We start from the raw sequence: 113,091 nt of genomic DNA on the forward strand, positions 1-113,091 counted from the left end.
TGAAAACGGGCTGTTCATTGATATCTGCGACATGGTCATCGTCGGTCATGCCAATGGCAAGGTCGAGGTGACAGACATCACCAATGGTATCAATGAAGTGGTTCGTTTCGATGTGCGTGACGACGACAATATATTCGTCAATATCGCTGACTGACACCGCTGCCATACCAAAGTTAACGGAGCCTGCCACATGACTTTTGATTACGACCTTTTTGTCATTGGAGGCGGATCCGGCGGCGTACGCGCGGCGCGGACGGCCGCCGCGACAGGGGCCAAGGTCGGTTTGGCCGAAGAATACCGCATGGGCGGCACCTGCGTGATCCGCGGTTGCGTGCCGAAGAAGCTGATGGTGTTCGCGTCAAGCTTCTCCGAGATGTTTGAGGATGCGCGATCCTATGGGTGGGACCTGACCGATGGTCCGTTTCACTGGCCGCATTTCAGCGAGAAGCTGAATTCTGAGCTTGATCGGCTGGAGGGGATTTATCGCAAACTTCTGGACGGGTCGAACGTTGCGATCTTTGATGGTCGCGCATCGCTGAAGGATCCCCATACCGTCGCGCTTTCGACGGGTGAAGAGATCACGGCCAAACACATTCTCGTGGCCACGGGCGGCCGCCCGGTCGTGCCAGAAACACCGGGGGCAGAGCTTGGGATCACATCCAACGAGATCTTTCAACTGAAGGAAATGCCCAAATCCATCCTTATCATCGGGGGTGGATATATCGCCTCGGAATTCGCCGGCATCCTGAATGGTCTGGGTGTCAAGGTCACGCAGTTCTATCGCGGCGCGCAGATCTTGCGCGGTTTTGATGATGAGGCGCGCGGATTGGTGGCAGAGGGGATGCGCGCGAAGGGGATCGATCTGCATTTGGGCACCAACATCGTTGAGATGCGCGCGGCAACCGAGGCCGACCTTTCAGGAGATCACAGTCATGGCGTGCCGATGGAAGGTGGCGTGCCTGCGCAATTACCCTCAAAGGCCGCTGGCCATGGTATCTGGGTGAAGGCCACAAACGGGACCGAGAAGGTCTATGATCAGGTCATGTTTGCGACGGGGCGCGCACCCAACACTTCGGGCATTGGACTAGAAGAAGCAGGGGTAGAGATCGGAAGACGCGGTGAAATCGTCGTCGATGACTACAGCCAGACCCGGGTGCCGTCGATCTATGCCATCGGCGATGTGACCAACCGCGTGCAGCTGACACCCGTCGCGATCCGCGAGGGAATGGCCTTTGTCGAAACCGTGTTCAAGGGCAACCCAACGCCGGTGGATCATCACCTGATCCCGTCAGCTGTGTTCACCCAACCGGAATTGGGTACAGTGGGCATGACCGAAGAAGAGGCGCGCGAGATTGAGCCGGTTGAGATATACTGTACCTCGTTCAAGCCGATGAACCACGCCTTTGCCGGCCGCGACGACCGCGTTTTGATGAAACTTGTGGTCAGCAAAGAGACGCGCAAAGTGCTTGGCTGTCACATCGTGGCGGATCATGCAGGCGAGATGATCCAGCTTGCCGGGATTGCCGTGAAGATGGGGGCGACGAAAGAGGATTTTGACCGGACAGTGGCCGTGCATCCGACCATGGCCGAGGAGCTTGTCACGATGAAGGAACCGATGCGCACCGCTTGATTTCGCGGGGCGAAGACACACATGGCATTCCAACGGTGCAGCACGCATGCACCTCGATGAAAGGAAGCAAAGGAAGACAATGGCAGGTAATTCTGGGGGCCCTTGGGGCGGCGGCGGCAACAACGGATCAGGCGGGGGTGATGACAACCGCGGCGGTGGCGGTCGCAGGCCAAATAATGATGGGCCGAATATCCCTGAAATTGACGATCTGGTGAACAAGGGCCGCGAGCAGCTACGCGTTCTGATGGGCGGTGGCGGCCAGGGTGGTGGCCGTGGCGCAGGGGGTGGCGGCGGTGGTCCGCAATTGACGCGCGGCACTGTCGGGTTCGGTTTGCTTTTGGCCGTGGCGGGCTGGCTTGCCATGTCATTCTACACGGTGCGCCCCGAAGAACGCTCGGTTGAGCTGTTGCTTGGTGACTTTCTCGAAATCGGGGACCCCGGTTTGAACTTTGCGCCTTGGCCGATTGTCACGCGTGAGGTGATCCCGGTCACGACGGAACGGAATATCGACATTGGAACCAGCCGGGCCGGCATGGATGCGGGGCTGATGCTGACCGGGGATGAGAACATCGTTGATATCGACTTCCAGGTTGTGTGGAACATCAACGATCCCGAGGACTACCTTTTCAACCTCGCCAACCCACCGGCCACGATTGAAGCGGTGGCAGAGTCGGCGATGCGCGAGATTATCTCGCAATCCGAACTTGCGCCGATCCTGAACCGTGACCGGGGCGCGATTGCCGATCGTCTACGCGATCTGATCCAGACGACACTGGATAGCTACGACTCAGGTGTGACGATCATCCGTGTGAACTTTGACAAGGCCGACCCGCCTGAACCCGTAATCGCCTCGTTCCGCGCGGTGCAAGACGCTGAGCAGGAACGCGACCGGGTGCAGAACGTCGCCGATGCTTACGCCAACCGCGTCGTTGCTGAAGCGCGTGGTCAGGCAGCGCAGATCCTGGAACAGGCCGAAGGTTACCGCGCTCGCGTCGTTAACGAGGCCGAAGGTGAGGCATCGCGCTTCCTGGCCGTTCTGACAGAATACCAAAAGGCGCCAGAAGTGACGCGCAAGCGTCTTTACCTTGAAACCATGGAAAACGTCCTGGGTGGCGTCGACATCATTCTGCTGGATGAGACCAATGGCGGCGGCGGGCAGGGTGTAGTCCCGTATCTGCCACTGAATGATCTACGCCGGACACCGCAACAAACTGCAGGAGGGTCAAACTAATGCGGAAATCAGCATTTCTTTTGCCCGCGATTGCGGTGGTTCTCATCGGGGCGCTGTCTTCGATCTTTATTGTCGACGAACGCGAGAAGGCGCTTGTCCTTCAGTTCGGCCAGATCGTGAAAGTGCAGGAGGAGCCCGGGCTCGGTTTCAAAATCCCGCTCATTCAAGAGGTTGTGCGCTATGATGACCGTATCCTCAGCCGTGATCTTGAGCCGCTCGAAGTAACGCCATCCGATGACCGGCGTCTGGTTGTCGATGCCTTCGCGCGCTACCGCATTCTGGATGTGGAACAGTTCCGCCGTGCGGTCGGTTCCGGCGGCGAAGATGCGGCGGCCCGCCGTCTGGACAGTATCTTGCGCGCCGAAACACGTGAGGTACTCGGTTCTGTGAGCTCAAACGACATCCTGTCAACGGATCGTGCCGCCTTGATGCTGCGTATCCGGAACGGTGCGATTGCAGAAGCGCAGGCCCTGGGCCTGCAGGTGATCGACGTGCGCCTCAAGCGCACTGACCTGCCGCCGGAAAACCTCAACGCGACCTATGAGCGGATGAAGGCGGAACGTGACCGCGAAGCGGCTGACGAACGCGCACGCGGTAACGAAGCAGCCCAGCGGATCCAGGCGCAAGCCGACCGGACCGTGATCGAGCTTGTTTCGGACGCGGAGCGCCAGGCCCAGATCATCCAAGGTGAGGCCGACGCCCGCCGAAACGAGATCTTTGCCCAAGCCTTTGGCGCGGACCCTGAATTCTTTGAGTTCTACCGCTCAATGACGGCCTATCAGCGCTCACTTCAGCCCGGCAACTCGACCATGGTCCTGTCGCCTGATAGCGACTTCTTCAACTACCTGAAGTCCGATCAGGGGAACGGTTTGGGGCAATAGCTCTGACCCACAAACGCATGAATGAAAGGCCGGCCGTCGCGCTGGCCTTTCGTTTTTCTTAGGCAAATGCGGCTATGACAGCGATGTAAACATGAAATCACATGCAGTTGAGCGTTTGGTGCGCAAGTTTGCGTTGCACAATATGCGCGCTACATAGATCATCGTAGGACAATCGCGCAGCCCCCCGCGTGCGGCGCAACTCAGTTTATAAGGAGATTTGCCCCGTGAAATCGACGGAAGCAAAAACAAAGGCAATCGCAATTCAGAATGATCATGGGCGCGCGCGCCGCATGCTGACCGCACTCTTCGCAGCGGGCGCGCTAGCCATGGCGTTAGTGCTGGCACAAGCCACAGCGTCAGAGGCGCAGAACCGTCCCGAAACCTTTGCCGACCTGGCGGAACAGATCAGCCCATCTGTGGTGAACATCACGACAAGCACCACAATTGCGGGCCGCACCGGTCCTCAAGGTCTGGTACCCGAAGGCTCCCCTTTTGAGGACTTCTTTAATGATCTTGACCCAGATGGTCGCAATGGTGCCCGCCGGTCCTCCGCGCTAGGGTCTGGCTTTGTCATTTCCGATGATGGCTACATCGTCACCAACAATCACGTGATTGAGGGGGCCGACGAAATCCTGATCGAGTTCTTCCCGGGCGGTGAGCCCGGTGTGCCCGCCGAACTGGTTGGGACGGACCCGAACACCGACATCGCGGTGCTGAAAGTCGACCTCGAAAACCTGCCTTATGTGGCCTTCGGTGATAGCAATGGACCGGGCAGCCGTGTGGGCGACTGGGTTATGGCGATGGGCAATCCGCTGGGCCAGGGCTTCTCGGTTTCTGCTGGTATCGTCTCAGCCCGCAACCGTGCGCTGTCGGGCACCTATGACGACTACATCCAGACTGACGCTGCGATCAACCGGGGCAACTCGGGCGGTCCATTGTTCAATATGGATGGCGAGGTCATCGGTGTGAACACTGCGATCCTCTCGCCCAATGGTGGCTCCATCGGTATCGGTTTTGCGATGTCGTCCGCAGTCGTGACGAACGTGGTTGATCAGCTGATCGAGTTCGGCGAAACGCGCCGCGGCTGGCTGGGCGTCCGCATTCAGGACGTCACTCCCGATATGGTTGATGCCATCGAGGGCCTTGATCTTGCGCGTGGTGCTTTGGTCACCGATGTCCCTGCTGGACCTGCTGAAAATGCAGGGATGCTGTCGGGCGATGTGATCCTGAATTTTGACGGGATCGAAATCGAGGATACGCGCGAATTGGTCCGTATCGTCGGCAACTCACCCGTTGGCAAAGAGGTGCCTGTATCCGTCCTGCGTGAGGGCGATATGGAGCAGTTGACGGTGGTGCTGGGCCGTCGCGAAACTTCCGAGGCTGTGGCTTTCCCAGCATCGACCGAGCCAGAAGAGGCAGAGCAGTCTGAAATCCTTGGCCTGACATTATCAGTGATTACGCCGGAATTGACCGATCAGTTTTCGCTGAACGTTGATGAAGGTCTTGTCATCACGGGCATCGACCCCGACTCGGAGGGCGCTTCCAAGGGTCTTTTGGAAGGTGATGTGATTACTGAGGCCGGCCAACAGGCTGTCGCGACGATTGCCGATCTGGAGACGCAGATTGAAGCGGCGTCCGATGCAGGGCGTAAATCGATCCTGCTTCTCGTCCGGCGCGGTGGTGATCCACGATTTGTGGCGCTGGTGCTCGAAGAGTAAACCCAAGCCTTATATCAAAGGAAAAGGCGGCTCACAGAGCCGCCTTTTTTTGTTGAAAACAGGCGAATGAGCTGTGCTATCTTAGTTATTCCGCTGCAGCCAATCTCGGCATTGATCGTGCGTTCCAGATCAGCAACCCGATCACAACGACAGCGCCAGCCGCTTGCACCCACAGCGGCGCGGGCCAGATGCAGGCCGCGCCTGCAATGGCTGCGACAAACCGTAAGGGCACAGCAATGGGCCGCTCCATGCAGCCTTGCAAAGCCCCCGCCAGCCCGTAGATGCCCACAACGCCGAACCCGAAGATCATCAGCATCGTCGGCCAGTCGCCCGATAGAAACGGGGTGTAGGCCATCAGAAGAGGAACGATGTAAAGGCCTTTCGCAAGCTTCCAGCTGGCAAACCCTGTCGCCATGGCCGGGGCTTTGGCGATTGCGGCGGCGGTAAAGGCCGCAAGAGCAACTGGGGGCGTGACGTTGCTGTCCTGGCTGAGCCAGAAGATGATCATATGCGCTGACAGAAGAGCGGCCACTGCGACTTCTTGCGGAACCACGAGATCGCGCAGGGGGGCAGCAACCTCCAAGGGCAGCGCTTTGATGATGGCACCGGCCTCTTCTAACGTCAGCTGCCCAGCCAGAACCGTGGGGTCAGCCACGCCAAGCATCAGGATCGTCTGACCCGCATCGCCCAATGTGCCCGCCGCCAGCGCCTCAATGACGAACCGGTCCGAGATCATGCCCGCCAGGGCGGGTGCGGAGAGCGTCGCCAGCACGATATAGGCCGCTGTCACCGGCAGGCCCATGCCCAGCACGAGGCTCGCAACGGCGACCATGACGATGGCGGCGAGCAAGTTGCCATTGGCCCAGTCCGCAATCATCAGGCTGAATGTATTCCCGATCCCGGCCGTGGCGATCACGTTCACCACAAGGCCAACGGCGCAAAGCAGCACGGCGGTCATGATCATACCCTTCGTGCCCATCACCAGCGCCTCGAACACGGCACGCGGTCCCATCGGGTTCTGCGTCAGCCAGCTTGAGGCGATGACCGCAAGGATGCCGAACACAGCAGCATAGGCCGGTGTGAAACCGGCCACCAGCATGCCAATCAACCCCGCAATCGGGATCACAAAACTTGCGCCGCCCTTCTTGAAGGCTGACCAAACGGTTTCCCCATCGTTGTCCATCGGTTGTAGGCCGAGGCGCCGCGCCTCAATGCGCACAAAGAAGGTGACAGACAGGAAATAGAGTAGGGCTGGGAGGGCCGCGACGGCGACGATGGTCTCGTATGGGATCTGCGTGAAGCTGGCCATCACAAAGGCACCCGCGCCCATGATCGGCGGCATCAGCTGGCCGCCGGTGGAGGATGCGGCTTCGACCCCGCCTGCGAATTTCGGAGGAAAACCGGCCTTCTTCATCAGCGGGATCGTAATCACGCCGGTCGAGGCGGTGTTGGCCACAGCAGAGCCGGAAATCGTGCCTGTGAGGCCGGAGGCGATGACCGCGACAATGCCCGGCCCTCCAACCAGACGGCCCGCGATAGCGCGCGCGATGTTTATGACGAAATCCCCGGCGCCAGAGCGCAAAAGGAAGGCCCCGAAAATGATAAAGAGAAAGACAAAGGTCGATGAAATCCGGGCAATCGTGCCGAACATCGCGTCGTCACCAAAGATCGATCGAAACGCGATACTTTCCCAACTGAGGCCCGGAAAGGAAAACACCCCGCCAATCATGCTGCCCCACCAGCCGACGTAAGACAGCGCGATGATGATCAGTGACGGGATGACCCAACCGGTCAGCCGACGCGTCAGCTCAATTGCCCCAATGACGCAAATGACCGACGCGATCCAATCGAGCGTCGAAAACTTCACGCCCCGGTCGTAGATCCCCTGTTCGGCATAGGGCAGGTAAATGGCAGAGATCGCGACGCAGATGCCGAGCGCCAGATCAAAGGCGAGCATGCCCTTGCTGCGCGTCTGCCCCTTGATCAGTGGGTGCAGGACCGCCGCAAGAAACGCGAAGCCCGCAAAGTGATAGGCGTTGCGCTGAAACTCGGAGATGATCGGATCAAAGGCGACATAGATATGGCCAACGGCGATCAGGAAACACAAAACCGTCAAGGCGGTATTGGGCCAGCCGGTAAAGGCGCGCAGAACGGCGGCCTCGGCCTTGGGTTCGTCAGACATATCCTGTCCCCTTAACGTGCAAACGGCCCGCATGGATCACATGCGGGCCGCAAGAGGATTACTCAGCGATCAGACGCTCAGGAATGTCGATCCCCTGTTCCTGGTAATACCGGGCCGCACCGGGATGCAGCGGTACCGGCAGACCTGCAATGGCCTGTTCCAGCGCCATGGCCTTGGTTGCCGGATGTATCGCCTGTAGGAATGGCAGGTTTTCATAGATCGTCTTGGTGATTTGGTACACGTTTTCTTCCGGCAAATCCGCATGGGTGGCGAGGAAGTTCGGCTGCGCAATTGTGTTAATATCCGCATCCTGACCGGGATACGTGCCGGCGGGGATCACGTAGCGCGTCCAGAGTTCACGCCCGCCATCAGCTTGCGCCAGTTGCTCATCCGTGAATTCCAGGAATTTCACGCCGTCACCCGCAGCCGCCATCAACTGGCTCACAGCACCGGTGGGTACACCGGCAGGCGTGCTGATGCCCTTGACCTGACCGTTTTGCAGCGCCTCGGCAGAGGGGCCATAACCGGCGAAGACCAGTTCATAATCCTCGTCGATATTCACGCCGAAACCAGCCATCACCGTGCGGTTCGACCCGATGGTGCCGGAGTTCTGACGGCCAAGTGCCATCGCCTCACCCGTCAGGGCGGTCATATCCTCAATCGTGCCAGTGGCAGCAACGTCAGACGAGACCACGAATTGCTCAACATTGGGCCACAGCATAGTGACCGAACGCAGATGTGCCTGGGGCCCGGATTCTTCAACAGGGCCAGTGCCGGTGGCGGCGTAATACCCAAAGAGACCTTGCAGAATACCAAACTGCGCCTCACCTTCGCGGATCAGGCGCACGTTTTCACCAGAACCGGCAGAGCTGATTGCCGACATCCCGATTTTCATACCGGGTTCCAGCTTGACCTTGACCAATGTGGAAAGCGCCACCCCAACAGGATAATAGGTACCGCCTGTCGAAGCCGTGGCGAGGATGTAGCTTGCCTCTTCCACGTCGGCCTTGGCCATCGGGGCTGCAAGGACCAGGGTCGCCGCAACTGCGGCTTTGACAAAGTTCATAACGTCTCCTCCCAAGAGTTTGTTGTGCCGGTCGAACCGGAGAATAGCGTGAAAGATGCAATACTGAACACCGGTGACAAGGGGCAACCGTCCAAATCTGCACAATCTGATAGTTTACAACGAGTTCCCCGCGTTGCCTGCACGTTTGCGACGCAGTTTGTGTGGATTCCCACACAGATTCCGGTGCGGCGAACGCATTTGGGTGACAAAGGCATCAGACACTTGCTTTTGTGACCTGATGGTCTTGCATTTGCACTGGTCCCTTGATCTGCCATGCACTAGGTAATCCCAGCAGATTTGACGATTAAGGGACAACAGGCATGGCCAAGATAACCTATGTGGAACATGGCGGCAAAGAACATGTGGTCGACGTGGCCAATGGGCTGACCGTTATGGAAGGTGCGCGTGACAACGGTATTCCGGGGATTGAGGCCGATTGCGGCGGTGCCTGTGCTTGTTCTACCTGTCATGTCTACGTGGATGACGCGTGGGTCGACAAGCTCCCTGCGAAAGATCCGATGGAAGAAGACATGCTGGATTTCGCCTATGAGCCCGATGCCGTGAAGTCCCGCCTGACCTGCCAGTTGAAGGTCACGGACGCACTGGACGGGCTGCGCGTGCAAATACCGGAAAAACAGATCTGATGCGGTATTGGTGGGCTACTTTGCTCTGGCTCTTGCCAGCTGTAGCATCGGCCTGTCTTGGCCCTCCACTACATACTCAATCAGCATTCAGCTTGAGTAGCTACACTAGCTTACCAAGCTGCATTTTGCTGAAAGGTTGCTGGGAAATCGAAGGTATCAACGCAGCATGGTATGAACTGCCAACTGAGCGGTATCAACATGGTGTTCTTGGCGATGCGATTGAAGGGACAAAGCTGAACACTTACGCGGTTCCAACCGCTGATCATATCTTCACCAACTCCTGCGGCGAGAAGTCGGTTACACTCGACGATGACCATGTGTTCGAGGACACCAAGCCGCGTTTGGTCGACTTGAATGGCGATGGGAAGCTTGAGGTGATTGTTGTACGCTCTCACCATGATCGAGGTGCGCAGCTTGCTATCTATGCCGATCATCCAGATGAACGCAATTTGGTTCTCGTCGCTGCCACACCTTACATCGGGACGCGCAACCGCTGGCTGGCCCCAATCGGAGCTGCCGACCTTGACGGGGACGGGTTTATTGAGATCGCCTATATCGACCGCCCGCATCTGGCCAAAACACTGCGTGTCTGGCGCTACAAGGATGGAGATTTCAGTGAGATTGCCGCAGCTTCGGGCCTCAGCAACCATCGGATCGGCGAAGATTTCATCAGCGGTGGCATCCGCGACTGCGGGCAGGGGCCCGAGATGATCACGGCCAGCGCAAACTGGACCCGTGTCATGGCCACCCGATTGGAGAATGGGTCGCTTCGGGCGCAGGATATCGGGCCACTTGCGGGTCGTGACAGCTTTACACAGGCGCTTGCCTGTCAAGCCGTCAGGTAATCATTGTCACAAGTGCGATGAGCGTCACGGTTTCCGTGACTTGCTGTGTCGCGCCAAGAATGTCCCCCGTCTGACCACCAATCTTGGCTGACGCAATCCAACCGCAGGCAAGAGTTACAAGTGCGGCAAACAAGACGAGCAGTAGGTAGCCGGTCAGCACTGCCACGCCGATGCCAATTGCAATCGCAAGCCATGTGGTATTGGTTGGCGGTCGCCCCACGCTCTTGCCAAGGCCGGAATTGCGTGCGGGTAAGAGCGTTGCCATAAGCAATACCATGGCACATCGGCTCAGCGCACCAACGGCGATCAGGGCCACCCAGTAAGCGCCCATCGCAACAATGGTGCTCAGCGCCAACCAGCGCAGCAGCAAAGACAGGCCAATCGCACAGACGCCATAAACCCCGATATGGCTGTCCTTCATGATGGCCAGCCGCCGCGCCTTGTCCCACCCACCCCAGAGACCATCTGCACTGTCGGCCAAACCATCCTCGTGCATAGCACCCGTCAGGACAACGGAAAGTGCCAGGATCAAGCCCGCCACAATGCCCGATGGCAGCCCAACAGCGACCAACAACGCAGCAGCAATGGCGCAGATCACGCCAAGGATCGCCCCAACCAGGGGATAGGCCCAGGCCGATGCGGCACCGCGCGCAACCGCTCTTTCACCGTCAACACTAATCGGCAAACGGGTCAAAAGACCTAATGCAGTCAACAGATCAATCCGATCCACCAAAGGGGTGTCGTGTTTGTACAAGGGGTTGTCCTTCGCGGGTCTTTTCATCCCGGATGTGATCGTTAAACAGGTGCGACGATTGATGGAATGAGACCCTGATGCAAGCACCATTTTCGACCCTCGCCGCTTTTCGAGACCTTTTGGCCAACGCGCCCAAGCCTGATGCGGCAGCGATCGCTGGTGCGGAAGAACGGAACGGTCAATTGACCAAACCACCCGGCGCGCTGGGCCGTCTGGAGGATCTGGCGATCTGGTATGCGGGCTGGCGCGGGACGCTCCGCCCGGACATCAAAGCGCCCCAAGTCGTGGTATTTGCGGGCAATCACGGCGTCTGTGCGCAAGGTGTATCGGCCTTTCCGCCGGAGGTGACCGTGCAGATGGTCGCCAATTTCGAACATGGCGGTGCGGCGATCAATCAGCTCTCGAAAGCCTTCGGCGCGGAGATGAACGTGCACGCCTTGTCATTAGATGTGCCTACCGCCGATTTCACCGAGCAGCCTGCGATGACAGAGGATGAGTTCATTGCTGCCCTGCAGACCGGCTGGAAAGCAGTCGATCCGGCGGCGGATCTTTTGGTCACCGGCGAGATGGGGATCGGGAATACAACGGCTGCAGCGGCCGTTGCCGCATGTGTTCTGGGCGGCGATGCTGCGTCTTGGACCGGGCGCGGAACGGGTGTGGACGACGCGGGCCTTGCACGCAAAACCGATGTGGTGGCGCAAGGCCTCGCTTTGCACGCCACTGATGATCCGCTTGAGGCGCTGCGCTGTCTTGGCGGGCGCGAATTGGCGGCGATGGCGGGTGCGATTGCGGCGGCACGGCAGCATCGCATCCCCGTCATCCTCGACGGTTTCATTTGCTGCGCGGCGGCGTCCGCGCTTGCGAAGGCGGCTGATGGTGCACTGGATCACTGTGTGGCCGGACATCTAAGCGCGGAGGGGGCGCATCGCAAATTGCTGGAGGCGCTTGGCAAAGAACCGCTTTTGAACCTTGGGCTTCGGCTTGGAGAAGGGTCCGGTGCCGCGCTTGCCATTGGCATCCTGAAAGGTGCCATTGCTTGCCACTCAGGCATGGCAACGTTTGCCGAAGCAGGCGTGAGCGACGGCTAGGGCCGCCAATTTTCTCAAAAATCCTGGCTACGCGATGTCTTTGCGTTCCGCGGCTTGCTGGCGAGTCGCAAATTCGGTCTCAAGATCGTTGTTTAACTCGTTCGCACGTTTGACATATTCGGGAATGTCGGACACCGGTACACCCGGCTGCCAAAGCTGCGCCAATTCGCGCAATGCATGGCGGTCGTGCTGATAGAACGCTTGCTCGATCTCGGCGGCCTCGAACTCGCTGAGCCCTAGGTTTTCGAGCGCATAGCGCCCGGCGCGCAGCGAGCTGTCAAACATCTCGCGCACGATGTCATTAGCGCCCGCATCATAAAGTTCATAGACATGAACTCGGTCGCGTGCGCGAGCGATGATGTGCAGATCGGGGCGGGCCTTGCGGGCATAAGCCACGAGTTTGTTGGCAGAGGCTTTGTCATCGATCGCCACGACAAGTACCGCCGCATCCTGCAATCCCGCCGCATTCAATAGGTCTGGCCGCGTCGGATCACCGAAATAGCCGCGAAACCCGAATTTCCGCATCATCTGCACCGTGCCCAGGTTGCTGTCGACCACTACGGTCTTGAAACCGGCACTTTGCACAAGACGGTTCACGATCTGCCCGAACCGCCCGATGCCTGCGATAATCACGGCACCTGTTTCCTCCACCTCGTCATGTTCGTGATCCTCGGCCTCCGCGCCCTGCCGGCTGAGCCATTCATAGGCGATGAACAAAAGCGGCGTGATCAGCATCGACAGCGCGATGACAAGCAAAAGCTGTCCCGCCAGCGCGCCCGTCAGAACGCCCTGCTGCCTTGAAAACGCAATCAGCACGAAACCGAACTCCCCCGCCTGCGCGAGGCCGAGGGTAAAAAGCCACCGATCCTTGCCGGTGATCTTGAAGAGGTTTGCGATGCCAAAAAGGATCACCCATTTGATCAGCATCACCGCGAAGGTCAGGCCAAGAATGTAGACCGGGTCGTTGAAGAACAGATCAAAGTTGATGCCTGCGCCAACGGTAATGAAGAACAGCCCTAAAAGCAGGCCCTTGAATGGCGCAAGGTCGCTTTCCAGCTCGTGCCGGAACTCTGAATTGGCGAGCACCACACCCGCCAGAAACGCGCCCAAGGCGGGCGAGAGGCCGACGAGGGTCATCAATACGGCGGTGGCCACGACCATCAGGAGCGCGAGGGCGGTATACATCTCGCGCAGTCGCGCATGGTGGATGTAGCGGAAAACGGGGCGCGTCAGATAGATACCCGCCAGGATCACCACAGCAACAGCGCCAACGGTGACAAGCGTCACCCCCCAGCCAGGCAGCCCTTCGACAAGGCTGAGCGTCGCGTGGCTGTCATGGTGATCGTCAGCGGCGCGATGGACCGACCCGTTCTCGGTCAGCGTCATCATGGTCGGGACCGCCAGCAAGGGCAGGGCGGCCAGCATCGGGATCACGGCGATGTCCTGCGTCAGCAGAACCGAGAATGTCGAGCGTCCGCCATTGGTGCTCATCAGCCCTTTTTCTGTGAGCGTTTGCAGCACGATTGCGGTCGAGGACAAGGCAAAGATCATTCCGATCGCAAGTGCTGTCGTCCAGTCATAGCCCAATGCCATCGCTCCGATCATCACGGCGGCCATAGTCAGGCTGATCTGCAAACCACCCAGACCGATTAACTTTTGCCGCATCGCCCAAAGCGCGCGGGGATCAAGCTCCAGCCCAATCAGGAACAGCATCATGACGACTCCGAATTCTGCAAAATGCTGCAGATCCTGCGTTTCAGACCCGACCAAGCCGGTCAAAGGCCCGATCACAATGCCCGCGAGAAGGTAGCCCAGCACCGAGCCAAAGCCCAGGCGCGCTGCCAAGGGTACGGCAATCACCGCCGCGCCAAGATAGATTGTGGCCTGAAACAAAAAGGATTCCATGGCTCAGGTATCGCAAGGGAACCTCAAACGCGCAACGCGGCAGTTTGCGGATGGTACGACTGCCGGACCCGGCATAGGTTGCGCCCATGAGCACACCCGACCACCGCGCGGCTTTGCGGCGCTTGCTGATTGCGCAGGTCCCGGCGGATTTCGCCGATTGGTTGGATTTCGTCGCGATTGGCGCGCTGCTGGCCTTTGTCTGGACGGTGCCGCCTTATGTCTTCGCCATTCTGGCGGTGAGCATGGGGCTGCCTTACCTGCTGATCGGGCCATTTGCCGGTGTCTGGGTTGATCGCAGCAACCTGAACCGAGTCCTGCTCCTCAGCAATCTGGGGCGTGCAATCTGTACCGCAGCGCTGTTTCTCGCGCCGCATTGGCCGGTTCTGATGGTGCTGATCGCGCCATTGACACGTGACCTTGGCTTCTCCGAGACCGCTTTAGGCCTTTCGCTGGCCGCCGTCGGCGCGGGGAGCGTGCTTGGCGCATGGGCGTTGGGCGAGACAAAGTATCCATTTCGCTGGATTGCCGCCGGTGCTGGAATTGCCAGCCTTCTCACCATCGCATTGGGCGCGGCAGAGGTTTGGGGCATGCCGATCACGCTGCCGGTCTATTTGTGCCTGTTCTTCGGTCTTGGCGTTGCCTCGGCGATCAATCTCGTCCCGTTCCGCACGCTCATCCAGACCCATACAGCGCCGGATCGGATCGGGCGTGTTACGGCATTAAGCGAAGCGATCAATACAATTGCACTTCTGACGGCACCGTTTTTGGGCGCAGCCATTGCCGCCGCCACATCCTTTGGCATGGCGTTCATCTGTGGCGGCGCGTTGATGATTGTGGTGGCGTTGCGCGCCTTCACCTTGCAGGCAGAGCACTAAACGGGCAGGGGCGCGTCGGTTTTCACCCGCTCCATCACAATCTGGCTTTGCACACGGCTAACCGCCGGATGGGGCAGCAGGACCTGCTGCACCAGATCATTCAGCGCCGCAAGGTCGCGGCAATAGACGCGCAACAGGTAATCGGCCTCGCCCGTCAGCGTCCAGGCGCCCACAATCTCGGCTCGCGTTTGCGTAAGTCGCACAAAGTCGCGGGCGTTCTGTTCGGTATGTGTGGCCATCACGATCTGAATGAAGGCCTCAACCGACAGCCCCACTTTCTCGGGCATGAGGCGGGCGCGATATCCGGCGATGTAGCCCTCGGCCTCAAGCCGTTGACGTCGCCGTCCGGCCTGCGAGGCTGACATGTTTAGCGCCTCACCCAGTTCCTGAGCGGTACGGGTGGAATCACGCTGAAGTGCGGCGAGAAGTTTCAGATCGGCTTCATCAAGGTTCATGCGGATTTCTGGCGCTATTGATATTTGTCACGCGGGTTTCTCGCATGAATTGATGGATCAATCCACTAGAATGCGCACCTTGGACAGAGCCCATGCGATACAGTCAAGCAACCGCGAACAGGAGGATGACCCATGGGACCTTTCCCACATGACGCACCCAAATCCACGATCACTCCGGATAATCCCGCCGGGACAGATGGCTTCGAATTTGTCGAATTCGCCCATCCCGAACCTCAGACCCTGCGCGATCTGTTCGCGAAGATGGGCTATACCCACACCGCCACGCACAAATCGAAAGATATCGAGCTTTGGCAGCAGGGCGATATCACCTACATCATCAATAACGAGCCGGGCAGCCACGCGCGCAGCTTTGTGGAAGAGCACGGGCCCTGCGCGCCTTCGATGGGGTGGCGGGTCGTTGATGCGCAGCAGGCTTTCGATCATGCGGTCAAGAACGGTGCCACCCCATATGAAGGTGTTGGCAAAACCATGGACGTGCTGGCCATCGTCGGCATTGGTGGTAGCCTGATCTATTTCATTGATCAGTATTACGAGGCGAACCCTTACAACGCAGAGTTCGACTGGGTTTCAGACGCGCATCCAACCGGGGTCGGCTTCTACTACCTCGATCACCTGACCCACAATGTTCACAAGGGGAACATGGATGTCTGGTTCAAGTTCTACGGTGACTTGTTCAATTTCAAGGAAATTCGGTTCTTTGATATCGAGGGTAAGTATACCGGGCTCCTGTCTCGTGCGCTGACCTCACCCTGCGGGCGTATCCGCATCCCGATCAACGAAGACCGGGGTGAGACCGGGCAAATTGTCGAATACCTCAAGCGGTACAAGGGTGAAGGCATCCAGCATATCGCTGTTGGAGCGCATGATCTTTACGATGCGACCGATGAGATCGCAGAACGCGGCATCAAGTTCATGCCCAAACCGCCCAGCAGCTATTATGATCTGAGTCACGACCGAGTGCAGGGCCACGACGAACCGCGCGACCGGATGGAAAAGCACGGCATCCTCATCGACGGCGAAGGCGTGGTGGATGGCGGCGAAACCCGCATCTTGCTACAGATTTTCAGCAAGACTGTAATTGGGCCGATCTTCTTTGAGTTCATCCAGCGCAAGGGCGATGACGGCTTTGGTGAAGGCAATTTCAAAGCGCTTTTCGAAAGCATTGAGGCCGACCAGATCGCCCGCGGTGTGCTTGAGGCGAGCTAGCCCGAAGGTAATTCCAGCGCGTAGGTGCGCCCGCGCTTGACATAGTTGAGCGCGGATTCACCGATGGCGGTGACCTGGCCGCCATCAAGCGCGCTGCCGACCTCCACCCTTACATAGCGCCCATTGCTCAGCCGGACGAGCGCGCGGCGGGCATTGGGGCGGCCATAGACACCGATCAGGTTCATCTCGCGCAGGCGGATCACGTCATCCTGCGTCGCGGCACGGGCCACACCGCCAGGAACAGGTGCATAGTTCTGTGGGGCGACGGGGGCGGCGGTCTGGACTGGGGCGGCGGCAGCCGGTGCGGCAGTGCTTTGCTGGCGCTCGATTTGGGCGCGGGCTGCGGCAACCACCTGGCTGAAGTTGTTTGGGCGTTCCGTTGGGCGCAGCGAGGCGGCGACCGCTTGGGATGTCGCGTTCACGATAGCATTGGCGGCGGCTTCGGTCTCTTCAGCCTCAATTCCCGCTATGATGGCAGTGATGTCTGGCGTGCCCGGATCGGCAGGGCGTGCCGTTGAGGCAAGGTCTGATGGGCGCAGTTCCGGACGTGCGGCAGCGAGGGATGGATCATCGGCGCTGCTGTCATCGGTCAAGGTCGAAAGCGCGACGCCACCTGGTGTCGGCGGTTCTTCAGCTGCCGCTACTTCTGAGTCTTGCTCATTTGGGGCGGCGTCCTCATCAACAGGCAGTGCGGCATCAGCGGGACGCAGCGGCGGCACGATATCTGGACGTCCGGCGATGATCACGACGTCTTCTGGTGCGGGTGCGAGAAGCGCCATGCGCTCAAGGTCAGCAGCGCTCAGCGTCGGGCGCAATTGTATCGCGATGTCAGGCGCACCGGCAAAAACGATAGCGCCTTCAGGCGTGACGGCGCCTTCCGGCGTAGCCAGCACAAAGCCATTATCGTCAAGCGCAAATGTGGCTTCTGGCGGCGGCGGATCGGCGGGTGCTAGAAAGCTAAGATCGGTCGCAAGGTCGTCGGTCAACGGCGCTTCGGGCCGTGCCAAACGCTCTGGCACTGTCTCGGATGTTGGAACGATCATGCCCACGGTTGATGTTGTCCCGGGCACATCGACAAAACGGGGTGCGCGCTGCCAAACGCCTGTGGCGGCGTAGACACGCGCCGCGTCCGCAGGGCTCAGCACACGACCGCGCAGGATGGGTGCACCTACGGTAGCTGTGGCCTGCTCTTCGGCCGGCGGGGCCGGTGCGGGCTCAACGGCGGGCAGTGTCGGATCAGGCATTGCGGCACTGGCCAAGGGCTGCGGTGCGTCACCCAGAGATGGCGCGACCTCAATCGCAGGCGATCCCGGATTGTTTACTGCGTCGTCGGCAGGTGCGGTCAGCGTGGCGATGTCAAGCTGTGGCTGCGCTGGCGCGGGCCCGACCAATTCCATATCGGTGGCCGCAGGAGGTGTCGCGGTGGCTTCCTGCAAAGCCTCTTCGACAGCGACTGCCGTCGGTTCTTCCGTTGTTCCTGTGCTTTCGGAGTCGCGCAAAACGGCCCATGCGATGACGCCAACAACGACCAAGCTTGCGGCAATCGCGCCAGCGATCAGGCTGGGTCTGCGATTGGTATTGGCCGCCTGGGGGGTCGGTACAGGCCGTGGCCGTGGCGGTGGTGCGGGGATCTTGGTGGCCGCCACTTGTGTGGGCGGCGCGAGGGCGATCAGGCGGCTACGCTGTCGCCGTGATTTCTGCAGTTTCGGCTTATGGTATTCGGCAATGACCGCGTCCAGCAGCCGGGGGACATGCAGTGTCAGATCATCTGGGATCGATACGCGGAGCGGCACAGGCAGTGGCTCCGCGATCTCTTTTGCAGGGGCAGCGGCTTCCGGCACTGGCAAGGCGGCCTCGGTAATGATCATATCGACCATCAAAGGCGCTGGCTGTGCCATTTCTTCAGAAACTGTCACATCATCCTGAGGCGCGTCGGGCGTTGGATCAGGCACAACATGGGGTTCTGTCGCGACGGGTGCTGGCTCATCAGCCTCTGGCGCCTTCGCCTCTGCTTGCTCAGGAGGTGCGACATCAACTGGCAAAGGGAGTTCGGGCTGTGTGGTGTCTTCGTTAGGCTTTGGGGCCACTTCGTCTGAGCCCAGACTATTTTCATAATTCGGCTCGTCACCGGCAAATGGTGCCAGGGTTGCCGCCAGATCAAAACCTTGTGGCGCTGTCTCTTTTTCCGCCACGGCGGGTGTTTCGTCGGGCTTTGGTGTCTCGTCTTGGCTCGGCGCGTCATCCGCAAAAGGTGCGAGGGCCGCGGCCAGATCGAAGCCCTGGGATGGCGGTTCATCCGGCTCCGGTTCTTTGGGTGTGTCAGATGGTTTTGGCTCGGGCAGTGCCTCGCTCAAATCCAGCGTATCATCGGCTGGGGGTATGGCATCCTCAGGCAGATCGAACACGAGCAGCCGTGATTTGATACGCGTGCCCACGACCATAACGGGCAGCGGATCACGCTCAACCTCGCCATCCCATCCCAGAAAGTCCCGCATCATGGATGTGGGGCCAAAGAACACTTCTTTCTGGAACGTAAAGGGTTCGGGCACAGCGACAAAGGACACCGGCCTGAAGCCATGCGCATGTGCGAAGGTTTCCGCCTCGATCAGCGTTTCGCGGGCAACAGCGGCGATATGGGTGCGCCCGCCAAAGCGTTCGCAGTCGATCACCAACTCGTTCAGGCTATAAGGCGTCACACCGTCGAGCTCGGCCCGGATGTCTTCATCCGTCGTTTGCGTGCTGTCGATGGCGACATATTTGATCTGGTCAAGCGGGATGATCAGTTTGGTGCAAAACCCATCCGGGGCGAGTGCCTCCGCCTTCGCGCGCAAATCCGCAAGGACGGCATCAAGATTTTCGTCTTCGACATCGGCCCGACCGACACGCTTCCAGCCATGCTGCACACGTTGCAGCAGTTCTATTCCTTCAAATGACAGCGATAGCGCGAAATTCGGGGTCATCGAACGCATCTAGCATGTTGGTTGTTATGGCAAAACGCGTTTTGCCGCCGCGTGCGAAGCCTACAGCAGAAACCCGCCCACGCCAAGGGCAGGGGCGGGTTCCGTCAGATCAAGCCGTTGCCTTGGTTAATGCCTGGTCCAAATCGGCGATCAGGTCATCGGCATCTTCGATCCCGATGGACAGGCGGACGATGCCTGGTCCGGCACCCGCGGCCTCTTGCTGTTCAGCCGTCAATTGCCGGTGGGTGGTGCTTGCCGAATGGATGATCAGGCTGCGCGCGTCACCGAGATTTGCTACATGGCTGAAGATCTCAAGGCTGTCGACCAGCTTGACACAAGCCTCGTATCCGCCCTTGACGGCCACGGTGAAAAGCGCGCCCGCGCCACGTGGACAAATCTTTGGCACAAGCTTGGAATAGGGCGAGCTGGGCAGACCCGCATAGGTCACGTAGTCGGTGCGTGGATCATCCTCCAGCCATTTTGCGACCTTCATCGCGTTCTCGACATGCCGTTCCATCCGCAATGACAGGGTCTCAATCCCCATCAGCGTGTAATGGGCGGCCTGAGGATTCATCGTCATGCCCAGATCGCGCAATCCGATGGCGATGCCGTGGAACGTGAAGGCGAGCGGGCCGAAGGTCTCGGCAAATTTTAGGCCGTGGTAGGCGGGTTCCGGTTCGCTGAGCGAGGGGAACTTGTCATTGGCAGCCCAGTCGAACTTGCCGCTGTCGACAACGCATCCGCCCGTAACCGTGCCATTGCCCGTCAAGTACTTGGTTGTGGAATGCACAACCAGCGTCGCGCCATGCTCGATGGGGCGGCAGAGGTAAGGCGTGGCTGATGTGTTATCCACGATCAGCGGGATGCCTGTGCCGTCGGCGATTGCGGCTATGGCATCAAGATCGGTGATGTGCCCGCCAGGATTGGCAATCGCCTCGCAAAAGACCGCGCGCGTGTCGTCATCGATGGCTGCCTTTACAGCGTCATGATCATCAAAATCCACAAATGTCGCGGACCAGCCAAACCGCTTGATTGTTTGGCTGAACTGGGTGACGGTCCCGCCATAGAGCCTGCTTGACGCGACGATATTGCGTCCGGGCTGCATCAGTGGAAAGAGCGCCATGATCTGCGCGGCGTGGCCCGAAGAACAGCAGACGCCACCAACACCACCTTCGAGCGTCGCAATGCGTTCCTGCAATGCGGCAACAGTCGGGTTGGTCAGGCGCGAATAGATGTAGCCGACTTCCTGCAGGTTAAACAAAGCGGCCGCATGCTCTGCGTCACGGAATACATACGCGGTCGTCTGATAAATCGGCACCTGCCGTGCGCCCGTCGCCGGGTCGGGCCGGGCGCCAGCATGTATCTGCAGCGTATCAAAGCCGTAGCTTGGATTGTCGGACATCGTCATCTCTCCCTAAGGTCTTTCCGCCATACGTGTAGGCGCAAAGCAGGGCACACTCAACGGCCCGGTGTGGCAAAGAACAATTCCCTTAATGAACCTTTGTCGCAGCCCGCCCTTTTTCGCGTTCCTCCGTGAGAACGGGATTCTGTTCCGATGCAGTGCGACCCGCGATCATCGTGACACGTCTGGAGTTCCGCGAAATGGCAATGCGTGACCTTTGCCTGAGCAACTTGACGGCTCAGGCGATGACATCATCGCGGCGTTCCAGCCAGTACAACATCGCGAAATTGAAAGTCTTGTAGGCGGACAGGATCACCAAGAACCATGCGCCTATTGGCAAGTTAACTGTGTCGTCCATGGCCTCGATGACAACGATAAGACCGCCAAAGGCCACGACGGCATGCACTGACCGGAAATGCGCAAGCAACAAGTTTTCCTTGTACCTTTCATCTCCCTCAAAATCATGAAAAGGGGGAGATATGAGCCCCTTCCGCAAAGCGATGATGGCGATCAGAAGGGCGATACAAGTCGCTGAACTGACGGCGCGAAACACGTCATAGGGGTCTTGGTCGGGCATGACAGGTGCCCGCGCTTCGGTATGAAGAAGCCATGCCAGCAGGGTTGTTGCACCAAACCAAAGAGACGCATCTACCAGTAGTGTACCGGGCTCCTTCACCGGCTGTTGCAATGGCGTTTCGATCCAGGCGCGCTTTGCGCCAAAGATGCCGTCTCGTAAATGCGTTAAGAGCGCCGCTAGCCCCAAAAGTACCGCTGCGACAAATACCCCAGCAAAGACGCCCGCCGCGACCTGTATCTCGTTCGACGTCAAGCCGTCCGATAGTCCAAGACGGGTGTCCAACGTATCGTGAAATATCGTCAATAGCCGCGGCAGCGTGAGCGCGCCGAACATGATGAATGCCAGGTACAGAGCCAGAACGCCGACACTTCGCATGATGCCTCCAAACCTCGGTAGTGCGTCACGGGTTATAACCCTAGGGTGACATTCACATAGGCTCGGGTGTAACGCAAGGGTGACATTTTGGGATGCAACGAGACATCAAATCGCGAGGAAAGGAAGATGCCGTTGTGGTGCCGACCGTTCGAAGATCGGGGCATCATCTTCGCCGATTTCAAACAGATGCATTAACGCATCCAGAAACCTGCCGATTTGATCTTATTGCGCAGCGCCTTTTCGTGACGCGGTAGGGCATTCTGGTCGAACATAGCACGCACCTTGTGACCCCGCCCTTGAAAGATCAAGCGTTTCATCGGCTCATATTGCTTGAGTAGCTTCTTGATTTTGTTCGGTGCGGTCACCTTTTCCAGCGCTTCAATCTGCGCATCGGTGCCGCGCGCAAAGAGGAGTGGCAATGCCCGGTAGTGACACGAGATATCGCCGTCCAAACCACCAAGCGTTGCGTCCGGTCGACCTCCACCCAAGGTATGAATGACAAGCGGCAACGCGATTTGATCCAGCCAGGGATCAAGCGGCTGGATGACCAGTTCGGGCGGTGGATCATCCCGGATCGACACCGCGTAGTCAGTGAAGAGCTGTCCAAAGCGCGCCGGATCATTGCCGAAAAACCAGCCAGCGTTGAAATAGAGATATCGCTCCCAATACTCGTCGGGCTGCGCCAGATCGAGCGAGCTTTCGAAATCCAGTCCAAACCTGTCATAAAGCGATTTCCAGATCGCCGTGTAGCCGGGCCAATAGAGCTCCTCCACCGGCCAGGTCGGCCCTCGGTTCATTGAGGCGGCGGGGCGATCAAAGTCAAAAGGCACGCGCGTCAGGTCGCCTGTGATCAATGTATCGGTGTCAAAGAAGACGAAAGGCTGCTTTGCTGTAAGTATCTGCAGCCCTTCAATCTTGTTGCCATAAGGGTAGCTGTGCCCAAAATACACGGACTGGAAGGGCCGTATCTCGGCACCAAGTGCTGTCAACGCATCTTTGATATCGCCGGACATTCGCGGGTCGCGTGGCCATTTAGGGCCGGGTTGCGGTTCGGCCACGTAAAGCTGGCCGCGAAAATCGGGTGAGAAGGTGCGTAACGAGGCGGCAAAGATCAGCGCCTCGTATTGCAGCCGCCCCGCCTGGCCAACGATCATGATGTTAAATGGCAAGGCGTGGCTCATATGGTGTTTGACCGGCGTTGTTGACGCCCATGCCTATATCCGTTGCTGCCTGTCACGCAACCATTCGTCAGACCGGGAGCGCACCGCGATAGACACAGTCCGGGTCCAGATGGATCGCGTGTGCCGTTTGGCCCCGTGTGAACGCGCCATAGCCCAAGGCATCCTTCAGCAGATGCGCCGGAACGGATGTTGCCATTGCAAAGGCACGTTCGCGTGACACGTTCGTCTCGGCCAACAGCACGGAAAGGGCCCTTGGCAAGGTCAGATCTGCACCTGCTAATGTGCCGTCTTCCAGCCGCAGGCATCCGTCAGCGCGGCGCACCTCACGCCCGTTCAACTGAAACCCAGTGATGTCGGAGCCGACGGTCGCCATCGCATCGGTCACCAGAAACAGATCGGAAGGGTCCATCGCATCAAGGGCAATCTGGATGCTGGCAGCATGGACGTGGATATTGTCAGCGATCAGGCCAGCGGCAATTCCACGCGTGGCAAGGGCGGCGCCAACAAGACCAGGTGAGCGGCTGCCAAGCTGGCTCATCGCGTTGAACAGATGGGTGACACAGCTTGCGCCTGCAGCGAATGCCTCTTTGGCTTCGGCAAAGCTGCAATCTGTGTGCCCAAGTGCGACGATCACGCCTGCGGCGCTGAGCTTGTCGATTTGCGCATGCGTCACGCTCTCCGGGGCGACGGTGATCATCACGTTCGGCAGGCGCGCCACTGCATCGAGGACTATCGCTTCGTCTGCGGCGGTCATAGGGCGGATCAGTGCCGGATCATGGGCTCCCTTTTTGGCGACTGCGATATGTGGCCCCTCCAAATGCAGCCCGACGATACCCGGCACGCCCGCGCCAATCGCGGCGGCAACCGCGTCAATGGCGGCCTTGGTACGTTCAGCGGTGTCAGTAATCAGCGTTGGCAAAAAAGCCCGCGTACCGGTCGCAGCATGGGCGTCGGCAATTGTCCTGAGGCCTGCTACGCTAGTGTCGTCATTGAACATCACGCCTCCGCCGCCGTTTACCTGAAGATCGACAAAGCCCGGCATGATGGTGCCGCCATCAACGCGATGACGATGATAGGTTGATGGGATCTCCTCCTCCGCGCAGATGCTCTCAAAGACGTCCCCCTTCAAAAGCAAGGCGGCGCCTCGATGTAGAATGCGCCCGTCAAAGATGTCGGTGCCGGTAATCGCCTTTCGGGTCATGGTTGAGTCACGTGTCGCAGTGCGAGCATCACGGCGCCATCGAGCGCCGATCCCGCGGGCGGTTCCAGAAAGGGCTGTAGCTCTGCATCAAGATAAGGGGCGTAATGCGGACCGATCCCGCCCGTCAGGCACAAACGTATCCCCGTGGACCAACCGGCAGCCCGAATACAAGACATCAGATAGTCCGCGCCTTCTTTCATGAGCGCCACGCCAACCTCGTCACCGTTATTTGCAGCCGATACGACCCTTGGTGCGAGTGCGGCGATGTCGTCTGGTGCCGCGTCCTTGGCCATTGCGGTCAGCCCTGCGGGACTTCCGCCAACTTGCGCCAACATCTCTTGGGTCAGAGCCGTCTGTGCTATCAGCCCTTCTGCCGCGAGAACGGATCGGGTCAACAACTGATATCCCAGCCATGCGCCAGACGCCTGGTCCGAGATCATCGCGCCCCACCCGCCAAAGAAGCGTTGTTGCGCGCCCATCTGTGCGGCCACAAAGCTTCCCGTGCCGACTGAAGCCACGATACCGTCAGTGTCCCCCAATGCGCCGGCCAGCGTGGTCGTGCGGTCATCCGAAACCGACAGTCTCTCGAACGGCATTGCAGCTTTTACAGCATCATTCTCGACGTCGCTGATCGCTCCGGCCAGTCCCAAATGCGCTGGGCAGGTTGTCAGATGTCGATCATTCCGACCAAGCTGTGCTGCGGCACTTCTGATCGCCGTGCGTATGCTCTTCAGTGCACCGTCAAGGTCGGTGTAGACATTTGCGGGACCGCCCTCAGCCGCAACCAACCGCTTTCCCGTCGGGTCCGTGACCTGCACGCGGCAGCCGGAGCCACCGCCATCCACACCAAACACATATTGATCTGCCGCATCCTGCATGCGACACCTCTATCACGCTGTTGCAGCGATGCAATTTCGGTCATGACAATGGCAAGTATCTGCCTTGCGAAGAATGATGATGCTCCCAGCAGCCTCAACTTGGCCAACTTGGCATTCACTAGCCCGTGACTTCAGCGATGTTCTGAAGCACAGCCTTGGCTTCGAGGCAAAACGCATGGTTGTGGTGCCTTGCTGCACCGGCTAAGCATTGCTTCAATAATAAACACGGACAGGGCCATTCCATGAGCCACGGGGGGACTCTCCTTTTCATCATTGCGTTGCTGCCCTTTGCGGGGGCGTTGCTACCGGGTCTGATGATCCGGGCGGGGCGCAATGCCTGTGCGATTGCAACGGCGGTGCCGACGCTGCTGGCTCTGATCATGCTGCTTATCCTGGCACCGGCGGTCTTGCGCGGAGAAATCGTTCAGGCGCAGATTGAATGGCTGCCACAGCTTGGTCTTTCGGCCTCTTTCTTCCTTGACGGTTTGGGGCTGCTTTTTGGCGCCATGATCCTTGGCGTCGGGTTTCTGATCACGCTCTACGCCCGCTTCTACCTGTCGGGCGATGATCCGATGGGGCAGTTTTATACATATCTGCTGCTATTTCAGGGTGCCATGCTTGGCATTGTCGTATCCGACAACATCCTGCTTTTGTTGATTTTCTGGGAGCTTACCTCGCTCTCGTCTTTCTTGCTGATCGGCTATTGGAAACACCTGCCAGAAGGGCGCCAGGGTGCGCGGATGGCGCTGACTGTGACCGGTGCGGGCGGGCTTGCGATGATCGGGGGGATGCTGATCCTTGGGAATATCGTCGGCAGCTATAATCTGACGGATATCCTGCAGGCCGGAGATGAAGTCAGGGCGTCCGAATGGTATCTGCCTGCACTGATCCTGATCCTGCTCGGCGCCTTTACAAAGTCGGCGCAATTCCCGTTCCATTTCTGGCTGCCGCATGCCATGGCCGCGCCCACGCCCGTTTCGGCCTATCTTCATTCGGCCACGATGGTGAAGGCCGGCGTCTTTCTGATGGCACGCATGTGGCCCGTGCTTTCCGGTACGGATGCATGGTTCTATATCGTGGCCACAACGGGCCTTGTCACCATGGTGGTCGGGGCATTGATCGCGCTTTTCAAAGACGACCTGAAAGCGTTGCTGGCCTTCTCGACAGTCAGTCATCTCGGGCTTCTGACCATGCTGTTGGGTTTCGGCACCGAGGCAGCTGCGGTCGCGGCGGTGTTTCACATCATCAATCACCTAACGTTCAAGGCCGCACTCTTTATGACTGCGGGCATCGTCGATCACGAAACACATACCCGCGATATCAAGCGACTTGGCGGTCTCAGGCATCTGATGCCGATCACCTTCGTCATCGGCACGGTGGCGGCGCTTTCGATGGCAGGCATCCCGCTTTTGAATGGGTTCCTTTCGAAAGAGATGATGCTGGAAGAGGCATCGCATACCGACTGGCTGGGTAGTCATTACGCGGTGCCGGTGCTGGCGACGATTGGTGCGCTCTTGTCGGTCGCCTATTCGTTCCGATTTGTGGCGCATGTCTTCCTCGGACCGGTACGAGACGATTACCCGCACACCCCGCATGATCCCCCGTTTGGGATGTGGGCCGCACCGGCACTATTGGTCGTCATGGTGATTGTCATCGGCGTGGCCCCGTTCCTTGCCGAAGGCATAGTGACGGCGGCGGCCAGTGCTGTGACGGGCGCCGATCTGCATCCGCATCTGAAGATCTGGCACGGCGTCACCCCGGCATTGTGGATGTCTGTCATTGCCATCGTCGGCGGTGCGATGCTGCTGTTTGCGCACCGACCGCTCGACAAGGCCTGGATTGCAGCACCAAGACCCGAAGCGAAGGTCATTTTCGACAAACTGGTCGCCTTCATCGTCGCCGTGAGCCGGGCCATTTCCGAGATCAGCCACAACGGTGCGATCAGTCGTTACCTCGCCATCTTCACAGTCACGTCCGTGTTCCTTGGCTGGGTCGCCTATTCATCAAGCGGTTTGTCTGCGCCGACACGCGAGATGTTACCAGTGGCGCCGGTCATTGCCGTGGGCTGGGTCATGCTTATTGTCGCCACGATTTCGGTTGTGATCATGCACCACCACCGCTTTCGCGCATTGGTCCTTATCGGGATCATCGGATTGTCGATCTCTGCTGGTTTCGCCTATCTGTCGGCGCCTGACCTTGCGCTGACCCAAATCTCGGTCGAGACGGTGACGATCATGCTGCTGCTGCTCGCACTGCATTTCATGCCGAAAGTGACGCCGAAGGAGAGCCCGCTGGGCCTCAAACTGCGCGATGCGGCTATCGCGGTCGCTGCTGGCGGCGGCGTGGCTGCGCTCGCCTATGCGTTCCTGATGCGCGATATCGACACGATTTCGGATTACCACATCGCCAACAGCTATGAAGGCGGCGGCGGAACCAATGTCGTCAACGTTATCCTCGTTGATTTTCGCGGCTACGACACCTTTGGCGAGATCATCGTGCTGGGGATTGCGGGTCTTGTGATTTTTGCGCTGATGCACGCCTTGCTTGATGGACCGGCAGGGCGACGATTGAAGAACATGGATTTCTCTCGGGACCTTTCCCGCGACCGACACCCGTTGATGATGGTTGTCGTCACGCGCGTTCTGATGCCCATCGCGATTGTCGTGGGCCTTTATATCTTCCTGCGTGGTCATAATGAGCCGGGCGGTGGCTTTGTCGCAGGTCTGGTCATCGCTATCGCGCTGCTCATGCAATACATGGCGTCCGGCTTTGCCTGGACCCAAGAACGCAAGAAGATTGAGTACCACACGATGATCGGTCTTGGCGTGGTGATCGCGGCGCTCACGGGCGCGGGTTCATGGTTGGCCGGTACACCTTTCCTGACGAGTGCATATACCTACGTGCATCTTCCACCCATCGAAGAGTTTGAGCTGGCGACCGCCATGATCTTTGATCTTGGCGTTTTCCTGACGGTGCTCGGGGCGGTGATGCTGATGCTCTATAGCCTTAGTCGCATCGCCCGCTTTGCCGGGGAGACGGTGAACGTGAGGCCAATGGATTACAATCCGGCCAATCACCTTAAAGAAGAACCGGAGCGCTGAGATGGAGTTTATCGTCGCAAGCGGCATCGGTGTTCTGACAGCGGGCGGGGTTTATCTTCTGCTGCGTCTCAGGACGTTCCCTGTTATTATTGGTCTCGCGCTTTTGTCCTATGCGGTGAACGTCTTTCTTTTTGCCAGTGGACGGCTTGCCATCGATCAGTCGCCGATCCTGTCGCCTTATGGTGACGCCAGCTATTCCGATCCACTGCCGCAGGCACTGGTGTTGACGGCCATCGTGATCTCTTTCGGAATGACAGCCGTTCTGGTGATGATGGGGCTAGGCGCGTTTCTGGAATCTGAAAGCGACCGCATCGACATTGACCCGCATGAGGGTGAGCGCGACGACGCGTTGGAAGCCGAGGAGCGCGCCTGATGCACTGGATCATCCTGCCCGTCTTCCTGCCCGCGCTTCTTGCCCCGCTGATCGGATTTGTGATGCGGCACGACATCACACTGGCGCGAACTGCCTCGGTCGCGGGCACAGTCATATTGCTGGCTGTGGCCGTGGGCCTTGCCATGGCGGCAGCCGACGGCACAACACATGTTTATCGGCTGGGCGACTGGCCCGCGCCATTTGGCATTGTGCTGGTGCTGGATCGCCTCTCAGCGCTCATGGTGCTTCTGACATCGACACTGGCGCTGATCGTTCTGATCCACGCAATCGCGACGGGGTGGGACGCGCGCGGGCGCCATTTCCATGCGCTTTTCCAGTTTCAATTGATGGGTATTTGCGGCGCGTTCTTGACTGGCGATGTCTTTAACCTTTTCGTCTTTTTCGAGGTGCTGCTCATCGCGTCTTATGGGTTGATGATCCATTCCGGCGGGAAAGACCGGATGCGCGCGGGTCTGCAATATGTGGTGATGAACCTTGCCGGATCAACGCTCTTTCTGTTCGCGCTCGGCACACTTTATGCCTCGACCGGCACGCTCAACATCGCGGATCTCGCCACCCGCATACCTGAGATCCCCCCCGAAGAGGCTGCACTTGTCCGGGTTGCGGCGATCCTTTTAATGGTCGTCTTTGCGGTGAAGGCGGCACTTTTCCCCGTGCAATTCTGGTTGCCCATGACCTATGCCAACGCCCCCGCTCCGGTGGCGGCACTCTTCGCGATCATGACCAAGGTCGGGGCCTATGCAATCCTGCGGGTCCACACGACCGCGTTCGGGCCGGGTATCACAGGGACCGAGGATTTGGCGGGAACGTGGCTTTTCCCCGCTGCGATCATGACCATTGCTGTCGGGGCTTTCGGGGTGCTTGGCGCGCGTCGCCTGCTGCCGTTGATCGCGTTTTCTGTCGTAGGGTCGATGGGGACGCTCTTGGTGGCGGTTGCTGCCTTCTCGACAACAGCGACCACTGCCGCCCTTTACTACATGGTGCATTCGACTTTTGCCGCGGCGTGTCTATTCCTGATCGCTGATCTTGTCGTCACACGTCGGTCCGGTGACCGACTGAGCGCACAGCCCGTCACTGCCCAAAACGGCCTTTTTGCAGCACTTTTCTTTGCCGCCGCCATAGCCATGGCCGGCATGCCGCCGCTCAGCGGATTTCTCGGCAAGCTTCTGGTCCTCGACGCTTTGAGAGAGCCGGGTGTTATCGGCTGGGCATGGTCGGCAGTCCTTGTCGGGTCGCTTTTCACGATCGTGGGCTTCGGCCGCGCAGGTAGCACGCTTTTCTGGAAGTCCACTTCAGTCGCGGTGCCGACAGACGATGTTCAGGGTGGTGCCAGCGCGCATTTATCACCTGCGACAACGATGCAGATCGCCCCGGTGATGCTGGCGCTTGGTCTTCTGGGGGCTCTCGCGGTCTTTGCCGGCCCGGTGGCGGCTTATCTTGATGACACCTCCGCGCAGCTTTTCGATCGGGCGGGTTATGTTGATGCGGTTCTGGGCGCCAATCCAGAGGGGGAAAGCTGACCGATGCTGCACCGTCTGATCCCGCACCCGCTTTTGAGCCTGACACTGGTTCTGGTTTGGATTGGCCTTGTGAACACGTTCACCTTGGGGAACCTGATCCTCGGCTCGATCTTCGGTCTCATCATTCCGATTGTCACCGCAGCCTATTGGCCCAATCGTCCAGCCATCTCGCGCCCGCTGAAGATCGTCGAATACATGCTGATCGTGCTGTGGGATATCGTTGTGGCGAATGTCGAAGTTGCCATGATCATACTGTTCAAGCGTGAACGGACAATCCATTCGCAATGGATCCCCATTCCGCTTGAGCTGACCTCGGCCGAGGCGATCACGGTTCTGGCCGGAACAATTACCATGACCCCCGGAACGGTGTCCGCAACGCTTGCCGCCGATTGCAATGCGATCCTCGTGCACTGCCTGCATACCGATGATCCAGACAGCGTCCGCGACGCGATCAAGTCCCGCTACGAAAGCCGCCTTTTGGAGATCTTTCAATGATTGAATACGCTCTTGTCTTCGCAGCTGGCTGTTATGGCGTGGCGCTTTTGCTCGATCTCTGGCGCATCGCAATTGGCCCTGATCCCGCGGACCGTATCCTCGCGCTGGATACGATGGTGATCAATGTGATCGCCCTTCTGGTGCTTTACGGGGTCTGGCGTGGCTCTGCGATTTACTTTGAACCCGCAATGCTGATTGCGATGGTCGGCTTTGTTTCCACGGTTGCTTACTGTCGCTTCATCCTGCGCGGCGACATTATCGAATAGGGGGATCTGATGGGCTTTGTTGCGGAACTCTTGATCTCACTGGCGCTTGTGATAAGCGGCATTTTTGGTTTTGTCGGCTCTTACGGGCTGATAAAACTCAAAGATCCGTTGCAGCGACTGCATGCGCCAACCAAGGCCACGACACTGGGTGTCGGTGGTGTCCTGATCGCCTCAATGATCTTCTTTTATGCCAAAACCGGGCACATCTCGATCCACGAACTCCTGATCACGCTTTTCCTGTTCCTGACAGCACCGATTACGGCAAACTTCATCGCTAAGACTTATCTGGCCGGGAACCTGCGCCAGGAAGACCTGCCCGAGAGCAAGGGGGATTACGGTTGGTCGGTTTACGATGATCCCCCTGAAACCGGCTCGGATCGCTGAAGGGTCCGACTGCGTAGTTTGTCTTCGCGATAGTTAGTCCCCAAGCATCTCAACCAGGCGGGTCTTGTTGCGGACGAAGTAATTCATTGATTTCATCAAGGTTTCCTCCAGTCCATCCTGTAGCTCCCAACCGATGGACCGCAGTTTTGAGATGTCGGCCGGCTGACGAGAGTTGTCCTTGCAGCACCAGAATCTGAATTCGCATCTGTCCGCAAGCCCGCACAACGGAAACTTTCAGGTGCAGAGTGCTTTCCGAACGCACAAACGGTCTTGGCGTGAAAGAGGACACCTTAGCAAGACGTTCGAACACGCTATGCAATCATCTCAAGTCATTATAAAATAATGGAAAAATTGGAATTCGCTCTTGAGCGAAATGTCCTGAATTTGACGTTTGCACAGCCATTGGTATACAGTCGGCACGAGAGTATTAGAGCCACAAAAACAACCCTATCTTTCAAGGTGTTAGAGGGTTTTTCTGCCAAAAGAATTGGAGATGGTGGGCGACCCTGGAATCGAACCAGGCGTGCGTCTCCGCGAGGGAGTTACAGTCCCCTGCCACACCTTGCGGCCTGTCGCCCACTGACGGGCTGATTAACTGCCGCCCCCAAGCCCGTCAACCGCAAAAGTCGCGGCCCTTCACTTGGTCTGCCATGTGGGGTATCGCGCCATTTGAGGCTGACCAAACGGGAACCGAACATGAAGAAGCCAAAGTGGGTGATCGCCAAGGAACAGGCGAAACGGGCCGCCGCGCAAGAGACGGTCTGGCTCTTTGGTTTGCACGCGGTGCGGGATGCGTTGCTCAACCCCAAGCGCGAGAAGCTGCGTCTGATCGTGACCCGCAATGCGCTGGACCGGCTGGGGGAGGCGGTCGCGGCAGGGGGCCTCTCCCCCGAAATCTCCGACCCCCGGAAATTCGCGGCACCGATCGACCCGCAATCGGTCCATCAGGGGGCGGCACTTGAGGTCAAGCCGCTTGATTGGGGGCGGCTGGAGGACGTGGCCGTCGGCGAGGGGCCGATGCCGCCACGGATCATCCTGCTTGACCGGGTGACGGACCCGCATAATGTCGGGGCAATTCTGCGGTCAGCGGAGGTTTTCGGTGCGCGCGCGGTTGTCGCGGTTCAACGGCATTCCGCGCCCGAGACCGGCGCGCTGGCCAAAACGGCAAGCGGGGCTTTGGAGCGTCAACCCTATCTGCGGGTCCGCAATCTGGCTGATGCGATGATCGCGCTACGGGATATGGGCTATCTCGTGCTGGGTCTTGATGGCGAGGCGGAGCAGACGATTGAGGCCGCAATTGAGGGCAAACGCGATCGGCCTTTGGCACTTGTCCTCGGTGCCGAAGGGCCGGGCCTGCGCAACAAAACCAAGGAAACCTGCGATCAGCTTGTCCGAATCGATGCGGCGGCCGCTTTTGGTTCTCTCAACGTCTCGAATGCCGCCGCAGTGGCCTTATATGCTATCCGAGGCTGAGAAGAAGGCAGGCATGCAATGGGCGCAACGAAGATTACCACATGTTGTTATTGCGGGACGCGTGCCGCGCTGGTTTTGCGCGGCAAAGAGCGGCATGAGCTGACCTGCAGCAATTGCGGCGCGCCGATCCATGCGATGAAAATGTTACCAAAAGAGGCCGTGTCAAAGCACGGCAAGGTAACAAAGCATGGCTACAAAGAGACAAAGAAGTACCACCGCGACTACGATGACGACTATGTCCGCCGTCCCAAAAAACGCCGCAAAAGCAAAAGCTTCGGGCGCAAAGTGATGTCGGGTCTTTGGGACGTGCTTGAGGATGTGGTGGACGAGGTCTTTGACTGACGCCCTTTCAACATCGCTCACGGCTTGGCGAGGTGGGTAGGCAGAGGCGCAATCTGCGCGCATCTTGAGGCGCAACAGGCGTTATCGGAGCAGTCCTATCCATGATCACACGACGATCCTTTCTTGGCGCTTTTGCCGCCACCGCCTTAGCGGGCAACAAAGCTTTTGCCACGCCTGCGGCTGTGTTTGCGGAAGATGGCTATGCCATTCACGGGATCGATCCGGTGTCTTACTTCCGGAACGATGCGCCGATCGCCGGTCGCGATGCGTATCGCCTGATGTGGCGGAAGGCGATCTGGCGGTTTGAGAATGCCACCAACATGGCCGCCTTTGAGGCGGCGCCGCGCGCCTTTGCACCACGCTATGGCGGGTATTGTGCGATGTCGCTCATCAACGGGCAATGGTCGCCCAGCGATCCGGATGCGTGGACCATCCACCAGGGCAGGTTGTACCTGACACACTCCGTTCCTGCCCGTGATCAATGGCGCAAAGACCCAGAACGCTTCATTGCCATGGCTGACGCGCATTGGCGGGCCGCGCATTGGTAGCTTAACGCTTCGTTCACGTTTCGCTGATCAACTCTACTTTGAGCGCTGCCTACTTCTTACATGATGGCTTGGAAACGCATTTCTGGAACAGATGCGTTTCGGCTCACTGTCCCTCGTTCCATACCTTGCGCCCGGTTCGAACCGGGCGCTTTTTTGTCGCGCTTTGTGCTGATACGAGGGTGCCATGACTTACACGGATGATCATCTGCGCGGGATTCTTGAGCGGACCAAGACGATTGCCGTTGTGGGCGTCTCCGCCAATCCGGTGCGGCCCAGCTATTACGTGGCGCGCTATCTGGGCCTGAAAGGTTATCGTGTGATCCCGGTCAATCCGGGGCTGGCCGGGCAGACCCTGCTGGGTGAGGAGGTCTATGGCGATGTCACGGATATCCCTGATGATGTGGATATGGTCGACATCTTCCGCCGGTCCGAGGCTGTGCCGCCGATTGTGGATGCAGCCTTAGCACGTTGGCCGGAATTGCAGACCATCTGGATGCAGATTGGCGTGGAGAATGCGGAGGCTGCGGCCAAGGCCGAAGCACGCCGCGTTGACGTTATCCAGAACCGCTGTCCGAAGATCGAGTATCAGCGCTTGCATAACGAGCTGCGGATGGGCGGTTTTGTTACCGGGCGCGTGTCGTCAAAGCTCTAAGGGCGCGCGGCTTTTTCGGCGATCCCGGATTGGCCCTTCCGTTTGGCCAATTCGTCCATCACGGCATCAAGTGGCACATCGCAGGCGGCCAGCATCACAAGCAGGTGGTAAAGCACATCCGCCGCTTCCAAGGTCAGACCGGCGCGATCACCTTTGACCGCCTCAATGATCGCTTCAACCGACTCTTCCCCGAACTTCTCGGCGCATTTCTCTGGCCCTTTGGCCAGCAATTGCGCGGTCCAACTGCTGTCAGGATCAGCGCCTTTGCGCGCTGCAATCACCTTAGCCAAATCATCCAGCGTCATGACAGCCTCACCGGAATACCCGCCGCAGCCATATGGGCCTTGGCTTGCCCGATTGTGTAGGTGCCGAAATGGAAGATCGACGCGGCGAGCACGGCAGACGCGCCGCCTTCAGTCACGCCTTCGACCAGGTGGTCGAGCGTTCCGACGCCCCCCGATGCGATGACCGGCACGTCCACGGCGTCCGAGATTGCGCGCGTCAGCGGCAGGTTGAACCCGGCTTTCGTACCGTCCCGGTCCATCGAGGTCAGAAGGATTTCGCCCGCGCCCTTGTCAACAACGGTTTTGGCGAACGCCACAGCGTCAATGCCCGTGGGTCGTCGCCCGCCATGGGTGAAGATCTCCCAACGCCCCGGGGCGACCGTCTTCGCATCGATCGCCACGACAATACATTGCGAGCCAAAGCGCATCGCGGCTTCGGCCACCACATTGGGGTCGGCGACCGCGGCGGAGTTAAAGCTGACCTTGTCGGCACCGGCCAGCAACAGATCGCGGACGTCATGGTGTGTCCGCACGCCGCCACCGATAGTCAGGGGCATGAAGCACTGCTCTGCGGTCCGCGTCGCGAGGTCGAACATCGTCCCGCGATTTTCCTGCGTCGCCATGATGTCGAGAAAACAGAGCTCATCCGCACCCGCCGCGTTATAGGCAATGGCGGCATCGACCGGGTCGCCGGCATCCACCAGATCGACGAAATTCACGCCCTTCACCACGCGGCCTTCGGCCACGTCGAGGCAGGGGATGATGCGGGTCTTCAACATGGCGTGATCTCTAGGCGGAAAGGCGGGAAATGGGAAGAGGGGGGTGATAGGCGTTGGCCACTGGAACTGGGAGCAACTTATGAAATACCTCATTGCAACCGCCCTGATCGGGCTTTCGGCGACACAAGCGGCGGCAGAGCTTGTCTCAAAACCCTCACCTAAAACGGTGGCAGAGACGATGGACGCGCTCGAAGCAGCGGTGAACGGGGCAGGGGCCACTATCTTTGCCCGCGTGGATCACGGGGCGGGTGCCGCGAGCGTCGATCTGGAGATGCCGGAGGCCCAGCTTTTGATCTTTGGCAATCCACGTCTGGGAACGCCTGTGATGAACATGGATATCGTCGCGGGCCTGCAGCTGCCTTTGCGTGTGCTTGTGCATGAGGCGGCGGACGGCAGCGTGGCAATCAGCTATGAAACCGCCGAGACGCTGCTGGACGGGCTCAGCGTTGATATGAGCGCAGAGGTCATCGGGCGCATGAACGGTGCACTCAACATGCTGACCGACAAGGCTATTGCGCCTTAGCAACCCGCGCCAAAGCATTGCGGGCAATCGCAATGTGAAACGGCATGATCGCCGCAAGATAAAGTCGCCCCCCGATATTGTGGGGCGACACCCATGTCGCAAGGCTGACCTGACCGTCCTGAGCCATCACCGAGACACGGAAATCCAGATGCTTGTCGTCAAATCCGGCGACGAGTTCCGTCTCACTCTCGCTTTCAACGGGGAATGGCCCGACCTTGTCAGGCACATCCGGTCCGTCATTGTCCAGACCAAACGGCGCCGTGACGATCCGGCGGATCAGCAGCAGAAACTGTGCCCAGCCGGGAAAATCCGTGATCACCTCCGCTGCGGTACGCGGTGTCGTGTCAGCATGCACCGCGTAGCAATCCAGGAAATCACCCGGCACGCGCCGCTGGTGCAAAGCACTGCTTGCCGGCAGGGGAATGAAACGAACGTAGCTCATGCCGCGTCCTTGAGCAGTGTCAGCGCCGCACCCAGATCAATCGCCCCGTCATAAAGCGCCCGGCCCGAAATGGCACCAGCGATCACACCGGTCTCCTTCAGCGTCTGCAGATCAAACAGCGATGACACGCCGCCGGATGCAATGACCGGAATATCAACGGCCTCTGCCAACGCGGCTGTCGCAGCCACATTTGGCCCCTTCATCGCCCCATCCCGCAGGATGTCAGTGTAGATGATCGCGGCGATCCCGGCATCCTCGAATGACCGGGCGAGATCGGTAACCATCACGTCAGTGTCTTCCGCCCATCCGCGCGTGGCCACCTTGCCGTTGCGCGCATCAAGGCCAACCGCGACCTGACCGGGAAAGGCGCGTGCAGCCTCTCGCACAAGTTCCGGGTTCTCGACTGCGACCGTGCCGAGGATGACCCGCGCCAGCCCCTTACCAAGCCAGCGTTCAATCGTGGCCATGTCCCGAATGCCGCCACCCAATTGTGCGGGCACAGGGCAAGCGGCCAGGATCGCCTCAACGGGTGCGGCATTCACCGGCTCACCGGCAAAAGCGCCATTGAGATCAACCAGATGCAGCCATTCACACCCCGCAGCCACAAAGGCTTTCGCTTGTGCTGCCGGGTCGTCGTTGAAGACCGTCGTCTGATCCATATCGCCATGGACAAGGCGCACGGCCTGACCGTCTTTCAGATCGATTGCGGGGTAGAGGATCATGCGGTGCCTTTCAGAGGTTTGCCCCGTCTTTACGCCTGCGGGGCCACCAATTGCAACGCAGCGTCACGTCACATGCAGACTTGATTGCCCCCGAAAGAACCGCGCATCCTTGCCGCAACAAATGGGAGGACCTGAAAGATGAAAACCCTCAAAATCGCAGCTGCAGCCCTGATCGCTCTGTCCACTTCCGCATTTGCGGACCCTTTGGAAGGGCGCTGGCAGACTGCGCGCGATGACAATGGCAATTCCGGGATCATTCAGGTCGCCCCTTGCGGCAATGCGCTTTGCGGGCGGTTGGTGCAGTCGTTCGATGCAAGCGGCAACACGATCTCGACAGAGCATGATGGCCGCATGATCATTTCCGAGATGTTGCCTCAAGGCGGCGGCGCCTATAGGGGCAAGATTTACGCACCCGACCGCGACCGCACCTATAACTCGCGCCTGCAGTTGAGCGGCAATTCACTTGCGGTTTCGGGCTGCGTATTTGGCATTTGTCGCGATGGCGGCACCTGGACCCGGGCGAACTGAGCCCCTCGTTTCCTGAATGTGTGCGACGCCTGTCACGCCATAGGGGGCGGGCAAACATTTTCAGAAGGCATGCCCTTCGATCCCACTCGTCGATAATTGTCGCCGTGAATAAACCTCGTCCCTGCGGCGTATAGTCTGCAGGGAACAGGATTTGCGCATGGTCCAGCAATAGGAGTCGGCGCTCAAACCCCGTTCCATCAGGATCGGGACGTTGGGACATGCTGCCAGTCTACAGAACGCACAACCACGCTGCGCCTACACGCGCGCATCGCATATTGTTTTGGATCGGTGCGTTCTTTGCCGGTTGGGTCGCCGTCTTCACATATGCTGCGCATCTGATGGGCCAGAACCCGGGCCTGCCATTTCATGCGCCACCTTTGCACCTTTGGACAATCGCCAGCCTTTATCTGGGCGGCATGGTCATGATGGTTCTGGCCGCGCGTGCCCGGACGCTCTCGGCCACACGCATTCCGGTTGTTGTTGCAGGGCTCTTCACCGGATTCTTGTTGCTGGTCTCGCTTTTCCATCTGGAGCGTTTCGACTTTTCTGTGCCGGACCGCACTGGCCCGCTTTGGGGCATCGTTTGGTTGCCGCTGCCGTTTCAGGTGTCGTGGTTCTGGTTCGTGCTTTATGGCATGTGCCCTGTCGTTGTCGCGGTTCTTTTGCGTCGCTACTGGCATGCGTCACAGGGTGTTCACTACAACCCGTTGCCAATCGCGCTGCGTAGCTTTTTGGCGTCCATTGGTTTGTGTGGTGTCGCATTTGCGCTGGTTCTGTTGATCACCCCGCGCATTGGCATGTTGCTTTGGCCGTGGGAGATCAGCGTGTTTCTGGCCCAAATCTATGCCGGTCCATTTCTGGCATTTGCTGTTGCCGCAATCATGATGGCGATGGCGCAGGATCGTGCCGACACGCATATTCCGGCTGCAGGGCTTGCCGTCTTTGCAGCTTTCGCCCTGATGGCAAGCCTTTGGCATCTCTCGGTCCTGCGCCCATTCAGCCCTGCCGCGTTCTCCTGGTTGGGCATTCTCGCGCTGCTTCTGTGTGCGGCGGGTCTCACATTGCAAGCAACTGACAGGAAGACGAGTACATGATGCCCGAAGGGTCCAGGGTCTTGCCCGCATTGCGGATCTGGTTTTGCATTGAGGTTCTTTTTGCCTCATTCGGATTGGTCTCGGTCGCCTATGACCCGGCGAATTCGGCCAGTAACTTCGCCTGGAGCATTCAGCCGCCCGTCACAGCGGCAATGATTGGCGGGTTCTATCTGGCCATCGCGCCAATCCTGATCCTTGGCATATTCGCCAGAAGCTGGGAACGCGTCCGCGTCGTCGTAATCCCAGCATTGGTCTTTACCGCGATGTTGCTGGTCGCGACGTGGCTACACTGGGCCAGTTTCCGACATGGCACACCAGCGTTCTGGCTGTGGTATGTCAGCTACTTCACGCCTCCCTTCGCCTTTGGCATCCTTTACCTGCTGCAATGGCGCAGGCAGCAGGCGGTCCCGAACCACCAGCCTATGATCGTGGCTTTTCGCAGCCTGCTGATCCTGCTTGGCTTGCTGATCACGGCAGAGGGTCTTTATACCTTCGTCAATCCAGCCCATTTCATGGCGCCGCAAGCTTTCGTGATTACGCCGCTGACCGCGCGCACGATAGCGGGTTGGATGACGGCGGTTGGTTTGATCCTGCTTTTCTCTGCTGCCGAAGGCGCGTTTGAGCGTGTGCGGATCGGTGCGCCATTTTTAATACTTGCTTTGCCCTGCCTCTGGCTGCAAATGGCGCGCTTTCCCGATCAGGTCGACTGGACCCATCCACGCCTTCTGGCGATGGGGGCTGTCCTCGCCCTCTGCACAATCGTGGGGCTCTACATGGTGCGGGGGCTGCGATTGCGGAACTAGCCCGGACGCAGCCCCGTCTCTACCAGCATGCCGCGCCGTTTCGCCTCGTAGTAATAGCCGCGCGCATACCAGCTGACCGCCGTGGCCTCGTCCCCGTCCGAGATGAGCCATGCCCCGCGCAAGTACCGGCCTGCATAAATCAGGTTTGTCTCGGCATCGAGCAACCCTTCCGGTGATCCGCGATATCCCATCGTGCGCGCCGTTTCTGGCAGGATCTGCATCAGCCCGTAATAGGGGCCGTTGCGCGCCCAGGGGCGGTGGGTGCTTTCGCGCACGATTACCCTGTGTAGCAAGGTGACCGGGATGTCATGGACCTCCGCATATTTGTTGATCAACTGCCGCAATTCCGGCGTCTCATTGGGGTAAAGCGGGATATCGTTGTTGGCGCGCGAGGGCGTGTTGTCTTCCCGGCGGCCACAGGCGGCAAGGGCCGCAAGTGCGCCGATGACAAAGCGTCGGTGATACATGAACTGCTCCTGATTTTTCTTTTGCGCGCAGTATGGGCGAATTGGCGGAAAAGTCATCAGATCTTCTTTGGTCTTGGCGGAATCCTGTTTCTATGCACTTGCATTGGAATTATTTCTATGCAATCGTATAGAAATGGCGCGACCCAAATCATATGACCGCGACGATGCGATTGCCAAAGCCTGTATGGCGTTCTGGCAGCACGGCTATCAGGCGCTGGGCGTGCGCGAGCTGGAGCGGCTGACAGGCCTGAACCAGTTCGCCATCCGGTCCGAATTTGGTGGGAAAGAGGGGCTTTATCTTGAAGCGCTGCGCTATTATGCCGACGCTGCGATGACCGAGGAATTCTCGCCGATGAAGACGGGCGGCATCGCTGAAGTGATGGCCTTCTTTCGCGGTCTGGTGACGGATGGCTCGCTCACCTCCAGCGATTTCGGCTGTCTGATCGTCAATACCGGCATCGAAAATGCCCGCGTCCAAAGCGAGAGGCTCGACGAAGCCGCTCGCGCGTATTGGGCGGCCCTTGAGGCGCATTTCCGCATGGCATTGGAACGAGACGCCGGGCAGCCCGCGCGCTTTGATCCGGGCACCCTCGCCAAAGCGCTCGTCTCCGCCGTGATGGGTATCCACGCTCAGAACCGGGCGCAGCAATCAAATCAGGCAGGCCGCTATCTGGTGGACATGGTCTGCGCCAACCTCGCCGCATTGGAGCAGACATGAAGTTGCCTTTCACGCCCGCGTTGGGCCTCAACGGCGTCTATCTTTTGCAATCTGCAAAGCTTACGTCCTTCGCCTTGCGCCTCAAAGACGAAACCTATTGTCTCTACAGCCCCATCGCGGGTCTGGCGCAGCAGGCACACACGGCGCTAGTTAATCAGGGCGACATCTCCGTGCTTCTCGCGCCGAACCATTACCACAATATGGGTCTGAAGGAGCATGTTGCGGCGTTCCCGCATGCCGCACTCATGTCCTCAAAAGCCGCCGCACCCCGGTTGAAAAAGATCACGGGGTTAGCCTTTTCGGACGTAAACGCACTCGCCCCGCAATTGCCCGAAGGAACCCGCGTGCTGGAGCCAGAGGGCCTCAAGACCGGGGAAGTCTGGTGGGAGATTACGGAGGAGGACGAGGTTGCCTGGGTCGTGACCGACGCGTTTAGCACCAAGCGGTATCCGGCTGGCGAGGAGGCCGACGTGCCATCCATGCTGGGCACCTTCCCGAAATACGGGATCAAGGATAGCGGGAAATTCTGCCGTTGGGTCGAACAGCAGCTAGCGCTACGCCCGCCGACCATATTGCTGTCCTGCCACGGATCACCCTTGCGCGATGCCAACCTCGCCACAGCGCTGCAACAACTGCTGAACGAGACGTTCTGCGAACCGCGCTAAGGCGCCCACTTCAGGAAATTCCCGATCATCCGCAGACCGGCCTGCTGGCTCTTTTCGGGGTGGAATTGCGTGCCGATCATCGTGTCGCGCCCGATGATGGCCGTCACGTCGCCCCCATAATCCACATGTGCGAGCCGCTCTGCCGGGTTGGTCACATCCATCGCATAAGAATGCACGAAATAGGCGTGATCGCCCGTGGTGATCCCCTCCAGCACCGGGTGGGCATGGTCGATCACCAGATCGTTCCAGCCCATATGCGGCACTTTCAACGCGGCATCGTCAGGCGCGATCCGCCGGATGTCGCCCGCCACCCAGTCAAAGCCGGGTGTCGGTTCATATTCATGGCCTGTCGTCGCCATCATCTGCATGCCGACGCAGATGCCAAAGAAAGGCCGCGCCTTGACCGTCACAGCCTCAATGATCGCCTCGGCCAATCCAGACCGGGCAAAAAGCTCCGCCCGGCAATGGGGAAACGCGCCATCACCCGGCAGCACGATCCGGTCGGCTTTGGAGACGACATCCGGGTCCGCCGTCACGATGATCGACCCCGCGCCAACCTCCGCCGCCATCCGCTCAAACGCCTTTTGGGCGGAATGCAGGTTGCCGCTGTCGTAATCGACAAGGGCCGTGGTCATAGGCTGCCCTTCGTGGAGGGGATGGCATCAGCCTTGCGCGGATCCGTCTCAACCGCCTCACGCAAGGCGCGAGCAACCGCCTTAAACGCAGCCTCTGCAATGTGATGGGCATTGAACCCATGCAAACGGTCGATATGCAGCGTGATGCCGCCATGGGTGCTGAGCGCCTGAAAGAACTCGCGCACCAATTCGGTATCAAACGTGCCGATCTTGCCGAAGGGCAGGTCGAGATTGCAGATCAGATAAGGCCGCCCGGACAGGTCGAGCGCGCAACGTACCTGCGCATCATCCATCGCCAAATGGCAGGACCCATAGCGGCGAATACCTTTTTTGTCGCCGAGCGCCTGTGTCAGTGCCTGACCCAGCGCGATGCCCACATCCTCCACCGTATGGTGGTCATCAATATGCAGATCGCCAGCGGCCCTGACGTGCATATCGATCAGCGCATGGCGCGACAATTGATCCAGCATATGATCAAAAAACCCGACGCCGGTCTGGTTGTCATACTCTCCGGTCCCGTCAAGGTTCACGGTCACAGAGATATCCGTCTCTGCCGTCTTACGTGTGATCGTTGCCGTGCGCATCGCCATTCCTTTTCTTTGCGCGTCTCTATAGGCGCATCCGGGGCAGGGGCCAAGAGAGCGGAAAAACTCTGACGGCTTTTCAGCAAGTTTTAAGTTTTCGCGGCGTAACGTGCCCGCAATCGCTGCCATATATCAGGAGAATCCGATGCGCGCTTTGATTTTACGTCACGATCCTAATGCCGCTGTTGCCAGTTCGCGGGCGCTGATTGAGAAGGGGTTTCAAATCCTTTGTGTCGATACGCGCGCTGCTGCGGAAATGCTCGTCCGTTCAGACACGATCGATCTTCTTGTCATGGATGAGCAGGTTCAGGGCGAGATGACACATACCGTCGCCTTGTCTGGTGAGCGCCAGAATCCTTACATCAGTGCGATTCTGATGACCGACCGGTCACGTGAAGAGACCGACGACCTCTATGACCTGATCCCCAGCCTTTATGCGCTTGTCGGGGTCGAGACGGCGCCGTCGCTTGTGGGGCAGTTGGCGATGGCATCGGTCGTCAAGACCGCAGACATGCTGGCGCGCGTGGCGGAAAACACGGCTGCTGACATCGCCGAAGAGGCGCTGCCTGACGAGCCACCCATGATGCTTGACGATGCGCCGATGGTTCTGGATGAGCCGATCGTGGAATTGGATGACGCGCCCGCAATCGCAGCCGATGCCTGGGATGCGTTGGAAGAGGAACTCGCAGATGAGGAACTGATCGCAGCGGAATTGGTGGAAGAGCATGCCTTGCCCGCCACTCCGGAAGGTCGGGTGCGGATCCCGTCACTTGCCGCGCGGATGCGGGTTGGCGCCACTCTGGCGGCGTACGAGGCCGACTCGCAAGCACGGTCACCATTTGCGCGAAGTACGACGGCATCGTCCCAATTTGCGAAACCACAACGCATTCCGCCACAACCCGCCGCGTGATTTGCGCGCAGGGATGGCACTAAAGCAGCGCCATGCGTCTTCAGCGCAAAGGCCGCAGGTTAGATTCATACAAATCCGGCTGGGTATTGTTGACAATGTCCAGCCGGCCCATGTCTCACGCAGGCCTGCCCTCCTCCTTTGAGACGCAGACCCGGCCCCCGATCCGCCATTTCGCGGATATGCCTACTTTTGTGGACATACTGCCTGAAGGCGCTGATCAGACCATGCCGGAGATTGCCGGTTAACGCGGTATCGGAAACGCTATGCGGCTTCATGTGAGAGGTTTCAAAGCGTTAGCGGATATCGGATGTTGCAGTCATTTCGTCAGAGATCGAGAGGTCATGTCTTGCTTGATCTGATAGCGACCTGCGATCATCAGGCGACAACCGATCTGTGATCTGGTGGGGTGTTGGAAGGCAGTCGCTATTGCTATCGGCAAAGCACACGAAAGAAATCTTACAAGCGGAATTTCTCATTTGCGACCGCGCCGCAAACGTTGATCTAATACTGCCTTGTTGTGGAAATTGGAGCGGGCGATGAGATTCGAACTCACGACCCTAACCTTGGCAAGGTTATGCTCTACCCCTGAGCTACGCCCGCACTCCGTTTCGTGAGGGGTGATCTATAAACACTTCAGCCCGTTCGCAAGCCCAAAAAACCTTACCAGGCCACATTTTTTGTCAGTGACGTCACGCTCAGCCGTAGCCGCCAAAGACCTGCCGCCCCGGCACATCCACATCTTCGCTGTGCACAATGGTGCTGTCGTTGCTCATCAGAACGACCCCGTAGGCTCCCGGCTCATTTGTCGACAGGTGCGCATTAAAAGACTGCAGGTCCAGCACACCTTGATGGCAAGGGCTCTTCAGTATGGTCCAGGAGACGCCGCCCGTTCTGCCCGAGATCGTGCGATGTAGATGACCTAAAAGAAGGTGGGTATCTGGAAATTGCGCCAGAAGCCGCAACACCACGTCACCATTAGCGAGCATGATTTGATCCATACCAGGAATGCCCGTCGTGATCGGCGGGTGGTGCATACAAACAAGAGCGCGGCGCGCGCCCTTGTCCTCAAGAGCGTTCTCAAGAAATGCAAGGCGGGCCGCGCAGAGCCTGCCGCCATGATGCCCTTCAGGGTAGGGTGGCCCGTCAAGCGTATCAAGCGTGATGACCCGGTGCGTTTCGAGATCAACAGCTTGCTGCACATGACCGCTTTGCGTTTGTGGGGCATGGGGAAAAGCCGCCAGAAAGGCATCTCGCCTGTCATGGTTGCCCAGCATCGGCATGACTGGCACCAACACCGGCGCGAGAACTTCGCGCAGAACGGCATATTCGGTAGCGTCGCCGTGATGGGTCAGATCACCCATGAGGATCAGCCCCGCCGCATCGGGATGTGGTGTCAGCGCCGCATCCAGCGCGGCCCTCAGCCTCTGCGATGGATCTAGCCCCACAATCCGAGCGTCCGGGGCGCAGATGTGTAGATCGGTCAGAACCAGCACCTTCTCCATGGCCTACCTCTTGAACTGAATCAAATCCCAGCGGTTACCGAATGGATCACGGAAGACTGCAACTTTCCCATAAGGCTCTTCGCGGGGCGCTTCCTCAAAATCCACACCGCTTGCAACCATGCGGGCATGATCTGCATCGAATGTGTCGGTCTGCAGAAACAGCCACACGCGCCCGCCGCCTTGATTGCCTATGGCGTCAACCTGCCGTTCCCCGACGGCGCGCGCCAAGAGGAAGGCCGTTTCGGCCCCGGTCGGCGCGACACGCACCCAGCGTTTGCCGTCCCCCAAATCGGTGTCTTCCAGCAGATCAAATCCGAGTTTGTCCACGAAAAACGCGATCCCGGCATCATATTCCGGCACGAGGATGGAGAGCAGAGCAAGGCGTCTTGTCATCGAAAAATCACCTTACGACGCGAAGCAGTATGGCAGCGAAACACCCGATCATTTCCAATGTGGTGGCACAGGATTAGCGCTAAGTCCCGACGCCTCAAGCTGCGTCTTGTCCGTGATAGAGCGGGCTAGAAAATCGCCATAACGCGGCCCGTTGATGTCCTCGGCATATCGCCAATCGACAATCATTCGTGGCTCAACGACAGTCTTTTCGTTGAAGAACACCGAATAGTCCCTGTTTGTTGGGACGATCCTGCCAGTGATGACACCGTCCGACGATCTGACCAGGTCTTCAACGAGATAGACGGCAACGCATGACGGGCTGTCACCTTGTTCAACCGTGATCAGCAACGAAATGCTGAGCGTGGGGTGAGCGGCGCCGCTTTCGCGAAAGGCATTGCGGACGACCAGGGGCCAGGTCTGCGCAACCTCTGGCGCGGATACTGCGCGATGCGTTGACAACATGCAAAATGGCAGAGGTGGTTCGTGGCCATGTGCGACGGTGCTGAAGCTCGCGGCGACCAAGGCTGCCCCGACCTTTCTATTCCAGTTCGACAAGCAAATCCTTCGCATCAATCTGTCCCCCGGCTTGAACATGCACGGCTTTGACCACAGCGTCACGCTCTGCATGAATGCCGGTCTCCATCTTCATCGCCTCGATGGTCAACAGAAGATCGCCCGCTTTCACCGGTTTGCCCGCCTGTGCGGCGACCGAGGCAACAACGCCGGGCATCGGTGCGCCGATATGGTTTGCATTGCCGTCTTCAGCTTTGGGGCGCTGCACCTTTTCAGCAGCAGCAAGGCGGTTCATCACGCGGATCGTGCGCGGTTGGCCGTTGAGTTCAAAGAAGACCTTGACCTCGCCATCCTCATTCATTTCCGCCACTGCCTGCAGCCGGATTTCGAGCGTCTTGCCGGGGTCGATCTCGGCCGCGATCTCTTCCCCCGGTTCCATCCCGTAAAAGAAGGTGCGCGTGGGCAGGGTGCGAACGGGGCCGTAGATATTGTGTCGTTTCGCGTAATCTAGGAAGACCTTGGGATACATCAGGTAGCCGTTCAGGTCCTCGTCATCGATTTCCTGCCCGTCCAGTTGGGCGGACACATCGGCGCGCGTTGCTTCCAGATCCACAGGTTTCAGCGCCTTGCCCGGCCGCTCAGTCATCGGCATTTCGCCTTTGAGGATCTTTTCCTGGATCGCCTTTGGCCAGCCACCGGGCGGTTGGCCGAGCGCGCCGCGCATCATGTCGACGACGCTGTCGGGAAAGACGACGTCAACCTTCGGGTCCTCGACCTGCGCGCGGGTCAGGTTCTGGCTGACCATCATCAGCGCCATGTCACCCACGACCTTGGAGGACGGCGTGACTTTCACGATATCGCCGAACATCTGGTTCACATCGGCATAGGTCTGCGCCACCTCGTGCCAGCGTTCCTCCAGACCTAAAGACCGGGCCTGCGCCTTGAGGTTGGTGAACTGCCCGCCGGGCATTTCGTGCAGGTAAACCTCGGAGGCCGGGGCCTGCAGCCCGCTTTCAAAGGCCGCGTAATGCGCGCGGACCTGTTCGAAGTAATTGCTGATCTCGCGGATCGCCCCAATATCGAGTCCCGTATCACGTTCGTTCCCGCGCAAGGCCTCGACGATCGATCCCAAGGTGGGCTGCGAGGTGTTTCCCGACAGTGCGTCCATCGCGCCATCGACGCAATCCACACCAGCGGCCGAGGCCGCGAGGACCGTCGCAATCGCCGCCCCGGATGTGTCATGCGTGTGGAAATGGATGGGAAGATTTGTCTCTTCTTTCAACGCCTTGACCAATGCCGTGGCTGCCGCAGGCTTCATCAGCCCGGCCATATCCTTCAGCCCCAGCACATGCGCGCCCGCCGCCTCAAGCTCTTTGGCCATAGCGACATAGTATTTCAGGTCATACTTGGCGCGGGCCGGGTCCATCAGGTCGCCGGTGTAGCAAATCGTGCCTTCACAGACCTTTTCGGCCTTGATCACGGCATCCATCGCCACGCGCATGTTTTCGACCCAGTTGAGGCTGTCGAAGACGCGGAAGACGTCAACGCCAGACGCCGCCGCCTGCGCCACGAACGCCTGCACGACATTATCGGGATAGTTCGTGTATCCCACGCCGTTTGAGGCGCGCAGCAGCATCTGCGTCATGATATTGGGCATGACCGCGCGGATGTCGCGCAGGCGCTGCCAGGGACATTCCTGCAAGAAGCGGTATGCCACATCGAACGTCGCACCACCCCAGCATTCAACGCTGAAAAGCCCACTCATCTTCGTCGCGTAAGCGGGGGCCGCATTGATCATGTCGATGGAGCGCATGCGGGTGGCCAGCAGCGATTGATGCCCGTCGCGCATCGTGGTGTCTGTGATCAAAAGCTGTTTCTGGTCGCGCATCCAATCCGCGACAGCCTGCGGCCCCGACGCATCAAGGATGTCACGCGTGCCCGGTGGTACATCCGTGGTTGGTTTGACGGGCGGCTTGGGTGGCTTCACATCCGCCGCAGGGCGTGGGCGCCCCGCGGTTTCCGGATGCCCGTTCACGGTGATATCCGCGATATAGGTCAGGATTTTCGTGGCCCGGTCGCGGCGGGTTTCAAAATCAAACAAATCCGCCGTCTCATCAATGAATTTGGTCGTGTATTCGTTATTGAGGAAGGTCGGATGTTTCAGCAGGTTCTCGACAAAGGCGATATTTGTACTGACCCCGCGAATACGGAATTCGCGCAAGGCCCGGTCCATCCGCGCAATGGCCATTTCCGGCGTGGGTGCGCGGGCAGTGACCTTGGTCAGCAGCGAGTCGTAATACCGCGTGATCACAGCGCCCGAATAGGCCGTGCCCCCGTCCAGACGGATGCCCGGGCCGGTGGCCGAGCGATACATCTGGATACGGCCATAATCGGGGATGAAGTTGTTCAGCGGGTCCTCGGTTGTGACCCGACACTGCAGGGCATGGCCGTCGAGCTTCACATCGTATTGCGAAGCACATCCCGTAGCCTCAACCAGCGACTTGCCTTCCGCAATCAATATCTGCGCGCGGACGATATCGATGCCCGTCACCTCTTCGGTCACGGTGTGTTCAACCTGCACGCGGGGGTTCACCTCGATGAAATAGAACTCGCCTGAATCCATATCCATCAGGAACTCAACAGTGCCTGCGCATTCGTAGTTCACATGGGCACAGATTTTCTTGCCCAGATTGCACAATTGTTCGCGCTGGGTGCCGCTCAGATATGGAGCAGGCGCGCGCTCCACGACCTTCTGGTTGCGCCGCTGGACGGAACAATCCCGCTCCCACAGATGATAAATCACGCCATGACTGTCGCCGAGGATCTGCACCTCCACGTGACGCGCGCGGGTGATCATCTTTTCGAGATAACCCTCGCCATTACCAAAGGCAGCCTCGGCCTCGCGGCGACCTTCACGCACCTTCTCCTCAAGTTCGTCTTCGGAAAAGATCGGGCGCATGCCGCGCCCGCCTCCACCCCAGGACGCTTTGAGCATCAGGGGATAGCCAATCTCAGCTGCCTCTTTCTTGATCGCCGCCATGTCATCGCCCAGCACTTCGGTGGCAGGGATCACAGGCACGCCTGCCTCAATGGCGACACGCCGCGCGCTGGCCTTGTCACCCAAGGCGCGCATCGTTTCGGCCTTGGGGCCGATGAAGGTGATACCATTGGCCGCACAAGCATCCACGAAATCGGGGTTCTCCGAAAGCAACCCATAGCCGGGATGAATGGCATCTGCGCCGGACATCTTGGCCACGCGAATGATCTCATCAATGCTCAGATAGGCCGCGACGGGCCCGAGCCCTTCGCCGATCCGATACGCTTCGTCCGCCTTGAAGCGGTGCAGACCCAACTTGTCCTCTTCCGCAAAAACCGCGACCGTCTTCTTGCCCATCTCGTTTGCGGCGCGCATGATGCGGATCGCAATCTCGCCGCGGTTGGCAATCAGGATCTTGTTAAACTCGGCCATTGTTATCCCCTTCGCAGTTGCAGCATTCCTAAGGGGCAAATCCGGGAGCGTCTATAACGATTACTGGGTAGTCCGCAGGCAGTCGCCCAGGTTTTTGAGCGTCTTTGTGCCCAATTGCCCCATATTGCTGATCATGTCCTGGCGCAGAATATCGACAACATGCGCGGCCCCGACCTCACCCAAGGCGGCCAAACCGTAGTGAAACGCACGGCCCAGCATCACGAAATCCGCGCCAAGCGCCAGCGCGCGCAGCACATCCAGCCCGCCCTCAATCCCACTATCCATGATGACCGGCAAATTCGTCGCCGCGCGCACCGCAGGCAACGTCTCAATCGTGGCAGGCCCGCCGTCAAACTGCCGCCCCGCATGGTTGCTGACCCAGATCGCATCTGCACCTTCATCCGTCAGCCTAGCCGCATCATCGGCGCGACCCACGCCCTTGACGATCAGAGGCCCGTCCCACACCTCGCGCAGGGATTTGAAGTAATCCCAGCCAGGCGAGGTGCGCAGCAGATAGCCGATATGCTTGTTGGAGGGCAGGGCGCTGCGATTTTCCGAATAATCATCCATCAGCTTCATGCGCGGCATTCCCGTCTGGCGGATACCGTTCAGCCAGAAAGGACACATCGCCGCCTGCATCGCCAGCCGTGGTGTGAGCTTTGGCGGATTGGTCAGGCCTCCGCGCGTCTGCCGCTCCCGCCGAGAGGCGACGGGGACATCAACGGTCAATACAAGTGTCGAGAACCCTGCCTCCTTGATGCGCTTGAGGATATCGTCGCGGATGTCCGGGTCGCGTGGCGGATAAAGCTGAAACCAGGCATGCTCGCCCAGATGAGTGGACATATCCTCGGGCAGTTGCGTGGACACAGTCGACAAAGTGAACGGCAGCCCCTCTTTCGCCGCAGTCCTCGCCAGCATCTTTTCCGCCCCCGGCCAGATCAGGCCGGACATGCCCACCGGCGCGATCCCAAAGGGCAGAGGATGGGTCTGCCCCAACAGGCTGGTCGAGAGGTCGGGGTCAAACTCTCCGTGCAGGATCGATGGGTTCAGCAAGACCTGATCCAGCGCCGCCCGGTTGCGTGCCTGTGTGGCCTCTATCCCCGTTGCGCTGTCCAGATATTCCCACACAAAATGCGGGATACGCCAACGGGCGCGGGCCTTGAGGTCGGAAATCGCGGGGTAGCGGCTGTGCAGGTCCATTGCGCGACGTTACCCATGCGCCGTGCGAAGTCAACGCGCGGAACATTAAGTGAACAAGGGCTTTCCCTGTCCTAGGATTCGGTTTACCTTTGCTCGCATGAGCAGTTTTTCAGAAGACGACGCCTTTGAGGCCGCCGTCCCGCTGAGCCAACGGGCGATGGCGCGACCTGCGATGCCTTATCTGGATGGCCTGAATCCAGCGCAACGCGAGGCCGTTGAGACCTTGGAGGGCCCTGTCTTGATGCTCGCGGGGGCGGGCACGGGCAAGACCAAAGCCCTGACGACCCGGATTGCACATCTGTTGGCGACAGGTACGGCACGGCCCAACGAAATTCTGGCGGTGACCTTCACCAATAAGGCTGCGCGCGAGATGAAGAACCGCATCGGCAGCCTGATGGGCGAGGCGGTGGAGGGGATGCCGTGGCTCGGCACCTTCCACGCGGTCTGCGTGCGATTGCTCCGGCGTCATGCGGAATTGGCCGGGTTAAAGACGAGCTTCACGATCCTTGATACCGACGACCAGATCAGGCTGATGAAGCAGCTGATCATCGCCGCCGATATCGACGAAAAACGCTGGCCTGCGCGGATGCTGTCGGGGATCATTGATGGCTGGAAGAACAAGGCGTGGACGCCCGATAAGGTGCCCGTCGCCGAAAGCGGGGCGTTCGATCAAAAGGGCGTCGACCTCTACGCCGCCTATCAGCAGCGCCTGCTGGAGCTGAATGCCGTCGATTTCGGCGACATCCTCTTACACATGGTCACGATCTTCCAGACCCACGACGACATCCTGCAGCAATACCAACGCTGGTTCCGCTACATCCTCGTGGACGAATATCAGGACACGAACGTTGCCCAATATCTCTGGCTGCGCCTGCTGGCGGGGGGGCACAAGAATATCTGCTGCGTGGGTGACGATGACCAGTCGATCTATGGCTGGCGCGGGGCCGAGGTGGGCAATATTCTGCGGTTTGAAAAGGATTTTCCGGGCGCGCATGTGGTACGGCTGGAGGAAAACTACCGCTCGACCGGGCATATTCTGGCGGCGGCATCGGGTGTCATTTCAGCCAACAAAGGGCGTTTGGGGAAGACGCTGTTCACCAGTGGTGAAGACGGTGAAAAGGTCCGCCTGATCGGCCATTGGGACGGCGAGGAAGAGGCCCGCTGGATCGGTGAAGAGATCGAGGCAATGCAGCACGGCACAAGAGGCATGGCGCCGATTGGCCTGGAAAAAATGGCGATCTTGGTCCGCGCTTCGCACCAGATGCGCGCCTTTGAGGATCGGTTCCTGACCATCGGCCTGCCTTACCGCGTCATTGGTGGCCCGCGTTTTTACGAACGGATGGAGATCCGGGACGCGATGGCCTATTTCCGCCTCGCTGTCAGCCCAGAGGACGATCTGGCCTTCGAGCGGACCGTGAACACGCCCAAACGCGGCCTTGGAGACAAGGCGGTGCAAACGATCCAGCGCACCGCACGGACGAATGGTGTGTCACTGGTCGAAGGCGCGCGGCTCTGCTGTCAGGGCAAGCTGCTGGGCGGCAAGGGGTTGAAGGAACTGACCATTTTGGTCGCCAGCATTGATCGCTGGGCGGCGCAAGTCCGCGCCGAGGCCGATACCCATGTCGAACTGGCCGAGATGATCCTGGACGAATCTGGCTATACCGGCTTCTGGCAGAACGACAAAACGCCCGAGGCACCTGGACGGCTCGAAAACCTCAAGGAACTCGTCAAGGCGCTGGAGAATTTCGAGAACCTGCAAGGCTTCCTCGAACATGTCAGCCTGATCATGGACAATGAAAGCGATGAGCCGGGCGAGAAGGTCAGCATCATGACCCTGCACGCGGCCAAGGGCCTCGAATTCCCCGCCGTGTTCCTGCCGGGATGGGAGGACGGGCTCTTCCCCTCGCAACGCTCCATGGATGAAAGCGGGCTTAAAGGTCTCGAAGAGGAACGCAGGCTCGCCTATGTCGGCATCACGCGGGCCGAGGAGCTTTGCACGATTTCCTTCGCTGCAAACCGCCGCGTCTATGGCCAATGGCAGTCGCAAATGCCCTCGCGGTTCATCGACGAATTGCCCGAGGATCATGTGGAGGTGCTGACCCCGCCAGGCCTTTATGGCGGCGGATATGGCGCGGCTGCGGCCTCACCTGCGGTGCAGGGCATGATGGGCTCGGACCTGCATGAAAAGGCGGCAGAGGCGAATGTCTACAACTCCCCCGGCTGGCGCAGGTTGCAGGCGCGCGGGCAGCAGCGCAGCATGGCGCAACCCTCTGAGGCGCGCAATATGACCATCGATATGGAAGCCGTGTCTGCCTTCACCGAAGGCGACCGGGTGTTCCACCAGAAATTCGGTTACGGCGAGGTGATCGGCATCGAAGGTGACAAATTGCAGATCGAATTCGACAAGGCCGGGTCAAAGAATGTGGTGGCCAAGTTTGTCGTCAATGCCGCAGCCGCCGATGATGTGCCGTTCTGAGACGCGCGAGATTTTTCGTCACGAAAAATCTCGCGGGATGATAAAATTTAGCTAAATTTTATCTCAGGTCATCAACATTGGATAAAGCGAGACAACCAGCAGCACGGCCATCGTCACATTGAAGATGCGCAATCGCCGCGCCGTGCCAAGCCAACGCCGCACCTGCACACCGATCCAGGCCCAGACCGTCACCGATGGCAGATTGGTTGCCGAAAAGACCAGTGCGACCAGCAGTGACCCGATCAGCACCCCCATCTCCTGCGGCGCATAGGCGCTGATCGCGGTGATTGCCATGAACCACGCTTTGGGGTTGACCCATTGAAACGCCGCCGCCTGCAGGAACGTGAACGGCTTGCCCGTCACCTCCTTCGCCTCTGGCGCCACAGCATTGGCGATCTTCCGGGCTAGCCACAGCATATAGGCCGCACTCAACACTTTCAGGAGGGTGTTCAGCGCCGGATAGGCCTCAAACATCCTGAGCAGCACGATGCCCACCATCACCACCATGAATGCATGGCCGAGCGATATACCCAGCATATGTGGCACTGTGCGCCGCAGCCCGTAATTGGCACCAGACGCCATCAGCATTAGGTTGTTCGGCCCCGGTGTAATCGAACTGGCAAAGGCAAAGCCGATCAGGGCAATCAGGATCTCAAAGCTCATTGCGCAATGATAATGGGCGAAAGGCACAATGAAATTGCTAACTTGCGCAAAAATAGCCTAATGTCGCAATAAATGATGACAGCAGACCCAATCAACGACGCGATATTGCGTGCGCTTGCTGCCGATGGCCGGATCAGCAATCTGCAACTGGCCGACAAAGTAGGGCTATCGCCCTCGGCCTGCTTGCGCCGCGTACAAGAGCTTGAGCGCAAGGGCGTGATTAAAGGCTATCGCGCCCGGCTTGATCCGGGCCAAACCGGGCGGGCCTATCTGGTTTATGTGGCTGTGGGCCTTTCCGAGCATACCAAAGCCGCGCAAGAAGGCTTTGAACGGGCCATGCAGAAGGCCGACCAGGTCACCGAATGCCACAATGTCGCCGGTGCTTTTGAGTACATCCTGCGCGTCGAAGTGGCCGATCTGCCTGCCTACAAGGCGTTTCACACAGATATCTTGGGCACGGTGCCGCATGTCCGGTCGATCACCAGCTACATGGTGATGGGCTCGCCCAAGGATGTGCGTTCCTAGGCTTGGCATAGAGGCGTCCGAACTGCATAGTCGACATGTAACGGCGGGATTTGGATCGCGTCAGCATCACTGTCTGGCGTGGGGCGGGGAATCCCCGCCTGCGAATATGACCTGGACAAACACGGCATGACCGGCGCTGAGCGGTGCTCAGGTCTGGTCATGCGAAACGAGGAAAGCAAATTCGCCGTTGCACCAGGTCCCTCAGACGACCAGAGCGCAATTGTCGCACAATCTTGCGGTTTGCACACGTGCGGCTCGTGGTCCATCGCTAAGGTGCGCGCGGTGCTTGAGCGGCGCTTGCCGCCGAAGATGCGCAAACACGCAGCCGCTCTGGCGACAGGGGTCGTTTCTGCTTGTCCTTCAGCTTATGCACCGACGGTGCGCATTGCCACGCGCGCGCTTGCTGCCGCACCTGCATTTGGTCGCGTGTATGCATATTGTCGCCGGTACAATGTCTGGCCCGATCCGGTCCTTTCAGTACCGCGCATGGCCCCGATTGCGGCCTTCGCCCATCTACCGCTTCCAAATCTACCCACAGATGCGGCCTTAGCGGAGTGGTTGGCGCTGCCACAAGAGGCGCTTTCTTATTATGCCGATCCAAGAGGTCGCCACGAGGCGCATGAAGAGACCGCCGTCAATCACTATCATTACCATCTTTTGGCGAAATCCACGGGCGGGGTCCGCCTGATTGAGGCACCCAAACAACGGTTGAAAACGTTCCAGCGGCGCATTTTGCGCGGCATTCTAGCGCATGTGCCGCCACACCGGGATGCGTTTGGCTTTGTACGCGGGCGCAACTGTCTTGACGCAGCGCAGCGGCACGCGAATGAGGAGGTGGTGATCTGTCTCGACATTCGGCATTTCTTTCCGTCGGTTCGAGCCATGCGGATTTTTGGCCTTTTCGGGTCGCTGGGTTATCCGGAGGCCGTTGCGCGAAGCCTGACTGGTCTCTGCACAAGCCGTACACCCACCCGCATATTGGGGCGCCTGCCATTGGCTGATCGCGCGCTCTTCTCAGAAAGTCACCTGCCGCAAGGTGCACCGACATCCCCCGCGCTTGCGAACCTGACAGCTTATCGGCTGGATTGCCGCTTGGCAGGTTTAGCGCACCGATTGGACGCGCAGTTCAGCCGCTATGCCGATGACATTACGTTTTCAGGGGCGCGCAGCATTGCGCCAATGGTGTTGCAAACCGCCGATTTCATCCTGCGGGATGAAGGGTTTGCACCACATCCGCATAAAACCCGGATCATGTCACAAGGGACACGGCAGACCGTGACGGGCGTCGTCGTGAACAAACATGTGAACACATCCCGCGCAAACTTTGACCGGCTCAAAGCCGTTGTTCATGCGCTCGGCAAGCCCGGTGACGCCAGGCTGGATGATCCAGCCACACTACCTCGCTTGCTGGGTGAAATCGGCTGGGTCGAAGCGGTGAACCCTGCTCGCGGCGCAAAACTACGACATCTGTTAGCGGTCTCACTTTCAAAGCGACGCCCCACATAAAAAAACGGCCATGCCCGGGAGGAGGTGGGCATGGCCGTCCTATTGGTCAGCGCCCGCTCAAGGGAGGAGGAGAGCAAGGCGCCTTCTCGCTGACTTAGCTCGGGAGGAGGTGAGCGTTGCCAGCGGTCTTCATCGGTTCCAACCCGGGAGGAGGTGGGCGGTTCCGAAACTCGTTTCAAAGTGGCGGCATCCGGGAGGAGGTGGATGCCGCCACCTTATTGGTGACCCCTAGCTCAGGGAGGAGGAGAGAGCGCGGGGTCTTTCAGATTTGCCTAATGGGAGGAGGCGGCAAATCTGATCCTTGAATTTCACTCGCCGTAAGCAGCTTCCAAAGCGATGCCCTTGATCATCGCCCGGCTCATGCCGAGGTCGTTGAGGTCACGGTCTGAAAGGTCACGCAGCTCATTGAGCGTGGTACGGTACACTTTGCGTTTTGCGGCTCTTTCTGCCAACTCAGCACGCAGCGCAGCAAAGCGTTGTGCGAGGGAGACGCCAGCAAAGGCAGTATCAGTGTTGTAGGTCATGTGCTCATCTCATCTATCGTCTTCGGCATGTGCTGCCTTGTTGCCCTCATGATGTATGATAATGCTGCGACTGCACAATGTCCTATTGAGCAACGCTGCTATGCAGAAACTGCATAAGCACTGCTGACCTAATGTCATGATTTTGTCGTATTCACCTGTCGTCATCGGCAAAGACTTGCGCTTTGCTCAAAAGGTGCCAGATGATGGGTAGAATTTGGTCATTGTGCAAAAAAGAGAGCAAAATATGCCTGTCACCCGCGATGAAATATTAGGCGCGTTGTCACGACTCACGCTGCCGGGCGGGGATGACCTTGTATCGCGCGATATGGTGCGGGCATTGACCATTGAAGGCGGTACCGTCCGCTTTGTGATCGAAGCCGCTGATCCTGCTGAAGCAGCCAAGATGGACGGCGTGCGCCGCGCCGCAGAACAGCATGTCAGCAACTTGCCCGGCGTGGATAGCGTCTCTGTCATTCTCACCGCGCATGGGCCCGCACCCAAAGCCCCGGAACCACCATCGTTGAAGGTCGGTCGGCATCAGACGCCACAGGCGGGCCCCGCAAAAGTGTCTGGTGTTGACCGGATCCTTGCCATCGGTTCGGGTAAGGGCGGAGTTGGCAAATCAACCGTCTCATCCAATCTCGCCGTCGCCCTGGCGCGGGAAGGGCGGCGTGTGGGCCTTTTGGATGCGGACATCTACGGCCCTTCTCAGCCGCGGATGATGGGGGTCAACAAGCGCCCTGGTAGCCCCGATGGTAAAACGATCATCCCGCTTCACGCTCATGGGGTCACGATCATGTCCATCGGCTTTATGGTCGATCCTGACAAGGCCGTCGTTTGGCGCGGACCGATGCTGATGGGGGCTTTGCAGCAGATGCTGGGGCAAGTGCAATGGGGTGAATTGGACGTGCTAATCGTCGATTTGCCGCCCGGGACAGGGGATGTGCAGTTGACGCTCTGCCAAAAGACCCATCTGACCGGGGCCATTGTCGTGAGCACACCACAGGATGTCGCGCTTATCGATGCCCGTAAGGCGTTGGACATGTTCAGCAATCTCAAAACCCCTGTGCTGGGCTTGATCGAGAATATGTCCACCTTCTGCTGCCCCAATTGCGGCCACGAAAGCCACATTTTCGGCCATGGCGGCGTCGCGGCAGAGGCCGAGCGGATCGGGGTGCCCCTACTCGGTTCACTGCCCATCGACCTCGACACCCGCCTTGCTGGCGATGACGGCACGCCCATCGCGGCGGGTGACAGCCCGATGGCAGAGGCTTACCGCGAACTGGCCAAACGGTTCATCGCGGGCGGCATGGCGTGAATATCCGGCTTGCGCGTGCGACGGATGCTGACGCGATCTGGCCGCTTCTGCGGGACGTTTTTCGCGCGGGCGAAACCTATGCGGTCGACCCGCAGATCAGCAAGGATGCCGCGCTTGATTACTGGATGACCCAGCCTCGCGCCGTTTACGTCGCAGAGGAAGGCGGCCAAATCCTCGGCACCTATTACATCAAAACCAACCAGCCCGGCGGCGGCGCACATATATGCAACTGCGGGTACATCGTTGCACCTGCGGCTCGCGGGCAAGGGCTTGCCGCACAGATGTGCGCACACAGCCAAGCAGAAGCACGTGCGCTTGGCTACAAAGCCATGCAATTCAACTTTGTGCTGGCCAGCAACGAAGGTGCGGTCAGGCTCTGGCATCGCCTCGGGTTTCAAACGCTTGCGACAATCCCGGATGCGTTTGATCACCCCATCTTGGGCATGGTCGCCGCGCACATCATGCACAAATCCTTGGTCGAAGGCTCATAAAGGGCCGTCTACAACCCTCAGGAAATCATCCGGTAAAGTGCGTTGTAGTTGTAAGGCTTGCTCGGTCGTTCCGTTCAGCCACAGGTGGACCGCTTCAGGTGAGATCAGGATCACAGGCATCGCCTTGGGATGATAACGCCCGACCGTCGCGTTCGGTGCCGTTGTCAGAAAGCCAAAGAGCCTGTCTGTGGTTTCCCCGTCCTTGACCTTGCGCACCGAAGTCCATTCCGTCCAGATGCCAGCGAAGAACGCCAGCGGCTTGTCCTCTTTGGGCGCAAACCACTTTGGCCCGACGCCGGATTGGTATTCAGAGAATGCGGTAAATGGGACGACGCAGCGATGCGTGGGACCTAGCCAGCGACGCCAATGCGGTGAGGACGTGTTGCGGATATTGGTGACACCCTTGTCAGCCCGCTTGCCCTTGAGCGCCACGGCAGGCGACGGCATCCCCCAGCGCATCTTCGTCAGAACAAGCCCCTCTGGCGTATTGGCGATGACAGGTGCGGGGTAATCGGGATAAATCTCGGGGGCAGGGCCGAGGTTACCGGCATTGTCTACGATATCGTCAAAAAGCGCACGGATGGTCGCCTGCGCCCTGGTCATCGAATAAAGATTGCACACAACACATCACCACTTACGCATGTTGACCGGATTGTCGGTGGCGAAAGGTGTGGATGCAAGAAAATCCAGTTCCGGGAAATCATGGAATCAGTGTGATTTTCGAATCGTAGCCCAGACAGATTTGCGAAAACCCGGTCGCTCGACCTTCCAAAACGCACGAGTTTTCGTGAGTTATGGGAGCAATCTCCAAAAAAAGATAACTAGGCTGGGAATTTTGTGAACTGAAAGGTTTTGACTACATGTTGTGACTCTATTTCCGAAAAGCCCAACAAATACGCACAAAACGACAACAGTGATCCCACATGGTGATTCCGGAGCGCTCCAAAAACACCATCTAGTACCATGAATTCCCAAAAAGTTGTTGATTGGTGATCGTAGGGATGCCACAAAGGGTCCACGGTAAGGACGACCAAGACTTCAAACGGGGCGCCAAGAACCCCACCGGCAAAGCCAGGTTTCATACAGGCTACGCCCTTACCCAACAAAGATCCGGCGCGTGAGCGAGCAGACATCCCCCCAGGTGGCACGCGCAGTCGGACTTCCCAGCAAATGGGACGAGGGCGGCGGATTGATCAGTGGCAGCAGATCAATCCGCCGTTTTCACTTCGAAAGGCGTTCGGGGGGTAAGGGACCGAAGGGACAGTGGTTCTGAGTTTTACAGGCGAACACACCCAAAAGGTGGATGGGAAGGGGCGCATGTCGATCCCGGCCGATTTTCGTCGTGTGCTCGAAGCCGGTGACCCTGATTGGACGCCCGGCCTCTCCCCCCGCATGTACCTGCTTTACGGCGATCACCTGAAAAACCAGTTGCACGGCTACACGGTTGATGAGTTTCAGAAAGTTGTCGCCCAGATCAACGCGCTGCCGCGCGGTTCGGCCAATAAGAAAAAACTGTCCCGTTTGATCATTGGCCAATCGATCCGTCTCGACGTTGATAAAGACGGGCGCACCGTCATGCCCATCAAGCAGCGCCAGAAACTGGGGCTGACAGATGGGGAACTGACATTCAGCGGCCTTGGCGATCACTTTGAAATCTGGAAGGCGGAGACCTTTGCGGCAGAGGTGTCGGAGGACCTCAGCGGTTGGCTCGACGAACAGGAGGATGGCTTTGATCCGCTCATCCTCTTGGATGAGTAGGGTGCCATGTCTGCTGCCGCGACCACCTCACCCCATATCCCCGTTCTGATCCGACCGCTCATCGCAGCGGTTTCGCCCGTTTCAGGGGTCTGGCTGGATGGGACCTTTGGCAATGGCGGCTATACGCGCGCTTTGCTGGCGGCAGGGGCCAACAAGGTCATTGGCGTTGACCGTGATCCGCTGGCGTTCGAGATGGCCGCGGAGTGGATCGGTGAGTATGGCGACCGGGTCGAAACGGTCGCGGGCGTGTTCTCGAAACTTGATGAATACGGCCAGGACCTCGATGGCGTCGTGCTTGACCTCGGCGTCAGCTCCATGCAGCTTGATATTGCCGAGCGCGGCTTTTCCTTCATGCGCGACGGGCCGCTGGATATGCGGATGAGCCAAGACGGACCGTCTGCCGCTGATCTTTGCAATGAAGCCGATGAAGCAGAACTCGCTGATATTATTTACCTTTACGGCGAAGAGCGCGCCTCACGCCGTATCGCCAAAGCCATTGTGGCCGCTCGCCCGCTTTCGACGACCTTGCAACTCACCAAGGTCGTCGAAAGTTGCTTGCCGCGCGCCAAGCCGGGGCAATCGCATCCCGCAACGCGCACGTTTCAGGCGCTGCGGATCGCGGTGAATGACGAATATGGTGAACTCGCCGCAGGGCTGATGGCCGCTGAGCGTGCGCTGAAACCGGGCGGCAAGCTTGCCGTGGTCACGTTCCACTCGGTCGAGGATCGCATGGTCAAACGCTTCCTGCAGGCACGGTCTGGCAATGTGGCCAATGCCAATCGCTACGCGCCCGAGACCGCACAGGTCACACCTGCCTGGCGCATTGAGACCCGCAAGGCGATTGGACCAGACGATCAGGAAATCGCCGAAAATCCACGCGCACGCTCCGCCAAGTTGCGTGTCGCGATCCGTACAGATGCGCCCGCCGAGGCGATTGATCCCGCTGCATTGGGCATGCCGATGAGAAAAAGAAAGGGGGGCAAGTAAATGCGTGGTTTGTTTTATGTCATCGCCGCCTTCGCCGTCATGGCGCTGGCCTTTTGGGCCTATCAGGAAAACTACAAAACCCAAGGCGCGATCAGAGAGGTCCGTCAGCTGCATGCGGAAATCGGGGCGGCGCATGAACGCCTCGGCATGCTGCGCGCCGAATGGGCCTATCTCAACCGCCCCGACCGGTTGGCCGACCTCGCTGATCTGAATTTCGACCGGTTGGGCTTGCTGCCACTGATGCCCGATGCCTTTGGCGCGGTGGATCAGATCATCTATCCGATCCCGCCCATCGCCCCCATCATCAACCCGATTGAACTGTCGGCGGATGAGCTGGCCGCGCTGGAGAACGATCTATGATCCGCACCCCTTTGCGCCCGCTGGCCCGCATTCTCAGCGCGCGTGCGCAAGGTGAGGACCCCGCCGCGATTGAGGCCGAGAACCGTCGGAAACGCCATGAGGAAATGGCCGACAAACAGCGCCAGCGCGCCGAAGGGCGCTTGCTCGTGCTGGGACTTGCCTTCTTTTGCGCCTTTGGTGTGATCGGCATGCGCATGGGCGCGCTCGCATCTTCGGTGCCCGAAGAACCCCGCGCCTCTGCGGTGGGTAACCCGATCATCGGCCAACGTTCTGATATCGTTGACAGAAACGGACGCATCCTAGCGACAAACCTCGCTACCCACTCGCTCTACGCCCATCCACGCGACATGATCAATCCCGAACATGCGGCGACGGAGCTGGCCAAGATCTTTCCTGAACTCGATGCAGAGGAGCTCCTGAAGGATTTCACCGGCGACCGCCGTTTCCTCTGGATCCGCCGCCAGATCAGCCCTGAGCAGATGCAAGCGGTCCACGATATCGGCTCACCCGGCCTGCTTTTCGGCCCCCGTGAGATGCGGCTTTACCCCAACGGTCCCATCGCAGCGCATGTCCTGGGCGGCGCAAGCTATGGACGCGAAGGTGTCGCGAGCGCCGAAGTGATCGGCGTCGCCGGTGTCGAACGCCAGTTTGACGCATACCTCCGCGACCCCGCGAATGAAGGTGCGCCTCTGGAACTTTCGCTCGACCTGACCGTGCAGGCGGCAGCAGAGCAGGTTCTCGCCGGCGGCATGTCGATCATGAACGCCAAAGGTGCGGCCTCTGTCCTCATGGATATCCATACGGGCGAGGTCATCTCAATGGTCTCGCTCCCCGATTTCGACCCAAACAATCGCCCCCGCGTCCTGACGAATGGCGATCAATCCGACAGCCCGCTTTTCAACCGCGCGGTGCAGGGCGTCTATGAACTGGGGTCAGCTTTCAAAATCTTCGCCGCCGCGCAGGCGATGGAGCTGGGTTTGATCAACCCAAACACGATCATCGACATCAGCGGGCCACTCACCTGGGGCCGCTTCCGCATTCGCGATTTCCGCTATAATGGCGAGGAACTCAGCGCGACAGACGTGATCGTCGAGTCCTCCAATATCGGCACGGCGCGCATTGCGATGATGATCGGCGCGGACCGGCAGCGTGACTTCTTGGGATCGCTTGGTTTGCTTGAGCCGACACCGATCGAACTGACAGAAGGACCAACCGGCAAGCCGCTACTGCCGCGCAATTGGTCGGAAATCTCAACGATGACAATCTCTTACGGGCATGGTCTCTCCTCGTCACCTCTGCATTTGGCCGCGGGCTACGCCTCCCTTCTGAACGGTGGCACCCGCGTGGAGCCCACGCTCTTGCGCATGGCGAATGAGGTCGAAGGCCCCCGCGTCGTTAGTGAGGCCGTCAGCCGCCGGTCGATGGAGATGCTACGTCAGGTCGTGCTGCGTGGCTCGGCCTCTTTTGGCGAGGTGCCCGGCTACAATGTCGGCGGCAAAACCGGCACCGCAGACAAGCCGCTCACATCCGGGCGCGGGTACTACGATGACAAGGTCATCGCGACCTTCGCCGCGGCTTTTCCCGCGGATGATCCCCAATATGTGCTCATCGTCACCCTGGACGAACCGTCCGAGAATTCCGGTGACGAACCACGCCGCACCGCCGGTTGGACAGCCGTTCCCATTGCCGCCGAAATGATCCGTCGCGTTGCTCCGCTGCTGGGCTTGCGGCCACAAGTGGACTCCTCCCAATCCATCGGTGTAACACTCACTTCAAATTAGGCGGGGGCGCTGATGAAGTCGCTGGCAGAGCTTGGATTGCGAGCACAGGGCGGGGCAGAGGCCCGGATCACCGGCCTCGCCGTCGACAGCCGCGAGGTGAAGCCCGGCTTCCTGTTCGCCGCCTTGCCCGGCGCGCGCGTCCATGGCGGCGAATTCATCCAATATGCCCTGCGTATGCAGGCATCGGCAATCCTGACCGATACGAAAGGGGCAGAGATCGCGGCAGAAGAACTGGCGGCGTCAGATGCCGCCCTCATCATCGCCGAAGATCCGCGCCAGACCCTGGCCCAAACCGCCTCACTCTGGTTCGGCCCACATCCCGGTACGGTCGTGGCCGTCACCGGAACCAACGGCAAAACCTCCGTCTCCACCTTCTGCCGCCAGATTTGGGAGGCGATGGGTGTCGCAGGCGTGAACCTCGGCACAACTGGCGTCGAAGGCGCCTGGACCCACCCGCTGAAACACACCACGCCGGAACCCATCACGCTTCACCGCGTGCTGGCAGAGGCACAGCAGAACAACGTCACACATGTGGCGATGGAGGCGTCAAGCCACGGTCTTGATCAACGCCGCCTTGATGGCGTGCTGCTGGCCGCCGCAGGCTTTACCAACTTCACGCAGGACCACCTCGACTACCACAAGACGTTCGAGGCCTATTTCGACGCCAAAATGGGCCTGTTCAAACGGGTCCTGCCCGATGATGCGGTCGCCGTCATCAACCTTGATGATCCCAAAGGGCCGGAGGTTGCCGATATCTGCAGCGCGCGCGGGCAAGAGGTGATCAGCGTCGGCCATTACACGCAAGCGCGGCTGCAACTGACCAGTCAGCGCTTTGATGCGACAGGGCAGGACATCCTGTTTACCTGGCAGGGGCAACGGCATCACGCGCGGCTTGACCTGATCGGCGGGTTCCAGGCGGAAAACGCGCTGCTTGCTGCTGGGCTCGTGATTGGTGCCGGAGCCGACGCGGCAGCGGTCTTTGCTGCGTTGCCCAAGCTCAGCACGGTCCGGGGGCGCATGGAACTCGCCGCGACCCGCGCCAATGGCGCAGCGGTCTTTGTCGACTACTCGCACACACCCGATTCCGTGGCGACAGCGCTCAAGGCGCTGCGGCCCCATGTGATGGGCCGGATCATCGTCATCGTCGGTGCGGGCGGCGACAGGGATACCGGCAAGCGCCCTCTGATGGGGGCGGCAGCGGCGGAGAACGCCGATATCGTGATCATCACCGATGACAACCCCCGCTCGGAGGACCCCGCCACGATCCGCGCCGCCGTCATGGCCGGTGCCGTGAATGCAGGCGGCAGCGACAGCATTACCGAAGTCGGCGACCGGGCCGAGGCGATCTTGCGCGGCATCGACCAGCTTGCCCCCGGTGACGCGCTGCTGATCGCTGGCAAGGGCCACGAGACGGGGCAAGAGGTGGGCGATACAATCCACCCCTTTGACGATGTCGAACAGGCCAGCGTGGCCGTCGCGGCGCTTGAGGGACGGATATGAGCCTCTGGACCTCTGCCGATGCCGCAGCCGCCACAGGCGGCGACAGCACGACGGTGTGGAATGCCAAGGGCGTGTCCATCGATACGCGCACCTTGCAACCGGGCGATCTCTTTGTGGCTTTGAAGGATGTGCGCGACGGACATGATTTCGTTGCACAAGCGCTGGAAAAAGGCGCCGCCGCCGCTTTGGTCAGCCACCGCCCGCTCGGCGTGCCCGAAAACGCCCCGCTTCTCATTGTGCCCGACGTGCTGTCAGCGCTTGGTGATCTGGGCCGCGCCGCGCGTGCCCGCACAACAGCGCGGATCGCCGCGATCACCGGCTCGGTCGGCAAGACATCCGTCAAGGAAATGCTGCGCACGGTGCTGTCGAAACAGGGCAAATGCCACGCGGCTGAAGCGTCCTACAACAACCACTGGGGCGTCCCGCTCACGCTGGCCCGCATGCCGGCGGACGCCGACTATGCCGTGATCGAAATCGGGATGAGCAATCCCGGCGAGATCACACCGCTGTCGCAAATGGCGCAACCGCATGTGGCCATGGTCACCACCGTCGCGGCGGCACATCTCGCCTCTTTCGAAAGCCTCGCGGCCATCGCGGTCGAAAAGGCCTGCATCATGGACGGGCTGCAACCGCGCGGCATGGCCGTCCTGAACGCCGATATCGAAACGACCCAGATCCTGCAGGACCACGCGGCGGAAATGGGCGTGAAAACCACGCTTTTTGGCAAGAATGGGCGCGACTGGACCGTCAAAGACGTCCGGCTCAGCGGAGATGTCACCATCATCAACGCCAGCCACGGCGACCAGCATTACCTCTTTAAGCTCTCTGTCCCCGGCCGTCATTTTGCGATGAACGCCGTCGGCGTGCTGGCGGTCACCGATGCCTTGGGCGCGGACCCGGTTGCCGCCTCGCTCGATATCGCAGGCTGGATACCACCCGCAGGCCGCGGCACGCGCGAGATCATCGTGACCGACGATGCCAGCGAAGAAAGCCTTGAACTGCTCGATGACGCATTCAATGCGAACCCCACATCACTCGCCGCCTCGCTTGAAGTGCTCGCCGCAGCGACACCGGCCAACAATGTGGGGCGCATCATCAAAGGGCGCAAAGTCGCCATCCTTGGCGATATGCTGGAGCTTGGCACGAACGAGGTGCAGATGCACCGCGATATGGCCGCCAACACACATCTGCAACAGGCCGATCTGGTCCATTGCGTCGGCCCCCTCATGCGGCATCTCTGGGAGGACCTGCCCGAAGGGCAGCGTGGCCGCTGGGCCGAAACCGCGCCAGAGCTTGTGGGCCAGGCACCGCGGCTCGTGGATGCGGGTGACGTGGTGCTCGTCAAAGGTTCCAAGGGCAGCAAAGTCAGTCTGATCGTTGACGCCATCCGCAAACTGGGGCATCGGCGCCCCCAAGAAGAATAAAGGTACAACATGCTCTACTGGCTTACGGCACTTTCGGACGGCGGCGACTTTTTCAACCTCTTTCGCTACATCACGTTCCGCGCAGGCGGCGCGTTCATGACGGCGCTTTTCTTCGGGTTCATCTTCGGGCCACCGCTGATCAACGTGCTGCGCCGCAAACAGGGCAAGGGCCAACCGATCCGCAGCGACGGGCCAGAGGGGCATTTTGAGAAGGCGGGCACACCTACCATGGGCGGGCTCCTAATCGTGGGCGCACTGACCACATCCACGCTCCTCTGGGCGCGGCTCGACAATCCCTTCGTGTGGATGGTCCTGTTCGTGACGCTCTCTTTCGCGGCCATCGGCTTTGCAGATGACTATGCGAAAGTCTCCAAGCAGAACACAGCGGGGGTGTCGGGCAAGATACGGATTTTGCTGGGTATTCTGATTGCCGGTATCGCAGGCTACTGGGCCGCGGCCTACCATCCCGATGACCTGACAAACCAGCTGGCCCTCCCGGTCTTCAAGGATGTGCTCCTGAACCTCGGCATCCTCTTCATCCCCTTCGCGATCATCGTGATCGTGGGTGCGGCCAATGCCGTCAACCTGACCGACGGCCTCGATGGCCTCGCCATCATGCCCGTGATGATCGCGGCAGGCACATTCGGGATCATCGCCTATGCCGTGGGCCGCGTCGATTTCACCCAATATCTGGACGTCCATTACGTCCCCGACACCGGTGAAATACTGATCTTCAGCGCCGGGCTGATCGGCGGGGGCCTCGGTTTCCTCTGGTACAACGCCCCCCCCGCCGCGGTCTTCATGGGCGACACCGGCTCCCTTGCCTTGGGCGGCGCGCTGGGCGCCATCGCCGTCGCGACAAAACACGAGATCGTCCTTGCCATCGTCGGCGGCCTCTTCGTGGTCGAGGCCCTGTCGGTGATCATCCAGGTCGCCTATTTCAAACGCACGGGTAAGCGCGTGTTCCTGATGGCCCCGATCCACCACCATTACGAGAAGAAAGGCTGGGCCGAGCCGCAAATCGTCATCCGCTTCTGGATCATCAGCCTGATCCTCGCGATGATCGGCCTCGCCACGCTGAAGGTCCGCTAACCACGAAACGGCAAAGCCGTGTTGCGGCGTGCGGGAAAGCGTTTGGCACAGCCAAATGCGGCCGCACCCAGTGGCAATTCTGGGCCGAACTGACACACCTTTCCGCCCAAAATCGCCAATCCCGCAAATAGCCCCTTAATTCTGCCACGGTCCCGTGTGCATGCTGGGCCAAACAGCGAAAGTCATTCTTATGCCCATTATCATTCTCATCCTCACAACAATCGGCGGCGCGCTTTGGTGGTGGGCCCGGCAGAACCCCGATCAGGCGATTTATGCCGCACAGGACGCCGTCACAACCGCACGCAACGCGCCGCGCAAACTGGCCTTTCGCCGCCAGACCAAGGCACATCCCGTGGAAGGCATCGATGATGCCCGCATCGCCATCTGCGCCCTTGCACAAGCCTTCATCGAGCTCGACAGCCTGCCCACAGCAGACCAGCGCACGCATCTGAACACGCTCTTGCGCACGAAGCTGCGCGCCAGTGCTGATGAAGCGCAAGAGATGGAGGTGCTCGGCCGCTGGCTCGTCGCCCAATGCCAGACACCCGGTGCCGCCATCACAAGGCTCGCCCGCCGTTTGCACCGGATCGACGGCGACGCGTCATGGGACCTGCTGCAGGACATCCTGACCAGCCTCGTCGATGGCGAGTTGAGCCACGCGCAGATGGACGCGGTCACGGATATGAAACGGGCTTTCCACCGCTAGCCCGCGCGCCCCCGGCCGATGAATACCGGGACACGCCGCATCGTCATCTCCGGCTGCTCGAGCGGCGGCAAATCGACCTTGCTCGCCGTTTTAGCAGAACGCGGCTTCTGCGTCTTCGAAGAGCCGGGACGCGCTATCGTCAAGGCCGAGACTGCCAAAGGCGGCACTGGCCTGCCATGGAGCGATCCCAAACGCTTTGCTGATCTCGTCATCACACGCGGCAAGGCTGATTGGCAGGCCGCACAGGGGCTGTGCTTCTATGACCGTTCCCTGATCGACGCGGTGACATGGTACGAAGGCCAGACCGAAAAGGTGCCCGATCAAGTCCGCAACCTGATCCGGACCCACCGCTATGACAGCCCCGTCTTCCTCGCCCCGCCATGGCCGGAAATCTATGTGCAGGACGCGGAAAGACGGCACGGGCTGGACGCAGCCATCGCCGAATACGCGGCGCTGCGCAAAAGTTACCCCGCCAAAGGCTATGACATGCGCATTCTGCCGAAAACGGACGTCGCTGCCCGCGCGGATTGGGTCCTCGCCGCATTGGACGGATAACGCCCGCGCATAATCACATCTGGTCGCCGACAACCGGCTCTGCGATAGTACAGGCAAGACGGAGGGAGCGATGACCCATAAAGCACTGGTCACAGGCGGTAATCGCGGCATCGGCAAGGCGATTGCCGCAGGCCTCGTGCGCGAAGGGCTGGAGGTGATCATCGGTGCCCGCGATCTCGCTGCCGGGCAGGATGCGGCACGCGATGTCGGGGCCTCGGCCATTCAGCTTGACCTGACCGACCCCGCAACCTGTGACCGGGCCATTGATGGCGTCACGGTGCTTGTCAACAATGCCGGTGTCCTCTGGAACGACAAGCTTTTCGATGACATGGACCATTTCGAGGCCACGATGGACACGGCTCTGCACGGCCCCTATTCACTGCTCCGCGCCGCCTTGCCCGCGATGAAAGCGGCGGGCTATGGCCGTGTGGTCAATGTCTCGTCCGGTTGGGGCAGTTTTTCCGAAGGGCTGGGTGGCGGCGGTGCCTACGGCATCGGAAAGGCCGCGATGAACGCCCTGACAGTGATCGCCAACCGCGACACACCAGATTTCATCAAGATAAATGCGATGTGCCCCGGCTGGGTCCGCACCCGGATGGGCGGGGCGGGCGCGACCCGCTCACCGGAAGAGGCTGCAGACACCGCCATCTGGCTCGCCACCTTGCCAGCCGACGGCCCGTCAGGCGGCTTCTTCCGCGACCGCAAACCGTTGGCTTGGTGAAGCGCGACAGACACATCCTTAACAAATCCCACCGCACGCACCCTTAACGCCGCGCCTTGCATACATCTGTACGTACAGGTTCTGTACAGGCTCTGTACGGAAAGCATACGCGAAAATCAGCGCTGAAACGCTTGTTAATCAAGTGATTCCCCGCCTGACGCGGGCAATGTCGCGGCGTGGCTTAACCAGCCCTTAACCTCTCTTGCGCCTCGCATCCCCAATGGGCACTCTGCGCGCCACGGGGATAAAGGGCAGGGCGATGATTCCAGTGCAGGGTTTTGCGGGGCAGGTGGTGGCTGTCCTCGGTCTCGGACGAACGGGGCGGGCGGCGGCTGCGGCGTTAGAGGCGGGCGGTGCCGAGGTGATCGTCTGGGACGACAGCGGTCCAGCGCGCGAGGAAGCAGAGGCTGACGGTTTCCTCCTGCGGGATCTCACGAAAGTGCAGTCCTTCGAAGGGGTTAGCGCCCTCATCACCAGCCCCGGCATCCCGCATCTCTACCCCGCACCGCATGCCGCAATCGCCGCCGCATGGGAGGCGGGCGTGCCGGTCGATAACGATATCGGCCTTTTCTTCCGCTCATTTGCCACGTCCGATTGGGACGATTTCGACACCACGCCGCGGGCGATCGCGGTCACCGGGTCCAACGGTAAATCCACCACCGCCGCCCTTATCCACCATATCCTCGTCGAAAATGGCCGCCCGGCCCAGCTTGCAGGCAACATCGGGCGCGGTGTGCTGGACATTGAGCCCGCCCATGATGGGGAAGTTGTGGTGCTTGAACTCTCCTCCTACCAGACCGACCTCGCACGGTCGTTGACCCCGGATGTTGCTGTTTTTACTAATCTTTCTGCCGATCACCTTGACCGTCACGCAGGCCTCGGCGGGTATTTCGCGGCCAAGCGCAGGCTCTTTGCCGAGGGTGGCCCCGACCGGGCCGTGATCGGCGTGGATGAGGCAGAGGGGCGTTACATCGCAAATCAGCTGATCGCCGGGCCGGGTGATGATCGGGTGATCCGCGTCTCGTCCGGACAAAAGCTCGGCGGGCAGGGCTGGAACGTTTTTGCGCGCAAGGGGTTCCTGTCGGAATACCGCAAGGGCCGTCAGATCGGATCGATAGATTTGAGAGATATCAAGGGCTTACCCGGTGCGCATAATCATCAGAATGCCTGTGCAGCCTATGCGGCCTGCCGCTCTGTCGGGTTGGGGCCGAAGGGGATTGAGGCGGCGATGCGCAGCTATCCTGGCCTGCCGCACCGGTCACAGGTCGTGGCCGAGCGGGATGGCGTGACCTTCATCAACGACAGCAAGGCCACCAATATCGACAGTGCGATCAAGGCTTTGTCGGCCTTTCCCAAGGTCCGCTGGATTTGCGGGGGGCTGCAGAAAGAGGGTGGCTTGGGCGACTTGCCGAACAATCTGGACGGCGTCGTCAAGGCTTACGTGATCGGACGCGAAGCCGCTGATTTTGCGCGCCAATTGAGCGGTGCGGATGTCGCCGTCTGCGGTACGATGGCGGCGGCCGTCGCGCTAGCGGCTACGGAGGCAGCGCCGGGTGAGGTGGTTTTGCTGGCCCCGGCAGCGGCGTCGTTTGATCAATACGATAACTTTGAGAAGCGGGGCGAGGATTTCATCGCGCAGGTGGCAGTCGCGACAGGAGAATGATGGGTGAAATCACGCAGCCTGCCTGAACCTGATTGCCTGTCCCGCCGCCCAGCCGGATGACCAGGCCCATTGGAAATTGTAACCGCCGAGCCAGCCGGTCACGTCCACGCATTCCCCAATGAAATAAAGGCCGGGCACGTCTTTGGCCATCATGGTTTGGGATGACAAGGAGTCTGTGTCCACCCCACCCAACGTCACCTCAGCTGTGCGATAGCCTTCAGACCCGCCCGGGCGCAGTTCCCAGTTCTGCAAGGCATTGCATATCGTGTGCAAGGCGGCGTCGCTTTGATCGCCGATGGTGCCCGCAAGCGCCAGCTCCTCGGTCAGATGATCTACCAAACGTGCTGGCAGGTACTGGCTAAGCCGCGTGGTCAGGGCCTTGCGCCCATCTGTCTGGCGGTCCTTTTGCAGCGCGGTCATCAGATCGATCTCAGGTGCGAGATGGACGCTGATTGCATCGCCCTCGCGCCAATAGGATGAGGCCTGCAGGATCGCCGGGCCGGACAGGCCGCGATGGGTGAAAAGCAGCGCCTCATCAAAGCTGGTGCCATTCGCGCTGACCCGTGTGGGCACCGAAACGCCCGCGAGGTGTTTGAATTGGTCGTCAGGAAAGGTGAGGGGGACAAGTGCCGGGCGGGGAGTGACCAGAGGCAGGCCGAATTGCTTGGCGATGTCGTAGCCAAGCCCGGTCGCCCCCATTTTGGGGATGGATTTGCCGCCACAAGCCACGACAAGGTTGCGCGCGGTGACCGTTCTTGTCTTCCCGTCCTTGGTCAGGGTGATACGGAACTGGCTGCCGTCATGGCTGATCTCGCCCACTTCCGTCTGCAGCCAAAGCTGCGCACCCACTTTGTCCATCTCTGCGCGCAGCATTGCGATGATGTCCTTCGCGCTCGTGTCACAGAAAAGCTGGCCCAGCGTCTTTTCGTGCCACGGAATGCGGTGCTGGTCCACCAGATCAATAAAGACCCACTGCGTGTAGCGTTTGAGTGCGGATTTGCAGAAGTGCTTGTTACGGCTGAGGAAATTGCCGGGACTGGCGTAGAGATTGGTGAAGTTGCAGCGCCCACCGCCAGAGATGCGGATTTTCTCGCCGGGTGCCTTCGCGTGATCGACAATCAAAACGCAATCGCCCGCATGCGCGGCACACATCATGCCTGCAGCGCCAGCGCCTATGATCAAAGTCTGTATCTTCATCGCGCCGCATATGGCGCAGCTCGAGGCCGAGATCAAATCTCCAAAGATTTGATGCCTCCGGCGGAGGTATTTTTGAACATGAGAAGATCAGGGGCGCATTGAAATTGAGGTAGAATCAGAGCGCAAGCCGGGCTAAGGTGCTTGCAGACCCGGCAAACGGGCGACAGAGGCAGTAGGCGGTAGATCCATGACGGAAATGGTCCATGGCGCGATCCCGGTGGGTTCCGGTGATCCAGTTTTGCCACGATGGTGGCGCACAATCGATAAATGGACGATGTCCTGCATCCTGATCCTGTTTGGGATCGGATTACTGTTGGGCTTGGCTTCTTCGCCGCCGCTGGCAGCAAAAAACGGCTTGGACCCGTTTCACTATGTCACGCGTCAGGCGATCTTTGGCGGCATGGCTATGGCGATCATGTTTGTCGTGTCAATGATGTCGCCCACGCTGGTGCGTCGTCTGGCGGTGCTGGGATTCCTTTGCGCTTTCGCCGCGTTGGCGTTCCTGCCGGTCTTTGGGACCGATTTCGGCAAAGGCGCAACCCGTTGGTATTCCTTGGGGTTTGCCGCTGTGCAGCCGTCAGAATTCCTCAAACCCGGCTTCATTGTCATGGCGGCGTGGCTTTTGGCCGCGTCGCAGCAATTGGGCGGCCCGCCGGGGAAGACCTATTCCTTTGTCCTGACGGTGATGATCGTCCTGATGCTCGCCCTGCAGCCGGATTTCGGGCAGGCGGCGCTGATCCTTTTTGCCTGGGGCGTGATGTATTTTGTGGCCGGAGCGCCGATGCTGATCCTCATTGTGCTCGCGGGATTGGTGATAGTCGCGGGCAGTTTCGCTTACGCCAATTCCGAGCATTTTGCGCGTCGGATTGACGGATTTCTTTCGCCCGAAATCGATCCGACAACGCAGTTGGGCTATGCCACCAACGCCATCCGAGAAGGCGGGTTCTTTGGCGTGGGCGTGGGTGAGGGGCAGGTTAAGTGGTCACTGCCCGATGCGCATACCGATTTCATCATCGCCGTCGCGGCTGAGGAATACGGGCTGATTTGCGTGCTTGTCATCATCGCGCTTTATGCCGTCATCGTGGTCCGGTCCTTGCTGCGGCTGATGAAAGAGCGTGATGTTTTCATCCGGCTGGCGGGCACAGGACTCGTCTGTGCCTTTGGCGTACAGGCGATGATCAATATGGGGGTCGCCGTGCGGCTTTTGCCAGCCAAGGGGATGACGTTGCCGTTCGTCTCATACGGGGGCTCTTCGCTGATCGCGGGTGGGATCGCCGTGGGTATGTTGCTCGCCTTCACCCGCAGCCGTCCCCAAGGCGAGATGGAGGATATTCTGTTGCGCAGGGCCAATCGATGAAAGCACCGCTTTTGATCATCGCCGCAGGCGGGACCGGGGGGCACATGTTTCCAGCCCAGGCTTTGGCCGAGGCAATGCTGGAAAAGGGGTGGCGTGTGCGGCTATCCACCGATGCGCGCGGTGCGCGCTACACGAGGCGCTTTCCGGACGCGGTTGAGATCAGCGTGGTCGGCAGCGCGACCTTCGCGCGGGGTGGCCTGTTGCAGAAACTGCTGGTGCCCTTTCGCATCTTGGGCGGGATCGGCATGGCCAAGCTGCGCATGTTGCGTGACCGGCCCAAAGTGGTTGTGGGCTTTGGCGGATATCCGACAATTCCGGCCATGTCTGCGGCTTGGGCCCTCCGCATTCCCCGCATGATCCATGAACAAAACGGTGTGCTGGGCCGGGTGAACCAATTGTTCGCGCGCCGCGTGCATCGCATCGCTTGCGGCACGTGGCCGACCGAGCTGCCTGCCGGCGTAGAGGGTGAGCATACCGGCAACCCCGTGCGCGCAGCGATCCTCGCGCGCGAGGCGGCACCCTATATCCCGCCGGGCGATTACCCGATGTCGATCCTTGTGATGGGCGGAAGCCAAGGCGCGCGGATCATGTCGGATATCGTACCACCCGCCATCGCCGCCTTGCCGGAACACATCCGCCGCAACATCCGTGTGAGCCAACAGGCGCGGCCAGAGGATTTGCAGCGTGTGACCGACTATTACGAAAGCGAGTTGATCACCGCGGATGTGGAAAGCTTTTTCGATGATGTGCCGGGGCGTCTGGCTGATGCGCAACTGGTGATCGCGCGGTCCGGTGCCTCGACAGTGGCCGATGTCAGCATCGTGGGGCGGCCTGCGATCTGGGTGCCGCTGGCCACTGCGATCCGGGACGAGCAGACCGCCAATGCCCGCCAACTGGTCGAGGCGGGTGGGGCGGTCATCATGACCGAGGCGGAATTTGAGGTGGCCCCCCTGACCGAAAAGATCACGGAAATGCTCTCGGATGGAGAGGGTATGCGGAAAATGGCACAGACAGCCACCGCCTGTGGCGTTCCTGACGCGACAGCGCGTCTTGTACATATGGTGGAAAATCTGGCAGAGGCAGGCGGGAAATGATGGACGGGAATCCGAGAATGAATGCGGCAACGAAACTTCCCCTGGATGTGGGACCGATCCATTTTGTGGGCATTGGCGGGATTGGTATGTCCGGCATTGCCGAGGTGCTGCTGAACCACGGCTACACTGTGCAGGGCTCTGACCTGAAGGCCTCGAAGATCACAGAGCGCCTGAAATCGCTGGGTGCGGTGATCTATGAAGGGCAGCGGGCCGAGAATCTGGAAGGGGCAGAGGTTGTCGTGATCTCTTCCGCCATCAAACCCGGCAACCCCGAACTGGACCAGGCGCGCGCGAAGGGTCTACCTGTGGTGCGCCGGGCCGAGATGCTGGCGGAACTCATGCGGCTCAAGTCGAACGTAGCCGTGGCGGGGACGCACGGCAAAACGACGACAACGACCATGGTGGCGGCCCTTCTGGATGAGGGCGGGATTGACCCGACGGTGATTAATGGCGGGATCATCCATGCCTATGGCTCCAATGCGCGGATGGGGCAGGGTGAATGGATGGTGGTGGAGGCCGATGAAAGCGACGGCACCTTTAACCGCTTGCCCGCGACCATCGCCATCGTCACCAATATAGACCCCGAACATATGGAGCACTGGGGCACCGAAGAGGCTTTGCATCAGGGTTTTTACGACTTCGTCTCCAACATTCCGTTCTATGGGCTTGCCGTCTGCTGTACCGATGACCCGGACGTGCAGTCGCTCGTGGGCAAGATCACGGACCGGCGTGTGACAACGTTTGGCTTTAACGCCCAGGCCGATGTGCGGGCGGTGAACCTGACATACAAGGCTGGCGTCGCCCATTTTGACGTAGCACTTCAGGCGGAGGATGCGCTGATCGAAGGTTGCGCCTTGCCGATGCCGGGGGATCATAACGTCTCGAACGCGTTGTCTGCCGTCGCCGTCGCCCGCCATCTGGGCATGAAGCGGGATGAGATCCGCGCAGCGCTCAAGGACTTTAAGGGCGTGAACCGCCGCTTTACCAAGGTGGGCGAGGTTGATGGTGTGGCAATCATTGATGATTACGGCCATCACCCCGTTGAGATTGCAGCCGTGCTGAAAGCTGCGCGCCAAGCCTCCGAGGGTCGCGTGATCGCCGTGCATCAGCCGCACCGCTACACGCGTCTGTCGCATCATTTCGACGAATTCTGCTCCTGCTTCAACGATGCCGATGTGGTCGGCATTGCCGAAGTTTTCGCCGCTGGTGAAGACCCGATTGACGGGGCAAGCCACAAGGATCTGGTCGCCGGTCTGATCCGGCATGGGCATCGCCATGCGCGAACGGTCGAATCCGAAGATGATCTGGAGCGGATCGTACGCGAACAGGCCAAAGCGGGTGATATCGTCGTTTGCCTCGGCGCGGGCACAATCAGCGCCTGGGCGAACGGATTGCCCGCGCGTTTGGAAAAGTGAGCCTGTCGCTCTTTCTGCTTTGCCTTTGGGTTGTCGTTGCATTCGTGATGGCGGCGATCCCGTCAAATGACAAGCATTGGCGGCGGGCCTATGTGCTGATGGCGCTGGGCGCGCCGCTTCTGGCTTTTCTGATCTGGGAAGGTGGCATCCTGATGGGCCTTTTGGGCCTTGTCGTTGGGGGCTTGGTTCTGCGCTGGCCGGTGCGCTATCTTGTGCGTTGGGTCAAACGGCAGATGGGGATCAGTGGATGACGCAAGGAATGGTTCTCGGGGGTATGCTGCTTTTCGCTGGCTTGCCCTTTGCGCTGCTGACCTATCTGATGCGATCCGGGCAGAGCGGTCTGGCGCTGACCATCGTATCGATCATTGGCGCCACGCTGGCCATGTTCATCTACGCGAGTGGGCGACCCTTTGGCATTGATCCCGTACTTGCGATGATGATCGCGATGCTGGCCTGTATTCCGGCGCTTTTGGGCAGCACGGCTGGTGCCTTTCTTGGCTGGCTGTTGCGCAGACAGGATGATCGTTCCGTAAAATAGGCAAATTAAGTATTGAACGGCGTTCAAGAATTCAATAAAGAAATGAACACTGTTCATAAATGGAGACGAATCATGGCTATCGAAGAATTTCTGATTTTTGGCATCCCAGTGTCGGTCCTCGCGCTTTCCATCTTTCTTGCCTATCGTTATGCGAAGGACCGCAACGGAAAGGTGCTTGGTGTCCTTGGTGCAATCTGGGCCTTGTTTACAGGTTGGATGTTCGTTGGCATGGAAGTTGCGTCTGGATGGGACGGTTTGATTTATTTGCTCGGGCTCTTTTGCATCAGCGCCCCTGCCAGTGTTGGCGGATTGATCGGTGGAATTATTGGGTGGGTCAAAAAGGACAATGAAAGATTTGCATGATCTGCCTGCGGTGCGCGGGACACTGACCGCGCGTCGCTCTTTGGCGGACCTTACCTGGATGCGTGTCGGCGGCCCCGCCGAGGTGTTGTTTCAGCCCGCGGATCAGGATGATCTGGCCGCGTTTCTGGCGGCCCTTGATCCGGTCGTCCCCGTGTTCACCATGGGCGTCGGCAGCAACCTGATCGTGCGTGACGGGGGGATCGACGGCGTCGTCATCCGGCTCGGGCGCGGGTTCAACACGATCACGATTGAGGGCGATCAGGTCATCGCTGGTGCTGCCGCCCTGGATGCACATGTGGCGCGTAAGGCGGCCGAAGCGGGCCTTGACCTGACCTTCCTGCGCACCATCCCCGGCACGATTGGCGGTGCGGTCAGGATGAATGCGGGCTGTTACGGCGCCTATGTGGCGGATGTTTTGACATCTGTGACTGCCGTGCTGCGCGACGGCACCATCACTGAAATCGCCGCGGATGCGCTGCAATTGGCCTACCGTCAAAGCACATTGCCTGATGGGGCCGTGATCACGCAAGCGCGGTTTGCCCCGCCTGCGGGCAACCCGGAAGCGTTGGCGGAACATATGACGGACCAACTCGCCAAGCGCGACGAAACACAACCCACCAAAGACCGCACCGCTGGTTCGACCTTTCGCAATCCGGCGGGCTTTTCCTCGACCGGGCGCGCCGATGATGTGCACGATCTGAAGGCCTGGAAGGTGATCGACAATGCGGGCATGCGCGGGGCCGCGCTTGGCGGCGCGGTCATGAACACCAAGCATTCGAACTTCCTGACCAATGCCGGTGGAGCGACCGCCGCCGACCTAGAGGATTTGGGTGAAGAGGTGCGGAAAAAGGTTTACGCTTCCCAAGGGATTAAGCTAGAGTGGGAAATCATGCGGGTCGGTCGCCGAGGTGACACAAATCCGCAAAAAGAATAGGCCAAAGGCCACGATCCGAGGCAAGGATCAAACGAAATGACGGGTCGCAAAAGACCCGCGAAAGAGGCGGTAGGGTATGTCGAGCAGGGCAAACCCGAAAGTTGTTGTCCTGATGGGCGGCCCATCGGCTGAGCGCGAAGTCTCATTGTCGACGGGTGCAGAGTGCGCGGCAGCTTTGCGGGAAGCGGGATGCGAGGTGATCGAGGTCGATGCGGGCCGCGATGTGGCCGCGCGCCTGATCGATATTGCCCCTGATGTCGTCTTTAACGCTTTGCATGGCCGCTGGGGTGAGGACGGGACCGTGCAGGGCATCCTCGAATGGCTCAAGATTCCCTATACGCATTCCGGTATCCTCGCCTCAGCGACAGCTATTGATAAAGAGCGAACAAAGAACGTTTATCGCGCCGCTGGGCTTCCGGTTGTGGAGAGCCTGCTCGCTGACAAGGATACGGTGCAGGCCGAGCATGTGATGGCGCCGCCTTATGTGGTCAAGCCGCATAACGAAGGCTCTAGCGTCGGGATTTACATCGTCCCTGAAGGGGCCAATGGCCCGCCGAAGCTCGCCCCCGACATGCCGGATGAGGTCATGGTTGAAGCCTTCGTGCCGGGGCGGGAATTGACGGTGACCGTGATGGGGGACCGGGCGCTGACCGTTACCGATATCATCACCGATGGCTGGTATGATTATGACGCCAAGTACAAGCCCGGCGGATCGAATCACGTTGTGCCCGCCAATATCCCCGCCGATATCTTCGATGCCTGCATGGACTACGCGCTGCGTGCTCATCAGGCCTTGGGTTGCCGAGGCGTCAGCCGCACCGACTTCCGCTGGGATGAGGCACGTGGGCTCGCGGGCCTGATCCTGCTTGAGACCAATACGCAGCCGGGCATGACGCCCACCTCGCTGACCCCTGAGCAGGCAGCGCATGTGGGCTACACATTCCCTGAGCTTTGCCGCTGGCTGGTGGAGGATGCGTCATGCGATCGCTGATCCGCCGCGCCTTTGCCGATAATGCGCCACGCGATCCGGCGCCGTCGAAGCTCGACTACAAGTGGCAGCGCCTGATGCTGACGCCCGGCTTCCGCGCAACGGTGCGGATTGGTGTGCCGATCCTGCTCATTATGGCGATCATCGGGTCCTGGTATTCGAAACCGGAGAACCGGGCGGCGCTTGCGGCACAGATCGCCTCGGCCAAGCAAAGCTTTCAGGAACGTCCGCAATTCATGGTCCAGCGCCTGAATATCACCGGTGCGGATGGTGAGATCACTGCGGCAGTGCGCGATCTGCTGCCCTCTAACTACCCGATGTCATCCTTTGATCTCGACCTTGAAGAGATGCGCGCCGCAATCGAGGCGCTTGATCCGATCAAATCGGCCAGCGTGCGGGTCGGGCAGGCGGGTACGCTGGACGTGCGCCTGACCCCCCGCTTGCCCGCAGCGCTTTGGCGGGATGGGGCCACCCTGCGCCTGATCGATGGCGATGGCGTGCGGTCTGGCACGGTCGCGGCCCGTGCTGATCGCTTGGATTTGCCACTGATTGCAGGTGATGGGGCCGAGCAAAAGATCGCAGAGGCGCTCGCGCTTTATGCAGGTTCCGGCCCCTTGCGCGAGCGGGTGCGGGGCCTTGTGCGTATGGGTGAGCGCCGTTGGGATATCGTGCTGGACCGGGATCAGCGGATCCTCTTGCCCGGTGACGGGGCCGTCGCCGCGCTCGACCGGGTCATCGCGCTCAACGAAGCGCAAGACATGCTCAGCCGGGATGTCGCGGTTGTCGATATGCGCAACGCGGAGCGACCTACCTTGCGGATGAATGAAGAGGCGGCACTCGCGCTGCGGCGGGTCAATACAACAATCAATAATAACGGGGCAGAGAACTGATGGGCGATCTTTACGACAGCCAACGGGCCATGCGGCAGATGCGCAAAGCGGCGATGCAGCGCGGCGTTGTGGCCATTCTGGACGTGGGCACATCAAAAATCGCCTGCCTCGTGTTGCGCTTTGACGGGCCAGAGCAGTTTCGTAACGTCAACGGTGTGGGCTCTATGGCAGGACAGTCGCAATTCCGTGTGATCGGAGCCGCGACCACCCGCTCACGCGGGGTGCGCTTTGGCGAAGTCGACGCCATGCAAGAGACAGAGCGGGCCATTCGTACCGCTGTGCAGGCCGCGCAGAAAATGGCGAATGTGCGCGTGGATCACGTGATCGCCTGTTTGTCGGGTGCGCGCCCGCGCTCTTACGGTTTGGACGGTGCCATCGATATCGGTGGTGCAATGGTCGCCGAGCAGGATATCAGCCAGGTTATGGCCGCCTGCGATGTGCCTGATTACGGCGCGGACCGCGAAGTGCTTCACGCGCAGCCGATCAACTTTGCGCTCGATCATCGCAGCGGATTGGCCGATCCGCGCGGCCAGATCGGCAACCGGTTGACGACCGATATGCACATGCTGACCGTCGACGCATCGGCGATCCAGAACATCTTTTACTGCATCAAGCGTTGTGATCTCGAACTCGCGGGCATTGCGTCCTCGGCTTACGTCTCGGGGATGTCGTCCCTTGTGGAGGATGAGCAGGAGCTGGGTGCGGCGTGTATTGATCTGGGTGGCGGGTCAACCGGCATCTCCATCTTTATGAAAAAACACATGATTTTTGCCGATTCCGTGCGGATGGGCGGGGAACATGTGACCTCTGACATCTCGATGGGCTTACAGATCCCGGCACCGACTGCGGAGCGGATCAAGACCTTCTATGGCGGCGTTGTCGCCACCGGCATGGATGATCGCGAGATGATCGAGATCGGCGGCGATACCGGCGATTGGGAGCACGACCGGCGCACAGTCAGCCGGGCAGAGCTGATCGGCATCATGCGCCCCCGCGTGGAAGAGATTCTTGAAGAAGTGCGTGCACGGCTGGATGCGGCGGGTTTTGAGTACCTGCCCAGCCAGCAGATCGTGCTGACCGGCGGAGGCAGTCAGATACCGGGACTTGATGGTCTCGCCAGCAAAATCCTTGGCCAGCAGGTGCGCCTTGGACGGCCCTTGCGTGTGCAGGGCCTGCCGCAGGCGGCGATTGGCCCGGCCTTTTCCAGTGCCGTTGGCCTGACCCTTTTTGCGGCAAATCCACAAGATGAATGGTGGGATTTCGAAATTCCGGCAGATCGCTACCCGGCCAGATCGCTCAAACGCGCCGTCAAATGGTTCAAGGATAACTGGTAATGCGCAACATCTTGCCGAGATGTGGAAATACAGGCGGTCGCCCAGGGTTTTCGTCCAGATTTGGTGGCTTTTTTGTGTTTTTGTCGTGACCTTTCGGCATCACTTCGGTAGTGTGAGTCTTAATAAGCAGTAAGCACCCGTGGGCACGGGGCAAAATAAACAGGCGGATCATGTTATGACTTTGAATCTATCCCTTCCCGGGCATGAGGAATTGAAACCCCGTATCACCGTGTTCGGTGTGGGCGGTGCTGGTGGCAACGCGGTCAACAACATGATCGAACAGCAGCTTGACGGGACCGAATTCGTCGTGGCCAACACCGACGCGCAGGCACTGCAGCAATCGCATGCTGGATCGAAAATCCAGATGGGACTGAAAGTTACCGAAGGTTTGGGCGCCGGGGCACGCCCAACTGTTGGTGCGGCGGCCGCTGAAGAGAGCATCGAACAGATTGTCGATCATCTGGCTGGCGCGCATATGTGTTTTATCACTGCCGGGATGGGCGGTGGCACCGGCACAGGGGCCGCCCCGATCATCGCACAGGCCGCCCGCGAAATGGGTGTGCTGACGGTTGGCGTTGTGACCAAACCCTTTCAGTTCGAAGGGGCCAAACGCATGAAGCAAGCCGAGGAAGGTGTTGAAGCGCTTCAGAAAGTTGTCGACACGCTGATCATCATTCCGAACCAGAACCTGTTCCGCCTCGCCAACGAAAACACGACCTTTACCGAGGCCTTCGCGATGGCCGATGACGTGCTCTATCAGGGCGTCAAAGGCGTGACTGATCTGATGGTGCGCCCTGGCCTGATCAACCTCGATTTTGCCGATGTCCGCGCCGTGATGGACGAAATGGGCAAGGCGATGATGGGCACGGGTGAGGCCGATGGCGAAAACCGCGCCATCCAGGCCGCTGAAAAGGCGATTGCCAACCCGCTTCTGGATGAGATTTCTCTGGAAGGCGCGAAAGGCGTGCTGATCAACATCACTGGCGGCTATGACCTGACGTTGTTTGAGTTGGACGAGGCTGCGAACAAGATCCGCGAAAAGGTGGATGGTGACGCGAATATAATCGTGGGTTCGACACTCGATACCGAGATGGAAGGGAAAATGCGCGTATCTGTCGTGGCAACTGGCATCGACGCGGTGGCAAGCAACGCCGAAACGCCTCTGCCACGCCGGTCCATGGCCGCTCCCTTGGCGCAGCCTGCAGCCGTCGAGGCGCCTGCGCCGCAGCCTGTGCAAGCGGCCCCTGCCGCTGTGGCCCAAGCACCGGCAGCAGAAGAGCGCACATTGTTCGAAGAGTTGGACGTGCCTGCGGCCCAGCCGCAGCAGCCTGCGGCCTTCCAACCGCGGCAGGAGCCTGAAGTAGCACCACAGCCTGCAGCGCAGGATGACTTGCCACCGCCGGCCTACACGCCACGGCCAGAGCCTGTCATGGCAGAGCCTGAAAGCTTCGTCGCGCCCCGCGCTGCAGCCCCCGGCACACCATCGCCTGAAGCCTTGGCGCGCCTGCAAGCGGCCGTGAGCCGCGCGGCACCGCGTCAGGTTGAAGCGCAGCCGCAGCAAGCCGCTCCTACGGCGGAGGCGGACAAGCCGCGCTTTGGTATCAACTCGCTGATCAACCGGATGACCGGGGCGCAGGCGGATGCCGGCGCACAACCACAGCCTGCCCGCACACAGCCGCAAGTGACCGCCCTGCATCAAGAAACCGGGCCAAGCGAAGATCAGGAAAAGATCGAGATTCCAGCCTTCCTGCGTCGTCAAGCGAATTGATCCGGTTGCAAAGCTGAAATAGAACGTGAGGTCAATCTCACGGAAAAGGCCGCAATCCTGTGGCCTTTTCTTTTGTTTTTCATACATTTGCTGCGAGTGCCACATAATCGCCTCATAATTGCCCGGCCATGTTTCAGACCGTTGTAAAGAGTGAGTTGAGACAAAGGGTGCGGCGCTATACCTCAGCTGATGAAAAGTTCAGGCAAAGATTCATCTACCGTGCAGACAACGCTCAAAACACAGGTCGCTTTTGAAGGGACGGGATTGCATTCCGGGCTTCCGGCGCGTGTTGTGTTGCAGCCTGCGCCTGCGCGCAGCGGCATCGTGTTCCGGCGGACCGACTTGCCTGGTCAACCAAAGCTGCCTGCACGCTGGGACAGCGTGATTGTCTCGCCTTTGAATACACGGTTGGAAAACGCTGAGGGCGTGACTGTCTCGACCATCGAACATGTGATGGCCGCACTTGCCGGATGTGGCGTCCATAACGCGCTCATCGATATTGATGGGCCTGAAGTGCCTATTCTTGACGGCAGCGCTGCGGTTTTTGTCCGTGGCATTGTGAAGGCTGGGCTGACAAGGCTCGCCGCACCTTTGCACGCGATTGAGGTGCTCAAGGATGTGGTTGTATCGGACGGCGCCGCCTTTGCGGAATTGTCACCCGCAACAACCTTGCAGATCGATTTTGCGATTGATTTCGCGGATGCCGCCATCGGGCAGCAGCACAAGAGGCTGAACATGGCCAATGGTGCCTTTGTGCGCGAGCTTTGCGATAGCCGCACCTTCTGCCGTTCCGCCGATGTTGACTATATGCATGCGAACGGCCTTGCCTTAGGTGGTACGGTAGAAAACGCTGTGGTCGTTGATGGCGACAAGGTGCTGACACCTGGCGGGCTGCGCCATGTGGACGAGGCCGTGCGCCACAAGATGCTGGATGCATTGGGTGATCTTTACACCGCTGGCGCACCGATCCTGGGGCGCTACACGGGCAACCGCGCCGGTCACGCGATCACAAACAAGCTGCTGCGTGCGCTTTTTGCGGATCAGACTGCCTGGCGTTGGGTCACCTGTGACGCCAAGATCGCCGCACGCCTGCCCGGCGTGGGGGTGAGTGTCGCCGATCTGGACGCTGTCGCCTGATCGCAGTTCCAAACAGTTGATCAAGGGACGCCCAAAAGGCATTTTGCCCCCCATTTTTCTATGCTAGACCCGCTGCAATCGGGGCCATAACCCTTGCTTTTCGCAATGCGCAATGAGGACGACCAAAGTGTCAGGCAGCAGTTTCACCAAAAGCCGCAGGTTTGGCCTGGCCTTCGCGCTCATGCTGCTTGCCGCCTGCGCGGGGGAGCAGTCCGGCCAGCCGCTGGACGATCTGACAGCGCGTGAGATCTTCGCCCGCGGAGAGCGGCAGATTGAACAAGGCAGTCCTGCAGATGCGGCCTTCACATTTGGCGAGATTGAGCGGCTCTACCCTTATTCGGAATTTGCGGAACGTGCGCTGATCATGCAGGCCTTTGCCTATCACCGGGCAGAGGATTACCCCAACAGCCGGGCCTCAGCACAACGCTATCTCGACTTTTACCCAGCCGAGGATGATGCGGCCTATGCCGCCTATCTTCTGGCACTCTCTTATTACGATCAGATCGATGAGGTCGGGCGCGATCAGGGCCTGACATTTCAGGCGTTGCAATCGCTGCGGCAGGTGATCGAGGTCTATCCAGACTCTGAATATGCCCGCACGTCGGTGCTGAAATTCGATCTCGCCTTTGACCATCTTGCGGCCAAAGAGATGGAGATCGGGCGTTACTATCTCAAGCGCGGCCAATATGCTGCTGCGGCGAACCGGTTCCGCACTGTGGTTGAGGATTTCCAGACCACCACCCATACCGCCGAGGCATTGCACCGCCTTGTTGAATGCTATCTGTCGCTTGGTCTGGTAGACGAGGCACAAAGCGCTGGTGCGATCCTTGGATTCAACTACCGCTCGAGCGAGTGGTACGAGGCCAGCTTTATCTTGCTGACCGGTGAAGGGTTGAACCCCAACGCCACCGGCGACAATTGGTTGGCGTCAATTTACCGTCAGGTTGTGCGTGGTGAGTGGCTCTGAACATGCAAATGGGCCGATATCTGTGCAAGTCATGACATGCTGCGTGGATTAGACATTCGGGACATGTTGATCATTGACCGGCTGGAACTGGCGTTTCAGCCCGGTCTGAATGTGCTGACGGGTGAAACGGGCGCGGGCAAATCGATCCTGCTTGATGCGCTGGGGTTCGTGCTTGGCTGGCGCGGCCGGGCCGAGCTTGTGCGCCAGGGCGCAGCACAGGGCGAGGTGACGGCGTGGTTTGACCTGCCAGAGGGGCATCCTGCAGCCGAGGTTCTGGAGGAGGCCGGCATCGCTGTTGAGGATGAACTAATCTTACGCCGTATCAATACGCGCGAGGGGCGCAAGACAGCCTGGGTCAATGATCGGCGCGTCAGCGGAGAGGTCTTGCGTGCATTGTCTGATACGCTGGTTGAGCTTCATGGACAGCATGATGACCGCGGGCTTCTCAATCCCCGCGGCCATCGCCAATTATTGGACACATATGCTGCGCTGGAGGCGGACATCGCTGCGACACGTGCTGCGTGGCGGGCCTTATCTGATGCGCGTCGGTCGTTGAGTGATGCCGAGGCGAAGATTGCGGAGGCACGCACCGAGGAAGAGTATCTGCGCCACGCGGTGGCTGAACTTGATGCGCTGTCACCAGAGGCCGGAGAAGAGGCCACCCTGGATACGCAGCGCCGTCTGATGCAGGCCGCAGAGAGGATCCGTGCCGATATCGGCAAGGCGGCTGAGGCGCTGGGATTGCAGGGGGCAGAGGGGCTTGTGACGGATGCCTCGCGCTGGTTGCAAGGCGTTGTGGATCAGGCCGAAGGACAGCTTGATGAGCCGCTGGCGGCCATTGAACGCGCGACAATGGCGCTTGATGAGGCACAGCGCGGGGTTGCCCAATGTCTGGATGCACTGACCTTCAATCCGCTTGAACTGGAAGAGGTAGAAGAGCGGCTATTTGCGATACGCGGGTTGGCGCGAAAGCATAATGTCTTGCCGGACGCGCTGGCAGAGCTTGCTGACACATTGCGCCGCCGCCTTACCCTGCTGGATGAGAGTGAAGGCGATCTGAGGGCGCTGTCAGAGGCTGTGACCGCCGCTCAGGAGCGCTATGACGCAGCTGCAGCTACCTTGTCGTCCAAGCGGGTGAAAGCAGCCAAGGCGCTCGACCTTGCGATGGCAGAGGAACTGGCGCCGCTGAAGATGGAGCGCGCAGTTTTTGCAACGACTTTGAGTGACGCCGCGCCGGGGCCTGACGGTATCGACGCAGTTGCATTCACCGTTGCGACCAATCCCGGTGCGCCCGCCGGTCCGCTCAACAAGATCGCGTCTGGCGGGGAACTCAGCCGGTTCCTGCTGGCTCTGAAAGTATGCCTGACACAGGCCAATCCGGGCCTTACGATGATCTTTGATGAGATTGATCGGGGCGTTGGTGGAGCCACCGCCGACGCTGTAGGTCGCAGGCTCGCGGAATTGGCGCGTGGCGGGCAGGTGCTTGTGGTTACACATTCGCCGCAAGTTGCGGCTTTGGGTGGCCATCATTGGCGCGTTGAAAAGCAGCAGGCGAAGGATGAGACGCTTTCGACAGTTGTTGCGCTGGATCGGGCAGCGCGGATTGATGAGATCGCGCGCATGTTGTCGGGCGACACTGTGACTGATGCGGCGCGGGCGGCGGCAAAGGCACTGATCGAAGCTTGAACCAAGTGCTTTGAAAAGCGCGGTCGGCGTAATTGATGCTGAGCTGTCTGCACGCCATGGGCAACATCTCTGATCACGCCGGATTTTGGATTTCTTGGAGCTTTTCGTTTAGATGGGGACAGTGTGTGAATGCTTAAGCAGAGCCACACACTGTCCCCCTTAACAACGGGTTACCCAACCCACTCTTTAATCCAGTCCGATCGGCCACTCACCTCCGAAACGTCCTGTAATCACACACAGAAAAAGGCCGCAAACGTCCAGTTTCTTTAACGCTGAGTTCTATTTTCCGAAATGGTAAACCGAACCCAAATACTCGTTACCAACACAAGGCTACGTGCCTTGAAGAACGGAATAACCGAGCGGTCTGTTGCCAATCAACCTGTCCCAAAGTATGTCAATATTGCTGACATAACTATTCCAGGTTGAACGCCTTTAAGCACCGCGATCTGGCATCAAGTGATCGTCTTCTTCTGCTTGTAAAAACTAAAGTGTATATAAAACAATGGGTTAAATTGGGGATTTGTGGGTTTGATGACCAAAATCCGGCCAATTCTAACCCACTTATGGCTGGGAAGAATCAGCTAAAAATAGAGTCAATTCAATTTTCGATTGTTTCGCGAGGCATTGTGACGCGCCGTTACACGTTTTGTGACTGTCAGCTTTTTGGAAAGGGTTGCCCCTAGGTCACAGTATCATTTCCAAAGGCGATACAATCTGCCAATTGCCAGTCGCATCATCGGCGGTTTGATTCTTTTTGGCGCATGTGGGTCACAATGGCTTGCGCGGCGACTCTCGGCCCTTGGCCCGCTAAAAGTGATCCTCTAGAACACCGAAATGCGCAGCAGCAACGGCTCGGCTGTGCACCCGCGACAGCCAGAGAGCGATCTGTATGGGCAAGCCCGTCAAAGTGTTAGTGCAGCATGGTGTGGCTGAGATAACTTCAACCTGTCGTGACGCGGCCCATATTCTGAAAACACGCGGACCAAGCCAGATCCAGTTCTGGTTCATCGCGCTTGCCATCGGGATCGCAGCAGGTGGTGCCGCTGTCCTGTTTCGGCTGGGGATCGAGTTCATCCAATCCACCGCCTATGGGACAGATGATATCCGGCTTTTGCATACCTTTGCGGCGGATCTGGCATGGTACCAGATTTTGGTGATCCCGATTTGCGGTGGGCTGATCGTTGGTATCATCCTCGACCGCTTTACTGACGATGGGAGGGTGCGATCCGTCGCCGATGTGATCGAAGGTGCCGCCCTGTCGGAGGGCCGGGTCGAAGTGCGCCGCGGTCTCGCTTCTGCCGCAGCGTCGATGATCACACTGTCGACGGGCGGGTCCAGCGGCCGTGAAGGCCCGGTGGTCCATTTGGCGGCTGTCTTGTCGACATTGGTTTGCCGCTGGATGGGGGCCAATGGCATTACGGGCCGGGACCTTTTGGGATGTGCGGTTGCTGCTGCGGTCTCGGCCAGCTTTAACGCGCCGATTGCCGGGGCGCTCTTCGCGCTTGAAGTGGTCTTGCGCCACTTCGCCGTGCATGCTTTCGCGCCCATCGTCATCGCCTCTGCCGCTGGCACCGTGATCAACCGGCTCGTTTTTGGCGATGTGACCGAGTTTGTTTTGCCGGGACAGAATGCCCTGGCATTCTATGTCGAGCTCCCTGCGTTTCTGATCCTCGGGCTGGTCTGTGGCATCGTCGCGGTTGCCTTGATGAAGGCGATCTTCTGGGCCGACGATTTCGCGACTTATCTGCAAGATATGACGGGCCTGCCCCGCTTCCTGCGCCCCGCTTTTGCAGGGGCGCTGTTGGGCGCCATCGCAATCTGGTGGCCCCACATTATCGGCGTCGGATATGAGACGACGTCTGCGGCTTTGACGGGTGAGTTGCTCGTGCACGAAGCCATTGTGTTCGTCATCATGAAAATCATCGCGGTCGCCATCACTATGGGTGGCCGGATGGGCGGTGGGGTCTTTTCACCGTCCTTGATGATCGGTGCGCTGACCGGCCTTGCCTTTGGCATCATTGCCACAGCCATTTTCCCGAATGTTTCGGGCGAGGGCACCACTTACGCACTTGCCGGCATGGGCGCAGTTGCCGCCGCAGTCCTGGGGGCGCCGATTTCGACGACGCTGATTGTCTTTGAACTCACCGGTGACTGGCAGACCGGTCTTGCCGTGATGGTCGCCGTATCGCTTTCAACGGCGCTGTCGACCAAGCTGGTTGACCGGTCATTTTTCCTCACCCAACTGGAACGGCGCAATGTGCATCTGGCGGCGGGGCCGCAGGCCTACCTATTGGCCACGTTCAAGGTGTCTAGCATCATGCGGCCCATGGGTGCCGAACGTTCAGCGCCTGAAAATGAGTGCTGGGACTTAATTCGGGATGGGATTTACATCGACGGCAACGCCACACTGGAACAGGCTATGCCGATGTTTGATCAGGGCGGATATCGTTTTATCCCGGTCGTTACCTTGGGCGGTGAGGACGCCCCCCCGGAGCTATGGGGCGCGCTCTTCCAAGTGGATGCGCTCAAGGCGATGAACCGCGCCTTGTCAGAAACAGCGGCGGAAGAGCATTCCTAAACCTCTTCCACGGCCACTTTCGATGTGTAGAAAGCGAGGTAGTCCTTGATCTCGGACACGTCCGCCTTTGGATCTTCGTACGACCAGGCCGCATCGGGGATAGCGCCGCTTTTGGCCTGGATCGTGTAGTACCGTGCCGCGCCCTTGTAGGGGCATGTCGTTGTCGTGTCGCTTGGCTCAAGAAAGGCCATCGCAATATCGGCGCGCGGGAAATAGATCACAGGCGGGTAATCACCCTCGACGAGTTCAAGCGCTTGCGTGCTTTCCCCCAAAACGGCCCCGGCGGCGCGCACGACCCACGTTCCTGTGGCGGGGCGGATTTTGATGTGATCGGCCATTTGGGTATTCCTTTCTTCATCTTCTGCGCCAGACGGCGCAGCTGGTATAGGTTAGGTATGCTGGGTAACGCTTTGATGTCAAAGCGGTGCGCAGGCTGCGCGCAGCCAATTCTGCGTTTCAGGGTCAAGTCGCGGTGCAAGCAGTTCTTGCGTTGTGGCGTGATACTGGTCGATCCAGTCGCGCTCTGCTGTCGTGAGCAGTTCCGTGTCAATCAGCCGCCGATCGAAGGGGACGTAAGTCAGCGTTTCGAATGCATGCATCTCGCGATCATCACCGCCCGGGAGTGCAGGCGCTTTGACAACGACGATCAGGTTTTCGATCCGGATGCCAAAGGCGCCTTCGCGGTAATAGCCAGGCTCGTTTGACAGGATCATGCCCGGCTCAAGTGCCACTTCGGACCGTCGCGCAAGGCTTTGCGGCCCTTCATGAACGCAAAGATAGCTGCCCACGCCATGGCCTGTGCCATGGTCATAATCCATACCGGCCATCCAGAGCGGCGCGCGTGCAAGGGCGTCAAGATGCTGGCCGCCGACGTCTTTTGGGAAGCGGGCGCGACTGATGGCAATCATGCCTTGCAACACGCGGGTGTAACAGGCGCGCTGTTCTTCTGTCGGCGTGCCCATGGCAATGGTTCGTGTGATGTCAGTTGTGCCGTCTACATATTGACCGCCGCTATCAACCAGCAGTAACTCATCTTTGCCAACGCGCCGATTGGTGTTTTCATTGACCCGGTAATGCACAATGGCGCCATTGGGGCCGGCACCGCTGATCGTGTCAAAGCTGATATCGCGCAGCGCATTTGTCTTCAGGCGGAAACCTTCGAGGGTCTTGACCACGTCGATCTCGGTCAGGCCAGCATCAAGATCTTGCGCATCAAGCCAGGCCAGAAACTGGACCATGGCAACACCGTCACGTTCCTGTGCGGCTTTTGCGCCGGCAATCTCGACTGCGTTTTTGCGCGCCTTGGGCAGGATGCAGGGGTCGCGCGCCTCGATCACCTCAACCTCAGCGTCGCGCAATGTGGTCGCGATGATATCGGGGCAGGATTTGGGGTCGATCTGCACCGGGCCACCAAGTGCTTTGACCGCGTCCAAAAAAGCACCAACGTCGTGCAAAGCGACATCCGCGCCCAGATGGTCCATCACATCACGGGCCTTGCCCTCCCGGGCGAACAGATCAACCCGGCCATCATCATGCAGAATGGCGAAGGCATGTGGGACAGGATTGCGAGGGATATCGGCGCCGCGGATATTGAGAAGCCAGGCGATGCTGTCTGGCAAGGTGAGGATCGCGGCTTTTGCCTTTAAGTCCTTCGCCAGCCGCGCGCGTTTGTCATCATGGCTTTCGCCCGCGTGTTCCAGCAGGTGGGCCAGAAATGGCGCGTCGGGCGGGGCGGGCTGGTCGGCCCAGATCGCATCGACAAGGTTGTCAGAGGAATGCAGCGTGATCTTGTCCAAAGCCCCGCGCAACGTTTTGATTTCATGGGCTGTATGCAGCCAGGGGTCATAGGCGACCTTGCCACCGTGAGGAAGCTGCGCGGGTAGCCAATCTGAGAGCTTTTCTTCGGGCCATGGGACAGGCGTGAAATCCTCGGCCACCTCCGCACGGACCTGCACGCGGTAGCGCCCATCGACAAAGATGCCCGCGATATCGGTTAGAACTGCGCAAAACCCGGCGGAACCGGAAAACCCGGTCAACCATTCCAGGCGTGCATCACGTTCGGCGACATACTCCCCCTGATGCGCATCCGCTCGCGGGACGAGAAAGCCGTCAAAGCCATGCTGCGCCATGATTAGCCGCAGCGCTGCAAGCCGTGGTGGGCCTTGCTCGGGAGAGGATTGGGCCTCGAAAGTTTGGAACATGAGAGGAGCCTTGGCCCTTAGTTGACGATTGCTTCGGAAAGACTAGCCTGCCGCGCCATAGGTGCAACGACAATATTGATGATCAACCGACTGAAAGATGCGATCTGGTCCACCATCATTGGCGGCGCCATCCTGTGGTGGCTGCTTGGGGCGGACTCGCCCTATCTCTTGCCTGCCATCGCTGCCATAGTGGTTGCAGCGCTGATCCCGGGGCGCATTTGGGGCATTTTGATCCGGCTCGCCGTGGCCGTGGCGCTCAACGTCCTGCTGATCACACAAACCAGCTTTTTGGAGACTGTTCCCAATGCCGGTTTATGGCTGATAGGTTTCAATATCTATCTGGCCTACCTGGTGTTTCGTAAACCGAGAGCATTTACAAAGCTGCAGTTCGACGAAGGTATATGCCATAGCTGCAGTGGCAGTGGTTCGACACCTGCGGGCACGTTGCAGGCGCCGGATGCAAAACGCATGTGCGAGGTCTGCAACGGCACCGGCCGTGTGCCGCTCAACTAGCTTGCCTTCCGCATGCCCAAAACGCGGGCGCGTTTGCGCGGGTCGGTATCGAACAGGCTGGCGAGTTGTTCGGTCATCGCACCAGCCAGTTGTTCGACATCGGTGATCGTCACGGCCCGCTCGTAATAGCGGGTCACGTCGTGGCCGATGCCGATGGCCACCAGCTCAACCGCTTTGCGTTTCTCGACCATTTCGATGACATCGCGCAGGTGTTTTTCCAAGTAATTCGCTGGGTTGACGGACAAAGTTGAATCGTCCACGGGCGCCCCGTCGGAGATCACCATCAGCACCTTGCGCTGCTCATGTCGGACGGTCAGGCGGCGATGCGCCCATTCCAGGGCTTCCCCGTCGATGTTTTCCTTCAAGAGCCCCTCTTTCATCATCAGGCCCAGATTGGGCCGCGTGCGGCGCCACGGGGCGTCGGCGGATTTGTAGATGATGTGGCGCAGGTCATTCAGGCGACCGGGCGTGGCCGCACGCCCCTCCGCCAGCCATTGCTCACGCGATTGGCCACCTTTCCAGGCTTTGGTGGTAAAGCCCAGGATCTCGACCTTCACGTCGCAGCGCTCCAGAGTGCGCGCCATGACATCGGCACAGATTGCCGCAATCGAAATCGGACGCCCACGCATGGAACCGGAATTGTCCAGGAGGAGCGTGACGACCGTGTCGCGAAAATCGGTGTCTTTCTCGACCTTGAAAGAGAGCGGTGTGGTTGGTGACGCGACAATCCGCGCAAGCCGCCCGGCATCCAGAATGCCTTCTTCGCGGTCAAATTCCCATGACCGGTTCTGCTGGGCCTGCAGTCGCCGCTGCAATTTGTTGGCCAGCCGCGATACGGCCCCTTTCAGCGGTTCCAGCTGTTGGTCCAGGTAAGCGCGCAACCGCTCCAACTCGACGGCTTCGGCAAGGTCCTCGGCGGCGATCTCTTCGTCAAATTCCGTTGTGAACACCCTGTAATCTGGATCCGCGTCAGAGATCGGTTGCGGGGCAGGTGGCTCTAATGGCGCCTCGCCTTCAGGCATTTCCGCCTCTTCACCCATTTCCGCATCGGCCTGATCATCCATGCTGACCTGGGCCTGGCTCGCATCCTGCTGCTCTTCCTGCGATTGCTCGGGGGCAGCGTCCGCCTCTTCGCCCTCGCTTTCGTCCTCGCCGGTGCTGTCAGGTTCGTCCTGATTGTCGTCCTGGCTGTCTTCGGCCTCTTCTTCCTGATCATCGTCAAGACTGTCGGGGTCGTCGCCGAGCTGGTCACCGTAACCCATATCGCTAATCAGTTGCCGGGCGAGTTTGGCAAAGGCCTGCTGATCTTTCAGCGTATCGCTGAGGCTTTCGAGCGTGCCGCCGCAATGATCCTCGATAAAGCCGCGCCAAAGCTCCATGACGTTTTCGGCCCCTTTCGGCAGGTCGCGCCCGGTGGCGAGGTGCCGGATCAGATAGCCTGCAGCGACGGACAAGGGCGCGTCAGCGGCTTGGGTGATCTGATCATAGCCCTTGCGCTGCGCCTCGTTGCCGATTTTGGCGTCGATGTTGCCTGCAGTGCCTGGCATGTATTCGGCACCCACGGCCTCAATCCGGGCGGTTTCCATCGCCTCATAGAGGTCTTGCGCCATCTGCCCTTGTGGCATGTAGCGGGCAGCGACTTTGGGGTCGTGGAACTTGTGGCGCAAGGCAAAGGCATCTGCGGTGCCGCGGGCCAGCAGCACCTCATCACGGGTCATGCGGCGGCTGACTTGGGGCAGGCGGATTGTGTCGGCGGTCTGCCCAGCCGGATCGACGGAGTAGGTCACCGCCAGTTCCGGGTCATCCGCCATGACCTTGGTCGCTTCGGCCAAGGCTTTCTTGAACGGGTCGGCGGGATTGTCAGAGGGTTTGTTCATCACCTGCGGTCCTTTGCTGCCAAACAGATTAGAACCGGGGGGCGTTAAAGGCCAGAGGGCGCGCGGCTACTCCTCCGCGAATTCAGGCTGTTCAAAGGTGATATTCGCCTCTGGTGCGATATCAAACGGATCGACGACCAAATCGTGGAAGTTGTTCAGTGCGGCGACGCCGGGCAATGTGTTTCCAGCTTCATCGACAAATGCGATGCGGGGCCGGTAGGTTTTTCCGCCCAAAGTGATTTCGCCTTCGTCAAAGAGATAGGCAAGCTCGGTCAAAATACCTTCGACATTCGCCTTCGCGGCCTCTTCGGGCATGTTCTCTGCAAAAAGGGGCAACAAGGCCTGGCCAATCAGCGCTGCGACCGATTCCGCGAGGTCTTCATGTGTGACTTCGTAATCCGCAGGCAGCTCGGTCCCAATTGTCATTTTCATCGGCAGCTCCGTTCCTTTTTGGTTTTGACGGTAACCTACCAACAAAACAGACGAGATTATGGCAAATGTCAAAAATCAGCGGGCAACCGCGTGACGCACTAGTGCAGGATCAGCGCCGTGCATTCCCCGGCCAGCTGGGCTGCCATGCGTGCAGCCCAGGCCGCGTCTGCCGTGTCATCATTAAACGTGGCCCGGGTGAGGAGTGCCGACTGCGCCTGTTTGGCGCTGATCCGCCAATGCAGGACCGCGCGGCCTTCATCCGGCTGCATAATGGCGTTCACCAGATCAATCATCGCGGCGCGCTCAATCTCTGTCTGTTCGGACAGAGGGCCATCAAACATCCACTGGTATTCCATCTGTGCTGACAACCGACCTGCGCACGTGGCAAATTCAACCAATTGTGCATTGTCGGAAACGGTTGCATCGGCGCTGTTACCGATCAGGAGTGCGGCGCAGAGTGCACGGAAGAAGCCGGTAGTTTTCATACTGCTCATAAATAGAGCATGCAGCCTAAAAAAACGCTAATCAATAAGGCAGAGTGAAAACAGTGTGTTCAATCCTAGAGCGTCAGCAGGGCAGTGCAGGCTGTCTCAAACTGTCTCGCCTGCTGCATGGCCCATCTGGCATCGGACGTATCGCCCGAGGATGTTGCCCGGCTCAGCAGGTTTGACTGGGCCTGTTTTGCTGCATTCCGCCAGCTCAGAACTTCACGTGACTTTTCGACAGGGACAATGGCCGCAACGATGTCGGTTGCCGCATCCCGCCTTCTGGCCGTTTCCGCAGAGACGGTCCCGGACATATTCCATTCATATTCGACGATCGCAGTAAGGCGCCCGACGCAGGCGGCAAAGGTTCGAAGCTGTGCTTCGGGATCATGTCCTTGGGCCTGCGCCGGTGCTGTAATGCACGCCGACAATAAATAGACTGATAACACACATACTCGATACATAACGCCATTTGTATGCGTATGTATTCCGTCCATTTTATGGCCGGATCGGGCCTATTCCGGAACATTTTTACGTTGCGTCAACCTTCTTTGTGACGCTTCGGATCACCCCAAAGTCAGGCTCGCTGCGCTTTCGGGCAGTTCTTCGTCAAAGCAGCGCTGATAGAATTCCGCGACCGTCTGGCGTTCAAGCTCGTCACATTTGTTGAGGAAGGACAGACGGAACGCGTAGCCGACATCATTGAAGATACGCGTGTTTTCCGCCCAGGCCAGCACGGTCCGAGGTGACATCACGGTGCTTAGATCGCCATTCATAAAGGCCGTCCGGGTCAGGTCGGCAACGGTCACCATCTGGCTGATCGTCTTGCGCCCGCGCTCTGTATTGAAATGTGGCGACTTCGACAGGATTATCGCGGCCTCGGCGTCATGGCTGAGATAATTAAGCGTGGCGACCAGTGACCACCGGTCCATCTGGGCTTGGTTGATCTGTTGTGTGCCGTGATAAAGGCCCGTCGTGTCGCCAAGGCCGACAGTGTTCGCCGTTGCAAACAGGCGGAAGTAGGGGTTCGGCGTGATGATCTCGTTCTGATCCATCAGAGTCAGTTTGCCGTCTGCTTCAAGCACACGCTGGATAACAAACATCACGTCTGCACGGCCCGCATCATATTCGTCAAAGACGATGGCCACCGGATTGCGCAGGGCCCAGGGCAGGATGCCTTCGTGAAATTCCGTGACCTGCACGCCGTCGCGCAGCTTGATCGCATCTTTGCCGATCAGGTCGATCCGGCTGATATGGCTGTCGAGGTTCACGCGCACAGCGGGCCAGTTCAGGCGGGCGGCAACCTGCTCGATATGTGTCGACTTGCCGGTACCGTGATAGCCTTGGATCATCACCCGACGGTTGTATCCAAAGCCAGCAAGGATGGCCAAGGTCGTGTCGGGGTCGAACTTGTAGGTGCTGTCGATCTCAGGAACACGGTCCGAGCGTTCAGCAAAGCCTTTGATCTTCATGTCGCTGTCGATACCGAACACTTCGCGGACCGAAAGCTCTTCCGTCGGTTTCGCCTGCATCTCGGTGGTTCCGTCGGCCATGATCCTTGCCTTTGCTCTCGTATCATAATGTCGTCTGTGGGCATGCATCATAACGCTGGACGCTGCAAGGGGAAGGGCAGCGCATGGGGTGGAATTGTGAATGCCTGCTGATGATTTGGGCGCTCGAGCGCTAAGCCCCAGTGGGTGTGGTTTCCCGTTCGTCCTTTGCTTTACCAGCATTGCCTTACTGCAGGATGTGCGACGACGTGTTGGGTGAGGAAGGCTGAGGCAGCCCCGCATTCATGTTGAGGCATGCACTTCTTGCTCTGAACCAAGGGGCTTTCCGGGGTCCCGCGTTGGCGTTGATACATCAAAAAGGATAGCGGCATGGGTGAGTCGCAATGGGGCAGGAAAACACGCTTAAGCGACGCTTTGTCCTATTGTTGAAAATTCATTAACAATGCGCACGACAGTCGCCCATTGGTTGTATGAAAAAATTGTCAATAGAATCTGGGTCTTAGATCAGCATAGGCGGTTTCTTGCCGTTTTTATGTTGTGAGACTAGGCGAATTATGGCACAAATTTGACAGAATTTAAACGAAGACTTGTGAGTTTTCGCACTGAAGTGTCGCGAAAATACTGCGACAGAAGCGTTATTAACTGTTGGTATGGGGGGCGCAATGTCGGCGCATATTTTGGAAAAACTAGCTTTGAGCCGGGGCGAGAAATCGACTGTCTTGGCGTATGCTGCGGTCATTGCGATGACCGCTGGAATAACAATCCTGATCATGTCAGGCGTGGGTGGTGACGGCTTGATCTGGGCGGACAAAGCCTGGTTCAGCCAGTGGATAATCTTTGCCGGTGCGCTCAGCGGCGGGATCAGCCTAGCCCTGGCCCGCGGTTGGATGGGCTTGGAAGGCATACTTGGCCTGGCGCGGGCCGTCATCGGTGCCATGGCGATTGCAATCATGGCGGCAATGATCGCCGGTATCCTGATCGACCCACTGCTGGGCGTTGTCTACGGACCGATCCTTTTGGTGACCGAGTTCCTCGCGAGGCCATGGTTGGCCATCGCCTGGTTTGTTGGGTCAATGGCCGTGCATGGCTTGCTGCTCGAAGCCCGGCGGGAGCGCGAGTTGCTTGCACCGCCACGCGCCAAGCAGCGCGCAGTTGCGCAACTCAGCCGTCTGTCGCAGGAAAATCTGTACCGCCGCAGCTAATTCATCACGGCGGTTTACAACCCAGTCCAACAAAATGGCGTAGCTGCGATGCTGCGCCATTTTCGTTTCCCGAAGCGGCTTTGATGCTAGTCTTTTTCCCGGAAGTTCCGGCTGACCTTGATCTGGTCCCAGGCCCAGACCACTTCAGAAAGCTGCTCCTCCTGGCTGCGATCACCGCCATTCATGTCGGGGTGTAGGACCTTGATGAGCGCCTTGTAGGCCTTGCGGATTTCCGGCTTTGACCAATTGTCCTTGGCCTCCAGGATTTCAATCGCGCGCCGCTCAGTTGGCGGAAGCTTGCGCCCTGATGCCGCGCCACGACCCGGATTTTGTGTCGCGTTCGCGCCAAGAACCTGATGCGGATCATCTACGCCAAGACGGGCCCAGGCGCGTTCTTCCACACTGCGCTTAAAAGGCTTTGTAGGGCGTTCCCAAACGCGATCCTGATCCATCTGCGCGGCCAGCTCGGCCTCGGACGTGCTGTCGAAGAAATTCCACTTCAGATTGTATTCGCGCACATGCTCCTGACAGAACCAGTAATAGTCATCCAGCGTATCAGGCGATTTTGGCGCGCGGTAGAGGCCCGGTTTTTGGCAGCCCTCATGATCGCAAATCCGGGTCGACGTCTCGGACGCGCCTGACATACCGCGCCGTCCCCGCGGGTTCTTTTTCTTGGAACTCGACACCGACATGTCGAAACCAAAGGGATCCTCTTTTTTCATGACGCGACTCATCTTTCCGTTCAGGCCGATAGACTTTAAACCCTCGGGCGAGAGATTGAAGAGGGGGAGACCAAAATAATGCCACTTGAGGCAGAAATTCGCACCGCATTGCAAACCCTCGATCCGACGGTGCTTGAAGTCATCAACGAAAGCGCATTGCATAGTGGCCATGCGGGCGATGATGGCTCGGGCGAGAGCCATTGGCGCATCAGAATCGCGGCCTCACGTTTGGACGAATTAACGCGGATCGCACGCCATCGCGCCATCCACGACGCGCTTGGTCCCGCAATCATCGGGCGCATCCATGCCCTGGCGATTGAAATCAAGTAGCTATTCGGCGGCGACGTCGGATGAGGGCGGCTTAGCCGCCTTCAATGGGGTTGGTGTCGCCGCAGCCTGCTTTTCTGCCAGCCGTTCCTCGCCGGATTTGGGCTTGGCGACCGGTGGTTCCGCTTTCAGGATGGGTTTCCGGGCCGGAGCCGCTGTCACTTCTTTGACACGGCGAAAGACGAGCATGTTCTGATAGACGGTCGTCTTGCCCATCAAGCCTTCGCGCTGTTCGCTGGGTAAGGTGTCGGCCCGCAGATATTCCCACCCATCAGCGGCGAGCGTGTTCATCTCGGTCGCGAGTGCATGGGCAAAGCGGTCTTCTGCCGTCTTGACCCCTTTGGCTTTCAAACCGCGCGTCGGTGCTGGCACGACTTTGTATTCATATGACATCACGTCACCCCTTTTCCACCAAGCTTCCCTAGCAAATTGTCAGCGCGAATCCAAGGATACGCGCATCACAAGGCAAAGACTGGCCGCGGCCTAGAGCCCTAGTTTGGCCGAAACGATCTGGTTCACCGCCGCCGGGTTGGCCTTGCCGCCTGTGGCTTTCATGACCTGACCGACGAACCAGCCCACGAGTTTGGGGTTCTCTTTGGCCTTCTCGACCTGTGCAGGGTTTGCAGCGATGATCTCGTCCACCGTTGCCTCAATCGCGCCGGTATCGGTGACCTGCTTCATGCCTTCGGTTTCGACAATCTCGGCCGGGTTGCGGCCGGAGGTGTAGCAGATTTCAAACACCTCTTTGGCGATTTTGCCCGAGATGTCGCCCGCTTTGATGAGCCCGATCAACTCACCCAATTGCTCAGCAGAGACGGGGCTTTCGTCGATTGTGTGGTCTTCTTTTTTCAAGCGGCCAAAAAGCTCGTTGATGACCCAGTTCGCGGCCAGTTTTCCGTCACGCCCTTCGGCGACTTTCTCGAAATAGGCAGCATTCTCGGCCTCTGCGGTCAGAACGGAGGCGTCGTAGTCCGACAGGGCGAAATCACCGATAAACCGTGCCTTCTTCTGGTCAGGCAGTTCCGGCAGGGATGCTTTGATGTCATCTACCCACGCCTGCTCAATCTCCAACGGCAAGAGGTCAGGGTCGGGGAAGTAGCGGTAATCATGCGCCTCTTCCTTGGACCGCATCGACCGCGTTTCGTTCTTGTCTGGATCATAAAGCCGGGTTTCCTGCACAACCTCTTGCCCATCTTCGATGAGCGCGATCTGGCGGCGTGCCTCGTAGTCAATCGCCATCTGGATGAACCGCATGGAGTTCATGTTCTTGATCTCGCAGCGTGTGCCCAGATGGCTGAAATCCTGCGTTTCCTGATACTTCTCGTAATCGCCGGGTTTGCAGACGGATACGTTCACGTCCGCGCGCAGGTTCCCGTTCTGCATGTTGCCGTCGCAGGTGCCGAGATACCGCAGGATCTGGCGCAGTTTCTGGACATAGGCCGCTGCTTCCTCAGGCCCGCGAATATCGGGGCGGCTGACAATTTCCATCAACGCAACGCCAGTCCGATTAAGATCGACAAAGGACATATGCGGGTCCATGTCGTGGATGGATTTGCCCGCATCCTGTTCAAGGTGAATACGCTCAATCCTCACCTTGCGCGCGGTGCCGTTGCCCATCTCAACCAGCACTTCGCCCTCACCAACGATAGGATGATAGAGCTGTGAAATCTGGTAGCCCTGAGGCAGGTCAGGGTAAAAGTAATTCTTGCGGTCGAAGGCAGAGGTCAGGTTGATCTGCGCGTTCAGGCCCAGCCCGGTTTTCACCGCCAGCGCCACGCAACCTTCGTTAATCACCGGCAGCATCCCCGGCATGCCCGCATCCACAAAGGCCACGTTGCTGTTTGGCTCTGCCCCAAATTCGGTCGATGCGCCCGAGAACAGTTTGGCGTTCGATGAGACCTGCGCATGTACCTCAAGCCCGATGACAAGCTCCCAATCATTCTGGGCGCCAGCAATCACTTTGGGGGCGGGGGCGTCATAGGTCAGGTCGAGCATCTGCACATCCTTTGGCAAGTGTTGCGCCGGGTTTAGAAGATGCGCCTGCAGGCTTCAAGTGAACTCGGGCTTTGGCTGAAACTTGCCGGGCCGTATGTCACCTGCTTGAGCATTCCGTGCGGTACGGGCACCGTCCAAAAGATGCGACTGCTGCTTGTTCTCTTTGTCTGGCTGATCGGCCTTGGCCCTGCAATGGCCGAGATCTTTGCCGTGCGGCCAGAGGCGCGGCCTGCCCATATGCTCCGCTATCCGGTCGCGGTTGAGACCGACGCGCCAGTCATGCGACCGATTGCCCGCACCTCATATCTGCCGCGCGCCCGCTGGGATTTTCAGGAAGGCGGGCATTTGTGGACACGTGCGGCGATGTCTGCGATTGCAACCCATGCCGAGGTGCTGACCACAATCGTTCCGCACGATATCGAGACCTGGTGCCCCGCCTATGAGTCGGCCCCGGCCGGCCAACGGCGCGCCTTTTGGGTGGGCATGATGTCGGCGCTTTCAAAGCACGAAAGCACCTACAATCCGCGTGCCGTGGGTGGTGGGGATTTGTGGTATGGTCTATTGCAGATTTATCCCGACACCGCCCGCCGCTATGGATGTCGGGCGCAAAGTGGCGCTGAACTGACCAATGCGGCTGACAATCTGAGTTGTGCGGCACGCATCATGGCCGTCACAGTCGAACGGGATCAGGCCGTTGCCGTTCACGATGGACGCTGGCGCGGCGTTGCGGCGGACTGGGGGCCGATGACGAACAGCGCGAAAGTCAGAGAAATGGCGGCTTGGACACGCGCACAAAGCTACTGCGCACCGCTCAGCGTGCCGCGCCCGTCCGCCCGGACTAGTCCGCCTGCGGACGCTTCACCCAGGATCGGGACGTGGCCACAAGATTGACGGTTGGCGCGTCCTTGCCTCCAAGCGCCAAGGTGGCCTTGCGCAACATCGCGATCCCTTCTTCCGAGCTTTTGGGCATCGACGCGGCCGAAATCGGTTCGCCAACCGTCACACGGAAAGGCTGCTTTTCCTTGTTCAGCGTCTCGTGAAACAGGGTGATGTCCCGCAATGTCGGGTGGATGATGTCAAAGAGATAAAACAGGGCGGAGTTGCGCGCCTGAATGTTCACCGGGATCACCGGCAGATCGAATTTGCGCGCCAGCATCGCGGCAGAGGCCATCCACGGGCGTTCATAAAGGCGCAAGCCACGCCGCTTCGCCAACCGGCCTGATGGAAAGATCACGCCAAGGCGCCCGGCATCGGTCGCCTCGCGCACATAACCCATCGTCTCGCGCGTCTTGGCATGGCTGCGCAGTTCTTTGCGCCATTCAACGGGCGCGATCATGCTTTCCATTTGGGGAAAGACCCGCAGGATATCGCGGTTGGCAAAGAAATAGGCATCGGGCCGTGTTTGCGCGATCAGGTGATGCAGGATAATCCCATCGGCAATCCCGGTCGGATGATTAGCCACGATCAAGGCGGGGCCATGCGCTGGGATATGGCCCAAACCACGGGCGGAGACAACTTTGGCCAAGCGTTTCGCCATAGTTCCCATTATATCCGGAGAAGTCGCATCCTTCAGCGTTTTCGCAATTGCGACCGTGGTGTCGTATCCCAGCACCTTGTGCAGCGCGCGCCTTGCAACGCGGGTTCCGGGACGATCACTGTAGAGCCACGGGGCGCGTTCAGCGATCAGCGGGTCAATGCGGTGTTCCATGAGGCCATCAATGCGCAGTGAAATGTAACGGTTCGGCGACAGATTTGTAATCATCACACGACGGCACAAGTGCGCTGCAATCTGACAGCATTGTGGGCAAGGACCGGCCAAGTGGCTGTGGTTCAATGCTTTTGGCGCAGAGGATCGCGAACATTTTGAATAACCCCTATGTCACCCTAGTTGGCCCAATATGCCCAAGATGCGCCGGAAAGCCAATCTCCCCCAGAAAACCTGCGCCACATGTGGGCGACCTTTCGCTTGGCGCAAGAAATGGGAAAAGGTTTGGGACGAGGTCCGCTACTGCTCGGAACGGTGCCGAAAGGATCGGTCGAAATAATCCGTACCCGCTTTGTTGCCTATCGGAAACAACTGCACTAGCTCTAGCACCGATCACGGCGCGGTGTGCCGCTGTATGCCGCGCAATTCAAAGGGGAATTCATGACTGACCGCGTCACGAAACACGGGCTGCAAGTTGCCGCCGAACTCGCTGATTTCATTGACAACAAGGCGTTACCCGGGACGGGTTTAGAGGCTGATATCTTCTGGCAAGGTTTTGCCGCGCTTGTGGCCGAGATGACACCGCGCAACCAGGCGATGTTGCAGCGGCGCGAGGATCTGCAGGCGGTGATTGACGACTGGCATGTCAAAAATCGCGGCAAATCACATGATCGCACGGCCTACGAGGCCTTCCTGCGCGAAATTGACTATCTTGTCGAGGAGGGTGATGATTTTGAGATTGAAACCACAAATGTCGATCCTGAGATTGCCACGATCCCTGGCCCGCAGCTGGTTGTGCCCATCACCAATGCCCGTTTTGCGCTGAATGCGGCGAATGCCCGCTGGGGGAGCCTTTACGATGCATTCTACGGCACCGATGCGATGGGCGTGCAGCCACCCAAAGGCGCCTATGATCGCGGCCATGGCGCGCGGGTTGTCGCCCGGTCGCGTGTGTTCCTTGATGAGGCGTTCCCAATTGAGGGTACCAGCCACGCCGATGTCTCACGCTACTACGTGCATGACGGCGCGCTCATGATTGATGACCAGCCGCTGCGCCAACCAGAGAAGTTCGTGGGCTATCGCGGCAACCCCAAGGCGCCTGATGCAGTTCTTTTGAAAAACAACGGCTTGCATGTCGAACTTATCTTTGATCGGGCGCATCCGATTGGCAGTCGCGACCAGGCATTGCTTGCCGATGTGCGCCTGGAAAGTGCTGTCACAGCGATCATGGATTGTGAGGACAGTGTGGCGTGCGTCGATGCAGAGGACAAGGTGCTCGCCTACAGCAACTGGCTGGGGCTGATGAAAGGTGATCTGACGTCCGAGTTTGAGAAAGGCGGCAAGACGATGACCCGTCGCCTGGCGGATGACCTGAGCTACATGGCGCCCGATGGCAATCCATTCGCGCTAAAGGGGCGTGCGCTCTTGTGGGTCCGCAATGTGGGGCACCTGATGACCAACCCCGCTATTCTCGACGGCGACGGCAACGAGGTCTTTGAAGGGCTGATGGACGCGATGTTCACCGTCCTGATCGCCATGCATGACCTGAAACATGAAGGTGGCAATTCGGCCCATGGATCGGTCTATGTGGTCAAGCCCAAGATGCACGGGCCGGAAGAAGTCGCGCTGACCGACGACATCTTTGCAAAGGTCGAAGATGTGCTGGGCCTGCCGCGTCACACGGTCAAGATCGGCATCATGGATGAAGAGCGGCGCACCAGCGTGAACCTCAAGGAATGCATCCGCGCGGCCAAGCATCGCGTGGCCTTCATCAATACCGGCTTCCTCGACCGGACGGGTGATGAAATCCACACGTCGATGGAGGCGGGGCCGTTCAGCCGCAAGGACTTTATCAAGCGCAAACAATGGATTGGCGCTTATGAGGACCAGAATGTCGATATCGGTCTGGAATGCGGCTTTTCCGGCAAGGCGCAGATCGGCAAGGGCATGTGGGCCATGCCCGATATGATGGCGGCGATGCTGGAACAAAAGATCGGGCATCCGCAGTCGGGTGCGAACTGCGCATGGGTGCCGAGCCCTACAGCGGCGACATTGCACGCGCTGCACTATCACAAGATCGATGTGATGGCGGTGCAGGAGAAATTGCGCAAAGGCGGCCGGCGCGCCTATGTGTCTTCGATTCTCGATATCCCGCTGGCGCAATACCAGCGTTGGACGGCGGCCCAGAAATCGCGTGAGATCGAAAACAACGCCCAGGGTATCCTTGGCTATGTCGTGCGCTGGATCGATCAGGGGGTCGGCTGTTCCAAAGTGCCGGACATCAATGATGTGGGCCTGATGGAAGACCGGGCGACCTGCCGCATCTCCAGCCAGGCGCTGGCCAATTGGCTGCATCATGGCGTGGTCTCAGAGACCGACGTGATGGAGGCGTTGCGGAAGATGGCCGTTGTGGTCGACGGGCAGAATGCGGACGATCCGTCCTACCTGCCGATGGCACCCAATTTTGACGGCATCGCGTTTCAGGCCGCCTGTGACCTGGTGTTCAAGGGCCGTATCCAGCCATCGGGCTATACCGAGCCAATTCTGCATCAGCGCAGGCTGGAACTGAAAGCGCAGCGCAATCACTAAGACGGGGACATCAAAATGGCAGAAATATCAGCAAGTAAGGCGCGGAGCATCATTCGCAAAGCCATGGCCAAGGGTGACGAGATGGGGTTCAAACCGCTCTCGGTTGTCATTCTCGATGCAGGCGGCCATGTGAAGGCCTTTGAACGCGCCGATGGCGCTTCACCCGGTCGGTTCGGGATTGCTCATGGTAAGGCCTATGGTGCGGTCATGTTGGGCATGGCCGGTACGGCGCAGATGGCCCGCGCAGAACAGCAGGCCTATTTCATGGCGGCTGTGAACGGTGTCTATGGTGGGCAGGTCGTGCCGGTACCGGGTGGTGTTCTGGTGCGCGACAAGCGCGGCAATGTCATTGGAGCGGTTGGCGTAACCGGGGACACATCCGACAACGATGTCATCGCAGCCATGGCGGGCATTGAGGCTGCTGGTCTGACAGGCGAGGCCTAAGAGAGGCGCAACCGCAATTCCTTCAGGCCCCGCATACCAACACGTTGCAGGTAGCGGGGCTTCTCATTCGGAGCGGCAAGGCGCAGATCGGGAAAGCGGTTGAAAAGCCGGGTGATCGCCACCTGCGCCTCGGCCCGGGCAAGTTGTATGCCGAGACAGACATGCGGACCGTGGCCAAACCCCAGATGGGCGTTCGGGCGGCGATTGGGGATGAAGCTTTCCGGTTCCGCGAACCGCGCCTGATCGTGGTTCGCTGCAATCAGCAGCGCCGCGATCTGGTCACCTTTCTTGAGAGAAACCCCATCAAAAACAGTATCTTCCCGGACGAAGTGGGGCTTGGTCATCATCACTGGCGACCAGAACCGCATGAATTCCTCGACCAGCAGCGGGACTTCGTCAGGTCGGTCACGCAGCGCATCCCGTCCGCCGTCCAGCGTCAACAATCCGTAGATGCCCATCGTGATCAGATGCACCGTCGTTTCATGCCCCGCGATAAAGAGCGTCACGACCATTGCGAGCAATTCATCATCGCTCAGGCGGTCACCCGCCGCCTCTGCCTTTACCAGATCGGTGATCATGCCGGGCCGTGGCTCGCGCCGCACACGCGCAAAGTCAGCGCGGAAATAGCGCACCGTCTTGCGTAACCCCGGCAAGCCTCGAAGCATGCTCCACGCATTCGTAGGTCCAGAAAGCGGGCTGATCCAGTTGGCGACCATGGCCCGATCCTCTGGCGGGATGCCCAAGAGGTCGCACATCGCCTTAAGCGGCAGCGGGCGGGTATAGGCCTGAATGACATCAACGGTTTGTGCCGCATCAACCTTGTCCAAAAGTTCATCCGCGATCGCAGTCAGCCGCGGGCGCATGTCGTCAATGGAGGCCTTGTTGAAGGCAGGCTCAACAAGGCCGCGCAACCGCGCATGGGCGGGCCCGTCCGCCCCCAGCATGTTTTGAAACAGGACTTTCAGAAAGGACGGAAAATACCAATATCGTTGCGCCAGAGTCTTGCCCGTTCCGTGCAGTGAGTCCCGACCGAAAAGCGCCGGTGATTTCAGCAACTGGCGTGCAGTAATATCGGTCGTTGTCATCCAGATATCGCCGATAATTGGCATTTTGACCCGCACAAGTGGCCCCTCGGCCCGCATTGCCGCCAGCATTGGAGCAGGATTTGCAAGAAATTCAGCGCTGCTTAAATCATAGGCCATAAGGTTGAATTGGGCAGCATCTGTGCATGTGTCAACAAAGCGTTGCGCGCGTCACGGCTTTCATCGCCGCCCGCGAGACGTTAACAAGGTGCAAATGTGAAAGGGACATCCATGCGCCGTCCAGTGATCGGCATTATCGGCAACAGTTATCTGATCAATGACCAGTACCCTGCCCATGCGGCGGGCGAGATGAATGCACAGGCGGTCGCGGAGGTCAGCAATGCGCTGCCGCTGATCGTGCCATCAGATCCAGACATGGTATGTCTCGACGCGCTGATGGCGACTTGTGATGGTTTCCTTTTCACCGGGGGCCGCCCGAATGTGCATCCCGAGGAGTATGGCGAAGAGCCAACCGAGGCGCATGGTGCATTTGACCGTGCACGCGACCGTGTGGCCTTGCCGCTGATCCGGGCTTGCGTCGCGCGGGGTCAGCCGATCTTTGGGATTTGCCGTGGCTTTCAAGAGGTGAATGTGGCCATGGGGGGCTCGCTCCACCCCGAAATCCGCGATTTGCCGGGCCGGGACAATCACCGGATGCCGCCCGATGGTACGTTGGAAGAGAAGTTTGCGTTGCGTCACAAGGTGACCTTTTCGGAAGGTGGCGTGTTCCATCGTTTGATGGGGGCGCCGGAGGTGATGACCAACACGCTGCATGGGCAAGGTATCAAAGTGCCGGGCGCGCGGATCGTGATTGATGGTTATGCCCCTGACGGCACACCAGAGGCGATCTACATCAAGGATGCGCCGGGCTTTACGCTATCTGTGCAATGGCATCCGGAATGGAACGCAGCTGATGATCAGGTCTCTCGCCCACTCTTTGAGGCGTTTGGAGAGGCTTGCAGCGCCTGGGCTGCCGGAGCGTTGCGTAAGGCGGGCTAACCCTTTCAGGTCTGCGGAACTTTCTGGTTCTGAGCGGCGAGCGTTGCGGTTTCTGCAATGCGTTTGGCGCGGGTTGCAGGCGATTTCGCGAGTTTGATCCGTCGCAGCATGTTGCGGCGGCTGGATGGTGAAAGCGCCTCCCAATGCGCTTTGGCAGGCGGGGCCGCGTTTAGTGCAGCGGCCAGATCTTCGGGGACGATCAGCGCATCCACGTCGTTCATGAAATCCCAAAGACCATTCGCCTTTGATGTGGCAATCGCGGTGCGGCCCGCATCATGCATCTCGCCTTCGGACTCAAGCCGCGCGACTCGATCTTTATAGCTTTGCGCCCAATGCTGTGTCTTGCGCGGGCTGATCAATTGCATCGTCCGGTCATCGTCCAATACGCGCCGGATCCCATCGATCCAGCCAAAACACAGCAATTGGTCCAGAACCGCAAAACGATCGAGATACTTGTCCCCCATATGCTTCTTGTAGGTCACGAGCCAGAAGCTATCGGTCCGTGCGTAATGTGCCATAAGCCAATCCCTCAATCCTTCGGTCGAGGTCACGGTGACTTTTTCGAAATTTTCGGTTTTCGTCATGAGGATTGAGCTAGGCTGAATAGCCGCTTGGCAAGATCGCCGTAGTGTTTCATGCTGCCGTAAACGATTACGGAGAGGATGATGAAACGGTCCCGCATCAATGAAATCATGGCAGAGGCGGATGCGATGATCCGGTCTTACGGCTTTGCGCTGCCGCCTTGGGCTTACTGGACACCCGCCGAATTCAAGGCGCGCGCCCATGACGCCCGCGCGGTGATAGAGGCGCGATGCGGCTGGGATATCACCGATTATGGCGCGGGTCGCTATGACGAGATGGGGCTTTTCCTGTTCACGCTGCGCAACGGGCGTCTCGCCGATCTGCAGCGCGGTGGCGGCATGTGTTATGCGGAGAAGCTTTTGATTTCAAAGCAGGATCAGCTGTCCCCGATGCATACTCACGTCATCAAAGCCGAGGATATCATCAACCGGGGTGGCGCGACGCTGGTAGTGGAGCTTTATGGCTCTGACCCAGATGGTCGTTTCAATGAAGCGGCAGGCGGTATTGTCATGTGCGACGGCATCCGACGGGAATTCGCACCGGGCGAGAAACTACGCTTCTCTCCTGGCGAAAGCGTCACGCTGATGCCGGGAGACTGGCATGCCTTTTGGGGGGAGGGCGGTGATGTGCTGATTGGCGAGGTCTCGACCGTGAACGATGACGAGACCGACAATATCTTTCGCGAACCGATCGGGAGATTTGCCGAAGTGGAAGAGGATGCCGCACCGACGCATTTGCTGGTGAGCGATTACAGGACGTGGTTGGGGTAATGGATAGGGGTGGTCAATTGCGGTCGGGTAAGATTGAACGAATGTCAGATCTGAGAACTATTTGCATTTGGATGCAACTCAGGCGAGCGGTTTGAAATGATGCGTTGCTGGCATCTAATTTGCCGGACACAAGGATGATTACAAGTATGCGCGGCCTCCGAGATTTTACGGCGCCAAAGGGCTCAACGATCTTTCAACCCGGTCAACCATGTCCGGGCTTTGTCATCCTGTCTGAGGGAACAATTCGGGTAACCCTTGCCGGGGCCAGTGGACGAGAGGTGGTGCTTTATCGTGTCAGGCCCGGTGAAGTCTGCCTCCAAACGCTTTCGTGCCTGATCAAAGACCAGGCCTATGGTGCCGATGGCGTCGCCGAGACCGACTTGTCGGGGTACATTGTCCCGGCGAACGAATTTCGAAGTAAACTTGCCGAAGACGCTGAATTTCGGGACATGCTCATGCTGTCCGTCTCGTCACGGTTTTCCGAGTACCAGCAGTTGATAGAAGATATTGCGCTTACGAACTTCGATGCGCGGCTCGCCAAGGTGCTTATACGGCTCGCATCGCCAGATGGCAAAGTGCCCGCAACCCATTCCGAATTAGCAAGTGAAACCGCCTCTGGTCGCGCTTACGTGTCCCGCCGGTTGGCCGAGCTTGCCAGGCAAGGCTTGGTGGAGCAACACAAAGACGGTGTGGTTATACTTGACGAAAAAGCCTTGGAACATGTTGCAGCAGGAGAGCGGTGACTTTGTCACCGTCATCCGGCGCCGCAACGGGTTATTATCGGGCATCAATTCACCAAGGAGGATTTCCTGATGTCCAGAAATGAAGGAACACTTGATCGCACACTCCGCGTTATTGCCGGCCTGGTGCTACTGTCTTTGGTCTTTATCGGGCCGCAGACGATGTGGGGGCTGATCGGCATCATTCCACTCGTCACGGGTGTGGTGGGCGTTTGCCCGGTTTACTCCGTTCTCGGAATCAAAACGTGCAGCGTGAAACCGAGCTGATCGAAGCCGAACGCGTCAGTATTCGCAATGACATCTCGGGCCGCCGCCGAGTTCTTTTCAGCGACGGCCAGATGAAATCAACAATCCTACAAGATCAGATCAAACGTCTTGATCAACGGCAATTCTCGTGCTCGCGTACCGGTCAGATCGAATAATGCGTTTCCGAGAGCTGACGCCGCAGGTGGCGTACCGGGTTCACCAACGCCGCCCATATGCGGGTTCGCCTCCAGAATGCGCACTTCGAATTCGGGTGTATTGTGGATACGCAAGGCGTCGTAATCATAGAAATTGTACTGCTCTGCTTCGCCATCGCTGAACGTGATCTCTTCCTGCATCGCGGCTGAGAACCCGTAGATCGCTCCAGAGATCATCTGCGCTTCGATGATGCTGGGGTCGAGAGCTGTCCCCACATCGCAGGCGATCCAGCATTTGTTGATACGGATGCCGTTGCCAGTGTTTTCGACCTCCACCACCTCGGCCACGGGTGTGCCGAAGGAGTAGGTGAAGCCGATGCCGCGTCCGATATTGGCTGGCGTCTCGCCAGTCCAGCCTGACATTTCACCGACCGCCGCAATCACACCGGCAGAGGGTGCGTGCTCGGCCTGCGCCATCTCCAGCCGGAATTGCAGCGGATCGGCGCCCGCCGCATGGGCCATTTCATCGATGAAGGTGTCAAAGAAGAAGCCGTTATGCGAGTTGCCGACAGATCGCCATGATCCGATAGGAAGATCGATGGGCGTCAGATGGCCCGTCACGCGGTAATTGGGAATGGAATAGGGCTGATCCGCAGCACCTTCCACATGCGCGCGGTCAGGGCCGGGGGGCGGGCTGCCGATCACACGGATGCCAGTATTGTGCATCACCGATGGTGCCGCGATTTTCCCGTCGAGAAGTTGCGGTTTGCCATCTCTCACGACGCCCCTGAACTGTGCGACCCCATAAGGCCGATAGAAGTCGTGGCGCATGTCCTCTTCCCTGCTCCACGTCATGCGGATGGGCGTGCCGGGCATCGCTTGCGCGACTTTTGCGGCATGGACGGAGAAGTCAAACTCTGCCCGCCGTCCAAAGCCGCCACCCAGCATCGTCGTGTTGACGGTGACCTGTTCGGGTTCAAGCCCCACAGCCGCCGCGCATTTGTCGCGGGTGATGACAGGTGCCTGATTGCCTGACCAAACCTCAAGCCCCGCATCGGTGTACAGCGCCGTCGCATTCATCGGCTCCATCGTCGCGTGGGCGAGCCATGGCACGTGGTATTCTGCTGTGATTTCAGTACCTTCAATGTCGGCTGTCACATCACCATCATCGCGGGTCGTGCTGTTGGGCGCATCGTCGAGCGAGGCCATGATCGCCGCGCGCAGGCTGTCGCTATCAGCGGGATAGCTTGCAGGCTCCCATTCGATTTCGACCGCTTCAGCAGCCTGAAAGGCCAACCAGGTGTTCGATGCAATCACGCCGATCCCGTCGCCAAGATCCACAATGGCTTCGACACCGGGCACGTCGCGGGCCGCACTGTCATCGTAGGAGATCATGCCGGCCCGTTTGGGGTTCATGCGGACCGTCGCGAATTTCAGACCGTCAAGCTTCGTGTCAGCGCCATATTGCGCGGTGCCTGTCGACTTCGCGACGACATCCGTGCGCGGCATGGATTTGCCAAGATATTTCCACTCGGATTTCGCGCGCAGGGCAACGTCGGGCGGGTCGACATCGCGTACCGCCTCCGCCAGCGCGGTATAGGCAAGCTCGGTTCCATCAGGTGCAATGACCTTGCTGTTCTCTGTCCGCAATGTGCCGGCATCCACACCCAGCTGATTGGCGGCGGCAAGTTTCAGCGCTTCGCGGGCCGAGGCCCCGGCATAGCGCATCTTTTCATACGCATCCTTGGTCGAGGTGGAGCCACCCGTGACTTGAAGGTTCAGAAGTTTGCCAACCATGCCAACGCTTTGGCGCATATTATGCTGGAAGTCGCTGTCGGCATAGTGGTGGAAGGGCAGGGCGAGGCCGAGGATCGCCTGATTGTAGTAAGCTTGCGCAGGGGGCCCGTGCAGAACGTTGATATCCTCCCAAGCAAGGTCCAGTTCCTCCGCGACAAGTGCGGCCAGGGTGGTGTGCACGCCTTGACCCATTTCGGCCCGCGGCGCGATGATTGTGACGCCATCCTGATTGATCAGGATGTACGGGTTCAGGGTTGCCTCACCTTCGCCCGCGACGAGCGGATTAGGTGGCGTCTTGCGGACCTGATAGACACCAAAAGCAACGCCACCAGCGATTGCGGCGGTCCCGATCAAGAAGGTGCGGCGGGCGATTTTACCGATGCTGGCCATGGATCAAGCCTCCTGAATGCGTTGGGCGGCGTCTTTGATCGCAGCCCGGATGCGAGGGTAGGTACCGCAGCGGCAGAGATTGCCTTGCATGGCATCATCGATGTCCTGATCGGTGGGGTTGGGCGTTTGCGCCAGAAGGGCCGCGGCATTCATGATCTGACCCGACTGGCAGTAGCCGCATTGCGCCACCTGGTGATCAACCCAGGCCTGTTGGATCGTGGCCATGTTGTCCGGCGTGCCGAGCCCTTCGATTGTCGTGACCTCGTCCCAGACATCGGCCAAGGCGACCTGACAGGACCGCACCGCCTCGCCCGCGATATGCACCGTGCAGGCCCCGCAGGCGGCCACGCCGCAGCCGAATTTCGTGCCTGTCAGCCCGACCTCATCACGCAGGACCCAGAGAAGGGGCACCTCATCGGGAAGATCAACGTCATGGGATTGGCCATTGATTGTCAGTGTGGTGGGCATAGGGCACCTCTGGCTATTGGCTGGAAAAGTGAACGATTGGGTTCAGTTTAGCGGAAACCGGCAATTGTAACAAACGGTTTTCATTGCCTGATGCTCTGTTTTCGCGCGGCGCCTCGCGGAGGATTAGGCAAGGCTGAGCCCTTTGATCTGGCCGATAAGTTGCGGAATCTTCTCTTTGAACCGGAAAAACCCGTGGGTCGCGTGCGGCCAGGCCGCGCTGTCATATGGCCGGACAATCTGGATCAGATTCTGCCCTGCCAATGCGTCGGCAGTGGGGCCGACGGGCATGTAACTCGTGATGATCTGGTCAAGGTCATGGGTCGCGGCCCAGTCTGAAAGCGTGTCGGGCGTTTCACCGCTGGCCGCGCCCAACTTGTCGCGAAAGCGCTCCACGCAATCGGTCATAGCATCTGCGACAAAGCGCGAGACACCGGGTGCCGTGATGAGTGGGCTGCGATCGCGGGTTGTTTGCACGCTGGCCGTCGCTACCGGTTTGATCTGATCGATGAGCCAGCCGGGCGACAGGTCTTCCTCGGTGATCAGCAACCCGGTTCGCTTGCCGCCATCAAGATGGCCACTGACTGGCAGCGGCCCGCGCTGCGGATGCGGCGTACCTTCAAGCGGTGTCGTATGGGGTGCAAGCCCTGTGGGTCGAAACCGCCCATTCGTGTATTTCGCGATGTTGTCGGGTCGCGCAGGATAGGTCTTGCCGATGGTCTGCAAACCGCCAACCCAGCGCCATGACAGTGTGTTAGACGCAGGATCACCGTCATAGAGGTGCCGCAGGAAGAAATCCGCGCCCAGCGTCCACGGGAGCCGCAGGGTAAAAATCCAGATCGAGGCAAACCACATCCGCGCGTGATTGTGCAAGTACCCCGTCTCGGCAAGTTCCTTGGCCCAATGGTCAAAGCAATCGATGCCGGTTGTGCCGGTGCACGCGGCCTCCCAATCCTGACGCAGGCCGCTTTCGGTCTGTATCCGGTTCAGCGCGGCACCCAGTTCGGCTTTGTAGGCTGTCCAGACACTCGGCCGCATTTCAAGCCAACCCTTCCAATAAGTCCGCCAATAGACCTCCTGAACGA

At 59.3% G+C, this 113,091-nt stretch carries 112 protein-coding genes and 2 tRNA genes (2 of these 114 running past the window's edge); 69 read left to right on the forward strand and 45 right to left on the reverse strand.

Annotation, left to right across the window (positions count from 1 at the left end):
• From rpiA to SLH47_RS02630, 5 genes are all read left to right on the forward strand, one after another.
• Positions 1-154, forward strand: the 3' portion of a protein-coding gene (rpiA, locus tag SLH47_RS02610) for a ribose-5-phosphate isomerase RpiA (protein WP_320237784.1). Its footprint begins 635 nt before the window's first position; only the last 154 of its 789 coding nucleotides appear in the window; the start codon falls outside the window, past its left edge; its stop codon occupies positions 152-154.
• A 36-nt stretch (positions 155-190) separates the two neighbouring features.
• Positions 191-1,630, forward strand: coding sequence for an FAD-dependent oxidoreductase (locus SLH47_RS02615; protein ID WP_320237785.1), 1,440 nt, complete (start codon positions 191-193; stop codon positions 1,628-1,630).
• A gap of 79 nt (positions 1,631-1,709) precedes the next feature.
• Positions 1,710-2,861: an FtsH protease activity modulator HflK gene (gene hflK, locus SLH47_RS02620; protein ID WP_320237786.1), complete on the forward strand. Its 1,152-nt coding sequence runs from the start codon at positions 1,710-1,712 to the stop codon at positions 2,859-2,861.
• The gene (locus SLH47_RS02625; RefSeq protein ID WP_320237787.1) at positions 2,861-3,742 is read left to right on the forward strand and encodes a protease modulator HflC; all 882 of its coding nucleotides are present in this window, start codon (positions 2,861-2,863) and stop codon (positions 3,740-3,742) included. The genes hflK and SLH47_RS02625 overlap by 1 nt, the downstream gene beginning before the upstream one ends.
• 290 nt (positions 3,743-4,032) lie before the next feature.
• The gene (locus SLH47_RS02630; protein WP_413785616.1) at positions 4,033-5,460 is read left to right on the forward strand and encodes a Do family serine endopeptidase; all 1,428 of its coding nucleotides are present in this window, start codon (positions 4,033-4,035) and stop codon (positions 5,458-5,460) included.
• Between the two features lie 85 nt (positions 5,461-5,545).
• On the opposite strand, the gene SLH47_RS02635 is transcribed toward SLH47_RS02630, so the two are convergent.
• Together SLH47_RS02635 and SLH47_RS02640 are read right to left on the reverse strand one after the other, a co-directional pair.
• The gene (locus SLH47_RS02635; RefSeq protein ID WP_320237788.1) at positions 5,546-7,642 is read right to left on the reverse strand and encodes a TRAP transporter fused permease subunit; all 2,097 of its coding nucleotides are present in this window, start codon (positions 7,640-7,642) and stop codon (positions 5,546-5,548) included.
• Between the two features lie 58 nt (positions 7,643-7,700).
• Positions 7,701-8,708: a TAXI family TRAP transporter solute-binding subunit gene (locus SLH47_RS02640; protein WP_320237789.1), complete on the reverse strand. Its 1,008-nt coding sequence runs from the start codon at positions 8,706-8,708 to the stop codon at positions 7,701-7,703.
• 320 nt (positions 8,709-9,028) lie between these two features.
• Here SLH47_RS02640 and SLH47_RS02645 point away from each other — a divergent pair, with 320 nt between their 5' ends.
• Together SLH47_RS02645 and SLH47_RS02650 are read left to right on the forward strand one after the other, a co-directional pair.
• Positions 9,029-9,352: a 2Fe-2S iron-sulfur cluster-binding protein gene (locus SLH47_RS02645; protein WP_320237790.1), complete on the forward strand. Its 324-nt coding sequence runs from the start codon at positions 9,029-9,031 to the stop codon at positions 9,350-9,352.
• A 92-nt stretch (positions 9,353-9,444) separates the two neighbouring features.
• Positions 9,445-10,197: a VCBS repeat-containing protein gene (locus SLH47_RS02650; RefSeq protein ID WP_320237791.1), complete on the forward strand. Its 753-nt coding sequence runs from the start codon at positions 9,445-9,447 to the stop codon at positions 10,195-10,197.
• Here SLH47_RS02650 and SLH47_RS02655 read toward each other — a convergent pair.
• A complete protein-coding gene (locus SLH47_RS02655) occupies positions 10,190-10,951 on the reverse strand; it encodes an adenosylcobinamide-GDP ribazoletransferase (protein WP_320237792.1) in 762 nt (253 codons plus the stop codon). The genes SLH47_RS02650 and SLH47_RS02655 overlap by 8 nt on opposite strands.
• Positions 10,952-11,028: 77 nt before the next feature.
• Between SLH47_RS02655 and cobT (SLH47_RS02660) the strand changes: the two genes are divergently transcribed.
• Entirely contained in the window at positions 11,029-12,039 is a 1,011-nt protein-coding gene (gene cobT / locus SLH47_RS02660; protein WP_320237793.1) for a nicotinate-nucleotide--dimethylbenzimidazole phosphoribosyltransferase, read from the forward strand.
• Between the two features lie 27 nt (positions 12,040-12,066).
• Here cobT (SLH47_RS02660) and SLH47_RS02665 read toward each other — a convergent pair whose 3' ends face one another.
• Entirely contained in the window at positions 12,067-13,944 is a 1,878-nt protein-coding gene (locus SLH47_RS02665; protein WP_320237794.1) for a monovalent cation:proton antiporter-2 (CPA2) family protein, read from the reverse strand.
• Positions 13,945-14,030: 86 nt separating this feature from the next.
• Between SLH47_RS02665 and SLH47_RS02670 the strand changes: the two genes are divergently transcribed.
• Positions 14,031-14,819 carry a hypothetical protein gene (locus SLH47_RS02670; RefSeq protein ID WP_320237795.1) on the forward strand — a complete coding sequence of 263 codons (789 nt, stop codon included), beginning with the start codon at positions 14,031-14,033 and terminating at the stop codon, positions 14,817-14,819.
• Here SLH47_RS02670 and SLH47_RS02675 read toward each other — a convergent pair.
• Positions 14,816-15,274 (reverse strand): Lrp/AsnC family transcriptional regulator, encoded by a 459-nt coding sequence (locus SLH47_RS02675; protein WP_320237796.1) that lies wholly within the window; start codon positions 15,272-15,274, stop codon positions 14,816-14,818. The genes SLH47_RS02670 and SLH47_RS02675 overlap by 4 nt on opposite strands.
• Positions 15,275-15,406: 132 nt before the next feature.
• Here SLH47_RS02675 and hppD point away from each other — a divergent pair, with 132 nt between their 5' ends.
• On the forward strand, positions 15,407-16,501 hold the full coding sequence (hppD, locus tag SLH47_RS02680; RefSeq protein WP_320237797.1) for a 4-hydroxyphenylpyruvate dioxygenase: 1,095 nt from the start codon (positions 15,407-15,409) through the stop codon (positions 16,499-16,501).
• On the opposite strand, the gene SLH47_RS02685 is transcribed toward hppD, so the two are convergent.
• The 6 genes from SLH47_RS02685 to SLH47_RS02710 all read right to left on the reverse strand — a co-directional run bounded on the left by SLH47_RS02685 (position 16,498) and on the right by SLH47_RS02710 (position 25,075).
• The gene (locus SLH47_RS02685; RefSeq protein WP_320237798.1) at positions 16,498-19,461 is read right to left on the reverse strand and encodes a hypothetical protein; all 2,964 of its coding nucleotides are present in this window, start codon (positions 19,459-19,461) and stop codon (positions 16,498-16,500) included. The genes hppD and SLH47_RS02685 overlap by 4 nt on opposite strands.
• Before the next feature lie 109 nt (positions 19,462-19,570).
• On the reverse strand, positions 19,571-20,863 hold the full coding sequence (locus SLH47_RS02690) for an O-acetylhomoserine aminocarboxypropyltransferase/cysteine synthase family protein (RefSeq protein WP_320237799.1): 1,293 nt from the start codon (positions 20,861-20,863) through the stop codon (positions 19,571-19,573).
• A 238-nt stretch (positions 20,864-21,101) separates the two neighbouring features.
• Positions 21,102-21,815, reverse strand: a complete 714-nt coding sequence (locus SLH47_RS02695; protein ID WP_320237800.1) for a hypothetical protein — start codon at positions 21,813-21,815, stop codon at positions 21,102-21,104.
• A 191-nt stretch (positions 21,816-22,006) separates the two neighbouring features.
• Positions 22,007-22,996, reverse strand: a complete 990-nt coding sequence (locus SLH47_RS02700; protein ID WP_320237801.1) for a hypothetical protein — start codon at positions 22,994-22,996, stop codon at positions 22,007-22,009.
• Between the two features lie 67 nt (positions 22,997-23,063).
• On the reverse strand, positions 23,064-24,197 hold the full coding sequence (nagA, locus tag SLH47_RS02705) for an N-acetylglucosamine-6-phosphate deacetylase (RefSeq protein ID WP_320237802.1): 1,134 nt from the start codon (positions 24,195-24,197) through the stop codon (positions 23,064-23,066).
• Positions 24,194-25,075, reverse strand: a complete 882-nt coding sequence (locus SLH47_RS02710; protein ID WP_320237803.1) for a BadF/BadG/BcrA/BcrD ATPase family protein — start codon at positions 25,073-25,075, stop codon at positions 24,194-24,196. The genes nagA and SLH47_RS02710 overlap by 4 nt, the downstream gene beginning before the upstream one ends.
• Positions 25,076-25,317: 242 nt before the next feature.
• Between SLH47_RS02710 and SLH47_RS02715 the strand changes: the two genes are divergently transcribed.
• The 6 genes from SLH47_RS02715 to SLH47_RS02740 are packed head-to-tail and all read left to right on the forward strand — an operon-like array spanning position 25,318 to position 31,235.
• Positions 25,318-28,176 carry a monovalent cation/H+ antiporter subunit A gene (locus SLH47_RS02715; RefSeq protein ID WP_320237804.1) on the forward strand — a complete coding sequence of 953 codons (2,859 nt, stop codon included), beginning with the start codon at positions 25,318-25,320 and terminating at the stop codon, positions 28,174-28,176.
• Between the two features lies 1 nt (position 28,177).
• Complete coding sequence (locus tag SLH47_RS02720; protein WP_320237805.1) at positions 28,178-28,549, forward strand: Na+/H+ antiporter subunit C; 372 nt, start codon at positions 28,178-28,180, stop codon at positions 28,547-28,549.
• Entirely contained in the window at positions 28,546-30,090 is a 1,545-nt protein-coding gene (locus SLH47_RS02725) for a monovalent cation/H+ antiporter subunit D (protein ID WP_320237979.1), read from the forward strand. Before SLH47_RS02720 ends, SLH47_RS02725 begins: the two co-directional genes overlap by 4 nt.
• A gap of 3 nt (positions 30,091-30,093) precedes the next feature.
• Positions 30,094-30,585 (forward strand): Na+/H+ antiporter subunit E, encoded by a 492-nt coding sequence (locus SLH47_RS02730; protein ID WP_320237806.1) that lies wholly within the window; start codon positions 30,094-30,096, stop codon positions 30,583-30,585.
• Complete coding sequence (locus SLH47_RS02735; protein ID WP_320237807.1) at positions 30,582-30,851, forward strand: K+/H+ antiporter subunit F; 270 nt, start codon at positions 30,582-30,584, stop codon at positions 30,849-30,851. Before SLH47_RS02730 ends, SLH47_RS02735 begins: the two co-directional genes overlap by 4 nt.
• Before the next feature lie 9 nt (positions 30,852-30,860).
• Complete coding sequence (locus tag SLH47_RS02740; protein WP_320237808.1) at positions 30,861-31,235, forward strand: Na+/H+ antiporter subunit G; 375 nt, start codon at positions 30,861-30,863, stop codon at positions 31,233-31,235.
• 494 nt (positions 31,236-31,729) lie between these two features.
• Here SLH47_RS02740 and SLH47_RS02745 read toward each other — a convergent pair.
• Positions 31,730-31,813: transfer RNA gene (locus tag SLH47_RS02745), tRNA-Tyr, on the reverse strand.
• Positions 31,814-31,931: 118 nt separating this feature from the next.
• On the opposite strand from SLH47_RS02745, the gene rlmB reads away from it, so the two are divergent.
• The 4 genes from rlmB to SLH47_RS02765 all read left to right on the forward strand — a co-directional run bounded on the left by rlmB (position 31,932) and on the right by SLH47_RS02765 (position 34,250).
• Positions 31,932-32,708, forward strand: coding sequence for a 23S rRNA (guanosine(2251)-2'-O)-methyltransferase RlmB (gene rlmB / locus SLH47_RS02750; RefSeq protein WP_320237809.1), 777 nt, complete (start codon positions 31,932-31,934; stop codon positions 32,706-32,708).
• 18 nt (positions 32,709-32,726) lie between these two features.
• On the forward strand, positions 32,727-33,050 hold the full coding sequence (locus SLH47_RS02755; RefSeq protein WP_320237810.1) for a hypothetical protein: 324 nt from the start codon (positions 32,727-32,729) through the stop codon (positions 33,048-33,050).
• 101 nt (positions 33,051-33,151) lie between these two features.
• Complete coding sequence (locus SLH47_RS02760) at positions 33,152-33,598, forward strand: YHS domain-containing (seleno)protein (protein ID WP_320237811.1); 447 nt, start codon at positions 33,152-33,154, stop codon at positions 33,596-33,598.
• 184 nt (positions 33,599-33,782) lie between these two features.
• The gene (locus SLH47_RS02765) at positions 33,783-34,250 is read left to right on the forward strand and encodes a CoA-binding protein (RefSeq protein ID WP_320237812.1); all 468 of its coding nucleotides are present in this window, start codon (positions 33,783-33,785) and stop codon (positions 34,248-34,250) included.
• Here SLH47_RS02765 and SLH47_RS02770 read toward each other — a convergent pair.
• Positions 34,247-34,555 carry a phosphoribosyl-ATP diphosphatase gene (locus tag SLH47_RS02770; RefSeq protein ID WP_320237813.1) on the reverse strand — a complete coding sequence of 103 codons (309 nt, stop codon included), beginning with the start codon at positions 34,553-34,555 and terminating at the stop codon, positions 34,247-34,249. The two genes, SLH47_RS02765 and SLH47_RS02770, sit on opposite strands and share 4 nt — an antisense overlap.
• On the reverse strand, positions 34,552-35,313 hold the full coding sequence (gene hisF, locus SLH47_RS02775) for an imidazole glycerol phosphate synthase subunit HisF (protein WP_320237814.1): 762 nt from the start codon (positions 35,311-35,313) through the stop codon (positions 34,552-34,554). The genes SLH47_RS02770 and hisF overlap by 4 nt, the downstream gene beginning before the upstream one ends.
• A gap of 79 nt (positions 35,314-35,392) precedes the next feature.
• On the opposite strand from hisF, the gene SLH47_RS02780 reads away from it, so the two are divergent.
• Positions 35,393-35,836 carry a DUF302 domain-containing protein gene (locus SLH47_RS02780; protein WP_320237815.1) on the forward strand — a complete coding sequence of 148 codons (444 nt, stop codon included), beginning with the start codon at positions 35,393-35,395 and terminating at the stop codon, positions 35,834-35,836.
• On the opposite strand, the gene SLH47_RS02785 is transcribed toward SLH47_RS02780, so the two are convergent.
• Together SLH47_RS02785 and hisA are read right to left on the reverse strand one after the other, a co-directional pair.
• The gene (locus SLH47_RS02785; protein WP_320237816.1) at positions 35,823-36,278 is read right to left on the reverse strand and encodes a DUF2867 domain-containing protein; all 456 of its coding nucleotides are present in this window, start codon (positions 36,276-36,278) and stop codon (positions 35,823-35,825) included. The genes SLH47_RS02780 and SLH47_RS02785 overlap by 14 nt on opposite strands.
• Positions 36,275-37,000 (reverse strand): 1-(5-phosphoribosyl)-5-[(5-phosphoribosylamino)methylideneamino]imidazole-4-carboxamide isomerase, encoded by a 726-nt coding sequence (hisA, locus tag SLH47_RS02790; protein WP_320237817.1) that lies wholly within the window; start codon positions 36,998-37,000, stop codon positions 36,275-36,277. The genes SLH47_RS02785 and hisA overlap by 4 nt, the downstream gene beginning before the upstream one ends.
• Before the next feature lie 138 nt (positions 37,001-37,138).
• Between hisA and SLH47_RS02795 the strand changes: the two genes are divergently transcribed.
• From SLH47_RS02795 to SLH47_RS02805, 3 genes are all read left to right on the forward strand, one after another.
• The gene (locus SLH47_RS02795; RefSeq protein WP_320237818.1) at positions 37,139-37,528 is read left to right on the forward strand and encodes a DUF2147 domain-containing protein; all 390 of its coding nucleotides are present in this window, start codon (positions 37,139-37,141) and stop codon (positions 37,526-37,528) included.
• A gap of 218 nt (positions 37,529-37,746) precedes the next feature.
• Positions 37,747-38,622 carry a hypothetical protein gene (locus SLH47_RS02800; protein WP_320237819.1) on the forward strand — a complete coding sequence of 292 codons (876 nt, stop codon included), beginning with the start codon at positions 37,747-37,749 and terminating at the stop codon, positions 38,620-38,622.
• A complete protein-coding gene (locus tag SLH47_RS02805) occupies positions 38,622-39,425 on the forward strand; it encodes a hypothetical protein (RefSeq protein WP_320237820.1) in 804 nt (267 codons plus the stop codon). The genes SLH47_RS02800 and SLH47_RS02805 overlap by 1 nt, the downstream gene beginning before the upstream one ends.
• Here the strand turns inward: SLH47_RS02805 and SLH47_RS02810 are convergent.
• A complete protein-coding gene (locus SLH47_RS02810; protein WP_320237821.1) occupies positions 39,422-39,892 on the reverse strand; it encodes a lytic transglycosylase domain-containing protein in 471 nt (156 codons plus the stop codon). The two genes, SLH47_RS02805 and SLH47_RS02810, sit on opposite strands and share 4 nt — an antisense overlap.
• A gap of 133 nt (positions 39,893-40,025) precedes the next feature.
• Here SLH47_RS02810 and SLH47_RS02815 point away from each other — a divergent pair, with 133 nt between their 5' ends.
• A complete protein-coding gene (locus SLH47_RS02815; protein ID WP_320237822.1) occupies positions 40,026-40,610 on the forward strand; it encodes a TetR/AcrR family transcriptional regulator in 585 nt (194 codons plus the stop codon).
• On the forward strand, positions 40,607-41,275 hold the full coding sequence (locus SLH47_RS02820; protein ID WP_320237823.1) for a hypothetical protein: 669 nt from the start codon (positions 40,607-40,609) through the stop codon (positions 41,273-41,275). Before SLH47_RS02815 ends, SLH47_RS02820 begins: the two co-directional genes overlap by 4 nt.
• Here SLH47_RS02820 and hisH read toward each other — a convergent pair.
• Together hisH and hisB are read right to left on the reverse strand one after the other, a co-directional pair.
• Positions 41,272-41,910: an imidazole glycerol phosphate synthase subunit HisH gene (hisH, locus tag SLH47_RS02825; RefSeq protein WP_320237824.1), complete on the reverse strand. Its 639-nt coding sequence runs from the start codon at positions 41,908-41,910 to the stop codon at positions 41,272-41,274. The two genes, SLH47_RS02820 and hisH, sit on opposite strands and share 4 nt — an antisense overlap.
• Entirely contained in the window at positions 41,907-42,494 is a 588-nt protein-coding gene (gene hisB, locus SLH47_RS02830; RefSeq protein ID WP_320237825.1) for an imidazoleglycerol-phosphate dehydratase HisB, read from the reverse strand. The genes hisH and hisB overlap by 4 nt, the downstream gene beginning before the upstream one ends.
• Positions 42,495-42,639: 145 nt before the next feature.
• On the opposite strand from hisB, the gene SLH47_RS02835 reads away from it, so the two are divergent.
• On the forward strand, positions 42,640-43,404 hold the full coding sequence (locus tag SLH47_RS02835) for an imidazoleglycerol-phosphate dehydratase (RefSeq protein WP_320237826.1): 765 nt from the start codon (positions 42,640-42,642) through the stop codon (positions 43,402-43,404).
• A 525-nt stretch (positions 43,405-43,929) separates the two neighbouring features.
• Here SLH47_RS02835 and SLH47_RS02840 read toward each other — a convergent pair.
• The 6 genes from SLH47_RS02840 to SLH47_RS02865 form a co-directional block, all read right to left on the reverse strand.
• Positions 43,930-44,004: transfer RNA gene (locus tag SLH47_RS02840), tRNA-Gly, on the reverse strand.
• A gap of 95 nt (positions 44,005-44,099) precedes the next feature.
• Positions 44,100-44,906 (reverse strand): metallophosphoesterase, encoded by an 807-nt coding sequence (locus SLH47_RS02845; RefSeq protein WP_320237827.1) that lies wholly within the window; start codon positions 44,904-44,906, stop codon positions 44,100-44,102.
• 3 nt (positions 44,907-44,909) lie between these two features.
• Positions 44,910-45,299 carry a VOC family protein gene (locus SLH47_RS02850; protein WP_320237828.1) on the reverse strand — a complete coding sequence of 130 codons (390 nt, stop codon included), beginning with the start codon at positions 45,297-45,299 and terminating at the stop codon, positions 44,910-44,912.
• Positions 45,300-45,347: 48 nt separating this feature from the next.
• A complete protein-coding gene (locus tag SLH47_RS02855; RefSeq protein ID WP_320237829.1) occupies positions 45,348-45,761 on the reverse strand; it encodes a hypothetical protein in 414 nt (137 codons plus the stop codon).
• Between the two features lie 76 nt (positions 45,762-45,837).
• On the reverse strand, positions 45,838-49,281 hold the full coding sequence (locus SLH47_RS02860; protein WP_320237830.1) for a pyruvate carboxylase: 3,444 nt from the start codon (positions 49,279-49,281) through the stop codon (positions 45,838-45,840).
• 60 nt (positions 49,282-49,341) lie between these two features.
• On the reverse strand, positions 49,342-50,481 hold the full coding sequence (locus SLH47_RS02865) for an alpha-hydroxy acid oxidase (protein WP_320237831.1): 1,140 nt from the start codon (positions 50,479-50,481) through the stop codon (positions 49,342-49,344).
• Positions 50,482-50,578: 97 nt separating this feature from the next.
• On the opposite strand from SLH47_RS02865, the gene SLH47_RS02870 reads away from it, so the two are divergent.
• Positions 50,579-52,957 (forward strand): ATP-dependent helicase, encoded by a 2,379-nt coding sequence (locus SLH47_RS02870; RefSeq protein WP_320237832.1) that lies wholly within the window; start codon positions 50,579-50,581, stop codon positions 52,955-52,957.
• Positions 52,958-53,020: 63 nt separating this feature from the next.
• Here SLH47_RS02870 and SLH47_RS02875 read toward each other — a convergent pair whose 3' ends face one another.
• Positions 53,021-53,620: a LysE family translocator gene (locus tag SLH47_RS02875; RefSeq protein ID WP_320237833.1), complete on the reverse strand. Its 600-nt coding sequence runs from the start codon at positions 53,618-53,620 to the stop codon at positions 53,021-53,023.
• Between the two features lie 72 nt (positions 53,621-53,692).
• Between SLH47_RS02875 and SLH47_RS02880 the strand changes: the two genes are divergently transcribed.
• Both SLH47_RS02880 and SLH47_RS02885 read left to right on the forward strand, forming a co-directional pair.
• Positions 53,693-54,145, forward strand: coding sequence for an Lrp/AsnC family transcriptional regulator (locus SLH47_RS02880; RefSeq protein ID WP_320237834.1), 453 nt, complete (start codon positions 53,693-53,695; stop codon positions 54,143-54,145).
• A 309-nt stretch (positions 54,146-54,454) separates the two neighbouring features.
• Positions 54,455-55,651, forward strand: coding sequence for a reverse transcriptase family protein (locus tag SLH47_RS02885; RefSeq protein ID WP_320237835.1), 1,197 nt, complete (start codon positions 54,455-54,457; stop codon positions 55,649-55,651).
• A gap of 308 nt (positions 55,652-55,959) precedes the next feature.
• On the opposite strand, the gene SLH47_RS02890 is transcribed toward SLH47_RS02885, so the two are convergent.
• Positions 55,960-56,175 carry a DUF1127 domain-containing protein gene (locus SLH47_RS02890; protein WP_320237836.1) on the reverse strand — a complete coding sequence of 72 codons (216 nt, stop codon included), beginning with the start codon at positions 56,173-56,175 and terminating at the stop codon, positions 55,960-55,962.
• Positions 56,176-56,419: 244 nt separating this feature from the next.
• On the opposite strand from SLH47_RS02890, the gene SLH47_RS02895 reads away from it, so the two are divergent.
• Complete coding sequence (locus SLH47_RS02895; protein WP_320237837.1) at positions 56,420-57,493, forward strand: Mrp/NBP35 family ATP-binding protein; 1,074 nt, start codon at positions 56,420-56,422, stop codon at positions 57,491-57,493.
• A gap of 2 nt (positions 57,494-57,495) precedes the next feature.
• Positions 57,496-57,984, forward strand: a complete 489-nt coding sequence (locus tag SLH47_RS02900; protein WP_320237980.1) for a GNAT family N-acetyltransferase — start codon at positions 57,496-57,498, stop codon at positions 57,982-57,984.
• Here SLH47_RS02900 and SLH47_RS02905 read toward each other — a convergent pair.
• On the reverse strand, positions 57,979-58,605 hold the full coding sequence (locus SLH47_RS02905) for an SOS response-associated peptidase (protein WP_320237838.1): 627 nt from the start codon (positions 58,603-58,605) through the stop codon (positions 57,979-57,981). The two genes, SLH47_RS02900 and SLH47_RS02905, sit on opposite strands and share 6 nt — an antisense overlap.
• A 642-nt stretch (positions 58,606-59,247) precedes the next feature.
• Here SLH47_RS02905 and SLH47_RS02910 point away from each other — a divergent pair.
• From SLH47_RS02910 to murD, 11 genes are all read left to right on the forward strand, one after another.
• A complete protein-coding gene (locus tag SLH47_RS02910) occupies positions 59,248-59,742 on the forward strand; it encodes a cell division/cell wall cluster transcriptional repressor MraZ (protein ID WP_320237839.1) in 495 nt (164 codons plus the stop codon).
• Positions 59,743-59,748: 6 nt separating this feature from the next.
• Positions 59,749-60,729: a 16S rRNA (cytosine(1402)-N(4))-methyltransferase RsmH gene (rsmH, locus tag SLH47_RS02915; RefSeq protein WP_320237840.1), complete on the forward strand. Its 981-nt coding sequence runs from the start codon at positions 59,749-59,751 to the stop codon at positions 60,727-60,729.
• Positions 60,730-61,089 (forward strand): cell division protein FtsL, encoded by a 360-nt coding sequence (locus tag SLH47_RS02920; protein WP_320237841.1) that lies wholly within the window; start codon positions 60,730-60,732, stop codon positions 61,087-61,089.
• Positions 61,086-62,870, forward strand: a complete 1,785-nt coding sequence (locus tag SLH47_RS02925) for a penicillin-binding protein 2 (RefSeq protein WP_320237842.1) — start codon at positions 61,086-61,088, stop codon at positions 62,868-62,870. Before SLH47_RS02920 ends, SLH47_RS02925 begins: the two co-directional genes overlap by 4 nt.
• A 12-nt stretch (positions 62,871-62,882) precedes the next feature.
• Entirely contained in the window at positions 62,883-64,370 is a 1,488-nt protein-coding gene (locus SLH47_RS02930) for a UDP-N-acetylmuramoyl-L-alanyl-D-glutamate--2,6-diaminopimelate ligase (RefSeq protein WP_320237843.1), read from the forward strand.
• Positions 64,367-65,794: a UDP-N-acetylmuramoyl-tripeptide--D-alanyl-D-alanine ligase gene (locus tag SLH47_RS02935; RefSeq protein WP_320237844.1), complete on the forward strand. Its 1,428-nt coding sequence runs from the start codon at positions 64,367-64,369 to the stop codon at positions 65,792-65,794. Before SLH47_RS02930 ends, SLH47_RS02935 begins: the two co-directional genes overlap by 4 nt.
• Positions 65,795-65,803: 9 nt before the next feature.
• A complete protein-coding gene (gene mraY, locus SLH47_RS02940; RefSeq protein ID WP_320237845.1) occupies positions 65,804-66,886 on the forward strand; it encodes a phospho-N-acetylmuramoyl-pentapeptide-transferase in 1,083 nt (360 codons plus the stop codon).
• A gap of 160 nt (positions 66,887-67,046) precedes the next feature.
• Positions 67,047-67,592 carry a hypothetical protein gene (locus SLH47_RS02945; protein ID WP_320237846.1) on the forward strand — a complete coding sequence of 182 codons (546 nt, stop codon included), beginning with the start codon at positions 67,047-67,049 and terminating at the stop codon, positions 67,590-67,592.
• Positions 67,593-67,610: 18 nt separating this feature from the next.
• Positions 67,611-68,147 carry an AAA family ATPase gene (locus tag SLH47_RS02950; RefSeq protein WP_320237847.1) on the forward strand — a complete coding sequence of 179 codons (537 nt, stop codon included), beginning with the start codon at positions 67,611-67,613 and terminating at the stop codon, positions 68,145-68,147.
• Positions 68,148-68,217: 70 nt separating this feature from the next.
• A complete protein-coding gene (locus SLH47_RS02955; RefSeq protein ID WP_320237848.1) occupies positions 68,218-68,868 on the forward strand; it encodes an SDR family NAD(P)-dependent oxidoreductase in 651 nt (216 codons plus the stop codon).
• A gap of 259 nt (positions 68,869-69,127) precedes the next feature.
• Complete coding sequence (gene murD / locus SLH47_RS02960; RefSeq protein WP_320237849.1) at positions 69,128-70,531, forward strand: UDP-N-acetylmuramoyl-L-alanine--D-glutamate ligase; 1,404 nt, start codon at positions 69,128-69,130, stop codon at positions 70,529-70,531.
• 9 nt (positions 70,532-70,540) lie between these two features.
• Here murD and SLH47_RS02965 read toward each other — a convergent pair whose 3' ends face one another.
• Positions 70,541-71,728, reverse strand: coding sequence for an NAD(P)/FAD-dependent oxidoreductase (locus SLH47_RS02965; RefSeq protein ID WP_320237850.1), 1,188 nt, complete (start codon positions 71,726-71,728; stop codon positions 70,541-70,543).
• A 187-nt stretch (positions 71,729-71,915) separates the two neighbouring features.
• Between SLH47_RS02965 and ftsW the strand changes: the two genes are divergently transcribed.
• The 15 genes from ftsW (at position 71,916) to SLH47_RS03040 (ending at position 88,777) form a co-directional block, all read left to right on the forward strand.
• Positions 71,916-73,085, forward strand: coding sequence for a putative lipid II flippase FtsW (gene ftsW / locus SLH47_RS02970; protein WP_320237851.1), 1,170 nt, complete (start codon positions 71,916-71,918; stop codon positions 73,083-73,085).
• Positions 73,082-74,179 (forward strand): UDP-N-acetylglucosamine--N-acetylmuramyl-(pentapeptide) pyrophosphoryl-undecaprenol N-acetylglucosamine transferase, encoded by a 1,098-nt coding sequence (locus tag SLH47_RS02975; RefSeq protein WP_320237852.1) that lies wholly within the window; start codon positions 73,082-73,084, stop codon positions 74,177-74,179. Before ftsW ends, SLH47_RS02975 begins: the two co-directional genes overlap by 4 nt.
• A gap of 17 nt (positions 74,180-74,196) precedes the next feature.
• The gene (gene murC / locus SLH47_RS02980; RefSeq protein WP_320237853.1) at positions 74,197-75,594 is read left to right on the forward strand and encodes a UDP-N-acetylmuramate--L-alanine ligase; all 1,398 of its coding nucleotides are present in this window, start codon (positions 74,197-74,199) and stop codon (positions 75,592-75,594) included.
• Positions 75,591-75,845 (forward strand): DUF2484 family protein, encoded by a 255-nt coding sequence (locus tag SLH47_RS02985; RefSeq protein ID WP_320237854.1) that lies wholly within the window; start codon positions 75,591-75,593, stop codon positions 75,843-75,845. Before murC ends, SLH47_RS02985 begins: the two co-directional genes overlap by 4 nt.
• Complete coding sequence (locus SLH47_RS02990) at positions 75,842-76,132, forward strand: UDP-N-acetylmuramate--alanine ligase (RefSeq protein ID WP_320237855.1); 291 nt, start codon at positions 75,842-75,844, stop codon at positions 76,130-76,132. Before SLH47_RS02985 ends, SLH47_RS02990 begins: the two co-directional genes overlap by 4 nt.
• A gap of 42 nt (positions 76,133-76,174) precedes the next feature.
• Entirely contained in the window at positions 76,175-76,495 is a 321-nt protein-coding gene (locus SLH47_RS02995; protein ID WP_320237856.1) for a hypothetical protein, read from the forward strand.
• A complete protein-coding gene (gene murB / locus SLH47_RS03000; RefSeq protein ID WP_320237857.1) occupies positions 76,479-77,429 on the forward strand; it encodes a UDP-N-acetylmuramate dehydrogenase in 951 nt (316 codons plus the stop codon). Before SLH47_RS02995 ends, murB begins: the two co-directional genes overlap by 17 nt.
• A 112-nt stretch (positions 77,430-77,541) precedes the next feature.
• On the forward strand, positions 77,542-78,420 hold the full coding sequence (locus tag SLH47_RS03005; RefSeq protein ID WP_320237981.1) for a D-alanine--D-alanine ligase: 879 nt from the start codon (positions 77,542-77,544) through the stop codon (positions 78,418-78,420).
• The gene (locus SLH47_RS03010) at positions 78,408-79,307 is read left to right on the forward strand and encodes a cell division protein FtsQ/DivIB (protein WP_320237858.1); all 900 of its coding nucleotides are present in this window, start codon (positions 78,408-78,410) and stop codon (positions 79,305-79,307) included. The genes SLH47_RS03005 and SLH47_RS03010 overlap by 13 nt, the downstream gene beginning before the upstream one ends.
• Positions 79,307-80,641 (forward strand): cell division protein FtsA, encoded by a 1,335-nt coding sequence (gene ftsA / locus SLH47_RS03015; RefSeq protein ID WP_320237859.1) that lies wholly within the window; start codon positions 79,307-79,309, stop codon positions 80,639-80,641. The genes SLH47_RS03010 and ftsA overlap by 1 nt, the downstream gene beginning before the upstream one ends.
• Before the next feature lie 175 nt (positions 80,642-80,816).
• Positions 80,817-82,409, forward strand: coding sequence for a cell division protein FtsZ (gene ftsZ / locus SLH47_RS03020; protein ID WP_320237860.1), 1,593 nt, complete (start codon positions 80,817-80,819; stop codon positions 82,407-82,409).
• 219 nt (positions 82,410-82,628) lie between these two features.
• Positions 82,629-83,546 (forward strand): UDP-3-O-acyl-N-acetylglucosamine deacetylase, encoded by a 918-nt coding sequence (gene lpxC, locus SLH47_RS03025; protein ID WP_320237982.1) that lies wholly within the window; start codon positions 82,629-82,631, stop codon positions 83,544-83,546.
• A 112-nt stretch (positions 83,547-83,658) separates the two neighbouring features.
• Entirely contained in the window at positions 83,659-84,513 is an 855-nt protein-coding gene (locus tag SLH47_RS03030) for an outer membrane protein assembly factor BamD (protein WP_320237861.1), read from the forward strand.
• A gap of 36 nt (positions 84,514-84,549) precedes the next feature.
• On the forward strand, positions 84,550-86,199 hold the full coding sequence (gene recN / locus SLH47_RS03035) for a DNA repair protein RecN (protein WP_320237862.1): 1,650 nt from the start codon (positions 84,550-84,552) through the stop codon (positions 86,197-86,199).
• An 889-nt stretch (positions 86,200-87,088) separates the two neighbouring features.
• Complete coding sequence (locus SLH47_RS03040) at positions 87,089-88,777, forward strand: chloride channel protein (RefSeq protein ID WP_320237863.1); 1,689 nt, start codon at positions 87,089-87,091, stop codon at positions 88,775-88,777.
• On the opposite strand, the gene SLH47_RS03045 is transcribed toward SLH47_RS03040, so the two are convergent.
• Positions 88,774-89,115, reverse strand: a complete 342-nt coding sequence (locus SLH47_RS03045; RefSeq protein ID WP_320237864.1) for a DUF427 domain-containing protein — start codon at positions 89,113-89,115, stop codon at positions 88,774-88,776. The genes SLH47_RS03040 and SLH47_RS03045 overlap by 4 nt on opposite strands.
• 78 nt (positions 89,116-89,193) lie before the next feature.
• Complete coding sequence (locus tag SLH47_RS03050; protein WP_320237865.1) at positions 89,194-90,978, reverse strand: aminopeptidase P family protein; 1,785 nt, start codon at positions 90,976-90,978, stop codon at positions 89,194-89,196.
• Between the two features lie 78 nt (positions 90,979-91,056).
• Between SLH47_RS03050 and SLH47_RS03055 the strand changes: the two genes are divergently transcribed.
• Complete coding sequence (locus SLH47_RS03055; protein ID WP_320237866.1) at positions 91,057-91,491, forward strand: hypothetical protein; 435 nt, start codon at positions 91,057-91,059, stop codon at positions 91,489-91,491.
• On the opposite strand, the gene cobT (SLH47_RS03060) is transcribed toward SLH47_RS03055, so the two are convergent.
• The 5 genes from cobT (SLH47_RS03060) to cobS form a co-directional block, all read right to left on the reverse strand.
• Positions 91,488-93,368: a cobaltochelatase subunit CobT gene (gene cobT / locus SLH47_RS03060; RefSeq protein ID WP_320237867.1), complete on the reverse strand. Its 1,881-nt coding sequence runs from the start codon at positions 93,366-93,368 to the stop codon at positions 91,488-91,490. The two genes, SLH47_RS03055 and cobT (SLH47_RS03060), sit on opposite strands and share 4 nt — an antisense overlap.
• Before the next feature lie 66 nt (positions 93,369-93,434).
• A complete protein-coding gene (locus SLH47_RS03065) occupies positions 93,435-93,800 on the reverse strand; it encodes a hypothetical protein (RefSeq protein WP_320237868.1) in 366 nt (121 codons plus the stop codon).
• Positions 93,801-93,898: 98 nt separating this feature from the next.
• Positions 93,899-94,294: a hypothetical protein gene (locus tag SLH47_RS03070; protein ID WP_320237869.1), complete on the reverse strand. Its 396-nt coding sequence runs from the start codon at positions 94,292-94,294 to the stop codon at positions 93,899-93,901.
• Positions 94,295-94,359: 65 nt separating this feature from the next.
• Positions 94,360-94,599 carry a hypothetical protein gene (locus tag SLH47_RS03075; protein WP_320237870.1) on the reverse strand — a complete coding sequence of 80 codons (240 nt, stop codon included), beginning with the start codon at positions 94,597-94,599 and terminating at the stop codon, positions 94,360-94,362.
• A 252-nt stretch (positions 94,600-94,851) separates the two neighbouring features.
• Positions 94,852-95,838 carry a cobaltochelatase subunit CobS gene (cobS, locus tag SLH47_RS03080; RefSeq protein ID WP_320237871.1) on the reverse strand — a complete coding sequence of 329 codons (987 nt, stop codon included), beginning with the start codon at positions 95,836-95,838 and terminating at the stop codon, positions 94,852-94,854.
• A 701-nt stretch (positions 95,839-96,539) separates the two neighbouring features.
• On the opposite strand from cobS, the gene SLH47_RS03085 reads away from it, so the two are divergent.
• The gene (locus SLH47_RS03085) at positions 96,540-96,998 is read left to right on the forward strand and encodes a hypothetical protein (RefSeq protein WP_320237872.1); all 459 of its coding nucleotides are present in this window, start codon (positions 96,540-96,542) and stop codon (positions 96,996-96,998) included.
• 86 nt (positions 96,999-97,084) lie between these two features.
• Here the strand turns inward: SLH47_RS03085 and SLH47_RS03090 are convergent, their stop codons facing one another.
• A complete protein-coding gene (locus tag SLH47_RS03090) occupies positions 97,085-97,720 on the reverse strand; it encodes a J domain-containing protein (protein WP_320237873.1) in 636 nt (211 codons plus the stop codon).
• 78 nt (positions 97,721-97,798) lie between these two features.
• On the opposite strand from SLH47_RS03090, the gene SLH47_RS03095 reads away from it, so the two are divergent.
• Complete coding sequence (locus SLH47_RS03095; RefSeq protein ID WP_320237874.1) at positions 97,799-98,050, forward strand: BolA family protein; 252 nt, start codon at positions 97,799-97,801, stop codon at positions 98,048-98,050.
• On the opposite strand, the gene SLH47_RS03100 is transcribed toward SLH47_RS03095, so the two are convergent.
• Positions 98,051-98,440 (reverse strand): DUF4177 domain-containing protein, encoded by a 390-nt coding sequence (locus tag SLH47_RS03100; protein ID WP_413785609.1) that lies wholly within the window; start codon positions 98,438-98,440, stop codon positions 98,051-98,053.
• Positions 98,441-98,530: 90 nt separating this feature from the next.
• The gene (gene gatB, locus SLH47_RS03105) at positions 98,531-100,042 is read right to left on the reverse strand and encodes an Asp-tRNA(Asn)/Glu-tRNA(Gln) amidotransferase subunit GatB (RefSeq protein ID WP_320237876.1); all 1,512 of its coding nucleotides are present in this window, start codon (positions 100,040-100,042) and stop codon (positions 98,531-98,533) included.
• Between the two features lie 141 nt (positions 100,043-100,183).
• Between gatB and SLH47_RS03110 the strand changes: the two genes are divergently transcribed.
• Complete coding sequence (locus SLH47_RS03110; RefSeq protein WP_320237877.1) at positions 100,184-100,933, forward strand: transglycosylase SLT domain-containing protein; 750 nt, start codon at positions 100,184-100,186, stop codon at positions 100,931-100,933.
• Here the strand turns inward: SLH47_RS03110 and SLH47_RS03115 are convergent.
• Positions 100,881-101,750, reverse strand: a complete 870-nt coding sequence (locus SLH47_RS03115; RefSeq protein ID WP_320237983.1) for a lysophospholipid acyltransferase family protein — start codon at positions 101,748-101,750, stop codon at positions 100,881-100,883. The genes SLH47_RS03110 and SLH47_RS03115 overlap by 53 nt on opposite strands.
• 199 nt (positions 101,751-101,949) lie before the next feature.
• On the opposite strand from SLH47_RS03115, the gene SLH47_RS03120 reads away from it, so the two are divergent.
• The 3 genes from SLH47_RS03120 to SLH47_RS03130 all read left to right on the forward strand — a co-directional run bounded on the left by SLH47_RS03120 (position 101,950) and on the right by SLH47_RS03130 (position 104,780).
• A complete protein-coding gene (locus tag SLH47_RS03120) occupies positions 101,950-102,087 on the forward strand; it encodes a DUF2256 domain-containing protein (protein WP_413785293.1) in 138 nt (45 codons plus the stop codon).
• A gap of 101 nt (positions 102,088-102,188) precedes the next feature.
• On the forward strand, positions 102,189-104,336 hold the full coding sequence (locus SLH47_RS03125; protein ID WP_320237879.1) for a malate synthase G: 2,148 nt from the start codon (positions 102,189-102,191) through the stop codon (positions 104,334-104,336).
• 15 nt (positions 104,337-104,351) lie between these two features.
• Positions 104,352-104,780, forward strand: coding sequence for a GlcG/HbpS family heme-binding protein (locus SLH47_RS03130; RefSeq protein ID WP_320237880.1), 429 nt, complete (start codon positions 104,352-104,354; stop codon positions 104,778-104,780).
• On the opposite strand, the gene SLH47_RS03135 is transcribed toward SLH47_RS03130, so the two are convergent.
• Positions 104,777-105,934: a cytochrome P450 gene (locus SLH47_RS03135; protein WP_320237881.1), complete on the reverse strand. Its 1,158-nt coding sequence runs from the start codon at positions 105,932-105,934 to the stop codon at positions 104,777-104,779. The genes SLH47_RS03130 and SLH47_RS03135 overlap by 4 nt on opposite strands.
• A 159-nt stretch (positions 105,935-106,093) precedes the next feature.
• Here SLH47_RS03135 and SLH47_RS03140 point away from each other — a divergent pair, with 159 nt between their 5' ends.
• Positions 106,094-106,861 carry a gamma-glutamyl-gamma-aminobutyrate hydrolase family protein gene (locus SLH47_RS03140; RefSeq protein ID WP_320237882.1) on the forward strand — a complete coding sequence of 256 codons (768 nt, stop codon included), beginning with the start codon at positions 106,094-106,096 and terminating at the stop codon, positions 106,859-106,861.
• 5 nt (positions 106,862-106,866) lie between these two features.
• On the opposite strand, the gene SLH47_RS03145 is transcribed toward SLH47_RS03140, so the two are convergent.
• Complete coding sequence (locus SLH47_RS03145; RefSeq protein ID WP_320237883.1) at positions 106,867-107,445, reverse strand: YdeI/OmpD-associated family protein; 579 nt, start codon at positions 107,443-107,445, stop codon at positions 106,867-106,869.
• 81 nt (positions 107,446-107,526) lie between these two features.
• Here SLH47_RS03145 and SLH47_RS03150 point away from each other — a divergent pair, with 81 nt between their 5' ends.
• The 3 genes from SLH47_RS03150 to SLH47_RS03160 all read left to right on the forward strand — a co-directional run bounded on the left by SLH47_RS03150 (position 107,527) and on the right by SLH47_RS03160 (position 109,220).
• Positions 107,527-108,213, forward strand: coding sequence for a D-lyxose/D-mannose family sugar isomerase (locus SLH47_RS03150; RefSeq protein ID WP_320237884.1), 687 nt, complete (start codon positions 107,527-107,529; stop codon positions 108,211-108,213).
• A gap of 146 nt (positions 108,214-108,359) precedes the next feature.
• A complete protein-coding gene (locus SLH47_RS03155; protein ID WP_320237885.1) occupies positions 108,360-108,956 on the forward strand; it encodes a Crp/Fnr family transcriptional regulator in 597 nt (198 codons plus the stop codon).
• A 69-nt stretch (positions 108,957-109,025) separates the two neighbouring features.
• A complete protein-coding gene (locus SLH47_RS03160; RefSeq protein ID WP_320237886.1) occupies positions 109,026-109,220 on the forward strand; it encodes a DUF2892 domain-containing protein in 195 nt (64 codons plus the stop codon).
• A gap of 86 nt (positions 109,221-109,306) precedes the next feature.
• Here SLH47_RS03160 and SLH47_RS03165 read toward each other — a convergent pair whose 3' ends face one another.
• The 3 genes from SLH47_RS03165 to SLH47_RS03175 all read right to left on the reverse strand — a co-directional run.
• Positions 109,307-111,541 carry a xanthine dehydrogenase family protein molybdopterin-binding subunit gene (locus SLH47_RS03165; protein WP_320237887.1) on the reverse strand — a complete coding sequence of 745 codons (2,235 nt, stop codon included), beginning with the start codon at positions 111,539-111,541 and terminating at the stop codon, positions 109,307-109,309.
• 3 nt (positions 111,542-111,544) lie between these two features.
• Positions 111,545-112,009 (reverse strand): (2Fe-2S)-binding protein, encoded by a 465-nt coding sequence (locus SLH47_RS03170; protein ID WP_320237888.1) that lies wholly within the window; start codon positions 112,007-112,009, stop codon positions 111,545-111,547.
• A 123-nt stretch (positions 112,010-112,132) separates the two neighbouring features.
• A protein-coding gene (locus tag SLH47_RS03175; RefSeq protein ID WP_320237889.1) for an FAD-binding domain-containing protein crosses the window boundary here: on the reverse strand, positions 112,133-113,091 show its 3' portion. 205 nt of this gene lie beyond the right edge of the window; the window shows 959 of its 1,164 coding nt (coding positions 206-1,164); the start codon falls outside the window, past its right edge; it ends in the stop codon at positions 112,133-112,135.

The sequence above is a fragment of the Cognatiyoonia sp. IB215182 genome (genome assembly GCF_033963905.1).
Taxonomy (GTDB): Bacteria; Pseudomonadota; Alphaproteobacteria; order Rhodobacterales; family Rhodobacteraceae; genus Yoonia.

Coding starts and splice junctions, on each gene's coding strand:
- SLH47_RS02615 (WP_320237785.1), top strand. CDS start 191: ATGACTTTTGATTACGACCTTTTTGTCATTGGAGGCGGATCCGGCGGC.
- hflK (WP_320237786.1), top strand. CDS start 1,710: ATGGCAGGTAATTCTGGGGGCCCTTGGGGCGGCGGCGGCAACAACGGA.
- SLH47_RS02625 (WP_320237787.1), top strand. CDS start 2,861: ATGCGGAAATCAGCATTTCTTTTGCCCGCGATTGCGGTGGTTCTCATC.
- SLH47_RS02630 (WP_413785616.1), top strand. CDS start 4,033: ATGCTGACCGCACTCTTCGCAGCGGGCGCGCTAGCCATGGCGTTAGTG.
- SLH47_RS02635 (WP_320237788.1), bottom strand. CDS start 7,642: ATGTCTGACGAACCCAAGGCCGAGGCCGCCGTTCTGCGCGCCTTTACC.
- SLH47_RS02640 (WP_320237789.1), bottom strand. CDS start 8,708: ATGAACTTTGTCAAAGCCGCAGTTGCGGCGACCCTGGTCCTTGCAGCC.
- SLH47_RS02645 (WP_320237790.1), top strand. CDS start 9,029: ATGGCCAAGATAACCTATGTGGAACATGGCGGCAAAGAACATGTGGTC.
- cobT (WP_320237793.1), top strand. CDS start 11,029: ATGCAAGCACCATTTTCGACCCTCGCCGCTTTTCGAGACCTTTTGGCC.
- SLH47_RS02665 (WP_320237794.1), bottom strand. CDS start 13,944: ATGGAATCCTTTTTGTTTCAGGCCACAATCTATCTTGGCGCGGCGGTG.
- SLH47_RS02670 (WP_320237795.1), top strand. CDS start 14,031: ATGAGCACACCCGACCACCGCGCGGCTTTGCGGCGCTTGCTGATTGCG.
- SLH47_RS02675 (WP_320237796.1), bottom strand. CDS start 15,274: ATGAACCTTGATGAAGCCGATCTGAAACTTCTCGCCGCACTTCAGCGT.
- hppD (WP_320237797.1), top strand. CDS start 15,407: ATGGGACCTTTCCCACATGACGCACCCAAATCCACGATCACTCCGGAT.
- SLH47_RS02685 (WP_320237798.1), bottom strand. CDS start 19,461: ATGACCCCGAATTTCGCGCTATCGCTGTCATTTGAAGGAATAGAACTG.
- SLH47_RS02690 (WP_320237799.1), bottom strand. CDS start 20,863: ATGTCCGACAATCCAAGCTACGGCTTTGATACGCTGCAGATACATGCT.
- SLH47_RS02695 (WP_320237800.1), bottom strand. CDS start 21,815: ATGCGAAGTGTCGGCGTTCTGGCTCTGTACCTGGCATTCATCATGTTC.
- SLH47_RS02700 (WP_320237801.1), bottom strand. CDS start 22,996: ATGAGCCACGCCTTGCCATTTAACATCATGATCGTTGGCCAGGCGGGG.
- nagA (WP_320237802.1), bottom strand. CDS start 24,197: ATGACCCGAAAGGCGATTACCGGCACCGACATCTTTGACGGGCGCATT.
- SLH47_RS02710 (WP_320237803.1), bottom strand. CDS start 25,075: ATGCAGGATGCGGCAGATCAATATGTGTTTGGTGTGGATGGCGGTGGC.
- SLH47_RS02715 (WP_320237804.1), top strand. CDS start 25,318: ATGAGCCACGGGGGGACTCTCCTTTTCATCATTGCGTTGCTGCCCTTT.
- SLH47_RS02720 (WP_320237805.1), top strand. CDS start 28,178: ATGGAGTTTATCGTCGCAAGCGGCATCGGTGTTCTGACAGCGGGCGGG.
- SLH47_RS02730 (WP_320237806.1), top strand. CDS start 30,094: ATGCTGCACCGTCTGATCCCGCACCCGCTTTTGAGCCTGACACTGGTT.
- SLH47_RS02735 (WP_320237807.1), top strand. CDS start 30,582: ATGATTGAATACGCTCTTGTCTTCGCAGCTGGCTGTTATGGCGTGGCG.
- SLH47_RS02740 (WP_320237808.1), top strand. CDS start 30,861: ATGGGCTTTGTTGCGGAACTCTTGATCTCACTGGCGCTTGTGATAAGC.
- rlmB (WP_320237809.1), top strand. CDS start 31,932: ATGAAGAAGCCAAAGTGGGTGATCGCCAAGGAACAGGCGAAACGGGCC.
- SLH47_RS02755 (WP_320237810.1), top strand. CDS start 32,727: ATGGGCGCAACGAAGATTACCACATGTTGTTATTGCGGGACGCGTGCC.
- SLH47_RS02760 (WP_320237811.1), top strand. CDS start 33,152: ATGATCACACGACGATCCTTTCTTGGCGCTTTTGCCGCCACCGCCTTA.
- SLH47_RS02765 (WP_320237812.1), top strand. CDS start 33,783: ATGACTTACACGGATGATCATCTGCGCGGGATTCTTGAGCGGACCAAG.
- SLH47_RS02770 (WP_320237813.1), bottom strand. CDS start 34,555: ATGACGCTGGATGATTTGGCTAAGGTGATTGCAGCGCGCAAAGGCGCT.
- hisF (WP_320237814.1), bottom strand. CDS start 35,313: ATGTTGAAGACCCGCATCATCCCCTGCCTCGACGTGGCCGAAGGCCGC.
- SLH47_RS02780 (WP_320237815.1), top strand. CDS start 35,393: ATGAAATACCTCATTGCAACCGCCCTGATCGGGCTTTCGGCGACACAA.
- SLH47_RS02785 (WP_320237816.1), bottom strand. CDS start 36,278: ATGAGCTACGTTCGTTTCATTCCCCTGCCGGCAAGCAGTGCTTTGCAC.
- hisA (WP_320237817.1), bottom strand. CDS start 37,000: ATGATCCTCTACCCCGCAATCGATCTGAAAGACGGTCAGGCCGTGCGC.
- SLH47_RS02795 (WP_320237818.1), top strand. CDS start 37,139: ATGAAAACCCTCAAAATCGCAGCTGCAGCCCTGATCGCTCTGTCCACT.
- SLH47_RS02800 (WP_320237819.1), top strand. CDS start 37,747: ATGCTGCCAGTCTACAGAACGCACAACCACGCTGCGCCTACACGCGCG.
- SLH47_RS02805 (WP_320237820.1), top strand. CDS start 38,622: ATGCCCGAAGGGTCCAGGGTCTTGCCCGCATTGCGGATCTGGTTTTGC.
- SLH47_RS02810 (WP_320237821.1), bottom strand. CDS start 39,892: ATGTATCACCGACGCTTTGTCATCGGCGCACTTGCGGCCCTTGCCGCC.
- SLH47_RS02815 (WP_320237822.1), top strand. CDS start 40,026: ATGGCGCGACCCAAATCATATGACCGCGACGATGCGATTGCCAAAGCC.
- SLH47_RS02820 (WP_320237823.1), top strand. CDS start 40,607: ATGAAGTTGCCTTTCACGCCCGCGTTGGGCCTCAACGGCGTCTATCTT.
- hisH (WP_320237824.1), bottom strand. CDS start 41,910: ATGACCACGGCCCTTGTCGATTACGACAGCGGCAACCTGCATTCCGCC.
- hisB (WP_320237825.1), bottom strand. CDS start 42,494: ATGCGCACGGCAACGATCACACGTAAGACGGCAGAGACGGATATCTCT.
- SLH47_RS02835 (WP_320237826.1), top strand. CDS start 42,640: ATGCGCGCTTTGATTTTACGTCACGATCCTAATGCCGCTGTTGCCAGT.
- SLH47_RS02845 (WP_320237827.1), bottom strand. CDS start 44,906: ATGGAGAAGGTGCTGGTTCTGACCGATCTACACATCTGCGCCCCGGAC.
- SLH47_RS02850 (WP_320237828.1), bottom strand. CDS start 45,299: ATGACAAGACGCCTTGCTCTGCTCTCCATCCTCGTGCCGGAATATGAT.
- SLH47_RS02855 (WP_320237829.1), bottom strand. CDS start 45,761: ATGTTGTCAACGCATCGCGCAGTATCCGCGCCAGAGGTTGCGCAGACC.
- SLH47_RS02860 (WP_320237830.1), bottom strand. CDS start 49,281: ATGGCCGAGTTTAACAAGATCCTGATTGCCAACCGCGGCGAGATTGCG.
- SLH47_RS02865 (WP_320237831.1), bottom strand. CDS start 50,481: ATGGACCTGCACAGCCGCTACCCCGCGATTTCCGACCTCAAGGCCCGC.
- SLH47_RS02870 (WP_320237832.1), top strand. CDS start 50,579: ATGAGCAGTTTTTCAGAAGACGACGCCTTTGAGGCCGCCGTCCCGCTG.
- SLH47_RS02875 (WP_320237833.1), bottom strand. CDS start 53,620: ATGAGCTTTGAGATCCTGATTGCCCTGATCGGCTTTGCCTTTGCCAGT.
- SLH47_RS02880 (WP_320237834.1), top strand. CDS start 53,693: ATGATGACAGCAGACCCAATCAACGACGCGATATTGCGTGCGCTTGCT.
- SLH47_RS02885 (WP_320237835.1), top strand. CDS start 54,455: ATGCGCAAACACGCAGCCGCTCTGGCGACAGGGGTCGTTTCTGCTTGT.
- SLH47_RS02890 (WP_320237836.1), bottom strand. CDS start 56,175: ATGACCTACAACACTGATACTGCCTTTGCTGGCGTCTCCCTCGCACAA.
- SLH47_RS02895 (WP_320237837.1), top strand. CDS start 56,420: ATGCCTGTCACCCGCGATGAAATATTAGGCGCGTTGTCACGACTCACG.
- rsmH (WP_320237840.1), top strand. CDS start 59,749: ATGTCTGCTGCCGCGACCACCTCACCCCATATCCCCGTTCTGATCCGA.
- SLH47_RS02920 (WP_320237841.1), top strand. CDS start 60,730: ATGCGTGGTTTGTTTTATGTCATCGCCGCCTTCGCCGTCATGGCGCTG.
- SLH47_RS02925 (WP_320237842.1), top strand. CDS start 61,086: ATGATCCGCACCCCTTTGCGCCCGCTGGCCCGCATTCTCAGCGCGCGT.
- SLH47_RS02930 (WP_320237843.1), top strand. CDS start 62,883: ATGAAGTCGCTGGCAGAGCTTGGATTGCGAGCACAGGGCGGGGCAGAG.
- SLH47_RS02935 (WP_320237844.1), top strand. CDS start 64,367: ATGAGCCTCTGGACCTCTGCCGATGCCGCAGCCGCCACAGGCGGCGAC.
- mraY (WP_320237845.1), top strand. CDS start 65,804: ATGCTCTACTGGCTTACGGCACTTTCGGACGGCGGCGACTTTTTCAAC.
- SLH47_RS02945 (WP_320237846.1), top strand. CDS start 67,047: ATGCTGGGCCAAACAGCGAAAGTCATTCTTATGCCCATTATCATTCTC.
- SLH47_RS02950 (WP_320237847.1), top strand. CDS start 67,611: ATGAATACCGGGACACGCCGCATCGTCATCTCCGGCTGCTCGAGCGGC.
- SLH47_RS02955 (WP_320237848.1), top strand. CDS start 68,218: ATGACCCATAAAGCACTGGTCACAGGCGGTAATCGCGGCATCGGCAAG.
- murD (WP_320237849.1), top strand. CDS start 69,128: ATGATTCCAGTGCAGGGTTTTGCGGGGCAGGTGGTGGCTGTCCTCGGT.
- SLH47_RS02965 (WP_320237850.1), bottom strand. CDS start 71,728: ATGAAGATACAGACTTTGATCATAGGCGCTGGCGCTGCAGGCATGATG.
- ftsW (WP_320237851.1), top strand. CDS start 71,916: ATGACGGAAATGGTCCATGGCGCGATCCCGGTGGGTTCCGGTGATCCA.
- SLH47_RS02975 (WP_320237852.1), top strand. CDS start 73,082: ATGAAAGCACCGCTTTTGATCATCGCCGCAGGCGGGACCGGGGGGCAC.
- murC (WP_320237853.1), top strand. CDS start 74,197: ATGAATGCGGCAACGAAACTTCCCCTGGATGTGGGACCGATCCATTTT.
- SLH47_RS02990 (WP_320237855.1), top strand. CDS start 75,842: ATGACGCAAGGAATGGTTCTCGGGGGTATGCTGCTTTTCGCTGGCTTG.
- SLH47_RS02995 (WP_320237856.1), top strand. CDS start 76,175: ATGAACACTGTTCATAAATGGAGACGAATCATGGCTATCGAAGAATTT.
- murB (WP_320237857.1), top strand. CDS start 76,479: ATGAAAGATTTGCATGATCTGCCTGCGGTGCGCGGGACACTGACCGCG.
- SLH47_RS03005 (WP_320237981.1), top strand. CDS start 77,542: ATGGGCGGCCCATCGGCTGAGCGCGAAGTCTCATTGTCGACGGGTGCA.
- SLH47_RS03010 (WP_320237858.1), top strand. CDS start 78,408: ATGCGATCGCTGATCCGCCGCGCCTTTGCCGATAATGCGCCACGCGAT.
- ftsA (WP_320237859.1), top strand. CDS start 79,307: ATGGGCGATCTTTACGACAGCCAACGGGCCATGCGGCAGATGCGCAAA.
- ftsZ (WP_320237860.1), top strand. CDS start 80,817: ATGACTTTGAATCTATCCCTTCCCGGGCATGAGGAATTGAAACCCCGT.
- SLH47_RS03030 (WP_320237861.1), top strand. CDS start 83,659: ATGAGGACGACCAAAGTGTCAGGCAGCAGTTTCACCAAAAGCCGCAGG.
- recN (WP_320237862.1), top strand. CDS start 84,550: ATGCTGCGTGGATTAGACATTCGGGACATGTTGATCATTGACCGGCTG.
- SLH47_RS03040 (WP_320237863.1), top strand. CDS start 87,089: ATGGGCAAGCCCGTCAAAGTGTTAGTGCAGCATGGTGTGGCTGAGATA.
- SLH47_RS03045 (WP_320237864.1), bottom strand. CDS start 89,115: ATGGCCGATCACATCAAAATCCGCCCCGCCACAGGAACGTGGGTCGTG.
- SLH47_RS03050 (WP_320237865.1), bottom strand. CDS start 90,978: ATGTTCCAAACTTTCGAGGCCCAATCCTCTCCCGAGCAAGGCCCACCA.
- SLH47_RS03055 (WP_320237866.1), top strand. CDS start 91,057: ATGATCAACCGACTGAAAGATGCGATCTGGTCCACCATCATTGGCGGC.
- cobT (WP_320237867.1), bottom strand. CDS start 93,368: ATGAACAAACCCTCTGACAATCCCGCCGACCCGTTCAAGAAAGCCTTG.
- SLH47_RS03065 (WP_320237868.1), bottom strand. CDS start 93,800: ATGAAAATGACAATTGGGACCGAGCTGCCTGCGGATTACGAAGTCACA.
- SLH47_RS03070 (WP_320237869.1), bottom strand. CDS start 94,294: ATGAGCAGTATGAAAACTACCGGCTTCTTCCGTGCACTCTGCGCCGCA.
- SLH47_RS03075 (WP_320237870.1), bottom strand. CDS start 94,599: ATGTCCGGGACCGTCTCTGCGGAAACGGCCAGAAGGCGGGATGCGGCA.
- cobS (WP_320237871.1), bottom strand. CDS start 95,838: ATGGCCGACGGAACCACCGAGATGCAGGCGAAACCGACGGAAGAGCTT.
- SLH47_RS03085 (WP_320237872.1), top strand. CDS start 96,540: ATGACCGCTGGAATAACAATCCTGATCATGTCAGGCGTGGGTGGTGAC.
- SLH47_RS03090 (WP_320237873.1), bottom strand. CDS start 97,720: ATGAAAAAAGAGGATCCCTTTGGTTTCGACATGTCGGTGTCGAGTTCC.
- SLH47_RS03095 (WP_320237874.1), top strand. CDS start 97,799: ATGCCACTTGAGGCAGAAATTCGCACCGCATTGCAAACCCTCGATCCG.
- SLH47_RS03100 (WP_413785609.1), bottom strand. CDS start 98,440: ATGTCATATGAATACAAAGTCGTGCCAGCACCGACGCGCGGTTTGAAA.
- gatB (WP_320237876.1), bottom strand. CDS start 100,042: ATGCTCGACCTGACCTATGACGCCCCCGCCCCCAAAGTGATTGCTGGC.
- SLH47_RS03110 (WP_320237877.1), top strand. CDS start 100,184: ATGCGACTGCTGCTTGTTCTCTTTGTCTGGCTGATCGGCCTTGGCCCT.
- SLH47_RS03115 (WP_320237983.1), bottom strand. CDS start 101,750: ATGGAACACCGCATTGACCCGCTGATCGCTGAACGCGCCCCGTGGCTC.
- SLH47_RS03120 (WP_413785293.1), top strand. CDS start 101,950: ATGCGCCGGAAAGCCAATCTCCCCCAGAAAACCTGCGCCACATGTGGG.
- SLH47_RS03125 (WP_320237879.1), top strand. CDS start 102,189: ATGACTGACCGCGTCACGAAACACGGGCTGCAAGTTGCCGCCGAACTC.
- SLH47_RS03130 (WP_320237880.1), top strand. CDS start 104,352: ATGGCAGAAATATCAGCAAGTAAGGCGCGGAGCATCATTCGCAAAGCC.
- SLH47_RS03135 (WP_320237881.1), bottom strand. CDS start 105,934: ATGCTGGCGGCAATGCGGGCCGAGGGGCCACTTGTGCGGGTCAAAATG.
- SLH47_RS03140 (WP_320237882.1), top strand. CDS start 106,094: ATGCGCCGTCCAGTGATCGGCATTATCGGCAACAGTTATCTGATCAAT.
- SLH47_RS03145 (WP_320237883.1), bottom strand. CDS start 107,445: ATGACGAAAACCGAAAATTTCGAAAAAGTCACCGTGACCTCGACCGAA.
- SLH47_RS03150 (WP_320237884.1), top strand. CDS start 107,527: ATGAAACGGTCCCGCATCAATGAAATCATGGCAGAGGCGGATGCGATG.
- SLH47_RS03155 (WP_320237885.1), top strand. CDS start 108,360: ATGCGCGGCCTCCGAGATTTTACGGCGCCAAAGGGCTCAACGATCTTT.
- SLH47_RS03160 (WP_320237886.1), top strand. CDS start 109,026: ATGTCCAGAAATGAAGGAACACTTGATCGCACACTCCGCGTTATTGCC.
- SLH47_RS03165 (WP_320237887.1), bottom strand. CDS start 111,541: ATGGCCAGCATCGGTAAAATCGCCCGCCGCACCTTCTTGATCGGGACC.
- SLH47_RS03170 (WP_320237888.1), bottom strand. CDS start 112,009: ATGCCCACCACACTGACAATCAATGGCCAATCCCATGACGTTGATCTT.